This window comes from Ignavibacteriota bacterium, from assembly GCA_019637995.1.
In the GTDB taxonomy this organism is placed as follows: Bacteria; Bacteroidota; Ignavibacteria; order Kapaibacteriales; family UBA2268; genus JANJTB01.
In genome coordinates, this window is sequence record JAHBUQ010000001.1 from 519,044 (window position 1) to 634,386 (window position 115,343).

Sequence of the window (115,343 nt, forward strand, 5' to 3'; positions counted from 1 at the left end):
TGAAAACAGTTACATGAGAATTACTTAAAGCCGATCTGAATTTGTATTCACTTTCAGTCAGTAGTTTTAATAATTCTATTCTGTTTGTAATGTCATGTATTATTAAATTTGTTCTTTCATTGTTATTTGAATCAAAATACACTGCTGATGAGACTTCAGCATCAAAGATTGTACCATCACTTTTTACAAATCGCAGTTCGCCAAATGCTTTTCTTTGTCTTCTCCTTTCCTCAAAATAGTCAGCCGTTCGAAGGTCTTTTTTATCAATTAAATCGCTTATACATTTACTGATAATTTCATTTTCACTCATTTTGAAGATCTGACAGGCAGCCGGATTAACGGAAATTATACTCCCGTCAGTTGAAGTTATCATTACAGCGTCCATACTGTTTTCGAAGTAGGATTTGAATTCGACTTCCTTATTTTGCAGCTTTGCTCTGATATCTTTAATAAGAGTCAAATCCCTTAAGTTTAAAATTATGAATTGTTTCTTGTTAATATTTATTTCGCTTGATACACATTCAAACTCTACTTCTTTACCTTCCGCTGCAAGGAAAGTTATATTAAAAAGTCCATAGGTCAAACATATTTTCTTATCATCTTTAATAAAAAGTTCAATCGGCTTGCCTGATAGAGACTCTTTGGTATAGTTCAATTTGGAAAGGAATAATTTATTAAAGTCAACTATTGTGCATTTTGAATCTAAAACCAATATTGCGTCTGAAGATCTATCAAATATAGCATTAAGAAATTCTCGGTTATGCTTTTCAGATTCAATAAGAGGATTAGTTATTCTTGAATATAAATATAATGCAATTGATATTAAAAATACTGATAGTAAAAATGATATCAATCCGGCATTTATGTATGGTTTACGTAATTCATCCAAGTCAATCTTAGCAACTATTCCCCAATTAGGGATGTTAGAATATGTGTAAGCTGAAATTACATCGCGATTGGAATAATCTTTTCCTATAATAGTTCCTGTTTCTCTGAAAAATGCTTTTTTCATAGGGGCAGCTATTATTTTATCAACAGGTAATTTCATAGATTCAAATCTGTCAAGGTCTGCTCTTACTATATATTCTGCTGAATCGTTTTCAAATACAGCAATAACTAATTCAGTTAATAAGTCTGATGTTGAAAAATTCCGTTTTGTATTTATATAAATAGATTTGATTGAATCCGGTGGAAAATTTAATGAATTCAAATTATCAATGAAGTCTTTCTCGTGCAATACCAAATTTGTAAGAGATTTCTTAGTAGTTTCTATGGAAGCGGTATATATTTGATGAAAAGATGTAACTGCAATAATTAATATTATAAAAATCAATACTATTGCTAATGATAAAGCATTCTTATTATTTGACAAGAAAGTCATAATTGTTTTCTCTTTTATATTGTATAATTTAAAATTATACAATATAATAAAAAGATAGTTAAGTAAAGCAAAAATTAAGAAAAAAATTGCATCTCAATATTCAAAAATGAATATTATTTTACTTTTTCAATCTTTTAGGTATAATATAATTACTATTCTCTTTAATTGAATCTGATACCTTGGGTTTTTCCGATTGTTTGGATTTCATCACTTCAGAATCATTTTTAATGCTCATATTACTTTTATCATTTATTACTCTGTCAGGATTATGTTTTTTTGATTTAACAATATTTGAACTAATAATTAGAGTTTTATCGGAGTATTTATATTCGAGAAGACCAATGCCTTGCATAGAATTAATGAATGAATTAAAAGGTATAAAAGTCTGATAATTCAACTCTATAACAGGCAAATTCATCTGAGCAACCCGAAGCAAATCATCATTTTCGTAAACAACAAAAAAAGAGCCCAAAGCAAATTTCAGGCTCTCATTATTGTATTTAATATTATTATCATTACAAAGAGCATTTACATCCAGCAGTTTTGCAAGTTCATTTATTTGGATATAATCAGTATTGTTTATTTGTTTTAAGTTAATAGACTTTTTGGAGCCATTAATCAATATAGTTTCGGCAATGAGACCACTACTCGAAATAATAAAAACAATAATAAAAATATTATATAAATGATTCATAGCATTCAAAAGTCTGTTTATTCTTTACTCCAGATTCTAAGATTGAGATTCAAATCTTCAATCGAGGAAATGGCGATATTCAAATCTGCATAATACTTTCTCAAAGTATCTTCTGATACTAATTTACCGAATATTTTCGGTTCGAATAAGTTGCCTTTAATCGGTATAGCCATATAAATGCAAGATTCTTTGAAAGCCATCATAATGTCGGAGCCGGCTTTTCTTTTGAATTCCAAAATTCTCTGCATCAGACTTGTTGATAAAATATATCTTGCTTCGATTTGGTCATCAGAATATACAGCAAATTCTTTCTCAAATTCTATATCTTCAAGTTTAACAAGCTGACCTCGGGATTTTGAAAGAGATTGAAAAAATTTCGCAAATCTACCAAAAGTTTTCTCAATTTTATCCGGTAAAACATAGGTTCTTCCTTTGAAATTTTTATTAAAGTCACCTATAAAAAATATTCCGCCGAATACTTCAACATACCGCTTTTTATCATCAGAGCCTTCTTCGACGAATGCGTGAACTTCTGAGAATCTAAAAGCAGTCTGTCCAATTTTTCCTTCAACATAATCATCGCCGTAATATCTTTCTATTCTACGGTCAATCAAACCGCTTGAGGCAAATTCATTTAATGGTATAAATTTCTCAGGATAGTATGACAGGCTGACATCAAAAAATTTAACTATCGAACTGATTATCTTATTCTTAAATTTAATAACAAAATCTGCTCTGACCTTTTTCTGTTTCATGAAAATAAATATCATTATCATCAGATAGCTTATCGCAATTAAAACACTTATAACAAGTAGAAAGGTATTTTCTTCAATGCTTTCAGTCAACATTTCTGCAAGAAACATTATGCCCAATATGCCCAGAATCATTAATCCCAGTATTAATCTGAGAATTAAAAGCCTGCGAACAACTGCACTTCGCTCAGTCTGCATTAGTTCGAGGTCTGCGTTAAGCTTTCCGGCACAAAAGTGGGAAAACTCTTCATAAGTTTTCATTTTATCATGCTTTATTTGTTAAACAAACCTGAAACATCAACATTCTGTCTTTCAACTTCAGAAATTACAAAAACATTCTTGCGTTTCAACCCCATAATGGAAGCCATAATATTGCTTGGGAACATCTCGACCGAATTGTTGAAATCAGTCACAGCCGCATTAAATGCACGTCTGGCTGCGGAAATCTGCTCTTCAACTTCATTCAGAGATCCTTGAAGCTGTACGAAATTCTGGCTCGCTTTGAGGTCAGGATAATTTTCAACTGCTATATTTATTCCTGTAAGTGCTTTACTGATTTCATTATTCACAGCAACTTTTTCATCACTTGTCAAATCAGGTGATAATGCCCTGCTACGAAGTTCAGTTACTTTGGTAAGAACATCTGCTTCATGTTTCATGTACTGGCTTACTGATGCAACAAGATTTGGTATTAGGTCATATCTTTTCTTAAGCATCGCATCCATAGAACCGAAGATATTTTCAACCTGATTTCGCTTATTTATTAAGCCATTATACATTGAAATAACAATCAAAAACAAAACCACTGCAACAGCAATAATTATTAGTAATTCAGTGCTCATATTTTATTCTCCAAAAAATATATTAAACATCTTACAAATATATTAAATTTTACTTTTTTCAAGCAATTATATTCAATAAATACTTAGGTTTTATATTAGTTTTTTGAAAAGTTCATAGAAAATTTACACGTTAGCTGTCATATTGCTGTTTTATGTTCAAATATAATAAAAAAAGTCCCCAATCTGATTGAGGACTTTGTTCATTAATTATTTCTATAATATCAATACTTGAAAATTTCTTCTAATGTCAATTCTTTGATTTCACCTAACTGACTTAAAATTTCATAATCAAGATTCTTCTTGTCAGCAATTATTAGAAAAGCGAACTTTTTGCCTTTTACTCTTTCATCGAAGAATTTTTCAAAATCTTTTAATGAAATTTTATCAACTCTTTCGTAAATATCTTTTCTGCTGTCGTAGTCAATTCCGCGGTCATAATTGGACAGATAGCTCCAGAAAATTGATGATTTTGTAATTCTCTCTGTTTCGATTTTCTTCTTTAATCCAACTTTTGACTGCTCATATTGTTGCTCTGCATTTGGAACTTTGTTGAGAAGCTCAACCAAAGCATCGGTGGCAATTTTGATTTTATCCGGCTGAGTGCCTACAAATCCATAGATTAAATGTGGGTCAGCTGCTTTCGCTGGTACTGTATATGAAGCAAATGCAGAATATGCAAGTCCTCTTGCTTCACGAATTTCCTGAAATACTATTGACGAAAGACCTGAGCCGTAAAATTCACTGAACAAGCGTGCTTCAGGAAGAATATTCCTATCAAATGCCCGGTCTTTGGTAACAAGAAGAATATTTGACTGAACCATATCATAATCAACTACATATACTACATTTTTCTGATGCGCTATTTCATTGAATTTCAATGGCTTTGGATAGTCTTTCAGATTAGTTGGAATTTTATGGTATTTCTCCACAAGTTTAGCGGCATTATCAGCATCTTTTCCGTAGTAAAATCCATAGTGTTTATAATTTGTAAGATCCTTTATTATATCGGTAAGTTCCTTGGGGTCAATTGCTTTCATTTCCTGTTCAGTCAGGCGGTAAGTAAATGGTGACATATCTCCATAAATGCCATAATTCATCATTGCACCCCAAAGAATTGATCCCTTGTCAATTTTAGCATTTGCTCTGTCTTTCAAAATTGACTCAACATATTTTTCATAAATTTCTTTGTCCGGCTTGGCATTACTGAGAAGGTGTTCCAAAAGCCCGATGCCTTTTTCAAAGTTTTCCTCAAGACCGGAAATATAAACGTAGCTTCTGTCATCTCCGGACATAACGCCATAATTTATACCCAATTTGTAAAATTCTTTACTTAAATCTTCAGGAGTGAATTTATCTGTTCCCAAGTATGGCAGATAATTAACAGCGTGAGGGAGTTTCAGATTATTCATTTTACCCATATCAAGTATGAAATAAAATGAGAATAAATTATTTACATGATTTTTGATAAATTTCAGTTCAATTCCATTGCTTAATTTCTTTACTCCGATTGAATCTTTGAAACTTACAAATACCGGTTTCAATGATGGTGGCTGAATTTTTACAAAATCTTCATAAAATTTTGAAGAGTTATCGCGATTCATTTCAATAGCAGTGATTTTGGGTTTGTCCACTTTTACTTTGCTTTCGTCTTTTCCGATTCTCTTATACAGAACAACATAGTTGTCTTTATAAGTTTTGTTTGCAAAATCAATCACATCTTGTTTAGTAATTTTTTCCATTTTTGAAATATTACTGCAATAATCTTCCCAATTGGAATTATGTGCAAAAACATTCACAAATGCGTGTGCGACACCGTTAGATTCCTCCATTCGTATGCGATTCAGCTTAAATTCATTGATAATTGCCTGAATGAGCCAATCTTCAAATTCACCTTTCTTCACCTTGTCAATTTGGGCTAAAAGTAAATCTTTCACTTCTTCAAGCGTCTGACCTTCTCGTGGTTCACCACCGAGAGTGTGCGTACCGTAGTAAATCATTGTTGATGCACTTGAATATGCAGATTGCACTTTCTGGCTTTTAACAAGATTTAAGTCAATCAGACCGGCTTTGGAATTATTCAGAATATAATCCACCATTGTCGTCATATATCTGTCTTCTGTACTATAGCCGCCTGTTCTGAATGCGACGTTAACAAATTCAGGATTTGGTCCCAAAACCTCAACTGTAACCGGTGAGCTAATTGGCTCCTCAACCGGTGAGTTGAATTTTGGCACATTACCTTTTTTCATTTTTCCGAAATACTTGTCAATTAACTGAATAGTTGGTTCAAAATCCAAATCTCCGGAAATACTTACTGCCATATTATTTGGAACATAATAAGTATTAAAATAATTGTGAATATTAACCATAGAAGGGTTTTTCAAATGCTCGGCTTTACCAATTACAGTCTGAGTTCCGTAAGGATGGAATTTGAATAGTGCAGCATCCAATGCCTCAGAGGCACGTGACCAGTCTTCATCCTGATACATATTGAACTCTTCATAAACAGTTTCAAGCTCTGTATGGAATAACCTTAATACAAGTGAGCTGAATCTTTCGCTTTCAAGTTTAAGCCATTTTTCAAACTCATTTGAAGGAATATCATTAATATAAACTGTACGCTCAGTGCTTGTATAGGCATTTGTACCTTTGGCGCCAATACTGCTAACCATTTTGTCATATTCACTTGGAACAGCAAATTTTGAGGCGAGCTGGGAAACGCTGTCAATAATTGCATAAATTTTCTTCTTTTCTTCCGGATTGTCAGTAGCTTTGTGCTTTTCGAACAAATCTGATAATTCCTGTAAATACTTGCTTTCTTTTTCCCAGTCTGAAGTTGCAATTTTCTGGGAACCTTTAAACATCATGTGCTCAAGGTAATGAGCAAGTCCTGTAGTTTCTTTTGGGTCATAAGTTGAGCCGGCTTTAACGGCAATAAATGTCTGCATTCTTGGTTCGTCGCGATTTTGTCTCAAAAATACTTTCAGACCATTATCAAGAGTATAAATGCGTGCTTTCATTGGGTCATTTTCTACATATTCATACTGATAACCGGCATTGTCAAGAGCGGTTTTCGTTACAAATTGTGCGTTGATTTCGAGGAGCGACGAAATGGATAACAAGACAATTAGTATTGCTACTAATAACTTATAATTTTTCATAATTATAAATCCAAAAAATTGAAAAAATGATTATTCAAAAATATGAAAAATAACTCACTTTCGGCAAATTTTTTGGACAAAATCATAAAATATTCAACTTAATTAAGATGTTTTTCTTATACTATCCAACTAATTACATTTATGAAGTGTAATCTATACATATTGTTGCTATTCCTGCTACATAATGATTCTTATGTTCATTTATTTCATAATCTATTGTATATTAATTCACTTATATTGTAATTTAAATACTACTCTGCAATTAAAATAATAATGATATAATTTCTTCATAAATTATTATTGTTTAATTCGTTATTGAATATTTAAATAAGCAAAAATTCTTATGTCAAAGTTCATTTTTTATATATTATTGTTTGTTTTTGGATTCTCTTTAACAAATGCAAATTGGAAAAAAAACACCAATATGCCAAGAGAATATCAGAATGTAATTTATCTCGATGTTTTTTTCCTGCCAGACAATCCGCAATTAGGCTGGATTTGTGGATATGAAGGTAAAACATTACGAACAACAGATGGCGGCATAAGTTGGTTTGGCAGTCGGATATTTAATCAAATTGGTATGCCCCGTGAAGTTCAGCTTGAAAGTATTCATTTCAAGACAGAGTTAGTTGGTTATACATCCGGACCTGATTTAATTACAGGGTTTGGAGTTATTTACAAGACAACAGATGGTGGGGCTACGTGGTTTGATATCACTCCAGCAAATGTAACCGACTTATGGGGGACATATTTTCTTACTGAAGACATAGGTTTGGTGATTGGTGGAGGTTGTGGCAGTTCACAATATTTCTGGCGTACAGTAAATGGCGGTCAAACATGGACTTCCGTAATTTACAATCATCCCGGAAGTAAAATGTCAGATGCTATTTTGTATGAGGAGAATGGTTTGGCTTATGCTGTTGGCAGTGGTACTTTATGGAAAAGTAACAACGGCGGTAGGAGCTGGCTTCCAATTTCAAATACCGGTGGAATGGATTGGCATGAGGAAATTACGCGGGTTGACAATACATTTTTGATACCTTATTCTGAAGGTTGTTTTGGCAGTACGGTTACCAGTGTCGGTGGAGTGAGAATTACTCATGATGAAGGCAGAACCTGGTCTCAGTTTAATACAGGAGCTCCAATGTTCGGCTCATTTTTACATGACAAGGACAGAGGATGGGGAGTAGGGTTTAATCAAACTGTAATTTATACAAGCGATGGAGGAAAAACGTGGGTGCCAAGGAATTGCGGTATTGAGCCAGGAGCAACTATGGATGATATATGGTTTATAGATGATACAACCGGATGGGTGGTTGGTAGTGGAGTTTATGAATTTTACATACCAAATGCAGACCCGCCCAAAATCACATCAGAAAAGGGTTTCTCAATTTGTGAAGGTGATACAATTGAGCTTGTTGCATCTGAAGGCTATGATGCATATATTTGGTCAAGCGGGCAGACTACAAGAAGTGTTTTAGTAACCAAGCCCGGTAATTATTTCGTAAGGGGATTTATAGATTCGATTTGTTACGATGGTATGTCAGAAGCGGTGAACATACAATTTTATCAAAGGACAGTACCGGAATTTCTTTTAAGTTCAGGAGGTCAGCCCTGCAAGGGAGAATCTGCGATTTTATCCCTTAAAGGTGATTTTCAGTATTATGAATGGTTCGACGGAAGCAATGAAAGTGAAATTGAAATAACAGAATCAGGTGTTTATTCTATCAAACTTATTGATTCAAATGGATGTGAAATAAATGATTCGTTTGAAGTTATGTTTCGACCTAACCCTGAACCTGAAATATTGAATATTGGCAGAAAGAATTTCTGTATTGGCGATTCTGTGCTTCTTTTCACTTCGGAAATTTATTCAAATTATATGTGGTTTAAGTCAGGTTCCAATGATGTGGTATCAATCAATCGTGAATATTGGGCAGATGAATCAGGTACTTATTATGTGATGGTTGAAAATGAATATGGATGTGTCGGTTTATCTGATATTGTAATTATCACAGTTCGAAATGAAACCGATATACTTGAATTTACCCTGACTGATGAAAAGTATTTTAGTTTAGACTCTGCATATTACAGCCAATTAAACTGTCGTATGCTCCGGATAACCAACTCAGGCAATCGCACTTATACTCTTGAAGATGTTTATATTTTCAAGAATATTGCATTTTCTACTCCTCAGAGTCAGTTTCCAATTATGATTCCCTCGGGCGAAACTGTAATGCTGAAGGTTTGTTTCTCGCCTGGCAGATTGGGAGAAAATCTGGACTCTCTGATTTTAGCAGATGTTTGCACCGATAGACTTATTGAATTATTGGGATTTGGAATAAATGAAGGATTTGAAGATTTAACTAAATGCGAGGTGCCGCTAATATTTGAATTAAACAGTTTTGCAGGACAATCATTCTCATTTGGTTTAGGTAATGCTGTGCCCAATCCTGCCAATGAATTAGTTAAAGTGCAGTTCTCATCTTCAAATAATGACAATGTTGCAGATAATATGAATATCAGAATATTTAATAGTATAGGAAATCAAGTATACGCCGGTCATAGAATACTTTCTTCAAAAAATCAAGCAGGCTATATTAATGGCGAAATATTTATTAATACAAGTGAATTATTATCAGGTTTATACGTCATTGCAATAGAAATTTATGGAGAAATTCTCACCGAAAAATTTACGGTATTCAAATAATGTCTGGTTTAAAATTTGATGTTTGTATAGTTTGTCTAAATTATATTAGTAATGATGCTCGCTCTCTAAACCTTGCCATTTCTCTTGTTAATATGGGAAAGAAAGTTGCAGTTTTGTGTTTAAAAGATAATCTTAGTTATAAATATTGTTTTGAGCTGTTAACTGTTGATATCGAAAAAGGGGAGAGGCTACTTAAAAAGATGTATATTTTTTATTCTGCCGGAAAGAATTTTAAGATAATTTCTGATTATTATGTTGCAGCCGAACTTTATTCATTGCCTTTAGCGAGCTATTTGGCTGGCAGAAGCTCTGCAAAACTGATATATGATTCAAGAGAAATTTTCTCAGCTATTGGTAACACATTTGACCAGCCACTAAAACAAAAATTCTTTACTTATTTAGAGAAATATTATATCCACAAAGTTGACTCAGTTATTGTTTCAGGCAAGCTCGATGCTGAGTATTTAAAAGGATTGTTCCCTAAAAAAATCAGATTCCATTTGATTATGAATGTCCCTGAATACCAACCTCCTGTTAAATCAAATTTATTAAGGCAAGAGTTTCTGATTGATGATACAACTAGAATTTTAATCTATCAGGGTATGATAATGAAAGGCAGAGGTATCGAGCCTGCCATAAGAGCTATTGAGGGTTTAGAGCAATGTGCTCTTGTAATAATGGGGCAGGGAGATGAAATGAAAAATTATTTTGAGAAATTGGTCTTAGAATTAAATCTTCAAAATAAAGTATTTTTCAAATCATTTGTTCCATATAAAGAGCTCCACAAATGGACTTCATCTGCTGATATTGGGCTTGCACTCTTCGAGCCAATCTCTTTATCGTATAAACTGGCTTTGCCAAATAAACTGTTTGAATATTGTATGGCGGGTCTGCCTTCTATTTCTACAAATCTTCCTGCAATTTCTGATGTTTCAATAAAATATAATTTCACAAAATTGATTGATTATCCAATTAATATCTCAAAATTGCAGCAAAATATCATTGAAATATCATTGCCTGCTAATTATCAAATTATGTCAGGCTCTGCCCTCGAAGCTTCAAAAAAATTCAATTATCAAAATCAACTACCTGTGATTAAGGAGATTTTTAACAAATTATGATGAATTTCATAATATTTCTTCAGCAGCTTATCTCTTCATCAACCCATATAGTTGCAAAGGGAGTTACTAACGAGCTCGAACCTGTGCTGATACTTCTTTTCAGAGCGTTGATTGCAACTTCTGTTTATTTTGCTTATCTTGCAATCAGAAGAAGTAGCTGGAAAAGAATTGAGCCACGTGACTGGTGGCTGGTAGCACTTTTGGGGATATTAAATATACCACTCAATCAATACTTCTTTCTCGTTGGAATTTCTCATACAACGGCACCAAATGTTTCGCTTGCTTATGCTTTGACTCCGGTTTTTGTGTTTATTGTCGCTGCAATCTTTCTTAAAGAGAAGGTAACATTTTTGAAAATTGTAGGTATAGCCATAGCTGTATCAGGTGCTATTGTATTACTTTCAGAGAAAGGATTTAATTTCAGCTCAGAAACTATGAAAGGCGATATTTTCGCATTAATGGCAAGCTTTTCTTGGGGACTCTATACTATAATAGGAAGAAATTTTACTAGAAAATACGGAGCAATTTATTCTACTGCCTTGGCTATGGCATCAGGTGCTTTCTTTTTTATACCGGTATTTTTCACATTTGGTGGCAATTTGGATATAAGTCATATTACAATACTTAATTGGGGGCAACTTTTATATCTTGGAGCAATAACTTCGGGGCTTGGATATGCTCTATGGTTTTACGCATTAAAGAAAATTGAGGCATCTAAACTTGCAGTATTTAATAATTTCCAACCCGTTCTTACAGCAATACTTGCATTTCTAATTTTTGGTACTCATGTTACTGAATATTTTATTATTGGAGGAATTATGATTATTGCCGGAGTTATTCTTACACAAAAAGGTTAAGTAAATAAAATAGTTATAATACAATCTTTTAAATTATTATTTTGCTGGTTTGTAAAAATTGTATAATTTAGTAATCTAATCACAAACAAATTTGAAAAATATTATGTTCGAACATCAAATTAAGTATGAGTATGACCGCATAAGTGAAATTTCTGAGGAGATTTCTAATATTAATTTTGTCAGCTTGTCAGAAATTTTCTCAGATGATAATTTTTACTATAATTATTTCAGAGCAATAGCAAATTATCAGAATTTTCAGAATTTGGCTCTATTATCATCGACTGATTATTATCCTAATAATTTACTTACAAATGCCGATGCAGAAGCTGCCTTGAGCAATTATCAAATATTATATTCCGAAATCAGTAAAGAACAAGTTTCTCAGATGCTTGGCACTGCAGTTGATTTGAGATTTAATTATATCATCAGACCAATAACAACTATTGTTTCATTCATTTTCTCTGAGAATCTAACTATTTCAGCGATAGAAGCTAATCATAAAATTAGTTATTTCTCAGGTCACAATGAAATAGTCAATCTTTCTAAAGAAATCATTGCAGAAGTTCTCAATAGAAATAAAATTGATTTTATACACAAGCCGGCTTTTGAAAAATCTTTAAAAACAGCTCTGCAAAAGCATTTAGCTAATCTTGATGCTGAAGGTATCGTTGATTTTGCTGATGATGTGTACGAATTGTTTTTAGAGTTGGACGCAAGAGAACTTATTAATTTATCTCTAATGATATTCTTCGATGATTTGGAAATATACGGATTGGTTGATTTACTCGAAGAAAACAATCAACAATTAGCTTCGTTTGATAAATCTTTACTTGTAGGCATTATTGAGAATAATGTTTCTGAGATAGATATTGGTTTCGAACATGGTGAATTAATAGAAGATTCGAGTGAGGAATCTAGAAATATTGAATTAGAAGATTTCAATTTTTCCGAGAATATTAATGAAAGTGAAGCAGTAAATGAACTAGTTGATGAAATTGAGGATATTACCAATCACCCGGCTGATATTAACAATGATTTTCAAATAGTTGATTTTCTTGATAATGAGAATGTTAACCATAATTTAAATCATGATATTGAAATTGACAATCCAACGGTGAAATTTGATGAAACAGAGTTTGATAACGATTTAATTGCCTTTAAAAATATTATATCTGAGTTACCAACTCGCGATATAGAAGATAACGATACTAATCTTGACAGTTATCTTGGAAAGTTCTCAGATATACTTGAAGAATTGAAAAACATTGATTAATAATATATAAATTAAAATATTGATATTTAAAATGATTACTTTACTAAGAAATATTTCTTCGCTTGTTACTGTAAATACAAATGGAAAAAATTATAAAATTGGTCAGGAATTAAATGACATCGGTGAAATCAAGAATGGTGCAATGCTTTTTTCTGATAAAATTTTGTGGTTGGGAGAAGATTCCGATGCTGATAATTATCTGATTTCGTTAAATATAAGACCTGATGAAATTATTGATATGACCGGTATGACAATTCTTCCGGGTTTTGTTGACAGCCATACACACATAGTATTTGCCGGGGACCGCTCAAGGGAGTTTGGCAGGCGGCTACAGGGAGTAACTTATAAGCAAATCGCTGAAGAAGGAGGTGGAATTCAGACTACAGTTAAGGCAACAAGAAATGCCGATATAGATAAGTTATATCAAAATGGCGAAAAATTGCTTATTTCAGCAATCAAACACGGAACAACATCCTTTGAGATTAAAAGTGGTTACAGCCTTACAACTGAAGGAGAAATCAATCAGCTTAAAGCTATAAGAAAATTGAAAGAAAATTTTCATTGTGAAATAAAATCAACCTTCCTTGGTGCTCACGATTTTCCGATTGAATATCGTGAAAAAAAGCAGGCTTATATTGATTTGCTATGCCATGAAATGATTCCGAAAGTTGCTGAAATGCAGCTTGCTGACTATTGCGATGCTTTTGTTGATGATGGATATTATACTATTGAACAGGGCAGAGAAGTGCTACTTGCTGCTAAAAATCATGGACTAAAAGTGCGGCTTCACGCTGATGAACTTGCCGATGTTTCTGCCGGAAAACTTGCTGCTGAAATGGGTTGCCTTTCAGCTGACCACTTGCTATTTGTTTCTGATGAAAGTCTAGATGCTATGAAAGATGCAGGCACAGTTGCTTGCTTGCTTCCAGGAACAGCTTATTTCATCAGAATGCCTTATGCAGATGCAAGGAATATAATTGATAAAGGGTTAATTACAGCTATTGCGACAGATACAAATCCTGGTTCATCATTTACTGAGAATATGCAGATGATACTCTCCTTATCAGTTATAAACATGAAAATGAGTGCCGAAGAAGCAATTTCAGCGGCTACTATCAATGGTGCTTATTCCATTGAAATTGCAGACAGTAAAGGTAGTCTCGAAATTGGAAAGGATGCTGATTTTGCAGTTTATGACTGTGGTAATTATGCTGATATTATGTACCATTTTGGTATAAATCAAGTTATTGAAACCCGGATAAAAGGGAAAAAGTTTTAAATACATAATATATTTACATGGAGTAGAAAATGGCTTTTGAATTAACAGGAAGACTGATTGAAAAATATGATGCTCAGCAAATGAATGAGAACTTCAGAAAAAGGGATTTTGTGATTGAGGTAATTACAAATTACAGTGGAAATCAGTTCAGCGATTTTATTAAATTTCAGTTAACACAGGATAGATGTAACTTGTTGGATTTATTTAAGATTAATGATTATATCAGGGTAAATTTCAATATCAAAGGCAGAAAATGGGAAAAAGAAGGAAATATCAACTATTTCAACACTATGGATGCATGGAGAATCGAAAAAGTTGACGATTATGATTTGAGACCTTTTGATGATAATTTGGTTGTACCTGAAAGTAATGACGTACCGTTCTAGAAGTATCTATCTTTAAATATATTTATAAATTACAGCCTTGATTATCTTTTAAGAAATCTACAATCTTCAGGCTCGATGATTTAACTTTTTGGGGCGAACTTGTATGTTCGCCCTTATATATTTTACATAACCACTAAATTATTTGACTGTTTGTTAAATTGAATATTATCCTTCTTCCAATATATGAAAATATTAATCTAAATTTTATATTGATTAATTCAAAAAAAATATTTCAAAGAACTACAGTCCGACAATATGACGCATCTCAGATGTCATAGTGGCATACCGCTGGCATGACTTTCAGATATTATGTCTTACTTGAATGACAATATTGATTACATTAACTGACAAATTATCACAAACTTAGCATTGGCACACTTTTCGTAATATCAAATTCGAATTAATTTTCAAAAATTTTATAATTATCTAAGGAGTTTTAAAAATGGGATACTACAGATTTGATCCGGCTAATGGTCTTGAAAGTGTTATCAGACAAATAAAGCATGCTGCTGATGAAATTAACAAAGGAGTTAATATCGAAACTTCTGCTTTCAAGCCAAGAATTGATATTACAGAGACAAACGGAGAATTTTCAATATATGTTGAACTTCCGGGGGTTGATAAATCGCAAGTCAATATTTCGGTTAATGATGACAAGGTACTGAATATCAAAGGTACAAAATCCAGGGAAAATTTTGAAGGCAGAACAAATCATATGAACGAAAGAAAATTCGGTGAATTTACACGTTCACTTCAGCTTCCTGAAGATGCAGATATTGAAAAAATTGCAGCTAAATACTTAAATGGCATTCTTGAACTTTCGATTCCAAAGAAAGAACCAGAACAGCCAAAAGTAATTGAGGTCAAAATAAGTTAATTTTTTAAATTAAATTATAAAATTAAGAGGAGGTTATAAAAATGACTTTAGCAAAGTATGATCCGTATCGCGGTTATGGCAACTTAACCCGAAGAATGAAAAGCTTAATTAATACATTCGACCCGCAGATATCTTTTGAAACCGGTGGTTTTCTACCGAGAGTTGATATCTCGGAATCAGAGAAACAATTATATATTCAGGCGGAAATGCCGGGACTCTGCAAAGAGGACTTTAAATTAACCGTCAGCGATGATAAAGTCTTGATTCTCAAAGGCACAAAGAAACGTGAATCTGAAGAAAGTAATGATGAAAATGGTTTATCCTACCACCGAATTGAACGTTCTTCAGGTGAATTCACAAGAAGTTTTGCATTACCTGATTATGTGGATGGAAGTAGCATAAATGCAAAGTTTGAGAATGGAGTTCTAACTATCTCATTTAATAAAATTGTACCCGCTCAGCCAAAAGAAATCGAGATTTCAGTATCGTAATATTTGGGGAATGATTAGTTCCCCAAATATATTAAGCGTAATAAAGTTTTATAAAACGTAATTAAACTTAAATCAAATAAATTAATTAAATAATTGTAAATATAAGGAGATATATTATGTCTTACTATCGTTTTGACCCATTCAGAGGAATGGAACAGGTAATAAAGAAATTTCAGCAAATGTCTGAAGAAATTGAAAAAGGAATCACTGTCGAATATGGCAGTTTCTCACCCAGAATTGATATAAGCGAAGATGAGAAAAACCTTTATCTTGTTGCAGAATTGCCCGGCATCAGCAAAGAGGATGTAAAAGTATCAATTAATGAAGATAATTATATCTTTATAAAAGGTATTAAAAAAAGACCTTTTGATACTAAATATGAAGCAGAAAATGGCGAAGTCCAAAAGGAAGAGAGAACGTATATCAAAGCAGAACGCTCTTATGGTGATTTCTCACGTAGCTTCATTCTACCTGATAACATTAATAAAGAAAGTATTTCTGCTCAATATGATAATGGTTTGCTTAAAGTCACACTTGAAAAAATTGAGCCTGCAAAACCAAAGGAAGTTGAAATCAGTATATCATAATCATTTATGATATTTTTTAGAAGAAGAGGTTGCCCGATCGGGTTACCTCTTTTTTTTGTTAAATTGATTGTATTGATTGTTAGATTTTATATGTCTTAATATTTTATATTATAAAGAAACATTAATTATACAATCATTTTTTCGTATTTTTGTATTTATGCATATTTGACTTTTCAAATAATAATTTACATTTTTTTTAGGTTAGTGAATGATTCCTGTTGATTACAAAAAATATCCATTTATAGCAAAGATTCGTCATCATGTTTCATCTAATAATTATTTGCCGATATCAGATTTGAGTATAATGCCTGAAAATTATCCGGAGCCTGTTGAAAAATTAAATTGGAATAATGTATTTATAAATGGCAAAAAGCCGAATGTTTTGGATATTGGCTGTGGAAAGGGCGTATTTCTAATATCTTATGCTTTGGAAAATTCTAACGAAAATGTTCTTGGGTTGGAAATCCGCTCTGAAGCTGTAGAGTGGATAAATATGGTCGTAAGTGGTGAACAAATCCCTAATTGTAAAGCATTACATTACACAGTAGCCAATGGTTTGCCGTTTATTGAAGATGAAACAATAGAGAGTATATTTTATTTATTTCCTGACCCTTGGCCCAAAAGAAGACATTATCGCAGGCGAGCTTTTACTGAAAGTTTTCTTCGGGAATGTTATAGGGTGCTCATTCCGAACGGGAATTTATTTCTTGCGACAGATGTAGATTATGTACATGAATATCAGACAAAAGTATTAAATAAATTCGCTAAATTTAGTTTAGTTGAATTATCAGATAGAAGTGGCTGGAATCTTCCTTCTACTAATAAAGAAAACTTCTGCTTAAGAAAGAATATACCAGTTTTTAGATTAATTTGCAGTAAAATATCATGAACGAAACAATTCAATCTATGGACCTGATTGTCAAATTACTAGAGTCTCAGTTTATTCCAAAGATTTTAATTTCATTAGTTATTATTCTTGTGCTTCTTTTTATCAGATGGTTAGTTCTAAGGGCTATCAACACATATTTTCATGATGTCAGAATACGCTATACCTGGCGTAAATGGACGACTCATATTGGCTTCTTACTAAGTGCCATTCTCATAATCAGTGTATGGTTTAAGGAATTCAGTTCAGTTTTAACATTTTTAGGTTTATTATCGGCAGGTATAGCAATTGCTCTGCGTGAGCCTGTTGTTAACTTCTTCGGTTGGGTATTTCTTCTGTGGCGAAAACCATTCAGCGTTGGCGACAGGATAAAAATTGGTGATGACACCGGAGATGTTATTGATATAAGAATATTTCAATTTTCATTAATGGAAGTAGGAGCTTGGGTTGGTAGTGACCAATACACAGGTCGCGTAATTGATGTTCCTAATGGAAAAGTATTCTCATATCCTCAGTATAATTTTTCCAAACAATTTCCACTTATTTGGAATGAACTTTCTTTCCGCGTTACTTTTGACAGTAATATAGAGAAAGCAAAACAATTGATTTTCGATTCTATTAGCCAGTCGGATATTGATGTAAGTACCGATGACACAGATAAATTGAAAGATGTGATTGAAAACTTTGTTACTTACAATGTTTCAACTGAACCTGCTGTTTATTACAAAGTTGTTGAGAATGGTATACAGTTTACTTTCAGATATTTATGCAGATTCAATCGGAGAAGACTAACTGAACAAATGATATGGGAAAAGCTAATTGATAAAATATTTAAGGATGATAAAGTGAAATTTGCATATCCTACACAGAAATTTATTGGTGGGATAGATAGTCAAAATTCAAGTAATGACAATTATAATATAGTTTAATATTAAACGTGAATTTATATGAGAACAATTTAAAAACTCATCTTTTGATGTTAATGATGTACAAATTGATGTTTATAAATATTGAAATTGTAAATAAATTTTGAAAAAAATACTCAGGAAAAATAATGCCGTTTATCAGGTCAATTTCAGGTTTACGAGCAACACTTGGTGATGGACTAAAGCCTTGTTTATTAGCTCAGTATGCTTATGCTTTTGCTGAAACAATTCCGATTAAGAAAGTAGTAATTGGCAGAGATGGCAGACCATCAGGCAAATGGATTGAAAGCGTTATAACAGGTGCATTAGTCGCTGCAGGCTGCCAGGTCAGACAAATTGGTATGGCTCCTACCCCTACTGTACAGCTTGAAGTTGAGCATTCAAATGCCGGAGGTGGTATTGCTATAACAGCATCACATAATCCCGGTATTTGGAACGGTTTGAAATTTATCAATTCTCAAGGTATTTTTTTAGATGCTGAAGAAAATTATAAATTATGGAAAATTGTTGATCAGCAAACCGAAATAACTTCAAATGAAAGTTTAGAATTTTATGATATTCTTCACGATAAGAATGCTCAAAAAAGACATATTAAAATAATTGCCGACCTTGACTTCATCAAAAAAAATATAAGAATTATCAGGAACCGAAAACTTAAAGTTGTTGTGGATGCTGTAAATGCATCAGGCTCCTATATTGTTCCGGAACTCCTTCGAGAATTTGGATGTGAAGTCATAGACCTGAATTGTGACGGCTCTGGAATTTTTCCTCACACTCCAGAGCCGCTTCCAGAGAATCTTCTTGATTTAGCCAATACTGTAAGGGCAGTAAAAGCTGATTTGGGTCTTGCTGTTGACCCTGATGCAGATAGATTAGTTCTTATTGATGAAAATGGGAATCCTATTGGTGAGGAGAAAACTATCGCCCTATGCGTTGAATCATTGCTTAGAACAAGCGATAAAAGAGGTAATATTGTTATAAATCTTTCAACTTCTTCAATGACTGAAATAATTTCCTCAAAATATGGATGTAAAACTTTGCGAAGTCCGGTTGGTGAGATTAATGTTGTAAAATTAATGAAAGAAAGCATTGCCATTATAGGTGGTGAAGGTAGCGGAGGTGTAATTCTGCCTGAATGTCACTATGGTCGTGATTCGATGGTTGGAATTGCACTGGTACTCAATCTCTTAGCTGAGTCTAAGAAAACTTTGTCCGAATTATCAAGTGAGCTACCGAATTTGATAATGGTTAAGAAGAAAAAGGATTTTACAGGCAGCTTAGATGAGTTATTCAATAAACTTCAAAGCAAGTATTCCGGCTTTGAGATAACTATGAATGATGGAATTCGTATTGATTTCGATAATAAATGGGTACAACTCAGAGCATCAAATACAGAGCCTATTGTAAGGGTTATAGCTGAAGCTGAAAATCAGTCAGATGCACAAGTTCTTGCTGATGAAATAATGGATTTAGTTAATTGAGAATAATAGTATTGGAAATTAGTAAATGAATAATCGGGTAACTATAGGACTTTTAATGTTGACCAAAAACAGTCGTTCAACTGTTCAGGCGGCACTGAATTCGGCATCTCCTTATATGAGTCAAATGGTGGTTGTCGATACCGGTTCCGAAGATGACACTGTTCAAATAGCAATCAGAAGTGGTGCAGAAGTTTATTTCTTTAACTGGATTGACGATTTTTCAGCAGCTAGAAATTTTGCACTAAAGCATATTCATACGGATTGGGTTCTGATGCTTGATTCCGATGAGGTTTTAAGTTTTTTTGATATTGAAATTTTCTATCAGTTAATTGATAAAATAAATATTGGCGGAATAAACATTTTAATTGACAATATGCTTGAAAGGGAAGGAAATTTTACCACATCAAGTCATCGCTATACAAGATTATTTAAACGTGACGACAGTTTTTTCTTCACAGGTAAAATTCACGAGCAAATCAGAAACAGTATTGAAGCAGGCGGATTTGAAATTATTGAGTCAGATTTCAAAATATTACACATGGGTTATCAAAATTTCGATAAACAAAAAAACGAAAGAAACACCAGATTACTACAGATTGACAGCAGTGAAAACCCAGAAGATGACTGGCTCAAATTACACTTGGCTGAAACTCATTTTACTGCAGGAAGAATTATTGAAGCAGAAGGCTTACTCAATGAAATTTTGTATTCAAAAATGCTTTCAGTGAAACAAAAAGAACTCGCTAAATTAAGACTTGCTCAGATTTCTTTAGGAAATGATAACTATCAGGAATCAATTAATTTGACTGAATTTTCAAGTGATGATTTTCAAAATGAAGCACTGAGACTATATGTCAGGGGTACTTCTTTTCTATTTATGAAAAAATATGAAGAATCAATTCATTTATTAGAAAAATGTCTGGCGGTTGATTCGCCATCATTAGTGCAATCGGATGTAAGAAGAGTACTTGAATTAGCAAAAAAACTTTTTAATTAAATTTACTACATGATAAATTTAATTAATTCAGTGTTACACTTTTATTAGTAATTTTAATTTAACACAGCAATATAATGACAGAATCTCAAATCGAAAAATATTTGGTAAAACCTGGAACAAGCATAAATCTGCATAAGATTGACGCTTCCGAGTATAAAACATACAAAGGCAATAAAGAAACTGCCTTTGAAGAAGTCCGACAAATGAATATGAAGCTGGATGAACTTCAAAAGATTCAAAATGGCGAAAAAAAACATAAGGTTTTGATTGTTTTTCAAGGAATGGATGCAAGCGGTAAAGATGGTGCCATCAGAAATGTTTTTCACAGTGTAAATCCGAGTGGTGTTTATGTTGCGCACTTCGGAGCTCCATCGAGAAAAGAGCTGAGTCATGACTTCCTTTGGAGAATACATCAGGCTGCTCCTGCAAATGGCGAAATGGTGATTTTCAATAGGAGTCATTATGAAGATGTTCTGATAGTTCGTGTTCAGAATCTCAAACCAAAAGAAGTATGGCAAAGACGATTTCATCATATTGTAAATTTTGAACGGCTCTTATATGACGAAGGGACTAAAATTTATAAATTTTACCTCCATATCAGCAATGAAGAACAAAGACGAAGACTTCAGTCAAGAGTGGATAATCCGGACAAACATTGGAAAATCGAACCAAACGACTTTAAAGACAGAGAATTATGGAATGATTATATTGATGCATATAATGATGTGTTAAATAGAACAAGTCGCAAATGGGCGCCATGGTATATTATACCGGCTAATAAAAAGTGGTATCGGGATTTGATTATTTCAAATATTTTAGTCAAGGAATTATCCCAGCTTAAGATGAAATATCCAAAACCTAAGATTGATTATTCTGGAATAGTTGTCAAATAAAAGATTTAATTTTACTGTAAATACACCTTTCGGCTGTAAACTTGCCGCCAAATTTTGCTGTAACATCTTGTCTCAAAATTGGTGAATGATTTGTCAGGTATTCATTCATCTTATCCTGACTTGTTAAATAGTAGTCAACTCTGAAATTTACGGTTTCATCTGATTCTATCTCTTTTAGAAATTCGTAACCTATGAAACAACCTGTATTCATAACATCACCGATATGTTTCTCTGTCATGAAATTAGTCCATTCTGATTCATACTTTTTGTCGAGTTTAATAAATACACTATAAACAATCATTATAATTTATTTCCTTAATTTGTTTCAGATGCCTGGTCTGAATATTTCTTTTTTCCTGCAAGTTTAGCAACTAAAATACTGATTTCATATAGAATTATTAGCGGAATTGCAAAAAATAATTGATTAATAGGGTCAGGTGTAGGTGTGATAATTGCTGCCAGTATTAAAATAACAACAAGCGAGTGACGCCAATATTTTCTTAGCATTTTTGAGTCAATTATACCAAGCTTTGCAAGAACAAATGACATCATAGGCATTTCAAAAATAAGTCCGCTGGCAAGAAGTATCATTGTCATAAATCCGAAATACTCAGTTACGTCAACATCGGTTCGAATAATTGATGTACCGAAGGTAGATGCAAACTCAAGCATAGTCGGTATCATGAAAAAATAAGCAAAGGAAATACCAATCATGAAACAAACAGATGTAAAGAATGTGATTTTGGCTACCCAATTTCGCTCATTATCGTAAAGACCCGGAGCTATGAATTTCCATAATTGGTATAATACAAATGGAAATGCTACTATGAAACCACTCATAAAAATTACTTTGAAATACAGAAGCGGCATACCAAATGGTCTAAGGTTTTGTAAGGATATATTAGCTTTCGATGCAGGCTGCAAAAGGATGATATTCATTATCGGATCAATGAATATACCGGTTAATATGCAAGCGGCTATAACTCCGATAAAAGCATATATTATTCTATTTCTTAACTCTTCAAGATGTTCGAAGAAACCTACTTCTGTAGTTTCTTCTTCCTGTTTATCCTTTTGTTCACTCATTTGTAATTTCGAAATAAAACACAATTTTTCCAAATTTATCATTACGAATTATGCAAAGATAATATATTATTTTCGATTAATGCTTATATTGAAAATATTTTTTGATTTTCAATATTCAAAATGAAACTTATAAACAATATTTTATCAAAAATATTGTCATTTTTATATCTTAATTAATATACCCGTAACAATAAAATAGGTAAAACTATGAATAATCCTCATTGGATAGACGATTTATCTGCTTCTATAGATTCAATGGATACAGCAAAATTTGTTTCATTTATGACTGATGATGCTGTACTTACTTTTGGAAACGCTCCTGCTGTTGCAGGAAAAGATAATATTTTTCAGGTAATAGACGGATTCTTTAAAAGCATAAAGAAATTGGTGCACCATGATTATATTACTATTCAAGAAGCAAACAAAGTTGTAGTTCCCGGAACTGTAACATATACAAGACATGATGATACTATTCTAAGTGTCGGATTTTGTAATGTATTTACTATGAAAGATAATTTAATAAGTGAATATAGAATTTATGTTGATATTTCTCAACTGTATATATAATTCCTAATGAATCTTTTATATTTCAGTACCGTTTTATAATTAAGACGGTACTTTTTTTTAGTTTCAAAAAAATAACGATTATGATAATTAAAAAATCATTATTTTCGTTGTAGTTAAAAAAGACAAAATTGATAATGTTAAGATTAATAGACAGATATATTTTAAGGATACACTTCGCACCATTTATTTTTGGTACGGGTACTGTCATATTTATACTTCTTATGCAGTTTTTGATGATTTCCCTCGGAGAGCTTGTAGGCAAAGGATTAAGTGAATGGCTTATTCTAAAGCTGATTGTTTTTAACATGGCTTGGATGGTTATTCTTGCAGTTCCTATGGGTGTACTTTTTTCTACATTGATGTCATTTGGCAGTATGGGAATGGCTCACGAAGTTACAATTGTTAAAGCAAGTGGTGGCTCAATTCTTCGTATGATGATTCCCGTAATAACAGGCTCAGTATTTTTATATCTTGCTTTGTTCTATTTTAATGATATAATTCTGCCTGAGTCGAATCTTCAAGTAAAAATAATGATGAATGATATTCAAAGGAAGAAACCAACTTTTGCTTTGGAATCAGGATTATTCTCTACTCAGCTTGATGGGTATACTATTTTGGCAAGGAATGTAGACTCATTGTCTGGTTCTCTCAGCGGTGTTACTATATATGATATGACAAAATTTCAAAGCAGAAATATAATATCATCAGATTCCGGTTGGATTTCATTTACTCCTGATTATAAAAAGCTGGTCCTTGACCTGAAAGAAGGTGAAATTCATCAGTTCTCTGTTAATAATGTTGATGATTACAAGATTATTCGTTTCAGTGACTATAGAATCGCAATGAATGCCTATGGTTTCTCCTTTGAGCAATCCCGTGCTGATATGGTCTCTAAAGGTGACCGCGAAATGAATGTGATTGATATGAACGAAATTGTTTCAACTGCTGATTCAAACAAAGCTCTTATTTTAGCAAGAGTGGATTCTGTAATAAAAAAAAATATTGATGATTTGATTAATGGAAAGCCTGAATTAAAAATTGACACAACATATTATGATGAAAAAGACGATATTATTGTTGTATCAGATAAATTGGAATCCGAAATTGATAATTCAACTAAGCAGGAACATAAGAAAGTAATCCAAAAGGTTGTAGCTGAAAATAATATTGGAAAAGCTAAAAAAGACACTGCACCAGAAAAAACTTATGCAGAAAAAGTTCGTGAAAAATTCAATCGTGCAGTAAGCTCAGGAAACACAGATTTAAATCCCGATACAATTTATTCGGATGCAACAAAGGAAGAATTATCTAAGAAAATTGAAATTGAAAGAGAGAAAATTATATCAGATTCAATTAAAGAAGTTCTGGTTAAATCCGCTCTGGAAAAGCAATCAAAATTGGTCAAAGATTCTAAAAAAAGTACAAAAATTAATCAGAAAGCAATTAAAGAAAAACATATTGAGCCTGATATCGTAATTCCAAATTATGTTCAATCTCAGGATACTGCGTATAATGAAGTGCTCAGTCGGGTAGTGCAAAATGTAAATATTATGAAATCCAGCATTCAGGCTGATGTAAATAATACTACTTTCTTCGAGAAACGAGCAAGACAATATAAAGTTGAAATTTATAAAAAATATGCTCTACCATTTGCTTGTGTGATTTTTGTACTTGTAGGTGCTCCATTGGGGATTATTACAAAAGGCGGAAATTTTGGTGTCAGTGCAGGAATAAGTCTGCTTTTTTATGTATTTTACTGGGCTTGTCTGATTGGTGGTGAAAAGCTCGGAGACAGGGGTATTATAGCTCCATGGCTTGCTATGTGGATGGCTAATATCATCTTAGGGGCTATTGGTCTATTATTGACACTTAAAGTTAATTATGAAACTTTTGACTTGAAATACATTCTGTCATTATTCAACAAGAAATAATTTTTAGATGTTGTTTTTGAATTTTAATTGACTTAAAAATGCTCTTAAAAGATACTATTTTATTTTTTTAATCGTTTTCATATTTTTATTTTAATTAAGTTTTGGAATTAAATGGCTGTTATACCGATATATAATTGTTTTCATCCTGTATTGAAAAAAAAGACAAAAAAAATTATGAATATTGATGATGATATCAACACATTAGTCAAAAACATGTTTGATTCACTTTATAATATTTCGAATGGAGTTGGGTTAGCAGGCAATCAAGTCGGACATGAAAAATCCTTGTTTATTACAGATTTAAGTATCGGTTCGGATAATCCAAAAACAGAGCCAATGGTTTTCATTAATCCTGAAATTCTTGAATTCTCAGACGAAGAAGACGATTACTCAGAAGGTTGCCTTAGCATTCCAGATTATTACGAAAAAGTTACAAGACCTGTAAAAATTAGTGTTAAGTATTACGACCTTAAAGAGAAAGAGCACATAAGAGATTTAGAAGGTTTTCATGCACGTGTATTTCAACATGAGTACGACCATTTGCTAGGAATTTTGATGTATGAAAGATTATCACCTATACGAAGAACTTTATCAAAGAATAAGCTGAACAGACTTAAACGCGGACAGATTATTCCGGATTATCCGATGATTCAGCCTGATGGTTCATTAACAGGGGAAGATAGAATAAAGGAGGCAGTCTAAATGGCAGTATTATCAATCGAAAGTAACGGTTTACTTGAGAAAACTGCCGTCTATTACAACGGCAGTCAAATATCCGGTATAAAAGAATTATTTCTTAATATTGATGAGGAAGGAACTTTTGACGCTCTAATTCAATATGAAGGCTCTGATAAGCAGCTTTATACCAAGAATATATTTTCGGATAATTTAGTTAATTTAAAGATAGTTCCTCCTTCATTTACTGAAGAAGAAGCAGCTGCACTGCAATTATTTACAGTTGAAAGTGATGGAGAACTCGAAAATACAATTATTTATATCAACGACGAAGCTCAAGAAGGTGTCGTCAATATTTTTCTGCATATTAAGGCAGTTAAAAACAAATCAGGTTTTCTTTCGTTTCTGAAACAGAGTCCTGAAACTTACAATCAAGACTTGATTTTTAAGTCAGAGATTACTTTTAGAAACGAAGATGATACTTTAGAAACAGAGGAGATTTTTTTATGATTAAACTCAAATCATTGTTGATTTTTACTTTAGCAATTTTAATTAGTGCTAATACAGATATTTACTCAGAAGCACTTATAAATTTTGGAAGAATTTCAGGCAGTATTTCAGAATATTCTACAAATGGACTAAACCTCGAAAGATACATTTCTGCACGTCGTGGCGGGAGTTTCAGAGGTTCAAGAAGCAGAAGCAGCTCACGTTCAAGTAGTCGTTCTACTGCCAGAAGTGCACCAAAAACCAATCCACAGAAAACCCCAAGTTTTGGTGGTAAGAGAATGTCTTCACAGCAAGCGCAAGCAAAATATGGAACTCCAAGAAGAGTTCAGCCTATGCAAGGACAGAATGCTGCAGGTTCTCCTGTTAATTATAATGTTCATCACTATGGCGGCTTCTCAAGTTCACTAATGACCGGTTATATGATGGGAAATATGGCTTGGTGGATGATGATGCCTGCTATGATGTATTCAAGACCTGTTTATGTAGAGAAAGAAGATGGGCAAATAGATGTTTATCCCCCGAGCTTTGATTGGGGAAAATTATTCATGATTTTAGCAATTATAGCAGTAGTTGTTTATTTTATAAGAAATGCAAGAAGAGCAAAAAATCAAATACAGCAGGGATATTCAAATTCATCATTTAGTTGACATCAATTGATATTAAATTTTTTATTATTTCTTAATTAAAAAATGCTGCTTCTTAATGAAAGCAGCATTTTCTTTAAATCTAAAATAAAACCAATTGTTTATACATACTCAAGTTTGGCGGTAAAATGTCTTAAGTATTTAGCTTCATAAGCGATTCTCATGCCACGTAGTTTGCTTCTGTTTTGGTAGGTTTCAATACAAGCTTCAGCAACGTAGTCAGTATGAGCTTGTGTATAAACTCTGCGTGGAATTGCCATACGAACAAGTTCCATCGGTGGAGCAATGTGATTACCATTTGCATCTTTTTTGCCAAACATAAGTGAGCCGATTTCAACTGAACGAACGCCACCAACAAGGTAAAGTTCGCATAAAACGCTTTGTCCGGGTAAATTATGAGGAGGTATATGTGGGACAAATCTTTTTGCATCAAGATATACAGCGTGACCGCCAGTTGGCTCAAGAATCGGGACTCCTGCTTCAAGTAGTTTATTGCCCAAATATTTAATCTGACCAATTCTGTATTCCAAATAATGCTCATCAAGTACTTCTTCAAAGCCTTGAGCCAAAGCTTCCAGATCGCGGCGTGTCATACCTCCGTAAGTAAGAAATCCTTCCATAATTATCAAAAGCACTTTTGCTTTTTCTGCAAGTTCATCATCATTTAGTGCAAGGAAACCACCGGTATTTGATAGACCATCTTTTTTGGCTGACATTGTAGCCCCGTCACAATATGAGAACATTTCCTGAGCAATTTCACGAATAGTCTTATTCTCATAACCTTTTTCACGTGATTTAATAAAATATGCATTTTCGGCGAAACGACAGGCATCTAAAATAAGCGGAATACCATATTCTTTACATAATGCTTTAGTTTCTTTGATATTCTGCATAGATACGGGCTGCCCGCCTGCAGTATTATTCGTAACGGTAAGCATACAAAGAGGTATATTCTCAGGACCACGTTCAATGATTAACTCTCTAAGCTTATTGATATCCATATTTCCTTTAAATGGGTCATGCGCTTCAGGAATCATTCCGACATTTACCAAATTATCAACAGCGTCTGCTCCCTGATATTCAATATTACCGCGTGTTGTATCGAAGTGGGAATTACTCGGAATCGTGATTCCCGGCTTGGCTACAAGTGTGAAAAGTATTTTTTCGGCAGCTCTGCCTTGATGAGTAGGAATAATATGCTTATAACCGGTTAAATTAATTACAGCATTTTCAAATTTGTAGTAACTCCTGCTACCTGCATAAGCTTCATCTCCATCCATAAGTCCTGCCCACTGTTTGCTGCTCATTGCTGTTGTGCCACTGTCAGTAAGTAAGTCTATTGTTACGTGCTCTGACCTTAAGAAAAAAGGGTTGTAAAATGCATCATGAAGATAATTTTCCCTCTGCTCACGAGTTGTAATCGGAATTTCTTCAACACTTTTAATTTTAAAAGGTTCTATTAATGTTTTCATTTTTATTGCTCATATATATTAAAATTAATTAAATCATACGAAAATAAGCATTTTTGGCGAAATATGAAAGAATTATTAAGAATTTGTCTGATATTTTACCTTTAAATATTATTTTTTAGTATTTTTTGCATATTTGTTAGAACATTAATTGGTTTTTTGCGTAATAAAGATATATTATTTTTTTTTCAGGAGAACTGTTATGAAGTACTTATCAATTATCACAATTATACTTATGAGTTGTCAATTATCTGCAAGTGAAATTACAGGCAAATGGTTTGGATTGCTTAATATTCAAGGGACAAAGCTGGGCTTAGTTATAAATATTGAAGAAAAAGAAGGCGTTATGGTTGGAACTTTGGATAGTCCAGACCAAGGCGCATACGGAATTCCTGCAACAAAACTCGATTTTTCAAATCCAAACTTGAACTTCGAAATTAGCAATATTGGAGTATCGTATTCAGGAATTCTGAAAGATGGTAAAGTTGAAGGAATATTTAAACAAGCCGGAATGGAAATCCCTCTTTCACTTTCACGTGAAGAAATCAAAAAAGAGATTCCTAAAAGACCTCAGGAGCCAAAACCTCCATTTCCATATAAAGCGGAAGATGTGAAATTTTACAATGAGATTGATGATATCACTCTTGCCGGAACCTTAACTATGCCGGAGAATGGAGACAATTTTCCCGTTGTTGTGATGATAACAGGTAGTGGTGCTCAAAATCGCGATGAAGAATTATTAGATCATAAACCTTTTCTTGTCATATCAGATTATTTGACAAGGAATGGTATTGCAGTATTGCGTTTTGATGACAGAGGTTATGGTGAGTCTGAGGGAAATCATGCAGTTGCAACTTCTTATGATTTTTCAACAGATGTTCAGTCTGCGGTAAAATTTTTAAAATCTCGCAAAGAGATTAATCCAAAGAAAATTGGATTAATTGGTCACAGTGAAGGCGGTGTTATCGCTCCGATAGTAGCTACCACTATCCCTGAAGATATTGCATATATGGTGCTTCTGGCAGGTACAGGTATACGTGGAGACAAACTTCTATTGCTTCAACAGGAATTAATTTACAAATCAATGAGCATTCCCGATGAGCAAATTGATGCTGTTATTTCAAGCAACAAGGTTGTATTCGAGTTGATAACAAGTTCTGAAGATGATAAAAAACTGCCTGATATTATCAAGAATAAGATTTCTGAAAATGTGGAAAATAATCCTGAACTAATTCCTGCCGGCTTAGATAAAGATTCATATATCGAGATGCAGACACGTGGAATAATTAGCCCTTGGCTAATTGCTTTTATGCGGCTTGAGCCGACTGATTATTTGAAACATGTAAAATGTCCTGTTTTTGCTTTGAATGGTGAGAAAGATTTACAAGTTCCACCAAAAGAAAATCTGTCTGCTATTGAAAATTCAATTAAAAGTAACGGAAATAATAATGTAACTGTGAAAGAATACCCTAATTTAAATCACCTTTTTCAAAATTGTGAGACAGGCTCTCCAAATGAATACGGTGAAATCGAAGAGACATTCTCACCATTGGTGCTCAAAGATATTGCTGACTGGATTAATAAAGTGACAAATTGATTCTGAAACATCATTTTTTCTTTGAATTGATGTAATATTTTTATATTTTTACGTAATTCAAAAACTAAATTCAGAATTAATCATGAAAAAGATAAAATTTGCATTTATAATTATTTCATTACTTACAATTCAAATTGTCGGATTAATGTCGCAGGGTACAGCCGGTGACAAAGCAAAGTACGAAACAAGATTTGTAGTTGATATGCCAACAGCAGGTATGCTACCAGATAACGCATATTCTATAACATCGGCTGTATATCCGTCCGGTGGACTTATGGCGGCATTTGATGCAGGTTTTCTCAAACATTTCAATGCCGGTATAAGAGTAAGCGGAAATAATATTGTAGGAGATGGGGAAATTTCTTGGCAGTGGCTTCCCGGAATATCTGCTAAAGCAAGGCTTTTTGATGAAAGGAAGGCAAGTCCTGCTATTGTGCTTGGATTTGAATCTCAAGGTGGTAGTAATTATATTGGTAACCAAAGATTTAAGACGCATTCACCGGGATTCTATATTGCTGCAAGTAAAAATTATCTGTGGGATTTAGGAAATCTTGCGTTCCATGGTGGTGTAGGTTACTCACTTGAACCTAAGAATGAGGATGCATTCCCAAATGCGTTTGGTGGATTGGAGCAATCAATAGGGAGCTATCTGGCAGTAAATGTTGAATATAATTTTCAGCTGGATGAGAAGAAAGATTTATATTATGTCAGAAGAGGGCTATTGAATGCTTCTCTTAGAGGCTCAGTTGCTCCGGGAGTTACTGCTGAAATCAGATTCAGAGATCTGTTGAATCATGCCAGGTATTCTGAAGGACACGAAAGAATTGTGGCTCTTGAGATAATTAAATTTTTTAAGTAAAAAAATTTCCAGTATATTTTGTATTCAGGATAAAATAGTCCCATAAGATGTAAATCAATTTGAATTGCCATAATAATATTGATTTTATTTCGTGAACAATGAATAACAAATATTTAGGTCTGAAATGAATCAGGAAATTATTGATAAGATTACTATATTGAAAAATCAGCTAATGGCTGAAGGATTTATAATTGAGGGTATATTTGGCTCATATATAAGAGGTGAAAACAACCCTGAAAGTGATATTGATATCCTATACAATTTAAACTCTGAATTTCGTAATAATTATAAAGGTTTTAAAGCTGTTGCTAAAATTGACTCAATTCAAGAATTCATATCTAACAAACTTAAAATCAATGCTGATTTAGTCTATATAAATTCTTTAAACAGTATTAGTGCAGAATACATATTACCGGAAGTAATGTATGTTGTTTAACCGAATACAATAATTTGTAAAAAATATTTTTCAATAAATTTCAATTATGTTACTATTTGAATGGGATCCCATAAAATCTAAAACAAATTTTAAAAAGCATAACGTAACCTTTGATGAGGCATCAACATGTTTTTACGATTATAAAGCATATATTTTCTTTGATGAAAAACACTCTGATATAGAACATAGGGAATTATTAATTGGTTATTCATTTCAAGGAAGATTGTTGATTAGTTCTTTTACTAATAGAGAATCAAAAATAAGAATTATATCCTCACGTCAAGCTAATAAAAAGGAAAGAAGAAAATATGAAGAAAATAGAAAATAAAGATATTGATGATTTAGATGAGCACTATGAATTTGATTATTCAAAGGCACAACCAAACCGCTTTGCAAAGCAACTAAATGAGCAAGAAGGAATTATAATTCTATCCCCTGATTTAAGAAAATATTTTCCTAATTCTGAATCTGTAAATAGTGCTCTCCAAAAATATTTGCAATCGAACAATCAATACGCATAAATGTTCACCGGATTAATAGAAGAAATAGGAAAAATTAAGAGTGTCCGCAGTCTTGGCGGGGGTAAAAGTATTACTGTTACTGCCAAAAAGATTATGGATGATGTAAAAATAGATGACTCAGTTGCCATAAATGGCGCCTGCCAGACTGTAGTAACGGTCGGAACGGATTATTTTGAAGTTGAGGCAGTTGAAGAAACCCTTTCTAAAACTACATTGGGTGCTATGCGGAATGGTATGAAAGTCAATCTCGAACGTGCTGCAAAAGTTGGAGACCGCCTTGGGGGGCATATTGTTCAGGGGCATATTGATACTACAGGCACTGTGAAATCTATTGAAAAACAACTGACAGGTATTCTTGTATGGGTGGAATTCCCAATAGAATATTCAAAATATGCAGTTCAACACGGTTCTATTTGTATTGACGGTGTCAGCTTAACAATTGCACGCCTGCGAAATAACATGGCTATGCTCTCAGTCATTCCACATACTTGGGATGTAACCACACTTGCTGAATTAAAAAACGGCAGTAATGTTAATATCGAATTTGATATTATCGGGAAATATATTGAAAATTTTATGAAGTATAAAAGCGATAAACCAACCGGTGGTTCATCTTTGGATAAATATATTACTCAACCGGATTGGTAGCCGATAATGACAATTTTCTCCTGTAACGGAATTTCAAAAGCATTTAATGATAAAGTACTTTTCGAGGATATCGCCTTCGGAATGGAGTCCGGTGAGCGTATTGGTATAATCGGTAAAAATGGTGCCGGCAAAACTACTCTGATGAAAATTGTAGCGGGACTCGAACCACCGGATTCAGGGCAGTCCATTTTTAACAGTAAAGTGCGTTGGGAATATTTAGACCAGAACCCATATTTTGAATCCTTCGATGTAATTCTTGATTATGTTATGAAAGGTAAGCCGGAAGTTTTTGATTACTTGCAGCAATATACAGAAATTTGCAAAATTATTGAAAAGGTTCATAACCCTGAAATCAAGAATAAATTAGATGATGCGAGCTATTATCTTGACCATCATAACGGCTGGGCTTTGGAAAGTGAAGCAAAGCGTATTTTAAGTATGCTTGGTATTGAGGACTTCTATTCACCAGTAAATATTCTTTCCGGAGGATTGAGAAAGCGTGTTGCACTTGCCCGCGCCCTAATTTCAGAGCCGGATTTGCTGATATTGGATGAACCAACAAATCACCTCGATGCAGATTCTGTGCAGTGGCTTCAGGATAGATTGATGGATTTCAACAGTTCTCTGCTTTTTGTTACTCACGACAGATATTTTCTTGATGCGGTTTCTACAAAAATTCTTGAAATTGACAGAAAGAAAATTTTTGTATATCAGGGAAATTATGAAAATTATCTCGAAATGAAAGAGAATGTATCTGCAGCTCAGGAAGCAACTATTGATCATATTCGCTCAAAGCTGAGAATGGAATTAGCATGGCTTCAAAAGGGTGCTAAAGCCAGAAGAACAAAGGCAAAAAGCCGTATTGACTGGATTAAGGTGATGGAAGACGATACAAAAGTTGTCAAAGAGAAGAAAATCAAGATAGAAGTAGGAAAAAATTTCATCGGAAGTCGTGTTATTGATGCTCATAATATCAGTAAAAGCATTGCCGGCAAATTGCTTTTTGATAATTTCACTTATTTGGCAAAACCGGGCGACAGAATTGGGATTATAGGTGCAAATGGTTGCGGAAAATCCACATTGCTGAATATTTTAGCAGGATATGATGTTAGTGACTCGGGAACAATTAAAATCGGCAACAGCATCAAAATCGGCTATTACAAACAGGAAGCTGATGATTTGAAAGATAATCAGACGGTAATCGGCTCACTCAAGGAAATTGCAGAATATGTTGATGTCGGCGAGGGCAGAGACCGCTATCTGACAACTAAAGATTTGCTGAATAAGTTCCTTTTCCCTTCAAATCAACACGGTGCTTATATTCACACCCTTTCCGGTGGTGAGAAAAAACGGCTTGCACTTATTCGTTTACTTATGGGTAACCCAAATGTTCTGCTGCTTGACGAACCCACGAATGACTTTGATTTATCAACATTAAACGCTTTAGAAGATTATCTTGATAATTTCTATGGTACAATTCTTGTTGTATCTCACGACCGTGCATTTTTAGACCGAATTGTCAATACAATTTTTTCCTTTGAAGAGAATGGGGTTATTAAAGAATATCCGGGCAATTATACCGATTATCTGAACAAAAAAGAATTACAAAGCAAGTCAGAGCCACGTCAAATTTCAGAGCAGAATGAAAAATATAAGCAGGAAAAAGCCGCTTCAACTAAGAAAAAATTATCTTTCAAAGAGCAGCGGGAATATGATAATATTGAAAATGAAATTCAAACTGTGGAGAACCGAAAAATTGAATTATCCGAAGTTCTGAACCAAGCTGATGGCACAGATTACAAGCTATTAGAAAAACTTAGCACAGAATTATCCGAAATTGACACAAAAATTGAAACTCTCACATTGCGCTGGATGGAACTTGATGAGATGTTGAGATAATTCAATTAGTTTCTCGTGGTAACTCAATTGTAAACTTCGATCCTATTCCGGGTTTGGAATCTAATGAAATTTTGCCGCCAATAATATCTACATAATATTTGACAATTGAAAGTCCTAATCCAGAACCTTCGTACGGACGTGATAATCCTGTATCTCCTTGAATAAAGCTTTCAAATATCATATATTGTTTATCTTTTGGAATACCTATTCCGGTATCACTAACTGAAATGTATAGCTTGCTATCAACTACTCCATATTCAATGGAAATAGTACCCTCATTAGTGAATTTGATTGCATTGTTGATCAAATTATTAATAATACTTTCAAGTTTAATTCTATCAGTTCTAATATTGATTTCTTGATCAGATTTGCAAATTAGATTGTAATTCAAATCTTTTTCGAAGGCTTGTCTTCTGAAATATTCAGCACACATTTGTATTGTATCATTAAATACAAATGTAGACAGCTCACATTTGACTTGACCCGTTTGAATTTTTGAAACTTCTATTATGTCTGAAATTGTATTGAACAACCTAATACTGCTTGTCTCAAGATTTCTGATATATTCTTCCTTCATATTTGAGTTGATATTTTCATACTTCAGTAACTGTATGAAGCCAAGCATACCATTAAGTGGTGTACGGATTTCATGAGACATATTTTGTAGAAAAGCAGTTTTCAGACGATCACTTTCTTCAACTTTGGTTTTTGCATATATTAATTCAGCATTTTTTTCATTTAACTCTTTAGTTTTTCTTTTTACATTATATCGTAAAAGAATTGCAAAGACAGAAGTTACTATTAGTACTGCAAGAATAACAATTATCATAATTATCATGCTTAATGGAATATTTGATGCATATTCCTTGTTAAGCCACTTTTGAAGTGACTTGTAGTAATCTGACTTAGGGTCATTTTTTAATATAGAAATTTGCTTATCAAAGGAATTAATTAGCTCAGGGTCCATATCTTTTCTAAAGGCAATAAATAGTTCTGCCGGTCTGAGAATTATTCCTGTAGGAAAAATTCTGTCTTCAAATAATTTTGAAAAATAAAAAAATCTGTCAGCTACTACTAAATCAATTTCATTATTTTTCAATGCATTAACTGATGCTTGGTAGCTTGAATATCCATATAGTTGATAGTCAATTTTAAAGTCACTTTTTACTACTTTATCAAAATATTGCTCCTGAATAGAACCACTTAATACTCCGACTTTTAAGCCATTAATATCTTCAATAGATTTCAATGATTTAGAATTATTGATTGTGAATATTTCAAGCCATGATGACATGACTGAAAGTTTTGTCATAGAAAAAAGTGTATCTCTCTGAAGAGAATATGACATATCCGGCAATAAATCAATTTCTCCAAGTAGTAGTTTATTAACTAAATCATCCCAATTTCCATGAATATACTCAACCTCAAAGTTGTTTGAATTGCATACTGAATTTATGACATCAATAAATATTCCGGCAGGCTTGCCATTCTCATCCAGAAATATTTTAGGTGAATTGTCGTAAACACCGACTTTAAGGGTGGAAGAAAATAAAAAAACGGTGCCTGCTTGCAACATTATTGCAAGTAGAATAAATTTTGAAAAGATATTATTTTGTAATGTTTTCATAATTTATGCAAATATAGTATTTTTTAATATATAATAAAATAAATTTTAGTTAAATTATTATTTTTTAAAATGATTCTATTTATATACTTTTGTATTTTAAATTGTGTAATAGTTTAATATGAATTCGGAAGAAACAATAAATCATCATAATAAAGCAGAACTTAAGCAATCCTATAAATCATTGGAAAATATGGAATATGATGATAATTTATCAGATAAAACTCATATTTACTTAATTGCAAAAGAATATCTGATTCAAGAAAATTATTCTGAAGCCTTGAAGAATTTCTATTTAATACCGGAAATAATATTAGATAATTTTGAAGCCGCAGCATTGTATTCAAATGCCCTTTTCAAAGAAGGATTTATTTACCAATCTTTGCAAGTTCTTGAAATACTAAATAATAAAGAAATTTCTTGTGATGAACGAATTAATAAATACAAGTGTATGGTAAAAGACTTTAATGAAAAATCTCAAGTGCCGCTTCTTACTCTCTGTATGATTGTCAAGAATGAATCACAAAATCTACCCAATTGTATTGAAAGTGCAAGACATATTGTTGATGAAATTATTATAATTGATACCGGCTCTGATGACAATACCATTGAAACTGCAAAATCATTCAACTGCCAAGTATATAATTTTCAATGGAATAATGACTTTTCTTCAGCAAGAAATGAGTCCTTGAAATATGCAAAAGGTAAGTGGATTTTATATCTTGATGCTGACGAAATAATTGAAATATCTGATATTTACAGATTCAGACAATTTATTATTAATATGTCTGAAGATGTTGGTGGAATCAATTGCATTATCGAAAGCCAGGTTAATAAATCAAGAAGCGATACAGAAATTCAAAGAGGACTTTATCCAAGATTATTTAGGAATTATGCTTTTCCATTTGTTAGATTTGAGGGAAAAGTTCACGAGCAAGTTAATTATTCATTAATATCATTAAATAAGCAAATTATTAATTCAGATATTTTGATTAAACACTATGGTTATAGTGGTTCAGATGAAATGATTGAAAGTAAGATCAAACGAAACATGAAACTCTTGCAGAAACAACTTGATGAAAATCCTGATGATTCTTATGCATTGTTCCATTTAGCTCAAACATACATAAAGCAACAAAGACTTGAAGATGCTGAAACAATTTTACTAAAGGCTCTTGATAAGCAAAACCTTTCGCCATCAATTGAGGCTTCTGCATACAATACTTTAAGCCAAATATCAGGTATTAAGGGCGATTTTATAAATGCTTTGAAGTTTGCAGAATTATCTGTTGAAATAACTGAAAATCAGAAGTTGGGTAATCTATTGCTTGCAGAATCCTGCTTTAAACTTGGTGATAAAATTAGGGCTCACACTTCAATACATAAAGTCCTGAGTTTAATTCAAGACAAAAATTTTGTACCCCAAATTGGGTTCGACATTGAGTTTCCTGAATCAAAACTACAAAATGTTCTTGCTTCACTAAACAAATTTTAAAAATATTTTACATTATATCAAGTTTATTATTGAAATAAAATTGATTTCTAAACACATATTTAAAATGATAGTATTATATTTGCAAAGTAATTTTCGCAAAAAATGTAAATGATAAATAACTTATATATAAAAGATTTTGCTTTAATTGAGAATCTGACATTAGACCTAAGCAGCGGTTTAAACATCGTAATAGGGGAGACCGGCTCAGGTAAGTCTATGATTATTGATGCACTTATAATTATTTTTGGAGGCAGGGCTTCTTCTGATTATGTCAGGCGTGGTGCCTCTAAAGCAATTATTGAAGTGAATCTTACAATTAATGGATCTGATTTTGGAGAAATTCTCAAAGAGCCTGAGATAGAATTTGATAACGAACTTATTATCCGCCGTGAAATTTCGGCTAAAGGCAATACACGAAACTTTATCAATGATACTCCTGTTAATTTGAACTTAATCAAAAGTATTGGCGATTTGTTTATAGATTTTCATGGTCAGCATGACCATCAATCTTTGCTTAACCCGGCAAATCAAATAGACATATTTGATAAATCAGCAGGCTTGGAGCAAATACTAAATAGTTATAGAATTCTTTATTTAGAATTAAAAAGTGAAGTCGCTAAGTTCAATCATTTGGTTGAAAAAGAACAATCACTTAAAGATAAACTTGAAATTCAAAAATTCAAATTTGATGAAATCAATAAAGTTAATCCACTTGTCAACGAGGATAATCATCTTTATGCTGAACTAAAACTTCTTGAAAATTCTGAAATCAGATTTTCACTCAGCAGTGAACTTTATGATTTGCTTTACGATTCAGAATTATCGGTTTTGAATAATCTTGCTAAAGCTAATGATATTCTTAACAAACTTGGTGATATTGATAATACATTTAACGAATTTCAGAATGAAATAAACAGTTCTCTAATCAGTATCAAAGAAATATCCCAATTTAGTAATAGTTACAAATCATCTATTGTATTTAATCCTGAAAAAATTGAAGAAATTCGTCTTAGATTGCTTCAGCTTAAAGGATTGCAGAAGAAATACGGTTCAATAGAAAAGATTCTTGAAATGCGTGAAGAGCTTGAAAATGAAATCATACTTGCTGAGAATTTTGATGATGAGAAAAAGAAATTCATCAAAAGAATTAATGAGTTAAAATCATACATATTTATTGAAGCAAAGAAAATTGAGGAACTAAGAACTGATTATTCAAATATATTTTCTAGATCTATAGAATCAGGGCTTTATAATTTAGGAATTAATAATGCTAAGTTTGAGGTCAGAATTTCGCGATTAGCAGGAGATGATATATCCGATAAATCACTTGTTGTAAATGATGAAGAAAAAAGTATTCAATTGTTGTCTAATGGCATCAATAATGTTGAATTCTACCTTTCAACAAACCTTGGGGAAGATGTTAAACCTCTTAAACAAGTAGCCTCAGGAGGTGAAATTTCCAGAATTATGCTTACTATAAAAAATATTTTGGCTGAAAAGGATAATATCTCTTGTCTTGTGTTTGATGAGATTGATACCGGTGTTAGCGGCAGAATTGCAGGAATGGTTGCTTCAGCAATGAGTGAACTTGCAAAATATCATCAGATTATTGCCATTTCTCATCTACCACAAATTGCAGCAAAATCCGATAAGTTGATCCTGGTTCATAAATTTGAGGATGATACAAAAACATATTCAGAAGCAAAAATTCTAAGTAATAGTGAAAAAATTACAGAAATTGCTAAAATGATGAGCGGAAATGAGATAACTGCCGCTTCAATCGAAAATGCTGAACAATTATTGAAAAATTAATTTATGTTATATAGCAGAACATATTTCAGCAAAGAAGAGCTGGAAAACGCATTAAATGGGATAGTTGACCCTGTCGAACTAAACCGGATTTTGTCTGCTTATGATATGGCAGATATGGCTTATTCAGATAAAAAATCTTTCAATGGCTCGCCATATTTCTTCCATACAACGAGAGTTTGCAAAATACTTGTTTCTGAACTTGGATTAACTGAGCCGGAAATATTGATTGCGGCGCTACTGCATGATATTTTTGAAGCTAGCAATGAAATTTCTCCTGAAATTATTAACTATAATTTTGGGGCTTATGTTACATATTTGCTGACAATTCTTAAAGATGATTTTGCTGCAATTAAAAAATACCCAATGCCTGTTAATGATAATATAAATACTCTAAAAATACCTTCAGACGATTATCTTATAATTTGGCTTGGAGAGCATTTGGATAATTTTCGTTCTTTGGAAGTTTCTCCGATGTTTAACCCGATTAATTATATTTTGAATATTATTTCTACACTTTTTCCTGTTGCAGAAAAAAGTGAAAATCCAGCTGTAAAGAAACTTCTTCATGAGTTAAAACAAGAACGCAATAAAATATTGGGGTAAATATTTTATTGCGTATTTTTGAGTAAGTTTTTTATTTTACTGCAATTTCTTGATGTCGCTCTACTTTTCAACTTGTGATGTGAGAACTCTAAGATTGAGCTTGATTAAGTTTTCAGCAATTTTTATCATTGAACTTCCAAGCCCCTGAACATCATTTAAAATATTTAGCATCAGAATATTTCGTTTCATACTTGGTGGCATTTTACGAATTCTATTAATCTGATTTTTGTTCATGAGCTTCATAGAGTCGTTAAAACTCTTTTCCAGACTTATAAGCTCGTCCAGAGAAATTATACCATCAGCCTTGAATCCCTTCTCAATTATTTTTGAGAAGTTTTCAATTTCTTTTGTCATTATAATAATGTCATTTAGCTGGTCTTCAAAGAGCTTGTGGTGATTGTTGTCAATATATGCAAAATTTTGCTCAGTAAGAGTTATTACTTTATCAGCCATATCCTGACATAATGAAACTATACTAATAATCTCTGGTTCAGCATCATACATTGAAACATCATTTTTGATATAATCAACGGTATTTTTTATCAGCAAATTCAGTTTTTTGTTCAGTTTTTTACTACTACCTCTGAATTTTTTTAGAATTTTCAAGTCATTTTGAGTAAGCCCCAAATAGCTGTTTGTTGAAATTTTGACGATATTATCAATAAAATTCACAGCATCTTTTACAATACTTTTGATATGAGTTTTTGCAACACTATCTCCTGCCATAGCAGGTTCGACCGAATTTAATTCAATATTTCTTTCATTTTCTTTATCTTTATGAATTTTAGCTGTCCTGATTAAAACAAATGAAGTAAAAATAACCAGACCCAATAAGCCATAAATTTCGCTGTAATATATTATTAGAGCGATTGTGGCAGCAGTCAGTGCAGCTAAAAATGCAGTGAAAAACCAACCTGTTATTACGGTAACTACTCCTGCAACTCTGTAAACAGCCGAGTCCCTTCCCCAGGCTTTATCGGGAAGTGCAGCAGCCATAGCAACTATAAATGTAACATAAGTAGTTGATAGAGGCAGTTTTAGCGATGTTGCAAAAGATATTAATCCTGATGATACAATCAAAATAACAGACGCTCTCAACAAATCGAAAGCAGGCGCATTACCATTTTCATCAAGGTCTGGCTTATAGTCAGCTAAATTAAATCTTGATTGAACAAAATCTTGCAGTTTTATGGGTGTTATTTTTTTAATTATATCAACAAATGAAATTACCATTTTTACAAGAGAACGTGCGAGCATATTAGAATCAAAATACTCTTCGCCCTCAGATTGCCTGCCAAGTCCTACAGATGTTTGAATTACAGTTCGGGTCTTCTTGGAAAAATACAATGTAACGACCATAACACCACCAGCAAAAAGCAACATCCAGGTCTCAGCCTGAACTTTACTGTTGGCTAAGTCTGCCATATTTGCCGTTCCAACATCGGGAGTAACAACTGCAATGAAATATGCTGTTATTGCAGCGAGTGTTGGACCTATAAAGTTAACTAAGTCATTGGCAGCAAATGCCATTGCGAGTGCAAATGTACCAAGCAGAACTATAAATTTTAATATATTTGCATTTTTGAAAATCAGCATTATGAGCTGAAATATTACTGTCCAGAATACCAAACTTGAGATAAGCAGTAAACCTATATTATCAAAAATCCATTCAGTAACACCAATCTCCTGTAAAAATCTCGCTCCTTTAGCACCTTTCATCAATATAAAATATGATAATATAGTAATTGAAATGCCTGCCCAAATTGCACCGTAACGTCTGAATCTTTGCTTATAATCAAAAGTAAATATCAGCCTTGTAATATACTGAACCAAAAAACCGAATATAAAAGCAAATGCTATTGATAATAGGATAGCAGTAAATATTTTGAATAAACTGGCAACATTAAGATATACAGCTACATTTGCTAATGCTTCTCCGGCTCCGTGAATTTTCAAAATTGAAATTACAAGTGCACCACCAAACATACCCGATACTACCGAAACAGTAGTCGAGGTAGGAAGTCCAAATGTATTAAAAAGATCTAAAAGCAACAAGTCAGTAAACATAACTGCAACAAATATTATCAAAACCTCATAAAAAACGAAATATTGAGGATTAAAAATACCTGATTTTGCTATGTCCATCATACCGCTGGAGAATAATACACCAACCAATACCCCAAGAGCAGCTACGAATAGTATTTTTTTATAGGAACCGGCACGTGAACCAACGCCGGCATTTAAGAAGTTTACAGCGTCATTAGCAACGCCAACAGTAAGGTCAGTAACAGCAAGTAATCCAAGTATTATCAAACTGACAATAAATATATCCACGTTCAAACTTTTTTAGGTGTGTAACAAAATTATGTTTATTATAAATAGAGTTTTTATATCCGGCATTGTTTTCATATCAATTTGTAAATTCTAACTTTTAACAAGTTTTAAAAAATCAACAGTTTTTTTAAATTCAATTTCAAGTTCAAATGTTAAAAGCTCCAAATCTATTTCATTAAGTTCAGGATATGATTCAAGTAATAACTTCCATGCCGATTCATTTTCAATTATTACTGTGCGTAAACCTTCATGAAAACCAGCACCCCATATTTCAGCAAGCAAATCTGCAATTCTTACAGTTGAGACCAACTCACGATTTCTTTTCAGGTCATCTAATCTTTCGTGATAAGTTATGATGTCATAAAGCTCAGCCGGTAATTTCCACAATTTGGCAATTTCAGAACCAACAATAGTATGATCGGTATTAAATACTTTTTGCTCAGCATCTAAGTCTTGCATTTGCTCTTCTTCAACAAGTCTTATTACTTCGATATATTTATCAACATCATACTGAATTAAAGCTAGTTTTCCAATATCATGAAGCAATCCGCCGATAAACTCATTCTCTTTATAGAACTTTCCGGTTTTGACTGTAAGAGACTTAGATATCATTCCAACGCAAGAAGAGTGCCACCAGAATTCTTCCAATAATGAATTAATTGACTTGTTTTTACTTAATAGGAATTTTGAAAATATTGAAACACCGATTACGATATTTGTGAGTCTGTTTAATCCTAAATGCAATATTGCCTGATGAATAGAACTCACTTCAGACCTGAGAGCATAAAGTGGTGAATTGGCTACCCTTAGTAATTTTAATGTCAGCGGTGCATCTGCCTCAATTAATCCGGAAACAGCTCTGATATCAACTTCTTCGCTTTCCAGCAATTCCAAAATCTTTGTTACAACTGCAGGCAGTGTAGCAAATTCTTGTGTCTGTATGAAGTCGTGCACATTTGACATATTTTAAGTATCTTTTGCTAAAATTATTTTATGAAATAAAAAAAACTATTTTAATATATACAAAAGTTAAAAATAACAAAAATGTATTAGAAATAAAACAAGTTTCTTAAAAAAGCTCAATAATACTGCTGTTTTTTTAAAGAAATTTAGAAATTATATCTTTAGAGACAAAGTTTACCTTGAAAAATCGGATTAAACAATTTTTATTTATTAAATTCTAATAAACCAATACTTTTGCTTAATGACAACAAATCTTTGGTTTGTAAGGATATTTTCTGATAGCTCAAATCAGACTGACAAAAAAATATCATATCAACAACCCAGTGTCACACTGAGCGAGTCGTGTCACACTGAGCGAAGTCGAAGTGTTTTCTTTAGTCTTCGATTACGCTCAGACTGACAAAAAAATATCATATCAACAACCCAGTGTCACACTGAGCGAAGTCGAAGTGTTTTCTTTAGTCTTCGACTCTGCTCAGACTGACCACCGTGTCATTGATTATTTTTTTCTACAAGGGTAATTACTTTCTTAGTATGACAGCTTTCGAGTAATATGCCTTTCGGACAAACCCAATTTAATAATAAAATCAATTATGATTATAAAATATGTTCTCAAATTTATTGTAGCAATATTAATTATCATGCTCTTCATCAAGTGTGATGATTCGCCAATTGATATAAGCGAAAAACCATTTGAAATCAAAATTGCAGAAAACTGCACAGGAACTAATAATGACTTGTTTGATAGTGGCAAACAGTTAAGTATTATTCAATCACCACCGCTTAATGAAATTTCAGGTATGGCAGCAAGTATCAATAATCCGGGTTATTATTGGGTGCATAATGACAGCGGAAATTCACCAAATTTATTCCTTCTGGATTCTCTCGGAAATTTAGTTGCAACTTATAGAGTTACAAGTGGTAATAGGGACTGGGAAGATATCGCTTGTGTAAAAAATCCTTTCGATTGTAAATCCTATATCTATATTGGAGATATTGGTGACAATAATGCTATAAGAACAAATATTAAGATTATAGAAATTGAAGAGCCGAAAATTGTAAATTTTGATACTTCAATAATTACTGATTTACAGCATAATCGCGAGATATTTTTCAAATATCCTGATGGCGCTAAAGATGCTGAATCACTGCTTATTGACCCTATTTCGATTGATTTATTTGTAATCAACAAGCGAGAGGGATTCTCGAGAGTATTTACTTCTAAATATCCGTACTGCGAAGAAATCAACGAATTGGAGCATATCGCTACATTACCCTTTAACACTGCAACCGGAGCGGATATAAGCCCTGATGGAAAAGAAATCTTAGTTAGAAATTACATAAGAGTATATTATTGGACGAGAAAAGGCAGAGAGCTTCTGAAATACACTTTTCAACAAAATCCTCAATGCCTTCCCTTGATTTCAGAGCCTAAGGGTGAATCAATTTGCTTTGATTGTAAAAAAAACGGGATACTACACAACAAGCGAAGTAGAGGGCGATGAGCAGCTTAATGTAACAATGAATTATTACAAAAGGAAATAGTTAAATGATTATTTTCATTTTGATTTTTTTGTCAATTATATTTCTGATTCACTCAATTAAATCAATTATTAACTAAACATCAATCTATATTTCATAAAGAATTAACAATTGGCATGTACTTTTGAATATAATTTTTTACAATATTTGGAGTACTTATATGCGTAATTCTTACTTTTTCAAAACTACTTTCCTTCTATTGGCAATATTCTTCTTTGCTACGATTAATTCGAATTCTCAGCAAACGGGAATTATTAAAGGACGAATTCTGGATAAAGATAACCTGACAATGCCGGGAGCAACTATAGCAGTTGAATCATTGAAAAAAGGTACATATTCAGATAAATTCGGTTTTTTCACTTTAACCGGAATTCCTGCCGGTACTTACGAGCTTAGAGTTTCCTATATTGGTTACATTACTGAAGTAAAAGAAGTAATTGTTGAACCCGGAAAAACCACTGTGATAGATTACAGTTTGGTGCCCGGATTTAAGGAATTTTCTGAAATTGTTGTAATCGGAAATTTACAGGGTCAATCTAAAGCCCTCAACACGCAAATGAACAAAGGTAATATTACTAATATCATATCTTCCGACCAAGTTGGACGCTTCCCTGATGCAAATATCGGCGATGCCTTGAAACGCATACCCGGTATCAATGTTCAATATGACCAAGGGGAAGCTCGATTTGGGAATATCAGAGGTACCGCACCACAATATAACTCTGTAATGGTAAACGGAGAACGTATTCCTTCCGCTGAAGCTGAAGACCGCACAATTCAGTTAGACCTTGTTCCTGCCGATATGATTCAGGCAATAGAAGTTAACAAAGCAGTAACTCCTGATATGGATGGCGATGCGATTGGTGGTTCGGTTAATCTTGTAACCCGCTCAGCTCCTTATGACCGTCGTATAAGCTTTACTTTAGGTTCCGGATATAACTTGCTTGCTGAGAAACCCATTTACAATTTTGCATTTATTTTAGGAGATCGTTTTTTTGATAACAAACTTGGGGTTATAGCAAGTGCATCTTATCATAATCATCAATTAGGCAGTGACAATTTTGAAGCTGAATGGGATTATAGTAATGAAGATAATAAAGATATTTCAGCATTTACAAATGAGATGCAAGTACGTCAGTATTATTTACAGCGAATTAGACAAAGTTATTCACTAAGTCTTGATTATAACATCAACTCAAATCATAACATATTCTTTAATGGTATTTATAATCACAGGAATGACTGGGAAAACAGATACCGTACGGTATATAAAGATGTTGAGTTTGACGAAGATAACAACTCATGGGTTGGTGTTATGGAAAAAGAAACCAAAGGAGGTAATTCTAATACCAAAAATGCTCGTCTTGAAGACCAGCGTATGATGACTTTTGCTTTGGGTGGTGACCACCAGTTTGGAAATATAAATGCTGACTGGACTGCATCATATAGTAAAGCTTCTGAAGAAAGACCAAATGAAAGGTATATTCTTTATGAAGTGGAGGACTTAACTTTTTCTACAGATTTTTCGGATAAAAGAGTCCCAAGAATTACAAATGTTTCTCCGGCATCTTCAGCCGATTTTAGTAATGACTATTCAATTGGTGAAATTACAGAAGAGTTTCAGCTAACTGAAGACATTGACAAAAATTTCAGACTGAATTTTACAATTCCTTTACTTGAAAAAAAATATAAAAACAGTCTTAAAATGGGTGTTCGTTACAGAGGTAAAGAAAAAATGCGGGATAACAGACTTTTCGAATATAGTCCGGTAGATGAAGACGCTTTCAATGCTAATACACTTAATAACCTTGAAAACTTTACAAAAGATAACTTTTTAGTTGGTGATTATGCAACCGGCAAACAGGTTTCAGCAGATTATCTTGGAAATCTTGACCTCACAAACTCAGCGCTTTTTGAAGAAGAGCGTATAGCTGAAGGGGAGTCAGGTAATTTTAACGCAACCGAAAATATTGTAGGCGGTTATGTAATGCTAAATCAGAATATTGGTGATAAACTTTTCATGATAGCTGGTTTACGTTTAGAACACACAACCCAGGAATACCAAGGTAATCAATATGATGCTGATGAAGACGAAAATACTTTGACCGATAAAGTTTCTGATTCTTATATGAACATTCTTCCGGGGGTACACATGAAATACAACTTTGATAAAACTACGATTTTAAGAGCTGCTTGGACTAATACTCTGGCAAGACCAAATTATTTTTCTTTGGTTCCATACAGAGAAATTACAAGAGAAGACAATGAAATAGCTATTGGTAATCCGGAATTGACCCCTACTACTTCTATGAATTTTGACCTGATGTTTGAAAAATATTTTCAAACAATTGGTATTATTTCAGCCGGAGTTTTTTATAAAAAAATTAATGACTTCATAGTTGTCGAAACGCGTGAAGACTTCTTGTTCGAAGGAAACACATGGGATACTTACAGTCAGCCAATCAATGGTGGTAATGGCGAAATATTCGGATTTGAATTTTCTGCACAAAGGCAACTTGATTTTCTACCCGGTTTCTGGAAAGGATTTGGACTTTACTTTAATTACACCTATACAACAAGTAGTGTAAGTGATTTTCGCATTGAAGGTAGAGAAAATGATGATATTTCGCTTCCCGGTACAGCCGAACATACACTTAATGCATCACTTTCTTATGATAGCGAAGCGTTTTCTTTCAGGGCATCAATTAATTACGCTTCATCATTTATAGATGAATTTGGTGAAGAAGCATTTTACGACAGATTTTATGATAATGCAATTCACCTTGATGTGAATGCAAATTATGCAATTACACCAAAAATCAGAGTGTTTGCCGAAGCTAATAATTTGCTAAACCAACCTTTGAATTATTTTCAGGGAATTAGTTCAAGAATTATGCAATCTGAGTATTACAATGTACGTTTTCAGTTTGGTATGAGAATAGATTTATAATTAAATTTATTTGAGTTAATAATTTTAAAATTCTGAGGAGCGAAGTAACTGAAGAAATCATTTGTATTAGAAGGACTTACAAAGAATTGATTTGTTAAGGTTCTACTTCGTGGTCTTCGCTTCTCTCAGAAAGACATCCAAATTGCGAACTCATTTTTACTTAGTATCTGTAGTTTACAATTAGAAATATGCTGAAATACACTTGGTAAACTTTTTCAATAGATGATTTATAAACTTTTTAATTAGTATTATGCAAAATATATCAAAATTTGAAATATATTTTTTTTTCATTATTACATTATTGTTTGTCTTTTTGATTTCATGTAATCAAAAAACATCTGAAATTGATGATATAAAAAAAACTCCAATTTTTCCACGAGTAATTTGGGTTGAAAATCCGATGAAACATGCAGTTATATCATGGAATAATCTTCAGCAAAGTGATTACGGCAAAGTTCACTATGATACAGTCAGCAGAAAAGGTAACAAATCCAAGTATCAATTTATTTCTGAATCCTCAAGATTTGGAAAAGTAACGATGAAAAAGATGGATTTTGTGGAAGGAGTAACGCCCGGTTTCTATTATCACACTGAATTAAACGGACTGAAACCGAATACGAAATATTATTTCACACTTGAAAATGATGGCAAGTTTTCCGATGAATATTATTTTATTACTGCTCCGGATGATATTGAAAAAATCAAATTTGTCGCAGGGGGTGATTCACGGCTTGGTGGCGACAAACCCAGATACGCCGGCAGAACTCCGCATATTGACAGGCAGAATGTAATGAAGCTCATAGCTAAGCTAATTGATGAAAACCCTGATATATATGCTATGATACATGGTGCAGATTTCGGCACTACGGCTGATTGGAGGCATCTGTATTGGTTTTTTGACGATATGAAATATTCCTACGGTTCAGATAACAGAATACTTCCATATTTTGTGTCTATGGGTAATCATGATACTGAAATTGGCTTCCTTGAAAATTTTTATTTAGGAGAAGATAATATCAATGAGGATATTGCATTCAGTTATTATTACAGTTCAAAAGTTACGAATGATATTTCACTCATAACTCTGAATACCGAAATTTCATTAACAGGTGAGCAGTATCATTGGCTTGAAGAAGAACTTCCTGAATTGAGAGAAAAATCAAAATGGCTGCTTGTGAATTATCACAAGCCGGCTTTCCCGGCCGTAAAAGATACAAATGAATATAAATTTAAAAGAGTAAGAGATAATTGGATACCTTTATTTGAAAAATATAATATTGATTTAGCAATAGAATCAGATGGTCACAGTCTTAAAAGAACAATTCCGATTAGAAATGGAAAAATTGACTTAGAGCGTGGGATTACTTACATTGGTGAAGGTGGTCTTGGAGCGCCTTTAAGAGAACCTGATACAAACAGATGGTTTCTTAAGGGAGGTTTCGCCTCAAAAGATTTACACGTCTGGTTAATTGAAGTTACCCGTAAATCAATTGATTTAAAAGCAATTGGAATTGAAAATCAATTATTCGACAATCATAAAATATTTAAGAAATTAAGGCAGTGATATGAAAAGAAATACGACTTATATTTTAACACTTCTGTTAGCAATTGCTTTAATAAGCTCCTGCTCTGATGAGAAGCCCAAAAGAGATATCTTAGTTTTTACTTATGATTCTTTGAAATTCTCTGAAGATGTACCCGGAGATTATTCAACCCTTGAGAATTTCGGTGGCGATTCTATAAAAAATGTAATATTGATATTAGGTGATGGTGTCGGTATTAATCAGGTTCTTGCTTCACGGCTAATGATTTACGGACCGGAAGGCAAAATGTATTGCGAAAGATTCCCTGTTACAGGACAATCCAATACAGCACCAGATGATGATAATTACATAACAGATTCAGGTGCCGGAGCTACTGCTCTTGCAACCGGTATTAAAACTGGAAGAGGTATGATTGGTATGAGCAGGGATTCAATTGTACGAACATCAATTACAGAATTATTTAGAAATCAAGGATATTCAACTGGAATTATATCAACGGGACAACTTGCGGATGCAACACCGGCGGGTTTTTCAGTTAATGCTCCAAGCAGAAAAATGAAGCATGAAATTGCTGCATCAATGAGCAATACAGGAATTAATATATTCCTTGGAAATAGCTTTGCATTTGATGATAAAGTACATAACGGCAAAAGTGCTGCCGAACTCGCTTTAGAGAGAGGTTATGATGTCATCCGTACTAAGAATGATTTTCTAAACTCAAATTCAAATAGAATTATTGCCTTAATTGACAGTATGGATATTTTAAGAGATGTCAAAAATAAAGATAATCAATTGACACTTGAAGAAGTAACAAATAAATCAATCCAATTGCTTAACCGAAATGAAAAAGGTTTCTTTTTAATGATTGAAGAAGATGGCACTGATGAATACTGCCATAATCACGATATAATGGGTCTGACTACTCAAATGAAACAAATGGACGATGCAATTAAAGCAGCAGTTGATTTTGCCCGTAAAGATGGTAATACGCTTGTTATAGTAACTGCTGACCACGAAACCGGAGGACTTGTCATAGTTGAAGCCAATCGCAAAACAAGGATGATGACTGCAGCTTGGGCAACAGGCGACCATTCACCGCAACCGGTTCCGGTTTATGCAATTGGTCCGTATTCTTACCTTTTTACCGGTTATTATGAAAACACACATATTCCAAAAACTATTGCGAAAATTTTAAAATTTTAAAAAATTACTGGAGAAGAAAATGAACATTTTTGTTAAATATGTCTTACTATTAACATTAGCTTTTTCAATTATAATATCATGCAAAGAAAAAGAAGAAGTTAAAGAAGTAATTGAAATTGAACAAAGTAACAAAGAATTTCCTGTCATTTCAGAAGAGTTTTTATCACCATGGAATGATGATGACAATATTGATTCGCCAACATTCTATCAAACCGCTGACGGAAGAAATTTAATTATCGCCACATCAAAAGCCAAACATAATTTGTTTATTTATAATGCTGAAAATGGGGAACTTGTTAAAACAATCGGAAAAGAAGGTAACGGGCAAATGGAATTTGCAAGACCTAATGGAATTTGGGTTATTGAAAATCTTTTGCTTGTCTGTGAAAGGGATAATCACAGAATACAAGTTATTAATTTGAAGGATTTTTCTCATGTTGGATTCATTGGTGAAGAATACCTGAAATACCCTTATGGGATTACTGTTTATAAGAATTCTGATGATGAGTTTACTTTGTTTGTTACAGATAATTATGAGGGTGAAAATGATGAGGCATATCCACATTATTACAAGCTCAATGAAAGAGTTCACAAATACTCTTTCAAATACGACGAAAGTAATAGAAACTTTGAAAGTAAATTAATCAAAAAGTTCGGTGATACTTCAGGTCCGGGTATGTTATGGGTTGTTGAATCAATTTATGCTGACCCTGATAATAATCGCCTGCTCATAGCAGAGGAGGATAAAAACAACTTAGGAATCAAAATTTATGACTTAGAAGGTAACTTTACCGGAATAATAATTGGTGATGACGAATTTGAATATCAGGCAGAGGGTATTGCTTTGTACGATTGCGGTAATGGAGAAGGATATTGGTTTTGTACTGACCAGGATTATTACAATTTGGGTAATAACACATTCCATATTTATGACCGAAAAAGTATGAAATATTTATCTTCATTTATAAGCAAAACATCAGGCAATACAGATGGAATATGGCTTTCTCAATTGCCTTTTGGCAAATTTAATAAAGGAATTTTTATCGCAGTTCATAATGATGGCGGAGTTGGTATATTTGACTTAAATAATATTTTAAATACATTAAATTTAAAGTGTAAATGATTAGTTTTCGGAAAAATTCAGAAATATAGTATTGCATCTAAGCAAAAGCCCCAACAAATAATTGGGGCTTTGTTATTTTCAGAGCTCTTGATTCAGAGAAGAAATAAATTCTCAGTTCTTTAAGGTATAATATAATCAATAAAACTTTATGTCACACTGAGCGAAGTCGAAATATAGTTTATATTACTTTACAAAGATTTATATAAGATAGTATAACTTGTTATATAATATAGGTATTATAGGTTTCATTGGTACATTATTATGAAGTAATATAGTGTATATATTCAAAAATATTGTTGGAATAATGTTGGTATTTTATTTGGTGGTTTAAGTGATTTTACTTACTTTCGTAAATATATTATCAACATTATTTCGGTTTGTTTATGAATTTACATTTTTATCTGGACAGTAAACTTTCTAAAAGTGGTGAGAAAGCTGTTATTCTATTTATTAGAGGCATCGAAAAAGGACGAACTGAATATATTAATGCGAAAATTAAAGTGGCTCCTGATTTGTGGAATCCTGAAAGAGAAATTGTTCGCAGAAATCACCCTCTTAGCATGGAGTACAATGAATATCTGACATAAATTAAAAGTGAAATCAGCGCTCTTTTTATTTCATGTATTCAAAATAAAACCGAAATCAATTCAAAATCATTTAAACAACTTGTCATTGAAAATGTTTTTAATCCATCGGTCAATGAGAAACAGCGGAAAAATACTTTTTTCGATATTTACGACTTGTTTTTATCTACCAAAAAACAAGCAATTTCAAAACATACTTATAAAAACTATGTTACTCTGAAAAATCATCTCAAAAATTATGAAATTTATCACAAAACTAAACTTATGTTTTCAGATATTGGGCTTGAGTTTAATGATAAATTTGTAAATTATTGCATAAATCACTCGCAAATAAAAAATAATACGATTGTGAGCTTACTTAGATTGTTGAAGTCGTTCATGAACTGGACTTTTGAAAGGGATTACCACTCAAACAAAAATCATAAGAAAATCAGGTTGAAAGAAGATGATGTTGAGTTGGTGGCTCTTACTGGGAGCGAATTGATGCGGCTATACAATCTTGACCTGACACAAAATACCACCTTATCCAAAATTCGTGATACTTTCTGTTTGTCGTGTTTTACAGGTGCAAGGTTTTCTGACATAGCAAATCTTAAAATGACTGATATTGCTAATGATACGTGGAATTTGAGAACTCAAAAGACACGTGATATACTGACAATTCCTCTTAATGACTATGCTCTTGAAATCATTAACCGGTACAAAGATAGCGGAACAGACTTTAAAGTTGTATCAAACCAATTAAGTAATAAATACTTAAAAGAACTTTGCAAATTAGCGGAAATAACAGGTATAACAAAAAGGACACATTATCAGGGTTCGGAGAAAATCGAAATTATCAAACCAAAATATGAATTCATTTCAACCCATACAGCCCGCCGAACATTTGTAACATTATCACTCGAAAAGGGTATGCGCCCCGAAATAGTCATGTCAATCACCGGACATAAGGAATACAAAACGATGAAAAGGTACATCAAAATCACTTCAAGTGCTAAGCAGAATGAAATGAAAAATGTTTGGAAGAAGATATAGAATAAAATTTGAATAGTATTTGTTACTTTCATAATTCTTTTCCGTTTTATATTTTTTACATATTTAATAGGAATTAGAAATTATGAGTATTGTTACCGATGACCATTTTCTTGGTATTTACAAGTTTGAGAACGTATCTGATTTATCGTCTGCTACAACAACAATGGCACAGTATTATAGAAATAAAAGGAGGCATTTTTTAGATATATTAAATCAAGTAAAAACAGAATACAGACTTCAATTGATTGATATTGAGTTTAAGGAAGTTAAAAATCAACTCTCTCCGGAAACTTTTAAGAAACTTAATAATAACAAATTATTTGATGAAATCCCTGTACACCACAAAATCCATGAAGATGAAAATCTTCTTCTTGCAAGTTATATTTTGTTTTTATCAATACTTCAAAAGCAGTATAAAAAGATTGCAGAGTTAAACTTTATTGATGTTAAATGGCTAAAGGATTATGCAACATTTCAAAGTTTATACAACATTTTAACTAAGTATAATATCATTAGTTCAGACTATTATAGATTTCAATCATTTTTCTTATTAAAAAACGAAATGATTTTTAATACAAATTTGTATGAAACATCATCAATATTCTATCATCTTATCAAATATAACTATATTTCAGAAACAACATTAAATACAATGTTAAATAACTCATTGATAATTGCAAAGAAAGGAAATAAAGCCAATACAATTGAGGTATTGACAACAAAATCATATAAGAAAAATGAAACAAAGATTACCAGTGAATATGACTCGACAAAAATTAGGAAGGATGTAAAAGATGCTATGAATGAATTCGGTATATCCTTGCCACCCAAAAAATGACCTTGTAATTCACCAAGTCTGAAAACACTGATTATTACTGTATTCGTTTTGTAAAAAAAAACCTTAAAGTATCCTTGTATAGTTTGTTAAATTGTGATAATTTGCATCAAGTTTTTTAACAATTTTTATAAACTTTATAAGGAAAGCTAAATGAATGCTAACTTAACAGTTACTCTTGATAAGTCAAGTATTGAATTACTTGTCAATGAAATATCTGACAAAATCAGTATTTCAAGTGAAAAATCTGACTTTATACCAAAGCCAGCTCCACCGGCACTACTATCAATAAAAGATTTGTGCCAGTTCTTCAGAGTGAGCCGTGTTACAATTCACAAATGGATGAAAGACGGCAGAATACCCTACCGCAAGGTAAACAGACGTGTTTACTTCATACTTGAAGAAGTTTTAAATTCAATCAATAAATTTGACTTTAAAACTGTTGCCTCTGCTAAAGAATCAATTCTAAATGGGAGGGGAAGATGAACACTCAAATAAAAAAGGGCTTGGAAACAAATCCAAGTCCCTTATCTAATAATTTACATTGCAAAAGTAATCAATTTTCAGGAATTAATAAAGAAAATATTCAATTATTATGTTTAATAAAATATTTAGGAGGTCATTATGACAGGTTTTGAGTTGCGATGTATTCGGATTTTTAATCAAATTAGTCAGTATCAGTTAGCTGAAGAGTTGGGTTATTCCACAACAGACCCAATATATAAAGCTGAGAGAGCTGAGTTTCTACCTCATAAGTTCGTTAAGGCTATTTCCAAATTGGTCGGCATTGATTTCTCAAATCAAAAGACGATTGATGATTATATGAAGAAATTGCCAAAAGAATTAGGAACAAAGTACCTGAAGCCACGCTATCCAAGTCTTTTTTAAGATTGCAAGCCCGTAAACGTAGATGAAATCTAACTATCGGCAGGTTGTTTCAAAAACAAATTACAGAACACCTGCCGATAATATTCAGACTACTTACTTGATTTCTCCGAAAAACATACAGACCACTTACATAAAAACAAAATTCCGTTACTCAAAATTTACTCAATATTTCACTTCAACTTACTGTGTTGAGCTGATTTGACGGCTCGAAATGTTTGTAAATTACGTAATACGGTAATAACAATGATGAATAAGTAAAAGATTTTGTAAAAAGTATTCCCAAAATTATTCATTTTTACTTATTTTTGTAATATCGAAGTACATTTTTTGGTAAAATTTTATGATTTCAGATAACATATTGAAAATGATTGCAAAAATAGATGTCTCAGCCCTGCCCAAAGGTGTGTACTTTGTCAGAACTGAGAACAATGTTTTGAGTTTTGTGAAGTAAACAAGGATTTACCCACATTTCAATTCTAATATAGTTCGATTAAAAGCTTGAACTTAGATAGTTTTGATATGGGATTTAATAATTTCAATTCTAATATAGTTCGATTAAAAGATCCATCGCCGTGCTTGTGCCCGCTACCGAAACTACATTTCAATTCTAATATAGTTCGATTAAAAGGAGGAAACTCCGGCAAATAATAAGGAACTGAAACGAATTTCAATTCTAATATAGTTCGATTAAAAGACGAGTGATTATGAGATTACTTTAGTACCTGTATTCATTTCAATTCTAATATAGTTCGATTAAAAGATCTTCAGCATATCGGATTATGCCACCGTAAGTTGAAATTTCAATTCTAATATAGTTCGATTAAAAGCTTCTCCGATAAGAAAATCAATGTAATATCTAATGTATTTCAATTCTAATATAGTTCGATTAAAAGGCTTTCACTTCGTTCTGCCATTTGCTTATTAAATATATTACAATTCTAATATAGTTCGATTAAAAGCTTTTAGAGCCTGCATTCACCGCTCTTTCAAGCATATTTCAATTCTAATATAGTTCGATTAAAAGTAATTATATTGGAATTGAAAAAGAAAAGCAATATTTATTTCAATTCTAATATAGTTCGATTAAAAGAATTTTAATAAACTGAAATTAAGTATATTAAAATAATTTCAATTCTAATATAGTTCGATTAAAAGAAAGAAAAAGCTAAAATGATGAACGATGTGCAGCAAAATTTCAATTCTAATATAGTTCGATTAAAAGATCTGGAACATTAAAACCTCACTAATTTTTTACGTATTTCAATTCTAATATAGTTCGATTAAAAGTATTTTTCAGAATATTAAATCTAACTTCAATGCTTATTTCAATTCTAATATAGTTCGATTAAAAGAAAGCATAACGCTCTTTACGATATACCACTAATTATTTCAATTCTAATATAGTTCGATTAAAAGTTCCAACCATTCAGTCATGGCGAATTCCTTTGTTTGATTTCAATTCTAATATAGTTCGATTAAAAGAAAGAAAAAGCTAAAATGATGAACGATGTGCAGCAAAATTTCAATTCTAATATAGTTCGATTAAAAGGCAAATAAAGCAAATTCAAGCCTGCCGTTCCCATTATTTCAATTCTAATATAGTTCGATTAAAAGATTATGTTATCAACTATATTCTCAGCAATCGGTTTATTTCAATTCTAATATAGTTCGATTAAAAGGCAATGCCTTTTGAGGTTATGAGTTTTTCATTAAGTAATTTCAATTCTAATATAGTTCGATTAAAAGAATAGATTTACAGATTTTTACAAGGTGACGTTAACAGCATTTCAATTCTAATATAGTTCGATTAAAAGCTTTTAGTTTTTTCAAAGCAACTAACTGCAATTATTATTTCAATTCTAATATAGTTCGATTAAAAGATTTTTGTGCGAAATTGAAATTGATAGATAGCAAAATTTCAATTCTAATATAGTTCGATTAAAAGACGTGTGGTTTTTAGCATATTTAGACAAGGCAAATAAATTTCAATTCTAATATAGTTCGATTAAAAGAAGAACCTGTGCTATCAACAGTTACCTGTAAATCTATTTCAATTCTAATATAGTTCGATTAAAAGCAAGCAAGCGAACGGATAATTACGAATTAATTGAATTTCAATTCTAATATAGTTCGATTAAAAGAAATTGAAGATGGGGTTTCACTTAAAGCGTATGAGAATTTCAATTCTAATATAGTTCGATTAAAAGTTTGCAGAACACGATGACATGGTAGATGCTTTTGTTCAATTTCAATTCTAATATAGTTCGATTAAAAGTAAAAAGTATCAACACTTAGAACGCTTCGGAACTAATTTCAATTCTAATATAGTTCGATTAAAAGAAAATCAAAAATGTTTGGGATTTTATAGCTCGTAACTATTTCAATTCTAATATAGTTCGATTAAAAGAGTGAACATCTTAAAAACGTATTAAATGAAATGACTTATTTCAATTCTAATATAGTTCGATTAAAAGCATTGTGGCAAAGAATTATGAAAATCTATATAGGAGGATTTCAATTCTAATATAGTTCGATTAAAAGAAATTGAAGATGGGGTTTCACTTAAAGCGTATGAGAATTTCAATTCTAATATAGTTCGATTAAAAGTTTGCAGAACACGATGACATGGTAGATGCTTTTGTTCAATTTCAATTCTAATATAGTTCGATTAAAAGAGTATCACTTCAAACAGATGGAAATGTATTAGTTAATTTCAATTCTAATATAGTTCGATTAAAAGGTTGATTATGAGTTCAAACAAATCTGCAGCGAACTAATTTCAATTCTAATATAGTTCGATTAAAAGTTCCGATTTCAGCTTTATTATACCAGTTTGCAGAACATTTCAATTCTAATATAGTTCGATTAAAAGTTTTTGTGCGAAATTGAAATTGATAGATAGCAAAATTTCAATTCTAATATAGTTCGATTAAAAGTAAATGTTGAAGACAATCCGCCTCACGATTACTTTATTTCAATTCTAATATAGTTCGATTAAAAGAGTTCTGCCTTCGGTTCTATTAAAAATATTGCAGATTTCAATTCTAATATAGTTCGATTAAAAGCTATATAGACAGGAGAATGATAATATGAAATTAAGGTATTTCAATTCTAATATAGTTCGATTAAAAGGTATGTCATCATAAAAATTAACTAAATAATTTGTCATTTCAATTCTAATATAGTTCGATTAAAAGTTATTAGGTTATAAAGCCCTAATTTTAATTTATAAAATTTCAATTCTAATATAGTTCGATTAAAAGTTCCGATTTCAGCTTTATTATACCAGTTTGCAGAACATTTCAATTCTAATATAGTTCGATTAAAAGAAAAAGGCAATAAGAGCGAAATACATGCTAAAAATATTTCAATTCTAATATAGTTCGATTAAAAGGAATGCGATTATAATATAAATTATAAAAGCTATATTAATTTCAATTCTAATATAGTTCGATTAAAAGAGTATCACTTCAAACAGATGGAAATGTATTAGTTAATTTCAATTCTAATATAGTTCGATTAAAAGAAATATGAATTAAATTTAGATTGCACTAATGATAAATTTCAATTCTAATATAGTTCGATTAAAAGAGCTGCAATCAAAATACCCGCTGCAATCTGCCCAAAATTTCAATTCTAATATAGTTCGATTAAAAGCGCTTTTAGCAGCTCTGGATATTCTTCTTGAATAAATTTCAATTCTAATATAGTTCGATTAAAAGGCTGCTGAGAACCTCAGGCGTTAGTTATCAGACCACATTTCAATTCTAATATAGTTCGATTAAAAGATAGCTTGTATAATTTTGGGTTAAGCATTAATTAATTTCAATTCTAATATAGTTCGATTAAAAGTTGTATTATCTAATACCATATCGTTTTCATCAGTAAATTTCAATTCTAATATAGTTCGATTAAAAGCGTGTAGAGGGGTCTTGTTTTAATGACATTCACGAATTTCAATTCTAATATAGTTCGATTAAAAGTTAAACTGCATATATGCTTAACAGCGTAACAAAAAGATTTCAATTCTAATATAGTTCGATTAAAAGAAAACTCGCAATTAACAATTTTCCCATTTTTTTTGTTATTTCAATTCTAATATAGTTCGATTAAAAGATAGGAACGTTGTTAGACATTTAAATCCTCTAATTTATTTCAATTCTAATATAGTTCGATTAAAAGCTACGGTAATCCATTATAGCATTTCTGATAATCTTATTTCAATTCTAATATAGTTCGATTAAAAGCCGCGCCAACGGCGTAGAACTCGCCTTTATAGTTTATTTCAATTCTAATATAGTTCGATTAAAAGTCTTAATATCACCGCTTTTAAGCAATATTTCAGCTATTTCAATTCTAATATAGTTCGATTAAAAGGGTGATACAGGTAAATATAAATCACCGTCATTGTCATTTCAATTCTAATATAGTTCGATTAAAAGTAATATCGCAGGTGCGGTTTATCAAGCTATATCGGCATTTCAATTCTAATATAGTTCGATTAAAAGTGACAGTTGTTATAAGATAGTAGTTGTTTTACCTTAATTTCAATTCTAATATAGTTCGATTAAAAGCATCAAGTATCTTATCCAAAGTATAATCTTCATCTTTATTTCAATTCTAATATAGTTCGATTAAAAGTTAACTTTGTCGCCTGACAAATCAGAAAATAACTTATTTCAATTCTAATATAGTTCGATTAAAAGTTATAATATCGCTATTGTGATTATATAATACAATATTTCAATTCTAATATAGTTCGATTAAAAGACAGAAATTAGATGAACTTTATAAAACACCATACGTGATTTCAATTCTAATATAGTTCGATTAAAAGACCCTTTTTCTAATATATTTTCAGCAACCTGTTCAATTTCAATTCTAATATAGTTCGATTAAAAGGGGTGATCAAAACTTACTGAAATATCAACTACTGAATTTCAATTCTAATATAGTTCGATTAAAAGCGTGTAGAGGGGTCTTGTTTTAATGACATTCACGAATTTCAATTCTAATATAGTTCGATTAAAAGAAACATTTGACGGCATTTTTCTGCAGTAATTTGTAATTTCAATTCTAATATAGTTCGATTAAAAGAATTCTCCTAAATTTTGCCGGGACCGAAGTCCCGATTTCAATTCTAATATAGTTCGATTAAAAGATTCGTATGTGTAGAAATATCGCTGATGATTTTAATTTCAATTCTAATATAGTTCGATTAAAAGTGTAATTGTATTGAATTTCGTTAGCGGATAAAGCAATTTCAATTCTAATATAGTTCGATTAAAAGATTGTAAGCGGCATAGCAGATGTTTTTCAGTTTTATTTCAATTCTAATATAGTTCGATTAAAAGAGTTTTGCAGAAAGACGAAACAAACTAACTAACAAAATTTCAATTCTAATATAGTTCGATTAAAAGTACCTTTGCCACGAATTGGCTTGTAATATAAACCAATATTTCAATTCTAATATAGTTCGATTAAAAGAAATTGACGGCATTACCATAACAAAAACTGTTTAATTTCAATTCTAATATAGTTCGATTAAAAGGAAACGAAATTGAATTTTTAAAAACTAAATATTATAATTTCAATTCTAATATAGTTCGATTAAAAGGGTGGATTCGTGATAATTTGCACAAAGAGTTTGTGCATTTCAATTCTAATATAGTTCGATTAAAAGATATGAGTAGCTCTTTACGCTCATTATAGGTCAAATTATTTCAATTCAAATATAGTTCGATTAAAAGAACACTTTACAACAAGTACGAGCTGAAATTGAAGAATTTCAATTCTAATATAGTTCGATTAAAAGAAGCGACTAAGTCTGGCAAATCATTTAACCTTTTATTATTTCAATTCTAATATAGTTCGATTAAAAGTATTAATCTTTCTTTTATCCACTCAATTATTCCTTGATTTCAATTCTAATATAGTTCGATTAAAAGATAGTCTAAGTAGGTGTAACTTATAGACTTAAAAATTTCAATTCTAATATAGTTCGATTAAAAGTGTTTACTTTGTCGCCTGACAAATCAGAAAATAATTTATTTCAATTCTAATATAGTTCGATTAAAAGCTAAAAAGCGAAATACAAGTCGTAGGCGAAATTGAATTTCAATTCTAATATAGTTCGATTAAAAGTCATAAGCCCTTTCTGCTGCAACAGCAATAGTTGAATTTCAATTCTAATATAGTTCGATTAAAAGCTTTTTTTAAATTAATTGCATTAGTAACGTTATTAAAATTTCAATTCTAATATAGTTCGATTAAAAGAACGTAGAAACCGCTATTGTCGGTAATACTTTGTTATTTCAATTCTAATATAGTTCGATTAAAAGCGAAAGGTTGAGCTAAATGGAAAAAGAAATATGAATATTTCAATTCTAATATAGTTCGATTAAAAGTTATGCCCTTGTACGGGGCAGTTCTAAAAATCGTTTTATTTCAATTCTAATATAGTTCGATTAAAAGAGCGAAATTGCCAATATATCTTCACAACTTGCTCCGGATTTCAATTCTAATATAGTTCGATTAAAAGCCAAATATGTGATTGCGAACCGTTGCCGGTATTGTTATTTCAATTCTAATATAGTTCGATTAAAAGAATGCCGTATGTTTAGAAATGACCCAAAAATAGAGATTTCAATTCTAATATAGTTCGATTAAAAGTCTGCTTCAGCTCTTCCAACGTGGGCACGTGTTCATTTCAATTCTAATATAGTTCGATTAAAAGCAAAGCTCGAAAAGGTAAACGATAAAATAAACGAATATTTCAATTCTAATATAGTTCGATTAAAAGTTTGTTTTAGTCATTTAGCGTCTCCAACTTGCCTGCATTTCAATTCTAATATAGTTCGATTAAAAGTCTTTTCTGAAATTGGCTTGCGGGCAAGTACAATATTTCAATTCTAATATAGTTCGATTAAAAGTCCAATGCCCTTTGCAATTCGGCTTTAGTATTCATATTTCAATTCTAATATAGTTCGATTAAAAGCTACGAGTCCGTACGCTCTTGCTACGCCCGTAACTATTTCAATTCTAATATAGTTCGATTAAAAGTGAATTGCAATTTTTATAAGCATCTGAATCACTTATTTCATTTCAATTCTAATATAGTTCGATTAAAAGCATTCTGAATATTTCTTTCTCCATTTAGCTCCGTCATTTCAATTCTAATATAGTTCGATTAAAAGTTAGTTAAACCTCCATTTATAATTCTTGGTTTTAGATTTCAATTCTAATATAGTTCGATTAAAAGCGCAAATACTAAAACAAAATATATCAGGTTAATTTAATTTCAATTCTAATATAGTTCGATTAAAAGATAAGTCCCTTTACATTCTCAGCTATAATAACTTTATTTCAATTCTAATATAGTTCGATTAAAAGATAAGTCCCTTTACATTCTCAGCTATAATAACTTTATTTCAATTCTAATATAGTTCGATTAAAAGTCAATATCTCTTAAATGTTTTAAAACGCGTGTCCGTATTTCAATTCTAATATAGTTCGATTAAAAGCACTATTAATGCAAGTTACGAATATTTTACAAAACAAATTTCAATTCTAATATAGTTCGATTAAAAGATATGAAATTTTTGCCCTTCTGGCGTTTCTGATTTATTTCAATTCTAATATAGTTCGATTAAAAGGTTTTCATCCGCACTTTCCCCAGCTCTGTTAGAATATTTCAATTCTAATATAGTTCGATTAAAAGGTGTAACCAACACATACTTTTTTCAAAATCAATTTGAATTTCAATTCTAATATAGTTCGATTAAAAGAAAATAAGCAACGGATTTATCAAAATACAAAGTAATTTCAATTCTAATATAGTTCGATTAAAAGAAAGAAGTTTTTGATGAAGAGGGTTATACTTACACAATTTCAATTCTAATATAGTTCGATTAAAAGACTTTCGACAAATTCACTTGACAGTGACAACGAAGATTTCAATTCTAATATAGTTCGATTAAAAGCAGAGTCATAGTTATGTTTTTATAACCTTTTCTTGATTTCAATTCTAATATAGTTCGATTAAAAGATCCGTCTGGTGCTTGGGCTTCAGATTACTCGGAAAATTTCAATTCTAATATAGTTCGATTAAAAGTTTACAGAGCAAGCGGCTAAGGTTGCCGTTGCGGGATTTCAATTCTAATATAGTTCGATTAAAAGAAAGATGATTTCACAGCATTAATGAAGTCATTTGAATTTCAATTCTAATATAGTTCGATTAAAAGTTAAAAGTCCGCAACTAAATATACCTGCGAACTGTTAATTTCAATTCTAATATAGTTCGATTAAAAGCATAAGCCCTTTCTGCTGCAACAGCAATAGTAGAATTTCAATTCTAATATAGTTCGATTAAAAGAAGTACGGTTGCTTATGATATGATTTTCAGAGAAAATTTCAATTCTAATATAGTTCGATTAAAAGCTTTCACCCAAAACGGCAATTGCATTGTAAGCATTATTTCAATTCTAATATAGTTCGATTAAAAGAGGGGAGTTCGCTAATCGCAATACAGCGGACGTATATTTCAATTCTAATATAGTTCGATTAAAAGAGGGGAGTTCGCTAATCGCAATACAGCGGACGTATATTTCAATTCTAATATAGTTCGATTAAAAGGCTTTAAATTGTGTTTTAGCTCCATATCGTTTAGCGATTTCAATTCTAATATAGTTCGATTAAAAGCGGGATTAAAAGCAGAAATGAAATACGTTTAGAACGATTTCAATTCTAATATAGTTCGATTAAAAGTAAAAACAATACATTAGTTTTCCACGATGTAGTGCTAATTTCAATTCTAATATAGTTCGATTAAAAGAAAAGAAACTTGATTCATTAGAAAGTCGTTTAGATTATTTCAATTCTAATATAGTTCGATTAAAAGGTATCGCTTGCAAATAACGATTTAAACCTTCTGGGGATTTCAATTCTAATATAGTTCGATTAAAAGATTTATGTGCTGCCTTTTAGAGAAGTTACAGCAGTATTTCAATTCTAATATAGTTCGATTAAAAGTGAATAAGTATAAGGTGATTTATGTCTAAAAAGGTATTTCAATTCTAATATAGTTCGATTAAAAGGTCTGAGCGTGAGAAATCACTAAATAAAAGAAAAATTTCAATTCTAATATAGTTCGATTAAAAGTCATGGATTTATCGGAATGGCTTTATTCAAAACAATTTCAATTCTAATATAGTTCGATTAAAAGTGTAAGCAGTCTTGTAAAGTCTGCAAGTGATAGATATTTCAATTCTAATATAGTTCGATTAAAAGATATGCGTGCTTCGCTCCAAAAGGATGACAATGCAATTTCAATTCTAATATAGTTCGATTAAAAGAACCAGCTAAACCCTTGCCAACAATTTCAGGTGCTTATTTCAATTCTAATATAGTTCGATTAAAAGGAATAGTATTACGCAACAGCAATATTAAAAATATAATTTCAATTCTAATATAGTTCGATTAAAAGGCAACTATTCACAAAGAAAATGTCTGATATATTTAATTTCAATTCTAATATAGTTCGATTAAAAGAAATTACAGCACTTTCAAATAAAACAGGTATTTGCATTTCAATTCTAATATAGTTCGATTAAAAGAAGGATTTAAAGAAAATGCAACCAAGATTGAACTAATTTCAATTCTAATATAGTTCGATTAAAAGGGTGATTTTATATTTCATGTTAAAGCCCTTAAATGATTTCAATTCTAATATAGTTCGATTAAAAGGCCTTTCAATTTTGAAAAAATGTGCAACCGTAAAATTATTTCAATTCTAATATAGTTCGATTAAAAGAGGGATTTTTTAATCGGTCGTTATCATTGTTTTGAAATTTCAATTCTAATATAGTTCGATTAAAAGGCTAAGCTAATGGAATTATACAGCCCAATTACAGAATTTCAATTCTAATATAGTTCGATTAAAAGTGAGGCTGAACGATGGCAGATAAACTAATAAATATATTTCAATTCTAATATAGTTCGATTAAAAGCTTTTACAGTACCACTAACATCGTAAGCAGCATTATTTCAATTCTAATATAGTTCGATTAAAAGCTGATAACGGACGATTGTCAGTATCAAAAAGGAATAAATTTCAATTCTAATATAGTTCGATTAAAAGTCGCCTCTATGAGCTTAGAATTAAGTAATTTTAAATGTTTATTTCAATTCTAATATAGTTCGATTAAAAGGGCGATTGTTAGCGGTTATATAGTCGCTGGTGGTTCTATTTCAATTCTAATATAGTTCGATTAAAAGTAAACAAAAGCATCTACTAAGTCATCATGACTTTTTATTTCAATTCTAATATAGTTCGATTAAAAGGCAGAAAAGCACAAAAGCAGTTGTATATCCTTTGTATTTCAATTCTAATATAGTTCGATTAAAAGAATTTACTTTCCAAAATTGGGCTGTCGAAAATTAGATTTCAATTCTAATATAGTTCGATTAAAAGATTTATTTCCAACCGCCATACGGTTATCAATACCCAGATTTCAATTCTAATATAGTTCGATTAAAAGCAATATTGTCATGCGTTAGAAAAGGGTTGTCATAAGATTTCAATTCTAATATAGTTCGATTAAAAGAGACTACTGAAAAGATAGTCCACGACCCTTATGTAATTTCAATTCTAATATAGTTCGATTAAAAGAATATAAGATTTAATTTTCAAATAATTAGTTGTAATATTTCAATTCTAATATAGTTCGATTAAAAGAGTGCAGAGCCTGAATCGGCATATCAGGACTTTATAATTTCAATTCTAATATAGTTCGATTAAAAGTGATGGCTTTTAGCTCAGCTACCGTCAAATTAACACATTTCAATTCTAATATAGTTCGATTAAAAGCAGTGTTAATTGGTGCTAAGGATAAACGGCAAGCAAATTTCAATTCTAATATAGTTCGATTAAAAGTTACAAAAAATGGTGGTTTATTGTTATAGTTGTCTATTTCAATTCTAATATAGTTCGATTAAAAGAAATGTTGACTCCCTGCCTTTATACATCTTACCCTTATTTCAATTCTAATATAGTTCGATTAAAAGAGTGAAATTCGTGCATCAAATCATATTTACAAGGATTTCAATTCTAATATAGTTCGATTAAAAGCGTTCCAAGTTTCCCAATAATTCCATATTTACAGTATTTCAATTCTAATATAGTTCGATTAAAAGCGTTCCAAGTTTCCCAATAATTCCATATTTACAGTATTTCAATTCTAATATAGTTCGATTAAAAGCCTTACCGGAATCTATTAACTCAAATGGGAAACCTCATTTCAATTCTAATATAGTTCGATTAAAAGCAGCGTGCCATCCTCTTAAATCAAGACCATACTTTAATTTCAATTCTAATATAGTTCGATTAAAAGAGTCTTTCTCTTACACGAATTGTACTTTTAGCCAGATTTCAATTCTAATATAGTTCGATTAAAAGGAATATTCGACTACAAAAATTTCAGTTTCTATCAATATTTCAATTCTAATATAGTTCGATTAAAAGATTTGCTCCTGTAAACGACTGATTTTATCATTCAAATTTCAATTCTAATATAGTTCGATTAAAAGGCATTCCTCAATGTTTACAGGCTTTTTTTTGTATTATTTCAATTCTAATATAGTTCGATTAAAAGATTTTCTGCATTATTAAACATATCCAAATTTACTTATTTCAATTCTAATATAGTTCGATTAAAAGTTTTTGTGCGAAATTGAAATTGATAGATAGCAAAATTTCAATTCTAATATAGTTCGATTAAAAGGTCTTAACCAAATAACTCTACCCCTATCTTCACCATATTTCAATTCTAATATAGTTCGATTAAAAGTTTGATAAATTACTGTGCCTAACAACGTATATAAATTTCAATTCTAATATAGTTCGATTAAAAGGCTTTACCATTAGTTACAGGGAAAATTACATTAGTTGATTTCAATTCTAATATAGTTCGATTAAAAGCGTAAGCTGCACGCCATTCCTCGAGCCAGTAAGGCGATTTCAATTCTAATATAGTTCGATTAAAAGTTTTAATTGATTAAACAGCATTCCTTGTTGCATAAATTTCAATTCTAATATAGTTCGATTAAAAGCTTCAACTGCAGGTATTTGCTCAGCTGTAAAATGATTTCAATTCTAATATAGTTCGATTAAAAGATCGAAATGAATTTATACATAGGTCAGGACGGAGCGAATTTCAATTCTAATATAGTTCGATTAAAAGAGACATAAATCACCTTGTATTTATTCAAATATTTAATTTCAATTCTAATATAGTTCGATTAAAAGAATTGATAAATCAAATTACATACATATACATTTTTATTTCAATTCTAATATAGTTCGATTAAAAGGAAAATACCGGAATACAGCGTAAAAATATATGAATATTTCAATTCTAATATAGTTCGATTAAAAGCGTTTAGCAAATCCGGCAGGTATGAAATCGTTAAATTTCAATTCTAATATAGTTCGATTAAAAGGCAAAAGGTGGCAATTTTTTATAAATTTATAGCGGAATTTCAATTCTAATATAGTTCGATTAAAAGCTACAATATTGATATTCGGCAAAATTGATTGTCCGTATTTCAATTCTAATATAGTTCGATTAAAAGGTGTGAAAGCCAGTAGTTGTATTGATATTGGATTTCGTATTTCAATTCTAATATAGTTCGATTAAAAGTGTCAGTCGCTAAACTGGCTGGAGGCACATTAATAATTTCAATTCTAATATAGTTCGATTAAAAGGCAGTCGAAGAAGTCAAAGTTAAAAATAAAGTCATTATTTCAATTCTAATATAGTTCGATTAAAAGATCGTCAAAATAGTACCCTCGACTAAAATATCAGATTTCAATTCTAATATAGTTCGATTAAAAGAGATTTTACCTGCTACAAAAGCGACTGCTTTGACTGATTTCAATTCTAATATAGTTCGATTAAAAGATACTCAATCTTTACTCATTTTGAGAAGAGAACGCATTTCAATTCTAATATAGTTCGATTAAAAGCAGACACAGCGATTGTTTACGGTGACGTAATTCTATTTCAATTCTAATATAGTTCGATTAAAAGATTGCCGCCTCTGCGGTGATGCTCTTTCACAAACCAATTTCAATTCTAATATAGTTCGATTAAAAGAGCTGACTTCATCTCTTGCACTGCAAAAAGAAAAAGATTTCAATTCTAATATAGTTCGATTAAAAGACTAATGAACTTACTGCAAATGTAAAAGTAGCAGGATTTCAATTCTAATATAGTTCGATTAAAAGACTTTAGGGTCAACAGCGGTAACTTGGACTACATTTGCATTTCAATTCTAATATAGTTCGATTAAAAGGCTTTGGTAAATCTTTAGTCGCTAAGGGTTATCCTAATTTCAATTCTAATATAGTTCGATTAAAAGAATATGGAATTAGTCCATCATCATCAATAGCAAAATTTCAATTCTAATATAGTTCGATTAAAAGAGAGTAAGCTAATAAACCGAAAACTGATTAAATAAATTTCAATTCTAATATAGTTCGATTAAAAGGCAGAGTCAAAGCCCGTGTTAGAACGGCAATTAGCTATTTCAATTCTAATATAGTTCGATTAAAAGATTGATGGTGTTGAGTGGATTATCGTTGATATAAAAATTTCAATTCTAATATAGTTCGATTAAAAGTCAGAAAATCACTAATCTTGCAGAGCCGACAGCCTCATTTCAATTCTAATATAGTTCGATTAAAAGTTGAAGCCGAGCATCAGAGGCTTTTAAGAAATATGCATTTCAATTCTAATATAGTTCGATTAAAAGGTCCGGCGAGGTTCAGAGTTACAGATATAACTTTGATTTCAATTCTAATATAGTTCGATTAAAAGGATGAAGGCAACGCTGCTGCGGGTACAGTAACCGTGATTTCAATTCTAATATAGTTCGATTAAAAGTATTTAGACGGGGTGCAACAATCATTGACATTTGTATTTCAATTCTAATATAGTTCGATTAAAAGAATTTTACGAAGCTACAAAGAATTGTAAATATGACATTTCAATTCTAATATAGTTCGATTAAAAGTAATATAAACGAAACAACGTTTGATTATCAATTCAAAATTTCAATTCTAATATAGTTCGATTAAAAGCGTTTGCGTCAGGCTTTATACCATCAGCCAAATCGATTTCAATTCTAATATAGTTCGATTAAAAGACAATGGACGATTTCGCAACGCTTACAAAAGCGAATTTCAATTCTAATATAGTTCGATTAAAAGATTGCAATAATATAAAATTATTAAATTGTTTCGCATTTCAATTCTAATATAGTTCGATTAAAAGCATACTGCTTAAAATATTCTCATCTAAATTTTCTAATTTCAATTCTAATATAGTTCGATTAAAAGAATGCCGTATTTTTAGAAATGACCCGAGAATTGAGATTTCAATTCTAATATAGTTCGATTAAAAGTCATGGTAGAAGTAGCTTTTTATATCGCAAAAAAATTTCAATTCTAATATAGTTCGATTAAAAGCGGTTCTAAATTAGTTTATGCAAATATCCAGAATACATTTCAATTCTAATATAGTTCGATTAAAAGCTACTTGCAAACACCGTCTCAAGCCAATAGTCATAATTTCAATTCTAATATAGTTCGATTAAAAGTAACAAGCGATAAAGCTCACGAAATTTACGATTTAATTTCAATTCTAATATAGTTCGATTAAAAGCGGAGCGGTACAGCCTTTGCTGAGGGTTTTGACGAATTTCAATTCTAATATAGTTCGATTAAAAGGTTTATTCCAAGACGTGGAAATTATAGTTGATACAGTATTTCAATTCTAATATAGTTCGATTAAAAGGTTACGCTCCATCTTCGACTTTATCATCTCATAATCAATTTCAATTCTAATATAGTTCGATTAAAAGTAGAAACGAAATTGAATTTTTAAAAACAAAATATAATTTCAATTCTAATATAGTTCGATTAAAAGAATGTTGTTTTTTCAATTTCCGGTTTTTCAATTCTATTTCAATTCTAATATAGTTCGATTAAAAGATTTATTTTCAATAAATAACTATATTCATACAAAAAATTTCAATTCTAATATAGTTCGATTAAAAGTCTCTTTAGGGAACAAACTTTGGCGTATAAATCTAATTTCAATTCTAATATAGTTCGATTAAAAGAATAAACTTTATTATATTCACGCCGAATCTAATTTAATTTCAATTCTAATATAGTTCGATTAAAAGGGTTAGAAGTTTATGATGTAAAATATCGACAAATGAATTTCAATTCTAATATAGTTCGATTAAAAGAGAACAGAACAACAATTATTATCTTTATTACCTTTATTTCAATTCTAATATAGTTCGATTAAAAGATAATTAAACACATACAAAAGTATGAAAAAATTAATTTCAATTCTAATATAGTTCGATTAAAAGATACTACTTAAAAGAACAACAATTTGATTTGACGCAATTTCAATTCTAATATAGTTCGATTAAAAGAACTTTTGCGTTAACAGTGACCATATCTCTTAATATTTCAATTCTAATATAGTTCGATTAAAAGCTTATAACACATTCAAACAAATTTAGTGAAAATTAATTTCAATTCTAATATAGTTCGATTAAAAGTGAATCCATACCGGATATTAACTCGCATGGTATTCAATTTCAATTCTAATATAGTTCGATTAAAAGAATTGTTATCAATTGTAAATTTGCCTTCCAAAAAATATTTCAATTCTAATATAGTTCGATTAAAAGAAAAATTGAAAAAAGCAACGTTTATATAGATAAAAAATTTCAATTCTAATATAGTTCGATTAAAAGTACTCATACAGTCGGTACTCTGTAAATGCTTAATAAATTTCAATTCTAATATAGTTCGATTAAAAGAAATACACTCGAAGTTATGTTGTTGCCGGATATAAATTTCAATTCTAATATAGTTCGATTAAAAGCAAGAAATTTCGCTAAATCCCTTGCTTCAGGTGAGATTTCAATTCTAATATAGTTCGATTAAAAGAAGCAATATTTGCAGATTTTGATAAGTGATTTGTCTATTTCAATTCTAATATAGTTCGATTAAAAGTATAGAACCTTGCATGACAAAAAACAATTATTAGATTTCAATTCTAATATAGTTCGATTAAAAGTTCAGACGATAATCAAAGTCATTCAATTAATATTTATTTCAATTCTAATATAGTTCGATTAAAAGATCCGCTCATGCGTTTGTCTTAGTCGGTCAAATTTATTTCAATTCTAATATAGTTCGATTAAAAGGCGTGGGTACAGGCGAATTCACTATTGGCGAACTTTATTTCAATTCTAATATAGTTCGATTAAAAGGAGCCTGCGTCTGAGCTTTTCATTTAGATGAAGGTCATTTCAATTCTAATATAGTTCGATTAAAAGCTTGCCGTCAAGACCTGTTTTAAGTAGATTTACTGTATTTCAATTCTAATATAGTTCGATTAAAAGTGTCTAAAGGTGTATCATTGAATTTGAAATTCAAATTTCAATTCTAATATAGTTCGATTAAAAGTTATGCTTTCCTCAAGCTTTGGACGTTCTTCATTATTTCAATTCTAATATAGTTCGATTAAAAGATTGATTTATTTTCTGCTTTCATAATCTTTTGATTATTTCAATTCTAATATAGTTCGATTAAAAGATATTCTCTAAGAAAATCATTATATTTTACATTGCCATTTCAATTCTAATATAGTTCGATTAAAAGGATTTCTCCTGTTTCGGATAAATAAAAACTCCCTGATTTCAATTCTAATATAGTTCGATTAAAAGACATGTACTTAAGCCAGGGGGGAAGTTTCTTATAAATTTCAATTCTAATATAGTTCGATTAAAAGTTAACGATATAGGAAGTGTATTTGATAGTTTGATAGATTTCAATTCTAATATAGTTCGATTAAAAGCCATACGTGCACATGCCGTAACCTCTTTATTGGAAAGATTTCAATTCTAATATAGTTCGATTAAAAGCACATCCTACCAAAATGTCCAACGCACAAAAACGGTATTTCAATTCTAATATAGTTCGATTAAAAGTATTAAATTTCTTGCCAACATTTCAGGCTTAACCGTATTTCAATTCTAATATAGTTCGATTAAAAGAATCTGTTTTCGTCAGTTGCATACTCGTCAGCTTTTATTTCAATTCTAATATAGTTCGATTAAAAGGCTGTTCTTTTCATGACCTCAGCCCGCCTGCCGTAATTTCAATTCTAATATAGTTCGATTAAAAGAGATTCCACTTTGGGGTAAAGAATCATTTAAATTGATTTCAATTCTAATATAGTTCGATTAAAAGAGTTTACTAAAGAATTTTATAAAAAGAATTTCTATATTTCAATTCTAATATAGTTCGATTAAAAGTCATTTGCAAATATTAAGCTAACTCTGTACAATTATTTCAATTCTAATATAGTTCGATTAAAAGACTTAAATTTAGAACTCCATTCGTAGATATAAGTAAATTTCAATTCTAATATAGTTCGATTAAAAGTGCTTTCCAAACATCTCTATCAGTCCAATCATATATATTTCAATTCTAATATAGTTCGATTAAAAGTAGTAAATAACAAAAATCCGATTCAATTTCATATATTTCAATTCTAATATAGTTCGATTAAAAGTGCATCGCATCAATTAAACAGAATTTGTTATGGAAATTTCAATTCTAATATAGTTCGATTAAAAGTCGTTTCAAAAATACGAAAAAAACCGCATTTAATCAAGAAATATTTTGATTTTTGCGGTTAAAAAGTCGTCAACCTCCAATTCACCCAAAATCACCCTCTAATGACGACTTCTGTATTCATCTGTGTTTTCCGGTTGTCAAGGAACAATTTACATCCAAAATTTTATATACAATTCTCAAATATTTACGAACTCGACGACTATTGATTTAGATAACATCAGATAAAATTAGATGTTAAGCCAGATTTATCAACTCCATAAATTTTCTTGTCAAGATATTTATTACTCTGCATACTGAACAAAATTATAGAATCCTCCTCTTTTTTCATCAGCTTTTTTGCAACACCCATCATTTCATCAAACTGTCCTTTTGTAAGTTCGCCTTCAAAAACAGAGTTCTGAATCCAGTTTAGATATTGCCTGAAATGTTTCAGCATTTTGCCAACACGTTTTTCACCTACGTCATAGACTAATATGCAGTACATTTCACCACCATATCTTAAATGGTTCGTATTCCGTATCACCTATCAGGTGCTTTATCAACTTGTAGCATTCCAACCGTATAATGCGTCTGTAAGATATTTCTTTCTGAAGTTTCCTGTGCTTAATCGTCGTTTTCAGCTTTTCGTCGTACTCCTGCACAAACGCTTTACGTGCAGTATCTTTAAGATAATATCCGTTCAGACGACTCTCGAAATCCTTTGTTTGAATCTGCCTGTTATTAATCATTTTAAAAATTAGTCTGTCTGCAAATAACGGCTTAAATATTTCAGCAATATCAAGTGCAAGCGAAAATCTTCTGTCTCCCGGTTCGTGCAGAAATGATATAGTCGGGTTCAACTGCGTTCTGTAAATTTCCGATAAAACCGTAGTATAGACCATCATATTTGAAAATGAAATCAACGCATTCAATGGATTTGAAGGAGGGTTATATTTCCTCGAAATCAGCTCAAATTCCTTACCAAGAATCTCCTCAAATCCCGTATAGTAAACCTTCCTGATATTACCTTCAATGCCCATCAGTTGCTCAATACTCGTCGCAGAAGGAATGTCCATTGCCAAACCTTCCATCGTATCAATCTGTGCCTGCAAATCCTTATTTCTGGTATTATAATACTTGAGATTTTTACTTAAATTAAACGCCGCACCCTCAATAAATTTGCGTGCTATTTCCAGACGTTTGCTAATACTTGAATAATGTTTTACCTGATTAACAAGCAAAGAGCCGCTTAACAAATATTCCTTCGGATAATAAGTCCCCGAATAAAATCCATAATAATTAAAAAAATGAATAGGAATCTTATTTGCTGAGCAGAAATCAAGGAATTTGGTATTAAATGATGCCTCCGTCATAATATAGAATGAATCAATATCCTGAACAGGTAATACTATTTTATTTGTAGGTAGTGATTCCGCCATATCCGAATCAACCGAAAGCAAAACTTCATTCTGCAAATTTTCATCATCCTGTGGCTCTACATTTTTGAACGGCACATAAAAAACCGTATTTTCTTTGCGTTTCAATTTACCCGGTGTAAAAATATAGTACATTCTTTTCATATCACACCCAGCATAAATCGTTATACGAACACTTCTTACATATTTTCATCGGCTTCTCCACTTTAGGTGCAAAAGGTAAATTCTTCACAACCTCAATTTCATCAATAATTTTTTCGATATAAACCACATCATCATCAGTTAGCATAACCTGTTCTTTTTTACGCAATTTCGGGTAATTAATTTCGCCTGTAAACTCACCGATATTATTTTTCCTGAAATAATACAGATAATATTTCAGTTGCCAGAGGTGCGCCTCCTCGACCTTATCCGACTTTTTAACTTCGTGAATAACCTTATTATTCAAATCGAGCCAATCCACCTTAATCCCTTCAAACTCATATTCTTTTTTCTCATAAGAATAAGAATTTTCGTGCATAATCTTACCTTGAAGCACAAGGTCTGATTCCTGCTCGCACTGGATATGGTTAGCAAACAGCCACAACTTCCTCTTACACACGAAGAAGTAGTTAAGCTGGGTCCCTGTTATGTGGATTTGTTGTGTCATAATGGAAAAATCAGGGCTGCTCATCACAGCCCCGTGAATAATTAATCTAAATACTTTTGATTCACATAGTCATATTTGTTCAGGTAATCAATTATGTACTGTTTTGCTTTGTCAAGGGCATCTGAACTGCCTGCGAATCCGGGAATTATTGATGAAACCAGTGGTGTCTGAAATATTTCAGCACCTGAATTTTCATCAATTACCGGATTGGCAGTGGGTCTTTCCGTAGTGTCGCTTAGTTCACCACGAATTGCAAATGCAACTTTATTGGCATTATCGCTCATAGCAATAGCAATTGTTTCCATTAAAGAAAAAGTTCTTGCCTGATTGGAAGTTATCCTCCAGTTAATTATAGCGTGAGCAAGTGATTCGATAATTTCTTTCCTTTTTTCATCCGGACACAACAGGCATTTGCCGAACACATTGCTTGTTTCAACCCAGCCGTCTCCTTTTAATTTCTCTTCAATCTCAGGGAATAATTCCGGTTCATACTTGTTAGTTGAAACGCAGAAAAGTGTGCGTAAGTCAATAGCAATATCATAAACGAATAAGCCGGAAGTTCTTTTCTGGTCTTGAATGAATGCTCTGTTTGGAAGACTTCGGTGATTTTCAGTCAGCCATTTATCAAGCTCCTCTTTTTCGATTAATACTCTTTTGGAATTTTCAACTTTATAAACATTAACAACATGATGTTCCGGGTATTGCGTTCTGTCGAAAGTCAAATTTTCAGTTGGTGATTCAATACCTCCCAACAAAGGATGGATTGGTCTCATTGCAGATATAGAAAGCGGGCTTCTTCGTTTGACTGTAAATGCACCTGATTCTGCTTTCATATAACCGCCAAGTAACTGGTCTGCAAAAGACGGGTCACAAGGTGAGTGTGGCTCTTTTTGTTTTGCTGCTTCTTTATCTTTTTTGCCATAATTTTCAATTTCCCAATTGAAAGTAATAGCTGCAAATGGTAAATTCAAGGCATCAAGAATTGAGCGTTTTACTTGTTGTCCGCTTGAATATGCTTGTTTATACCCAAATTGCGGGTCGTAATAAAATTTCTGTCCGTCATTGACAGCAAAAACAGTGTGGTCAACTTTTCTTAGACCACGAATGTAAAGATATGGATTTCTCTTCATTAAAACTACTCCTTATTGTTTAAAATTGAATATTCAAATTTGATTAATGTAATGAATAACGGAAAATTATCACGTGGCATCAGAATTGCTTCTTCAGCCATTTTTCTTAAAATGTCAGAATTGGCATTATCAACGAGATTTGTAATATTATCAACAAATTGTTTTGATGTTTTACTATCAAAAATATCTTTAACAAATTGCTGTTGCGTTGATTTTGCCCGTCCTTCCGAAGTCTGTTTTTTCTCTACTGAATTTTTCAGTAGTTTTGCAAATTCTCTTGATAAATCAAGAAGTTCTTTTTTGTTCAACATAGCTATAATCCATAATTTATAAATAGGAAAGTTATCTTCTTTTTGAATATTAATATCATTACCTTTAGAATAATCAAAAGAACCTTTCGGTAAATAATTTCTCAACCCTCTTGGTTCGATTGACTTTAAACCTATTGTTCCCTGCATACATGCCTGCTTAAAAGAGTAAAAAGGTAAAAGTCTTTCAATCTGATTATCACTTAATACAGTATCCTTTTCATTGATAAATATCATATCCCGCAGTTCATAAAGTTCGTAAATTTCATTGAGGAAGAATGAAATCATACCAACTGTTGTGTTTGTTTGTGATAATACATAGACATAGGAAAAAATAGTATCATTCTTATACTTTTTTGAAAGCTCAAAAATTAATTCTGTCCATTGAATTGTCTGAATAGCAAGTTTACCTAATGTAATTTCAACTTCGACGGAACTTGCATTAAACTCACAATTTCCTGCATTTAACATTTGCTTCAAATAATTTCCGTTCCATGTCTCAATTTGCTTATCCTTCAATCCCGGAGTTTGTTTAATAAATTCACCGTATAAACTCCAACCCTGATACAACAATAAGAGAATTTCCCTTTTATCAATCAGGTTTGCAATTCCACCTTTTACACTTACTGCCAATGCCTGACCAATCCATGATAAGTATGCTTCTTCAGATACCTGAATAATTTTTAAATCACTAATTTGTCCTGATGTAGTAGCAGAAGAATCACTTGAACCGGAACCAACTAAAATATCACCACCAAAATCTCCGGATAATATTTTCTTTTTGAATCTTGCTAACTGAGCTTTTGTTCGAGTTCCATGAAGCTCTTTGTCTGCATCCGAAACTTTTTGGAAAAATGGGGAATTTCCTACATGCATCAGATGCCTTTCATCATCAAAGAAAATAGGGAACATCACTTCATCAAAAAACTGCTCGGCTGAATAATTTTGAGGTTTGGAATATTCTTCCTTATAATATTCAAGAAATTTCTTGCCGATATAACTTGTGTACATAATTAATTCCTTTTAAATTATATTACTAATTTCTTTCATTTCTAATCCGTATTTCAGATGTTCTTCTTCCAATTGCGGAATAACAAAAGGATAAGAACCAACTTTAAGTTGCTCATATTTGTTTTTGCTGTATAATACACTTTTCAAACTTACCGGAATTTCATATTTAATCTTATCAAAATGATTGGCATTAATATAATTATTACGGTCTGATTCAAGAATGCAAACTGCTCCTTCAATTTCAAGTAATTCTATCAAAACAGACTTTTTATTATCTGTAAGTTCTTTTAAAACAAAATTCCCATTTCTGAATATCAGGTGCATATCAATTTTTTTAATATCAAACTCAGGATAAACCTTGTCAATCAAACCCTGAATTTCAGATTCTTTTAATAGTGATAAATTGTCCGGCAGAACATCATAACTATTAAATACAGTATCTTTTGGGTAAGGTAAAGTTGATTCTTCATCAAGAAATATATGGATAGGTTTGTAAGTTCTCGAAAGTTCATCAAGGGCGCTTATATTTCTTCTTCTGTTTACTCTACCAAACCGTTGAATTAAACTGTCAATTGGAGCTGCTTGAGTAATCATTCTGTCAAAGCTAATATCCAGACTTACTTCAACAACTTGTGTAGAAATTACGATGCAAGGTTTCAAACCCTCGCAATTATAACCACCATCATATTTATCTTTTAATTCTTTCTCCAAATATTCACGGTCTTTTCTTCTAAATCTACTGTGAATAAGCATTTTTGGAATATCGGGAAATTGATTTTCAATTTCTTTAAATAAATTTTGTGCTTCTTTAACTGTATTAACAACAATCAATAGTTTTTCATTATTATTAACAGACTGTTCAATAATATTATTGGTTAAGTCTTTATCTTTATACTTTGTTATTAAATGTCTGTCAAAAGTTTCAATCTGCTTTTTACTCAAACATACTTCAAAAACATTATCTTTTCCTCCGAGAATTTCAAGCAAATGCTCATATAAGGCATACGGCATAGTAGCGGTGCCGATATGGATTCTGCATTCAAGCAATTTAAGCATTTTTACAATTTCAATAACCATTGAGCGGCTAACGTCTGAGTATGTGTGAATTTCATCAAGAATTACATCACATCCTTTTAAATCCAGCATTACAGATTCATAACCGGATGTCCCGAAAATAATTGCTGCTAACTGATGCGGAGTTAATACCTTAATTGATGAACCTACTAATGGTTGCAGAATTTGTTCTTCAACTGTATTACCTGCAATAACTTTAGATGTGGAATGTAACAATCTTATATCCGGATTATCCGGGTCAAATTCTTTAAACCTTTGCCACATAGCATTAATTGATGCCTGAAAAGGTAAAGTATAAAAAACTCTACCCTGAGTTCTTTTCATCAAAAAATCTGTTTTGCCCGCTCCAGTTGGAGCAACTACAAGAGTATGCTTTCTGTTGTCATTCACATCAACAACGGATAATGGGAAAAGTTCCGACTTTCTTTTATCATCAAAATACTTATTTAAAGATGGTTTGTAAAAAGTATAATTAAGATATTGCTTAGTACTAAAAGAAAAAGCTGATGCAAAATGGTCAGCCGCTTTCAGCAATCCACGATAAAAAGATGGAGAGTTTTGTTTATTTCTGCAATAATTAACTGTGTAATTTATTGATTTTTTTGCATCATCATAGCTAATATCAATAATCTTTAACCCAAAGTGATTCAGAATTTCAATCCCGAACATTTTCCAATTTTCCCAATCCTCTAAATGATTATCAATAAAATATCTGTCATTAGTTTTTATATCAAGAATTCCCCTTTTTCTAATGTCATTCTCTATAGGTTTGTGGTGAGCTACCACCATATCAATAACTCTATCCCAATACTGATTTGGTATTGCAGGTAAAAAAGCTAATGAAGAAATTTCATGCCTGTGTTTATACTCTGTAAAATCAAAATCATCATTCTTATCTGCTGAAATTGCTTTTTGAAAATATGGATGTGCTTTCCCTAAATCATGAATTATTGCACCATATATTACTGCTTCTTTGTCAAATTCATAATCAAAGTTTTCAGCAAAGTATAAAGCTGCATTAGCAACCTGTATTGTATGGTCAAGTAGCGTTACAGAACCATATTCAACACTTTTAGCTAAAATATTTGAAATATCAGTCATTTGTATATCCGGTTGGATTTCCAAACACCTTCAACAATCCATACATATCACTACCATTAAATCGGTTGAACCCAACCTTGAATCCATCCGATTCATTGGTAAACATTAATTCAAACCCATTTATCTTATCAAATTCATCAATTGATAACTCCGATAATTCTACAGGAAACATCAAGTCCTCATTCCTGACAAGACAAATTGTTTGCGAATAAGCAATTTCTGCATCAGCTTGACTTTTAAATGCTAAATGCATAACCGGATTAATCATTACTCCACGAGTAATTATACTTTTGTTCTTTTGATAGGGATTTGATTTTTGTTTAAGTCCTTTCGACCATGTAACTTCTTGCTGAAAATCAAGTCCCGTGTAGCTTAGTCTGTGTCTGGCTATTCTTTTAATTCCCTTTTCATTCAACAATTCAGGGAAAAGTTTCTTCTCAATACCTTCGACAATAGACGGTGTCAAAAATTGCTGACTAAACGTTTCACTATCTCTGACGGCAGTCCAGGGCTTAATATAACCAAACTGACCTGAATATTTCACAACGTAATACATTTTTTTCTCCTTATTAATTTAATGCTCCAAAACCTGAACCGGTACTATGACCTACACCAACATTCCAAGCAAACTTAATGGATTCAGGATTTCCTTCAATAATCACAGGACATAAATTCGCTCTGTTTTCTATTCCATTAATCTTGATGAGTTTTGTTTTTGGTTTGTGATAATCCCTGTTGAATTTTATAATAATGTCATCGTCAAGTTTTGCTTCTCTAAGCTTTCTTTGCATTGTTTTTGTCATAAGTTCATCGCACTTAGGATTATCTGAAATTAGGTGTTCCACTCCATTTTCGGTATAATTCCGAACTAAAACCGGACTTGATACAGAAAATAATTCTTTGTTTGAAAAATCAGGAGTTTCTTTAATTGTAATATCAATTACTTTCATTCCAAAAATAAATTCAGAGTTCTTCAAAGCATTGAAAATTATTTTTTTTCCCAAATCTTCTTGCCAAAAACTTAAAAACCATATCGCACCTGACTTAAAAGATAAACCTTTCTTAGAATTTTCACCACCTGAAAGCCAGCCAAATGAGTACAAGCTCATTTTGTCGTGATATTCGTTTTCTCCAAGCCAATTATGAAGTTTACCCAAAATATTATATTGATAATCAAAGGGCAGTATTTCACTCGTTGATGAAAGTTTAAAATATAATCTCATAAAAATATATCCTTGTTATTTCAAAAATTTCTGATTAGCGAATTATTAACAGGCAAATAATATTTTGCTTGTGATGGAGATAATATTACTTTTATTCTCATAAATAATCCAATTGTTATTCATTATCTCTACAAAATTAGCAAAAAATTCCAGTACTTACAAAAAAAATCGAAAAATTACTTCTAATAAACCAACCTTTCCGCAAATTTTCGCTATTCATCAAGCAAATGCCTGTATTTCAAATATTTCTTGCCTGCAATTGATTTATAAATCAGACAATAGATAATCATCAAATATCCTCCGAAAACCGCAACAGAAGCGATTTATGGAGGACGTAAATTTTCCTTTGAAAAAAAAATTGAAAAAAAATCACTCTGAATTGTATAGTAAACAAGAAGAAATGCTATATCAATTTTTTTGGTGGTTAATCAAACACTGTTGATGTTATAATATGACAATATTATGTTATAAAATTACAGAATTTGTTGTTATTCATTTTTAAATATTGCCTAATTGTATATATATCAAGTGATTGAGTTTTTGGCACGACATTTTCATTATAAATTCTATATTTATTAGTTTTTGGAAATTATAATGAATTGTTTAAAGGCTTTACAAGAAGTATCAGAAAGAGAATCTAAACTCGATTCAATTCCTCTTTCAAACATCCGTATAAAAGGAGTAAATCTAACAAGAAATGAAATCAAAGTTTATGACACAGTTGATTTTAATTCTTATAATAGTTCCTTTTTTAGAGCGAAGGGAAAAATTAATGATTGGATACTTGTATTAGCTAATAATATATTATCAAGTGATAGACGAGTTGAAGGATACTTGAGGAACATACAAGTTATAAATATATTGAAAGAAGCTATTGGTAAAGACTTGTCATCATTTTGTCAAAACGTTGATTTTAATTTAGATATTGATATTATTAAGAATGAAATTTATGCTTTAACTTCAAGTAAATTTAAGAGAATAGAAAAAATGAAAGTTCATAATTGGATTTTAGATAATTTTCAGAAAAAATATAATATTGAATCTTTTTATTCAACTGATTTCGATTATGAAGACCGACCTATAGCAGCATATAAAATGAAAAATGGAAAAACTTTTATGATGTCTTATGGCTTAGATACCGGATGGTCAAAGTATATATTTGGAATTATGTATGATAATAATATTTTGAGTCATGGTGAATGGCAACACAATTTCCCAATTAATTTTTTGCCACAAAGAATTGAAAATTGTTTCCAATATGCAAAATAAATTGATAATTTAGATTTTTTTTATTACTTTGGAGCATTAAATTATGCAAAAAGCAAATAGTTTATTAGATATAGCAAAATGGATTGATGAAATGAAAACAGGTTTTATTGATAATGATGTTAGTGCCGATATTTCGCATGAGCAATTATCTCAAGCATAAAGCATTATTTGGGCAATGTATCAATAATTAAACTTGCTTTTATTGAGCTTGAACCAATCCTTTGCAAAAATTCAGTTGAATTCAAAAGTATTGTAAATTAAGGAAAAAAAAATGTCAAAAGAACTACTTGGAAATAATTTAAATGAATATGAAGAATGGCTGAGTCCCATTCTCAAGAATCTTACTTTAATATTAAGAGAGTTTATAGTAGATTCATTGGATTTAGAAAACGCTCCATCGCATTATATAGACTCGATTGATAGGAAAATAACTGAACTTGAAGAGAGAGGTATTATTAATTTTTCAAACGATACTTTGGACTTATATTATTCTTGTGAAATTATTTTATTTTCAAAAAATGGTTATAAAAATGCTTTTAAAGAATTACATAATTTTACAGAATATCAGGTTGATTTATTTCGGAAGTTACGTTCATTAAGAAATCAAGAAGCTCATTGGACATTTCCGATGACGAATCGAGGAGTATTACTATCAATATTAATTATTCAGGAGGTGGTTGACCTCATTAATGCAAAATATACTATGCCGGAATGGTACAGGGAGCTGAAAGTACATAGTGATTTTTTAATTAAGAAAGTGATTGAAGAGTCCGGTCTTATTATAAAAGATTTAAATAAAACAAATGAAATCGAAGAAATTGATTATTTAAAAATTAAGGAAAATTATAAAATGAATTCTAACATTGATACCAGCAATTCTATCCTAGAGGAATCTAATGTGGAAATTCCAGCAAATATTGATGATAATGCAAGAATAACCCCAGAAGAAGAAAAAGAGCAAATTATTAAAGAAAATGAATTGACATTTTCTGAACAAATCTTGGATTATATTGAACTTGTTAATGGATATTCATACGAACAAGCAAAATTATTGAATTTTATGATGAATACATTGATTAGTAATATTAATCAATTTGAAGATATATTTATGAACTATAATTATCAACGATACTTACGTGATAACGATAGTGATAGTAATAAGATTATAACTCATATTAATAATATCCAAACTACCTTGAATATTTTAAATGAGTATAAAATATCATTAAATAATGAAATTGATAAGATTGAAAGATTTAAAAAAGAACCGAAAACTCCAGATTATCAAGAGTTAAAGAATTTTTACGAATTAATTTCACACATCATTAAGTTTTTGATCCAATCTTATAAAAATTTCAAAAATAAAAACCCAGATATAATAATTTTTCATTCAAGAAATGTATTTAATGATTTTTTAAAATTAAAAATTGATTGTGAATTTGCTGTTTTTATTGATGCTGATACCGAAACTCCATATAACTTTAAAAAGTTTAGAGATGAGCATTATAGACTTATGGCTAATTATTCGCATCTAAAAAATAAATATTTTGAAAATCCATACGATAATGATGAATTTGAAGAAAGGAGTTTGGACGATTTAATGAAACAGATGTCGAAACATTTAAATTCCATAAAAGAACTTGAAATTAAATATGATATATATAAAAAGAAGACCCCTGTAACCGTATTAAAACCGGCAATTCTTTTTAAGTCTGAAATTATTCAAAAAGCCCAAGTTGTAGTAAGTTATGAATAAGTCTATGAAAATTCTCATTACATTTGTAGGAACAAATGATGTGGGAAAGCTCGCAGGATTAGAAGATGACGGGGCAATTCTAACTACTTTGTCAGAAAGAGATTTTGATTATATTTATTTACTATACACAAGAGGGAACGCAAGAATTAACGACAATATGTTCAATTACTTGGAAATATCTGAATACTTAAAAACAATTATTTTAGAAAATAATTATTGCAAAGAAAGTGATGTAATTATCCAAGAATTTATTTGTAACAAGATTGCAGTACATACAGAAGTTTACGCTTCATTAGTTAAATTTCTAAATGAAAATTTTAGTGAAATAGATATTGAAAATAATGAATTATTTGCTTTAATATCTTCAGGGACTCCACAAATGCAGGCATCATGGATTCTAATAGCTGAGGCGGATGTTTTTCCGGTAAAATTAATCAGAGCCATTGAAAAACGTTACTCAGTCGAGAGCAGAAGAACAGAAGATGTTGCTTTACTTACAAACATACGTGATAAATTAAACAAACTAAAAGTTTATGAAAGAAGACTTGGTAGTAAGAATGAGCAAAATTACAGTGTAGTTAATGACGTTAATAATTTAAACAAAAAGCAAATACAAATTGCAAAATCAAACAATCATATTTTAATCTACGGAGAAACCGGAGTAGGCAAAGAAGTATTAGCCAGAACATTACATGATACAAGTGAACGAAAAGTTTTTTTTCCAATCAATTGTGCTGGTATTCCAGAACAATTATTGGAAAGTGAACTCTTTGGTCATAAAAAAGGAGCTTTTACGGGAGCAAATTATGATAAGAAAGGAATAGTCAAAGAGTATGAAAACGGATCTCTTTTCTTAGATGAAATCAACTCAATGCCAATTAGTTTGCAAGCAAAATTACTAAGATTTATTGAAAGTGGTGAATTTAGGTCTGTGGGCAGTTCAATTATCGAGAAGTCAAATATCAGAATTATTGCAGCTGCAAATGAAAAAATTCAAAAGTTAGTTGAAGAAGAAAAGTTCAGATTAGATTTATACTATCGCTTGCGTACATTTGAACTACATATACCACCGTTAAGAAAAAGAAAAGAACAGATTCCAGAACTAATTGAAAAACTAAAACTTTCAAATTCTCTTGAAAATTTAGAGTTTGAACCTGATGCATTAGAAGCTCTTAAAAATTATCGTTATCCCGGCAATGTGAGAGAATTGATTATTATACTAAACAGACTAAATCTTAATGCTTCTTCAGATAATATTAAATTATCAAACATTAAACAAGTATTGTCTGAACTTACACATAAAGTTCAACATGATGAGCCGGAAATACCTACTGAATTGCACGGTAAAGCATATAAATTGCTAAGAACAATGCTTACGAAAATTGTTTTGTCAGAAACCAATGGGAACACAGCGGAAGCAGGCAGAATACTTGGAGTTACACATAATTCTATAAAAAAATGGAATGACGAGGATTTTGGATAATGATAACATAGTGTTTACTTATGATTTGAGAGTTGAAGTGAGTTAACTTTACTTTCTTTCGTTGATATTTGGTACATTTATTAAAGATGTATATATTGATATATTTTGAAAAATTTATCCTTGATAGTTTATTCATTAGTTCTTATTAAATTATTCCTATTCCATAAAACATTCCATAAAAAACACATTTATATCTTAACAATATACTCTATGATATTCAGAGTGGTATAAATGGTAAATTCTTGCTCAGAATAATCGCATTAATCAATATATGGTTTCATGCTTGAATAAGCTGTTTTTATTGTCTTGGAAAATAATTGAAAAAAAGTTGAAAAAAAATCACTCTGAATTGTAAAGTAAACAAGAAGATAATTTTTTATAATATTTTTTGGAGATTTTAAAATGGATTTCATCAGCTTACTGACGCCCACAAACATAATATTTGTATTAGTAATGTTTGTAATTACTGTTATTGCCTTAATCAAATATAATAACGAGCCGGCAAAACTGAAAACAATAGCACCGTTCTTGATTGGTATAGGTGTATTAGGAACTTTTTGGGGAATATTCATTGCACTTATGGATTTTGATGCAGCACATATTCAAGAGAGCATTGCTGGTTTACTTGAAGGGTTAAAGACAGCATTTATTACTTCATTGGTTGGAATGATATTGAGCTTAATTGCAAATGCTATTTCACAATTTAGCAGTTCCGGAAATAATCAACGAGGTTCAAATCCGCTTGAGACACTCATAAATCTTCAACGTGAATCAATTGCAAAACAGGATGAATTAGCACGCTCAAATAATTCACATCTCAAAATGATTGAAAAAGCATTAATTGGAGATGGTGAATCAACTTTACTCACACAAATTCAGAAATTACGTACAAATATGCAGGATGGATTTGACCGGACAGAGATTAAATTGGATAAAATGGTAAATTCATTTGAAACTTTTGCTACAAAGATGGCGGAGAATAACTATAACGCTCTTATTATGGCTCTGCGTGAAGTTATAGCTGATTTTAATGCTAAAATTAATGAGCAGTTTGGTGAAAATTTCAAGCATCTTAATGAAGGTGTAGGTAAGATGTTAGACTGGCAGGATAATTATCGAATGTCAATAGAAATACAAACAAAAGCACTTGAAGATACTATTTCCGGTATTGAATGTGTTGCTAATTCATTTGAAATTGTCGTTGAAAGAAGTGAAAAATTTTCAGAAGTTGCTGAAACACTTGAAACATTGCTGACTGAACTGAATACACAGCGAGACGAACTTGCCGATAAGATGAATGAATTTTCAGACATCGGCAAAAGTGCAAGAAATGCCTTTGTTGAAATTGATTCAAAAGTAAATGAAATGGTTGATACAATTTCAAAATCAATCAAAAGCCAGAATGACAGAACTAACAAAATAATCAAATTGAATGAGGAATCTCTCATAAGCCAAAGTGATAAATTTGCTGAAATGCAGAAATCAATGAGTCAGACTATAAGCGTGATGCAAGCGAAAAATATTGAATTAAGTAGCGAAATAACAGGGAAAACAGCAGAAGCAGTTACTGATTTCAAATCAAAAATGAACGAACTCCAGACAAATTACAATGAATCATTAAGGAAAGTAATTTCGGATAATTCAGGTATTACAAGTGATTTCCTTAAAAAGAACAGCGATGAATTAGCAGTCAGATTTGGAAAATTTCAAGAACTTCTTGATAAAGAGCTTGAAAAATCTTTAACTGCTCTTGGAAATCAATTAGCATCATTATCAGGACATTTTGTTAAGGATTACTCTCCACTAACTAATCAATTAAGAAATGTATTAACTATTGCTGAGGGATTGCAAAATGGCACATATAGAAATTAATCTCGCACAGGAAGAAAGTCATTGGATGTCAATTTCTGATATTATGACCGGACTAATGGTAATATTCCTCTTTATATCAATAAGTTATATGCTTATTACTCAGATAGAACAAAAGAAAATCGAGGAATTAACAGTGCTTTCAACCCAGAAGCAAAATGAACTTTATGAAGCACTAAATATGGAATTCAAAAATGATTTAGCAAAATGGAATGCGGTGATTGACCAGCAAACACTATCAGTCAAGTTTCAGACACCTGATATACTGTTTAAAGCCGGTTCGGATATTTTGGCGGTGGAATTTAAAAATATTTTACAGGATTTTTATCCGAGATATATCAAAACTTTAAGTCAGCCAAAGTTCAGAGATGATATAGAAGAAATCAGGATTGAAGGGCATACATCAAGCGAGTGGGCAGTCAAAGTAAGTGAGAATGACGCTTATCACAACAATATGCGGCTTAGTCAGAATCGTACTTTGAGTGTACTCCAATTTGTAAATAATCTTGACGAAGTATCACAGCAAAAAAAGTGGCTACAAAGTAAGACAATAGCAATTGGAAAGTCCTCAAGTCAGATTGTAATGGACAAGAACGGATTTGAAGATAAAGAAAAATCACGCAGAGTTGAATTTATGGTAAAAACCAATGCTGAAATAAAGATTATTAAAATGATTCAGGAGATAATATTATGAAATTACCGGATTATAATTCAGATACTAAACTTAATAGTCTAAGAGCTATGATGGGAGCAGAACTTGTAAGTATATTTACTAATCGAAGTGATTTTCACGCAGATATTAATGAGATTAGGCGAAGACTTTCGGGTGATGGTATTGAAATAAAGTTCAATGAAATTGAAATTATTGATGATTATACTTTCGAGTATAAAGGTCAGAAAGTACTCGTTTATATCCGAGACCAAAAAGTAGCTTATAGTGGATATAAATATCACGTAACCAACTGTTCTACAATTCAGGGCTATTTGGGAAGAAATGCAATTGACCGTTATGTCGTTACAAACAGAACTGATGGCAAATTCAAAGTAAACTTAATAGGTCTTGATGGATTCATTCAAAAGCAAAACGCAGATGTTGAAATGAAAGTTTGTAAAAATTGTCTTGAACAGCTTCGTTATAAAGGTTACAGCGGGCATGGTAACAGAAGAAGTAAAGAAATTTACAACGGTTTCTCACTGAAAGAATTTTTTGAAAGTTATAAATCAACGCAACATATACACTTACCTACTCATGATGATATAACAGCTCCTGTTCAAATTTATACAAAGGATTTCAATGGAATATCACAAGAATTACGAGAACGCAAAAACTGGATTTGTGAGCAGTGTAACGGAAATTTTGGTCAGAATAAACAAAATTTACATGTTCATCATAAGAACGGAGTAGTGTCAGATAATTCCTTATCAAATCTTGAAGTCCTTTGCAAAACCTGCCACCAATCAAGGCATAGCCATTTGATTGGAGAATGAAAAATATCAAAATGTTGAATAAAATTGCAGGTTGATTCAGGTGAACTTACACTTTGGTGGATGTAATTAAAAAAGAATTGAGCCGCAAATTGATTCAATTACGTTGGAACTACAAGCTGTAATGAATAATTCGTATTTTTATTAATAGGATTCGTACAATAATAAATTCAGCACTTTGATTATTTGAAGTGCTGCTTTTCTTGCATGAAAATGAATTGTTCAAATATCATTTCACAGGATTAATCTATAGTGAATCCGGATAATAAACATAAAGGTAAGCCGAATACTGCAAATTATTTTTACTTAACATCTATTGATTGACCCGGTACTTGCATTTCAATTTGTCATTGTTGTTCCGGGTAACAATTTTAATTGAAAATCTGTCAAAAATCTTTTTAATATTATTTATTCACCCACAACGTCTTAATGATATATTTTCCAACATCATTCAGATAATTTTAAAAATTGTTGGAAATATATTGGAAACTGTTTTTAGCGATTTGCAAGTACCTAATTAATAATGACTTAGTATTATGCTAATCACTACTGAGCGAAGTCGAAGTGTTTTCTTTAGTCTTCGATTACGCTCAGACTGACAAAATATATCATAACAATAGCCGAGTGTCACACTGAGCGAAGTCGAAGTGTTTTCTTTAGTCTTCGATTACGCTCAGACTGACAAAACATATCATAACAATAGCCGAGTGTCACACTTAGCGAAATCGAAACATATATATTTATTTTTCTTACAGATTTTGAATTCGCTATGATATTTTCATAAATTTAGGTTAATAGATTAATGCTTTTTATTTGTATAAGCTTAGTATCGTATCGAACTGCTGAGAAACATATTCCCAGTTTATAACATTCATAAAAGCCGAAACATAGTCGCCACGCCGGTTCTGATATTTCAAATAATAAGCATGCTCCCAAACATCAATTGGTAGAATTGGAATCTGTATCCATTGAGTAAGGTTGCCCTGCTTTTCTGTCTGCATAATAATTAATTTGTCTGAAACAGGCTCGTACGACATTATTCCCCAGCCTGAACCTTCTACTGCATTTGATGCTGCTTTAAATAAGCTAACGAATTTATCAAAAGAACCAAATGATTTATTTATGTAATTTTCCAAATTTTTAGAGCGATTGCCCTGTTTAGGTCCCATAACATTCCAGAAAATTGTGTGAAGGAAGTGCCCTCCACCGTGGAATGCAAGCTCACGTTCCCAATGCTTGATCAGAGAAAAATCTCCTGATTCAGTTGCATCCTTGATTTTTTGAGTTGCGTTATTCAAACCATTCACATATCCCAAATGATGCTTGTCATGATGAAGTCTCATTGTTTGCTCATCAATATGGGGATCCAAAGCGTTGTAATCGTATGGGAGTGGTGGAAGAATATATTTTCCGGTTGAATCAACTGCCTGATTAAGTCCGTTGATTTTTAATTTTGTCATAGAATTTGCAACACTTGGCATTGCAACCGCTGCACCTACTGCAGCTGTACCGATTAAAAAATCTCTTTTAGTCATAACTATTTAATATTTATTTTACAATTGAATATTTTATTAAGACGTAATAAAAGAATACTTGTTTGATTATTACAAAAAACATATTATTTCGTTATCATACAATTGTATATATTTGTATTTATTTATTTGACAAATTGAATGAAATTATTTTTTGCAGCAATATTATCAATTTTTATTTATAATTTGAATTTGATAAGTGATGATAATGTCACTCCGTCAGATTCGGTTAAAACACAGCGGATACCTGACTCATTGTTGAGTTTACCACTTTATAATCATGGAAAATTCTTGTCAGGGAAATACAATAAATTCAGGAATATCAATAAACGTGATATACAATTAATTAATTATACCGGACTTAATGATATCATATCGCATTTTACTCCTTTTTATAGTCAAGATATGGGTTCATACTCGACTTATAACAGTTTTTTTGCTCTTGGTGCTCCATCACGCTCAATTTCTTGGGGGTTCAACGGAAGAAACATTAATGATATTGAAATTGGTTCATTAAATCCAGAACAATTTCCTACAGAATTTTTTGAAAATATTGAAATATTTACTGGAGCAGATGCAGTTGTATTTGGTGATAATGCTGCTTCAGTTTTTGTAAATATACAAGAAATCAGGTATAATTCTGCTCTTCCATTTACAAGGATTTGGTTTGGAAATTCCGGATTCGGGTATTTAGGAGCGGATGGTATTTTTTCACAAAATGTGATGCCGAATGTTAATTTCACTTTCGGATTTAGAAGTTACAATTCAAATGGTGCTTTCACAAATACATGGGGCGACAACTGGAATGCCAGAGTTATACTCAGATGGAATCCCGATAATCTGACAAGCATTTCTTTTACAGAGAATTTCTCAAATCTTGGCTCTGGAACAAGCGGTGGAAACAATCCGGAAATTTCAAACAGTGTTTTCGATGAAATTGGGGCAATTCCTGTATTTTCAGGGCTTAATGAGCGTCTGTTCAGGCATGATTTATCTATAACTGCAACAAGAAATTTTGATACCAATACAACTAATACCGCTGTTTTGAATTTTTACATCAGTTCAATCCGACGTGATAGAAGTTCTGGTTCGGATTTGAATTTTGGATTAAGCGATACTACAAGCCAGGTTTATAAAACAACAAGCAATTTCTTTGGAACTGAAGGGAGATACGAAATTGCCCCTGTTGATGCAATTTCTTTGAGATTTGGCGGCTCTGCTGAGGTTGATTTGATTGAAAGAACGTACTATCATGATGAATTTAATGGTGTTTCAACTGCAGGATTTGCTCACTCAACAATCATATTCAGTGATGATTTTGATATTAATGGAGGAGTCAGATTTTTTTCTAAATTTGGTAATGTTGGCTTGGCTTATGGTGTGAAGCAAAATTTGAATATTGCAAAAAATTTGAAACTGACTGCTGATTTGTCATATTCTGACAGACTTCCTTACCCTGTTGAAGGATTGAGCCTGAAAAGCGAGCAACATCTTGCTTTAGCAGGAGAGATGATTTACCGACTGAATGAACACGCTCAACTAATCACAGGAGCTTATTTAAGGAGTATATTTTCACCAATAATGGCGGAATTTAACCCTTTAACGGATGATTTTAATTATATTAATCATTTCAACGGAAGCAGCATCACACGTACCGGTTTATATCTTGATTTTAGCGGGGATATTTTAAAAAATCTTTCAATGAGATTACATGGACTTTTGCAGTATAGTATAGATGATGCAGGTAATCAAATATATGATTTACCAATAATAACAACAAGTGGAAGGCTGTTTTATACCTATAAACCCGGCAAAAGTATGTTGAGGGTAGGTGTGGAGACCGGGCTTCTTACCGATTTTAGAGGTGACTATTTTTATCCCGTTACAAGGAGTTTCTATCCCGGAAATCATGACAGTGGGATTATGTTGACTGGTATTACAGCATTTCTGGAAGTTAAATTGGGTGATGCATTTGTAAAAGTACAATATGAAAATATTTTGAGTCAGAATTATTATTATGTTGCAGTGAATCCAATGTTTACAGGCAATTTGCGATTGACAGCGAACTGGACTTTTAATGAAGATTAATTAGTGAAATTATAATCAAAAATTTATTAATCAGGCTGTTATTACAGAATAAAAGCGTATTTTTGTAATTGTTAAATTTTCAATTTTAAGAAAAGAAAAAATGTTTGAACCATTAAAAGACAAGATAAAAGATTTAGAATCAAGAACCGAGACATTGCGGAGGTTTCTTTGACATTGAAGGCAAAACAGCATCAATAAAAGAACTTAAAACACGAAGTGAGGCTGAAAATTTCTGGAATGACCAAAATGAAGCAAAAAAAAATTTGCGAGAAATTGCCGGAATGAAAGATTGGGTGGAAGTTTGGCAGGAAGCATATACTGCTGTAGAAGACGCCCGGACTATGTGGCAGATTGCAAATGAAACAGAAGATGATTCACTTGAACAGGAAATTTTAGCAGAAATTGACAAAGCAAGCACTAAAATTGATGATCTTGAAGTACGTAATATGCTTGGTGGCAAGGACGATGACCGTACTGCACTACTAAGTATAAATGCCGGTGCAGGAGGTACTGAGGCTCAGGATTGGTCAGAAATGCTTATGCGGATGTATATCCGCTGGGGAGAAAGAAAGGAATACAAAGTAACACTTCTTGAGCAGGTTGATGGCGATGGTGCAGGAATAAAGTCTTGTACACTTGAGTTTCAAGGCAAATTTGCTTTCGGCTACCTGAAAGCTGAAAACGGCGTCCACCGACTTGTGAGAATTTCCCCTTTTGACAGTAATGCCCGCAGGCACACCTCATTTGCTTCGGTTTTTGTATATCCGGAAGTAGATGATGATGTTGAGATTGAAGTTAATCCTGCAGACCTTGAGTGGGATACTTTCAGAGCTGGTGGCAAAGGTGGGCAGAATGTAAATAAAGTGGAAACCGCTGTAAGACTTCGACATTTACCATCAGGAATAATTGTTGCGTGTCAGCAGGAGAGGTCACAGTTCCAAAATCGTGAACGGGCAATTAAGATGCTTAAATCACGCCTCTATCAGCAAAGACGAGAAGCTGAGGAAGCTGCTAAAGCAGCAATAGAAGGAACTAAGAAAAGAATAGAGTGGGGAAGTCAAATCCGTTCTTATGTATTTCAACCATACACTATGGTAAATGACCACCGTTCAGAGCTTAAGAATACTGATATTCATTCTGTGATGGATGGTGATATAGATGAATTCATCAAAGCATATTTGTTATTGGAAAGTAATTAATTTTATAATATTTACGGAGCATAATCAGTATGAATCGTGTTTTATTTGCAATTGGAATGTTCATTCTCGCAACATTATTCTTATCAAGTTGCGCCACAACAGAAACAACTACTTTTGTTGACCCTGCCTTTCGGGGGAAACAATATTCTAAGATTTGCGTTTTAGCAGACATTTCAGATTTGAAATATAAGCAAAAGCTTGAAAAAGAGATGGCAACTCATCTAACTAAAGAAGGTGTTACGGTTTATACAGGTTCTCAGCTCTTTCCTCCTACACGTGAATGGAGCGAAGACCAAATGCAGGAAACCTTGGTAAATCAGAATATTGAAGGCTATCTTCTAATCGTATGGAAAGACAAGAATGTCCAGGAAACTTTCAAGCCCGGAAGTTCTGTTTCAGAAACTAAGGGGGAAGTTAAGAAGAAAGATGGTAAAGATGTATATACAGAGCGTACTGTTACTACCCAAACAGGCGGTTCTGTTGATCGTGAATTTCGTTCGTATTTTGAAGCCAAACTATTCGATGTCAGGTCAAAAGCCAATGCATGGATTGCAACTTCTTATTCAAGTTCAGGCGAATGGTTCGGTTCTGATTTCGACTTAATTATGGAATCATATGCTAAAGATATTGCAAAAAATTTGAAAAAAGACGGATTAATTAGATAATTATATTTTGTATAAATTATAATGGCTTAAATATTTTGACTGATAAAGAAATTGTAAAATGGTGCAGTAAACAATCGCCTGAGATTGATTTTATTGATATTTCGGATTCGTTAATTAAAGAAATAAATGAATCTCAGGCAAATTATATACTAAATTATTTTTCCCATAATACACTTTTCAAACTACCGCAAAGTGAGATTGACTTTTTTGAATGGCTAAAAGTGTTTGATGAAAAAGTATGGCTTGATTTATGGAAAGATGATGAACTCAACCCACCATATTATGTTTCTCTTTTGTTCCTGCCGGTTTTAATCAAAGGTGGATATCGTGGATTTCCAATTTGTGATTTGCTTGAAAATGACAATTATTATTTTGCACCCGTACATCTTGTTGATAAAGAGTCTCAAATTTTTGCCGAGTCTTCAAAGACAAGATTTATGAATCGGGAAAGCCTTACTGTCCCACAGCTTTTAGCAATTGAAATTTCTATGGACCCAATTGATATCTGGCATTTTGCTTACAAACACAAAATTGAAATTACTGAGGCAAAAAAAGCAGTTAAGTCTCTTGTCGATGACGAACTTCTCGTACACCTTAAAGAAGCTGGATATCTGGCTACTTTTTTAGATTTTTAGGATTTATTTTGAAAATATTGAAATTTGGTGGTACATCTGTACAATCTGCCGATTCAATAAGAAAATCGGTAGATTGTATTCTAAGATATGGAGGAGATAATCCTGTTGTCGTTTTGTCTGCTCTTGCGGGAACCACTAACTCATTGATTGAAGCTATTAATTTAAGTTTAAATGAAATATCTGAATCTGTTGAAATTATTAATCAATTAGAGTTCAAACATTTGAATGTCTTAAAAGACCTTTGCCCACAATCATTTAATAATACTTCTATTGAAATTAAAAATATTTTTGATGATATTAAAAGAAAATTAAGTGCAATAGAATTTTTAGGTGAAATTACTCCATTCAATTTTGCTTCGGTGTCATCTTATGGTGAGATTCTTTCCACAAAAATATTTTTATCTTATCTGAATGAAATTGGAATAGATTCAAGTTTGCTGAATATTCAGAACTATTTGATAACCGATAGTAATTTTAAAGAAGCAAAAATTGATTTTAATATAAGCCTCTGTAAATTTAAGGATAATACTGCACATTTTTTAAAAAATGGCATCAAACTTACTCAAGGTTTTATTGCTTCGGATTTGAAAAACAGAACAACTATTTTAGGTCGTGGAGGTTCGGATTACACTTCCGCCGTAATAGGAAATTTGCTAAAAAAATCAGGATTAGATATTGATGAAATTCAAATCTGGACAGATGTAAGTGGAATTTTATCAGCTGACCCAAGAATGATTCCAGCAGCAAAGACAATTAAATCTATATCAGCAAAAGAAGTTAGAATCATGTCATATTTGGGTGCTAAGGTTTTGCATCCGGATACTATCAAACCGGCTCTTGAAGCTGATATAAGAGTATCTGTCAGAAATACATTCATTCCTGATGGTGACTATACAGTTATACAAAATAATTTCACAGACCAATTTCCCAAACTCAATACTATTATAAACCTGAGGGAAGTCAATGAATTGAATTTTGATATACCTGGAAGCTCCAACTCATGGGAAATAGCAAATCACATTAATAATATTGCATTTTCAGCTGGATGTAAGCCAATTTCAATTAATATATCAGAGGAAAGTATAACATCTTATTATTTCAATAGCATAGATGTTTTCTTTGATACAAAATATGCTGATTTCATAAGTTTTCAGAAGGTATTCCTTTTGGCAATTACAGGCACATTAGTCAACAAAAAACTATTTGAGGTGATTAATGCACTTCCTGAAAATGCATCTATTATTAGTATTAATAACAATGCCATTTTTATCAAATCTACTTTTGAGTTTTCCATTGAAAATATTGATTTATTACATAACAGATTGATTCAAAATTTTGATTAGTTTCACCACTTGAATTTGATATAAAGCCAGTCAAATACACCTGTAATTATTACTATAATAAAAATCAGTGCAGAGAGTGGAATGATAAGTATATAATAATCTCCGACAAATGCCTGAAAAAGCCTGCCGTTATGCAGCTCAAAAAGATAGTTCCATAGTGACATACCATAATTCTCTTTAAGAAAATCAGGCATAATATATTTACTTGTTTTCATATTTGGATATTGCACATTAACAAGCCCGCCGAAGTGAGTGGTTACATATTCATATCCGTTAGGTTCTTTGAAATATCCTGTAATTAGGTTAGCTCCGGGTCTTACTGATGAAACCATCGGAGCTCCATCATCCAGAACATTCTCAGCCCTAAGTCCTGAATTTTCAATTCTGAATAAGCCGGCAAATGAGCCAATCAGCAAATCTCCTCGAGAATCATTTTCAAGTACAGTAGCACCCATTGCAAATATAGGAACCGGTGGCAGTTGCTTAGTAAATTTGCCATAAATTCCAATATCTGAAACCCAGTAACCATCTTTAGCATCAATAACCATTTGATTTGTGGCTTCATCATAATTAATGTTCCTGATTCTGTGTTTCCATGGGTTTACCGGTGTAGGTGCAGGAACATATTTAAGCAAAATTTCGCCTCCTATTAGGTCAGCTATCATTGGAGGACGCATATATAATCCGGTTACTGCAAAAATCAGAAGTAATGCAAAACTCCAGATACCAAGTTTGAGGTGATATTTGAAGAACCAACCTGAGTGATTTTTTGATTTTTTGAGATTCATTCTCAACTTCATTCTTCTGTATTTTGGCGATAGCCAGATATACAAGCCACTTATACTTAAAAATAAAACTATCAAACCGCCAATATCAAAAATTATTTGTCCCGGCAAGCCCCATAATTCTCCCGAGTGAAGTTGAAAAAAGAATTCAATCAGTGTCATAGAAGGATTGTTATCTATGCGCTCAATTGGCAATTTTACAAATGACATTATTCCTGTAGATATCTTTGCTATAAAAATCTCAGAATCTGTTGCTACAATTATGGAATCGTGATATTTACCAATTTTGATTATTTTACTGTCATTACTTGGTAAATTTAGCTTTTCCCATGCATATTGATTGTTTTTTAGTCTGTATAAACCATCAAAATTACCTGCAAAAAGAATTTCCTTGCCACTTTCTTCGAATAGTGCAATACTTTTTGTTTTCTTGCTCCAGGCTGAAGTTGGATATCCGTTAATATTCATATTAAAAAATGAATAGCCACCGTCTGTAGTCTTCATGACTCCTTCGTGACCTGCAAAGTAAGCTTTTCCGAATTCGTATTTAGAGTGCTCAGCCTGTATGATTGCCGCTCTGTTCCAATTTATAAGGTCATATTCCGATGGGAGCAGCCATTTTGGTACCGTCACATTCGTGATAAGTTCAGGGTGATTAAGAATAATTCCTGATATTGACATCCATATAAGCAAGACACTTATGATAATACTTGACCATTTGTGCAGCCACTTTGAAACTTTATAAACTTTTTTCATAATTACTTTTCCTAATCAGACTTTTAAATCTTATTCAAAAATAAGAAATTAAATTATAAAATAAAAATATTATTTCCTAAAATTAACATTTATAGTAATTTTTAATGATAATACATCATAAAGAGAGGTATCTTGTTTAAGGAATTTGAAATTAGTATCGAAAACATCATCTTCGTTACCGCTGACAATTAAAAATCTACTATAATATTTTGTTGTAAAACTCGTTATTTAAAATTGTTTTGAAAATTTGTTCGCTTGTCGTGCCCCGACTGGACTGGCACCCGAGAAGGAGAATAACATGAAGAACTTAGTTTATTTATTTTTATTTTGTTTTCTATTTAATTTAAAACTCTTTTCAATCGAACATGATTCTTGCCAATTGAATTTTATAAATGGTTATTACAAAGATATGGAAGCAGTTATTCCGATTGAAATCATCAATAAATTAAAAAATACTGACATTGAAAATTTAATTGAAAATCAGTTCTTTAGTCTTGATATTAGTTTTACCGAAAGTTGTAAAATGAATGATTTGGTTCGAAAATATCTTGGGAAAACATTGATAAAGGATACTTGTATAAAGTATTTTGATAGCTTTCTATGTGAAGAATTTGACGGAAGTACTCTTATGTGGCGAGGAAGTCTTAATAATATAATTGAAAAAGGTTTTTATTATTATATACAAGGACAAGTATATAACTATCAAAATGACTTAGATTCAATAAAAAAATTAAAAATTGAATATGATAGCACTCATAGCTATGTATCAACAGCTGACACAGTTAATGGAAGATTTATACCAAAAGATATTAATGAATGTTTAGAAGATTTGGATTCTATTTTTTCAGATGATTTTAAAATTCAATTTATGAAATTAGCAGAAGATGAATTATTACTTAAACATCATTTCAGTTTGGGAATGGAATTGAGAAAACGATATGCTCTTTGGGGTAAATCAAGACTCCAAAGAAGTATTGAAAATCAATTTGGATTTGGTAACCCTGATAGACAATCTAATTTTATTATTTTATTATTTCATAGAAAAATTAAAGGTTTGGATTTAGAACTTGAAAAAACTGTTGATTTCTTTAAAAATGAAGAAGACAATGAAAAGATTATAAACAATAATAAGAATAATTAGTTACTATACATAGAGCAGGAAGATTAATTGAATACTCTAAAAATTATTAAACAATTATTTAAAAATATATACGTAAAATATTTAAAAAATGGAGATAATAAAATGACTTATGAATTAACGGACAATGAAATATTAGTAAAGATTCCTTTAAGTAATAATAATCGCAAAATAAAGGAAGTTCTTGACTATTTGTTCTATGAATCAATAAGTTCCGGTAAAGAAGTATCGCAAGATGCAGCCGATGAAATATTAGCCGAAATTAAGAAAGGTAGATTTGATAGGCTTCAAAACGGAAATTAGACGATGAATATAGTCCTTGATACTAATATTCTCTTTAGTGCTATTCTGAACACAAATAGCAAATTTGCTCAAATCCTGTTAACTGATAACAATAACCATAGAATTCTTGCACCAGATTATATAAACGAGGAAATTCTTAGTCATCAGTATAAAATTCTTACTCTGAAAGGATATACTGAAACTGAATTTAATAAAATTTTTCAATTGTTGACCGCAAACATCGAACTTATACACCACAAAGATATCCCAATTGAATATCTGAATAGAGCGATTGAAATTTGCACCGATATTGACATAGATGATACTTATTTTGTAGCAACAGCATTATTTTGCGATGCTAAACTTTGGACAGGTGATAAAAAATTGATATCAGGACTTTTGAATAAAGGCATCAACATTCATATTACAACAAGTGAATTATACAAGATATTTTTTAATGACAATGAATAAAAGAGTATTATATAAGAGTCGCTTCACCACGCCTGACCTGCTGTGGTCTGCCTTCCCTGCTCAAACGCCGTATCACTATGCCTACAACTCGCCACTCACCTACCGAGACCCGACGGGCTTAACTCCCGAGAAAGAGAAGGAACGAGAGGAGTTGCAAGCAGTACTCCCTCCATTTATAGATATTGGTAGTCGGATTACAGAAGAATTGAATAATCCGAAATACAATGCTGGAGAGGTCTCACCTTATGCAAAAGAGCCTGAAGGTGGCAGTAGAACAGGAGGCTCAAACTCTTCAGCCAATAATGGACAAGGTGGACAGGGGTCTGAGGGTAGCAGTATATTTAATATCATTATTGATTTTGTTGTTGATCTTGTTACATTAAATATTTTTACTGAAGAAGAACTTAATGCACCTGTTTATAAAAGCGAAGGATTTGTCACCTATGCTGATAGAGAGCAGGTTCTACCAGAGGCTAATTGGTGAGATTTTGTTGTAGAAGGATTTACTTGGGATAGCAGAACTGTCAATATTGGAGGAACAGATTATTTAGTTCATAGAAACGGTTACGCTTATGGAATGCCTGCACCAAGTATTGGTATAGTTGAACATGGGTCCGTTGGAAAAGCTGGGAAATTAGGAAAAATATCAAAGAATGTAATCCAAAGTTATCGAAAGAATTGGTTATTAACAATGGAAAATGCGTCCTCAGTCAAAAATCATAAATCCTGGGGAAATTTTTTCAAAGGAAATGATGGGTTATGGTGGTCAAGTGATAAATTTGGACATGGTGGAAGCAAATTTAAGGTATTCAAAGAATCAAATCAAGGGCTCGAATGGTACAAGGATGCAGATGAATTTGGTGATTTTATTATCAATAAGCATAAAGGACCAAAAGGTTTATCTATCCCTTGGACAGAATTTAAAACAATCAAATAGAATATTATGAAAGCATTAAGAAAAATTGGTATCCATAATGAGAATATTTTCAATTGGCTAAATTACGATTTTTTACCAGATAGTCAAGGTTTTAAGTTTGAAATGCATAATTTAAACATATTAGATGATGTTAAATTAGATTATGATGCTTTTCAATCAATTTTTGAAGAGGTAATTGATGAAATAATCATTAAGCCACCATTTAGAGATGAAGAATGGGGAGGATTTTGCTTAGATACATGGGACTTTGTAAATGACAGGGTTGATTATTCCTTGACTAATAAATGTGAATTAACATCTAAATATCTTAATATGCTTATTAATAGCGATATTGAACCTCAATATAATGGCTATTGTGAGTGTTTAAATTGGAAATATTTCTTGAATTTAATTTTTGACTGTATTCTTTCTAATTCTGCACCATATAGTTTATTATTCTTTGTACCTAAATATGATTTTGTATTTTACTTTCATCATACATCAAGTATTGGTTTTTTATATAAAGAATTAAATGAGTGTGTGCTTGAAATAATCGAAAGAGCAAAAAAAGTTAATTTTGAATTGAAATATGTAAATGATGAACGTGTAATCATGTTGCAATAATCAAACATTATTTAACAAAAAAAGGTAAACTTTATGGATAATAATGGCTCTGTCCGGCTTGTTGTACGTCAGAATGGCACGGCTTTTGATGCTTTACACTTTGATTATAAACCATTTGGTGATACTTTGTGGACATCAGCAGGCACTATGAACCGTGACAACTTCGACGGGAGCACGTATGATTCTGAATCCGACTTGGATAATTACTTTAATATGGAGACTGACTTATAAATATTTGGCTAAAAGATGTGAAATCAGTTGGTTACTAAATAAGTATTTTATCAATTTATTTGTATTTAGAATTGAATTCTTTTTTAGAAGTATATTAATTTGAATACTCTCCACAACATAAATTTCATATAACCACAAAAAAAATGCCACACCCAATAGGTATGGCACTTAAATAAAACTTAATATAAACTAAATTTAAGCTTTAACAGGTATTTCAGCCAAAATAGCTTTCAATAAATTCCAGCAGTTTTCAGTTGTTGGAATATTAATTTTTTCATCAGGTGAATGAACATCTTTCAGAGTCGGACCGAATGAAAGCATATCCATACCTGGATATTTTTCGCCTACAAGACCGCATTCCAACCCTGCGTGAATTGCTTCAATGTGTACTTCTTTACCGAATAATCTCTTGTAAACTTCTTTTGCTTCCTGCAGAATCGGAGAATTTACATTCGGTTCCCAAGCAGGATATCCATCGCCGAACTTAACTTCAGCACCACCGAGTTTGAATGCAGTTGCAACCATTGCAACCATATCCTGTTTTTCAGATTCAACTGAAGAACGCTGACTTGTTAGTACTTCCACAGTATTTTCTTTGGTTTCTACTATTGCAAAGTTAGTTGATGTCTGAACCAAACCCGCAATATCCGGACTCATTCTGTAAACTCCGTGTGGCATAACATAGAATGAATTTATCAAATTAGTTTGAAATTCTTTTGTCATTACTCTTGTAGGAGTATCACAAGCAGTAGCAAAAATCGAAAGATTTGGCTCTTTTGAACCGTATTCTTTTTTGTATTGAGCTTCAAATTCTTTTACATAAACATTGAATGCATCAACATCAGAATTTGCAACTGTAATAGTAGCAAAACCTTCTCGAGGAATAGCATTGTGCTTGTTACCTGAATTGAAATCAGACAAATGTATATCAAAATTGTTATTCAGATTCCAGAGAAGTCTGTTTATAAATTTTGCAGCATTACCTCTGCCATCATGAATTTCGATGCCTGAGTGACCGCCTTTAAGACCTTTCACGGTAAGCTTGAATGCAGTAGAATTTGCCGGAACAGCAGCAGCCTGATAAGCAAAAATACCACGAGTATTCATTCCGCCTGCACAGCCGATTGTAAATGAGCCGTCTTCTTCTGAGTCAAGATTGATAAGAATTTCAGCTTTCAAAAGGTCTTTGCCTAACTGAATTGCTCCTGTCAAACCAGTTTCTTCATCAAGTGTGCAAAGAAGTTCGATATCAGGGTGGGGGACATCATTTGATGCAAGTACTGCCATACCCATAGCAACACCAACACCATTATCAGCACCTAATGTAGTGCCCCGTGCTTTTACCCAGTCGCCGTCAATATAGCACTGGATTGGGTCATTATCAAAATCAAATTCTACATCTGAATTCTTCTCGCAAACCATATCAATATGTCCTTGAATACATACAGGTTTACGGTTTTCCATACCAGGTGTGGCAGGTTTACGAACAACGAAATTTCCGATTGCATCATGTTGTATTTCAAATCCCATATCTTTAGCCCAGCCTTTGATATAGGCTGCGATTTTTTCCTCATGCTTTGAAGGTCTTGGATACTGACATATTTCTTCGAAATAATGCCATACGATTTCGGGTTTTATACCCGCAAGTGCTTTAGCCATATTTTTTAATCCTTATTAAACTCTTTAAAATTAATAAAACCGTTTCTATGTAAGTAAGAAAGGAAAAGTGTTACTCTTTGTTGTGCCGGCTGAATTTTGTCTCCCAAACTCGAATCAAGAAGGTTTATGATTTCACCAACTTTTCGTTTTCCGTCTATTTCGAGCCAAGCTGCTGAGCCGAGCTCGTCGAGATTTGCGCGAATATAGGGATTTTTCAGCTTTGGTTGTAAAATCTTTCCTAAAATCTTATCAGTAAATCTCGGTACAAGCACATCAATCAGACCATCTTCCTTCAGGCTGTGATTGTATTTCCTGTAGGGAGTTAAATCCAAATAATTCATTTCTGTGTTTTTACTTTTACTGAAAAGTTTCATAGGAAAAAATATTTTAAAATTGTTGCATTTATTATTGCAATTTACAAAAATTTATTGAAACTATCAATAAAAAAAGGAAATTCTACAAAAATTGCTATAAAATAATTATTAATTCTGTCAGTTCCATATAGAAATATATCCGAAATTATCTATAATTCTCTGAGCTGATGGACTCATAGTCCAATCTATGAACTTCTTAACTTCTCCACCCGGACTTTTCACTGTATAAAAATATAAATATCTGACAATTGGATAAGTATCATTTTTTACGTTTGCTTCCGTAGGTTCAATACCATTAATTTTCATTAGTCGGACACCTTCCTGATATCCAATTCCACCAAAGCCAATAGCATTTCTATCTTTAATTATTGCATTAAGTACACTTTGAGTTGAATTACTTGACAAAGCATTATCACAAAATTCTTCGTCAAGCAATATATGTGACTTGAAATATTCATAAGTTCCAGATTGGGGTGTTCGTATTACAGTGGAGATAATGTCCTCTCTACCACCAAATTCAGACCATTTAACAGATTTGCAGGTAAATATTTTTTTTACATCATCAAGCGACAGACTTTCAACAGGATTATACCAATTATTATATATACTGAGGGCATCTTTTGCGATTAAATATGACATGCCAATGGCTGAGTAATTATCAGCTAAGGTTTTCACCTCATCCGAACGAATATTTCTTGAAGATATGCAAATATCTGCATTACCGTTTTGTAGTGCCTCAAATCCGGCGGATGAGCCGCCTCCTTTAACATGTAAGACGATTCCGGGATTCAGCTTCATATACTCACTTGCAAGTCTGATTGTTAGGTAGTACATAGTGTCCGAGCCAGCAATGCTTATTTCATTGGGCTTCTTGTCGCTTGTAATGCAGGAATTGATTGTTAGAGCAATCAATAATGTTTGTATCAGCAAGTGAAAATTATCTTTTCTCATTTTTTAATTTTATTCTTTCGTAATAATAATTAGTCCATTCAGCCCATTCAGGCTCAGTTTCTGACATAGCAACTGTAGCAATCAGGTTCATAAGTAAATGTGTGTGTTGAACAGCTGCGTGCCAATTTATCAAAATATCAGTATCATCAAAAGGTGTATGATAAAATCCTGCCATATATTCAACAAGTCTGAATATACCATAATCTCGACTCACATTTTTATAGTGTGTGCCATCCATTACCATCATTCCCGGAATTCCTGCAGAAGCAAAAGCAATCTGGTCTGATCGGTTGAAACTCTCTATTTCAATAAACTCTTGTGGAAATTCTTCTAAATATAAATTCATATTCCGGGCTGTGGTTCTTAATATTGTATCAAGCTCCGATAGTTTCGAGCCAATACCGACTACAGAATTGAAATTATCAATGAATGCCATACCATCAATGTTAATATTAGCTATAGTTTTATATAAAGGAAAAGCAGGATAATTCAAATAATGAAGCGAGCCCAAAAGCCCTTTTTCTTCAGCAGTAGTAAGCATAAAAACAACACTTCTTAGTGGCTTGGCTTCTGACTTTTGCATAATTCTTGCAATCTCTAAGAGCGATGAAACTCCCATTGCATTATCAAGCATACCATTATAAATCGAATCACCTCTAATCGCAGGTCCTATACCAAGATGGTCATAATGAGCTGTTACTATTACACAGGTTTGTTTTAATTTTGAGTCGCTTCCTTCAAGATAACCAATAATATTAGGAGAGAAAAATATTCTGTCTTTATAAAAGCCTCTGAAAGTCATTTTACTTTTCATTTCAAATGAAATCAGTTTATTCTCAAAGAACATTTTGCTTAAAGTTTCATAATCATATTTTTCATAAGCAAAAAGTTTACTTGCAATTTCAGGCTGAATCAGTAAAGTAAGAATATCTGATGGCGAATAAGCAAGAGAAAGCTCTGGGAATGAATATTCATATACCGTTTTTGTCCATTCTTCGTAATCGAAATCTATAGGATTTGGAATAATGATACAGGCTTTTGCTCCCTGAGCGAGAGCTGTACGTTGTTTGATGTCTATATTACTATGTTTCGTTGCAATATTACCCATGAAATAAATATCATCATCAGATTCCGGTTCTCCGGAGTAACAAACTACTATTTTATTCAAAACATTTATATTGCGGTAATCATTATAATCATATTCAGGAGCTGAAATACCAAATCCTGCAAATACCATCTCAACAGGCTTTGGAATTATTGTTCCGCTGCCGGTTTTATGAACCAGATACTCAAAGTTAATTTCAGGAAGAATTGTATCAACAGAATTATATAGTTCTAATACTGATTCAGGCTGAACAGTAATTTCATGTAAAGGTACGTTTTGCTCAAAATTTTCATATCCGGGAAATTGTTTTAGTCCAATTTCGCCAAATTTAGCTGCAAGATAATCTGCTGCAATAAAACCTCCCTTTTGTCCGGTACCTCTGCCCCAAAATTCATCGGCAGCCAATTCGTATGCAACTTTCCTTAGATTTTCTCTATCAGGTTTTTGATTATAATACAAATTGTACTGACCATAAGATGAAATAACAGTAAATATGCACAATATAATAATATAATAATATAAGTCGAACTTTATCAAATTTCTTGCGTAATAAAATAATATTAAAAAATTGGAAAAATTAACAAAGCAAAATAACGATTTGAAATGAAAAATTATCATTATTTTTTTAATTTTAGCTGAAAATTTGTTAATTTTATTTTTTTTGAAAATGTTTTTTTATAAAACTTCTAAAATTTAAGGATTTTTAAAATGATGAATTACTTAAAAACGTTCTTTATTGTATTATTTTTATTATCAATAGGAATATTTAGTCAAATGCTTAATGCACAAAATGAGCTACCTGAAAGAAAGGATGTAGCCGACAAATACAAATGGAATATCACGGATATATTCAAAAGTGCCGCTGATTGGAACAAAGAATACTCTTCACTTGAAAATGATGTCAAAAAGTTTACTTCTTACAAAGGCAAAATTTCAAAATCAGCTAAAGAGCTTCACTCATATCTTGAATATTCAAGTGAAATTGGCAAAAGATTTTCAAGAGCTTACCTTTATGCTTCTTTAGGTCGCGATACTGACCTTATAAGCAGCGATTTTCAGGTTATGTTCGAGAAAATGCAGAAACTTGGTGCTGAATTATCATCTCTGCAATCATTTGCAACACCCGAAATCCTCTCAATAAGTGAGAGTGATTTCCTGAAATTTTTGAAAGATGAGCCAAAACTCAAAGCTTATGAGCATGAACTCAAAGGCATTTTCAAAATGAAACCTCATACCTTGACAGCCGACGAAGAAAATTTGATTGCCAAATTAAGTCCGATTTCGCAAATTCCAAATAACACATATTCTATTCTTAATGATGCTGAACTTCCATTTCCTTCAATTCAACTCGCTGACGGAAGTGAAGTTAAATTATCACACGGCAGATACAGAGCTGCTTTGTATGCACTCGATAGAGACTACAGAAAGGCTGTTTATAAAGGAACTTACGAACCTTATAATGCCTTGAAAGGCACTTTCGCTGCTTTATATAATGGCAGATTAAAAACAAGAATCATCAATTCTGAAATCAGAAACTACAAAAGCCCAATTGAAGCTGCTTTATCCGGTAATGATATACCTGTTTCAGTTTACGAAAATTTGGTTAATGTCACCAATGAAAACCTCAAGACTCTTCACCGTTGGGCATCTATCAAAAAACGCGCTTTGAAACTTGATGAACTTCATCCTTACGACACTTATGTTACTCTATTCCCTTCAACTCAGAAAGAATATACTTATGATGAAGCAGTCGAAATTTCGCTGAAAGCACTTGCTCCACTTGGTAAGGAATATGTTGATGCTGTAAAATTCGGCTTTGATAACCGCTGGATTGATGTTTACGAAACTAAAAATAAAAGAAGCGGAGCATATTCAAATAGTTCAGGAGCAGGACCTCATCCGTTTATTCTATTGAACTGGAATAATACTCTTGATGACGTTTTCACACTTGTTCATGAAATCGGTCATAATATGCATTCTTTCTTTTCCGAAAAGAATCAGCCTTTCCACTATGCTGGATATTCAATATTTGTAGCTGAAGTAGCATCAATTACAAACGAAGCTCTTTTACTCGATTATTTAGTGGAAAATGCTGAAAGTAAAGAGGAAAAAATGGCTTTACTGGAGAAATTCTTAACAGGTGCTCAGGCAACTTTCTTCCGTCAAACAAGATTTGCTGAATTTGAGAAAGAAACTCACGACAGAGGTCTAAAGGGAGAGGTATTAACAGAGCCTGCTCTTACAAAAATTTTCGCAGATATGTACCAAAAATATTGGGGTCCTGAAATGGTAACCGATTACGAAGAGGGGCTTTCATGGGCGAGAGTACATCATTTAGTCAAGTACAATTTCTATGTTTACCAGTATGCTACCGGATTCGCTGCAGCTCAGGCACTTGCAGAACAAATCAAAAATGAAGGCAAACCTGCTATTGACAGATATCTTGGATTCTTGAGTTCTGGAAGCTCTGATTATCCATTGAATGTTCTCAATAAAGCTGGAGTGGATATGAGTACAAAAGCACCGATAGAAGCGACAATTTCAAGAATCAATAAATATCTTGATGAACTTGAAAAATTGATGAGCGAATAGAAAAATTGAGTGTTTAGTTAGATGTTGATTCAATATTAAAAAGGCTGAGTGTTTTTCTCAGCCTTTTGTATTTTTGACGGTGTAAGGATTTCGAGCCTGACAGAACTATATGTCTTTTCTTGAAATAGATTGACAGAAAAAAGTAGAAAAAGCTATAAATAACAAAAAATCTCAAGTGTTTTTGAGTTATTTCCATCTCTAAATATAATGAATAAATCTTGCATTATCAAACTGAAACATTCGTCTGCTGCTTAGAATGGCAAATAGTATTTTATGCTGAATCTCAAAAAAGTGTTAACATTGTCAGCAAAAAATTTATTTTAGTATAACTTCTTCTATAAACTCAAGAGTCTCAGGATTGAAGACACGTAAAGTTACATTTTTTCCATCTATATTGAAAAAGCAAATTATGTGTTCAGAAGTGAAGAATTCAACCTTATCAGACCAAGGCATATTTTCTTGACCGTAGTATGGAGCTCCTGCAGCACCATTAACTATTTGCCAGACAGGATTTTTAATCTTAAGCTTATCTTTTTCCCATTCATCCGGATATCTCTGCATATCCTGACTGATTAACATTCTTGAATAATTATGCTCGTCGCCTGTAAGCAATGCAACAACTTTTGAACTTTTATTGCATATTATATCCAGAAATTCATCTCTTCGCTCGATAATTCCTTTTTCAGCATAAACCCCAAATAAATATGGTCTTGCATCATTTTTGCCATTATACCACATAGCATCATAACTGTGCCCGCCATTTGGAAATGCCGGTGTATGAATAGTCACAAAAATATGGTCAATATAATTGTCTTTTTCATACATTTCTATAACTTTTTCGAGCCATTCAAGTTGATTGTCCATAATATAGCTGTGCGGGTTACCACCAATAAATTTCAATGCTTTAGACGATGCAGCGTATAAATAATCTGAATTTAATACAATCATCGCTGTATTTCCATAATAATAATGATATACCTGGTCATCATATTTAGGGAAATCAGCATTATTGGGGTTAATATCATATTTTGAGTTATCTTCTGATGCAGGTCCATTCTTGAAATTGCTGAAACATTCGCTGAAAGCTGATTCAGAAGAATTTGATTCAAATGGAAAAGCGTTTATGCTTATACCATAGTTTGAGCCGTCATCAAAATTATAAAGGATGTTTTCGTGATTTCCCATACCGGTGTAAAATGGTAAAAACGCTGCATAAGGCTCAATCGCTCTTTTCCAGTTTGAATACTGGAGTAAAGTTTCGTCGTAAGAAGTCAAATATCCGGTAATCAAATCACCTGTAAATTGGAAAAATTTTACATCATTAGCAAGAGCCAGAGCTGCACTTTTTTTCATAATATATGCATTGACTCCATTAAGGTCTCGCTCACCACCACCAAATCCACTACGACTGTCGCTCGAAAATGCAAAACTAAAAGGGGATTTATCACCTTTTGGTGGTGTCGTATTGAAACTATATGTTTCAGTAAAATCATCAATTATTATTTTATATGAATATTTTGTATTTGGCTTTAGTCCGGTAATATTGATTTCATGGTTATCTGTATGTACTGAACCCTTAATAAGTTTGCCGTCTATTTCTATTGTGGGAATTAATGTAGCATTTGTTCGGAATGTTACAACGGCTGAATTCTCAGTTACCTGATTGATAAATGGTCCTTCAGTAATGTGATTTACCACAAAGAAAGGTCCTTTTCCAGTGAAATTTAATTTTCCGTCATACAATATTCTACCATGCTCATTCACAAGCCTGTAGCCAATTTTACCGTTTCCTGTTTTTTGCCAGTTAGCTATATCCTTAATACCTGATAAGTATGAAATAATATCAATATCACATTTGCCTGAAATAACATCAACTGATTTATTTAAATATATAGGATATTTGAATTTGCTGTTGTTTATCTGATATAATCCAAAATATAGCTTGCCGTTGATTTTTTCGCTTTCAAAATTAAACTTAAAACCCTTTTCTGTTCCGGTTGCAGGATTTTTGATGTTATTATAAGTTATCAAAGGCTCATATTCTCTACTTTTCAGAATTTGATTTGTTTCAGGGTGAACAAATTCAAGTATGCCATTATTGAATTGAATGTTTATGTACAAACCTGGAATTGCAATTTCCTGACTGTAATTTTGATAAATGAATGAAAAAAGCGAGATAAGACATATTACTTGAAATTTTGACATTTTATATTCTCACTAAAATATTTGGAAAATGTTTATATAATACCTGCAAAATTACTAAAAAAATGTTAAGAATAGCTTATAGTTTGGTTAATTTTTAAAATTCAATAATTTTATTTTTTTTTAAATATGTTTTTTTGTATTTTTATAAATTAGGTTTACTGCATTTGTGATTTAAGTTTGATTAATTACAAGGACGTATTTACGGATTAATTCAGGAAAGCAAAAGTGCTGCAAGTAAATAATGAAAGTCTTCAAATCTTGGATTTTTTGCCGATAGGCATTTATAAAACAGACTTCACAGGAAAATTTTTATATGCCAATGATAGTCTGGCTCATATACTGGGTTATTGTGATGTCAATGACCTGCTTTCTCAAAGTGCGGCAAACTTCTTTGTAAGACCTGAATTACGTATACAGGAATTAAGCAGCAATATTAATGATTTGATTTTTACTGAAGAACTTCAACTTAAAAGAAAAGACGGTAAAATAATCTATGTGTTAGACAGATACAGAAAGTATAAATCTTTAGACGGCAAAATATATTACGAAGGCAGTATTGAAGATATTACCAACAAAAAGGAACTGGACTTAATAAAAAACAAACAAAGCCAGGATATTAAAGAAAGGTTTCTGACTTTATACCAATACACAAATGATGCCATATTTCTTCATGATTTTGATGGAAATTTTATTGATGCTAATCCCGCTGCTCTTAGCATAATTGGTTACAATAAATCCGAAATCCCGAATCTTAATTTAACTGATATTGTGGATTCGGAGGATTTACCCAAAGCATTGGCAGTTGTGGAACAAATCAAATTAATAGGAGTTCAGCAGGATGCAACTACTTTTAAATTAAAGAAAAAAAATGGCGATACAGTTTGGGTGGAATCTTTTGCTGTTGCTAATTTTAAGGATGGAAAGCCTTACGCAGTTCAGGGAATTGCAAGGGACATTTCGATGCGAAAGATAGCAGAATTGAATTTAATCAAAAGTGAGCAGGATTACAAGGATTTAATTGATAATTTGCCTGAGCCTGTTATAATTCATCATGAAACTAAAATTGTAAATATTAATAAAAAATGCGAAATAATTTCAGGATACAAGAGAGAGCAAATTCTTGGAAAGAGTATTTTCGACTTCATTCCGAATGAATATCATCAAAAAATAGCAACAAATATGTATAAAAAATATTCTGGTGAAGAAGTTGAATCTTATGAAATTCAATTTAGAACTGCTGATGAAAATTTAAAAAATGTACTGATTAATCCATTAATAATTAATTATGACAATAAGTTATCATCATTAATTATTTTAAGTGATATAACTGCTTTCCGTGATGCCGAAAAGATAATATTCAAGAATGAGAATATGCTTAAAGATATTATAAATTCAATTACTTCAGTTATAATTGTTATAAGAAATGATGGAGAAATAATATCACATAACAATAGTCTGGATATTTTTTTAAAAGGTATATTAAACCATAGAATTAATCCTTTAAACATTATTGATTTATTTGATAGTCTAAAAATTGTTGACTCTCAAAATTTAAAAATAAATTTAAAAGATATAATTGAAAATTTAGAATTAAGCAATGATGATTGTTACAACAATGATATTCAAATATTATCCAATAATAGTAAGTTTTGGTATAAATTGTCTATAAACAGGCTTTCTCAAACACAAAATGAGTTTGTTGTAGCAATCAATGATATAACAGTATTTAAAACTTCTGAAATTGAGAATTTAGAATCGAAAATCAGAATGCAGACAATACTTGACAACTCCATCCAATCATTTGTATTAATTGATACTGACCGAAAAATAGTAGCCTTCAATGATTTTGCAGCAAGTAATGCACTAAATAACTTTGGCAGTGAAATGAAGGAGGGTGATTTACTTGAACTTTTTGTTGAAAAAGAAGAAATTGAGAGGTTGAATGATACTTTAGATGCTGCATTTAAGGGAAAAATTCAAAAAAATGAGCGTTCATTTATCTCTTCTGATGGTTCTGTCAGATGGTATGTTTTTTTATATACACCTGTCAAGATAAATGGTATTGTAAAAAATGTTGTACAGAATATAATTGATATAACAGAAAAGAAGGAATCAGAAAAAAAATTAATTGATTATCAGAATAAAATTGAAAGAAAAAATTATGAGCTTAGACAGCTTACAAAAGCAGTTGAACAGTCTGCAAATTCGATAATGATAACTGACAGAGAAGGAATTATAACTTACGTAAATCCATCTTGCGAAAAAATTTCTGAATATACTAAAACTGAATTAATTGGAAGAAATGCAAATTTACTCAATGCCGGTGTCCAAAATAAAGATGTTTACAAGGAGTTATGGGAAACGGTCAAATCTGGAAAAGTTTGGAAAGGGGAATTCCTGAATATAACAAAATCAGGAAAAAAATATTGGGAACATGCATCAATTACACCTGTTTTTGATAATAATGGTGAAATTACGAGTTTTATTGGTATCAAGGAAGATATAACTCAAAGAAAAGAATTTGAGAAAACACTTAAGAATAATGAAGAAAAAATTAATGCATTGCTAAATGCAATTCCTGATTTTCTATATGTGATGGATAAAGATGGTTATTATCTTGAGGCATACACACCGAAAGCAGAATCTCAATTTATACACTCAAAGAATGATTATTTGAATCAATCAATATATGATATATTATCCCCCGAGCTTGCAGTACTGACTCATAATAATATTAAGAAAGCAATAAGTACAAATGAAACTCAGCATTTTCATTACAGTATTTCGCAATCAGATATAGAAATATATTTCGAAGCCAGAATGGTTAAGTGTGGCAATGATAAAGTTTTATCAATCGTCAGAGATATCACAAACCAAATAGAAAATGAAGATATTATACGAAGACAAGATAAAATCAAGCAAGTTTTAACTCGATGGGCAAATGAATTTGTAAATTTATCTTATAACCAAATTGATTCAGGAATAAGTAAAGCAATAAGTGAAATCGGGTCAGTTCTGGATGTGGACAGAGTATATCTCTTTTCTTATGATTATGTAAATAAGATAGCGGTTAATACCCATGAATGGTGCAATTATGGTATATACCCCGAAATTGATAATCTCAAATCCGTCCCTTTGGAATCTATGTACTCCTGGGTAGAAGACCATCAGAACGGAAAAATTGTTTTGGTTGAAGATGTTCTGGCTCTTCCCGAAGATGACAAAATCAGACAAATACTTGAGTCTCAAAATATTAGAACTGTAATGTCAATCCCTGTAACTAATAATAACAATTGCATGGGCTTTGTTGGTTTTGATATGTGCAGAGATATTAAGAAATGGACTGAGGAAGAAATATTGATGCTAAAACTTCTGTCTGAAGTTATTTATAATTTATTTGAACGAATTGAAGCGCACAAAATAAATGAATATGCAAACGAATCAATTTCGAGATTGGAAAAAACTAAAGATATTCTGTCAAAATGGGCAAGAGAATTTATCAATGTCCCGTATCACAAATATGATGAAACAATAAATTCTACTTTAGCGGAAATTGGAGAAGTTGTTGATGTTGATAGAATTTATATTTTCAGTTACGATTTTGATATTAAGATAGCTACCAACACTCATGAATGGGCAAGAGAAGGTATTGAACCTCAGATAGAAAATTTCCCGATTGTTCCTTTCGAGAATATGATGAATTGGGTGGAGATTCATCAGACCGGTAAATATGTACTAATTCCAAATGTCTCTGAGATGGATGACTCAGACCCGCTTAAGTTTTATCTTGAGCCTCAGGAAACAACTTCAGCTCTTGGAATACCAATTTATAATAACGGAGAATGTTTTGGATTTGTTGGTTTTGATGCAGTAAGAAGAATTAAGATTTGGAATGATGATGAAGTTATGATGTTGAAATTCCTTGCAGATTTGTTATATAATTTACAAGACAGGTTCAGAAGGCAGGAGGAGCTTGTTATAGCCAAGCAAAAGGCAGAAGAAAGCGATAAACTTAAATCTTCATTTCTTGCTAATATGTCTCATGAAATCAGAACTCCGATGAATGGAATCATCGGATTTGCAAAGCTTGTAGCAGCAAAAAATATAACCGATAATGAAAGGAAGGATTATTTGGACATCATTAAATTATCCAGTAACAGACTTATGGAATTAATTAATGATATTCTGGATATATCTAAAATTGAAACAGGTTTAATGGAAGTATGCAATTCACAAATTGATACAAACGACCTTTTGAAAGAAATTTATAATTTTTACCAGCATGATGCGTCCACATTAGGTTTAGATTTTAAAATTTCTTTAGACAGTTTTTTTGAGAGTACATACATAGTTTCTGATCAGGCTAAACTGCATAGAATACTGTCTAATCTTGTAAGTAACGCTATTAAATTTACTAATGAAGGATTTGTAGAAATTGGTAGTAAGCTAACACAAGAAAAAATTGAATTTTATGTTAATGATACAGGTGTTGGGATATCTGACTCATTTAAACCTTTCCTTTTTGAAAGGTTCAGGCAGGAAGATATCAATCTTAACCGACACCATGAAGGTGCAGGTCTTGGCTTAGCAATCTGCAAAGGACTGTGCGACCTGATTGGAGCTGAAATTTATTTAGAAACTAAAAAAAATGTTGGTACAAGAGTTACAGTGACTCTACCAATTTATCAAAATAATTTAAATGATATTACAAAAATGAGTCCGGAGCACGTCATGATTATGAATTGGAAAGAATCGGTTATACTTATTGCTGAAGATGACGAAATCAATTTTAAGTATATCGAAAAATTACTTTCAAAAATTAATGGTGTATCAATTGTCAGAGCCCGTAACGGCAAAGAGGCTGTAGAACTTGTTGAAGCCCACAATGAGATTGACCTGATTCTGATGGATATAAAAATGCCTGTTCTTGATGGTCTTTCAGCTACTAAACAAATCAGGTTATTCAAGCCTGAAATGCCTATTATTGCAGTTACAGCCTTTGCTATGGTTCAGGACAAGAAAGCCGCTCTCGAAGCTGGCTGTAATGACTATATATCCAAACCGTATGAAGCAGAAGAAATACTTGAAATCATTAATAAATACCTTGCAGTATAAATCTGCTTTAATAACAATATGAAATATTTTTTTATATTAGTTGTTTTTTTAACTTCATTTTATTCGGGTGATGCTTCTGTATTGCTAACTGGTGAGTTCCTGGAATATAATGTAACTTATCTTGGCGTATCAATTGCAAATGTGAAAATATATAATGACGGGTGGACTAATCATGGTAAGCGAAGTGTAGTTAAAGTAAGAG

87 protein-coding genes and 1 CRISPR repeat array (2 of these 88 running past the window's edge) are annotated in these 115,343 nt (G+C 31.8%); of the genes, 61 read left to right on the forward strand and 26 right to left on the reverse strand.

Annotation, left to right across the window (positions count from 1 at the left end; genetic code table 11):
• From KF896_02040 to KF896_02060, 5 genes are all read right to left on the reverse strand, one after another.
• Window positions 1-1,381: the start of a PAS domain S-box protein gene (locus KF896_02040; GenBank protein ID MBX3042472.1), read on the reverse strand. It extends 3,089 nt beyond the left edge of the window; the window shows 1,381 of its 4,470 coding nt (coding positions 1-1,381); its start codon is at window positions 1,379-1,381; the stop codon falls past the left edge of the window.
• Window positions 1,382-1,499: 118 nt separating this feature from the next.
• Window positions 1,500-2,075, reverse strand: coding sequence for a hypothetical protein (locus tag KF896_02045; GenBank protein ID MBX3042473.1), 576 nt, complete (start codon window positions 2,073-2,075; stop codon window positions 1,500-1,502).
• A 17-nt stretch (window positions 2,076-2,092) separates the two neighbouring features.
• Window positions 2,093-3,088: a DUF3137 domain-containing protein gene (locus tag KF896_02050; GenBank protein MBX3042474.1), complete on the reverse strand. Its 996-nt coding sequence runs from the start codon at window positions 3,086-3,088 to the stop codon at window positions 2,093-2,095.
• Between the two features lie 11 nt (window positions 3,089-3,099).
• The gene (locus tag KF896_02055; GenBank protein MBX3042475.1) at window positions 3,100-3,669 is read right to left on the reverse strand and encodes a LemA family protein; all 570 of its coding nucleotides are present in this window, start codon (window positions 3,667-3,669) and stop codon (window positions 3,100-3,102) included.
• A 221-nt stretch (window positions 3,670-3,890) separates the two neighbouring features.
• Window positions 3,891-6,830, reverse strand: a complete 2,940-nt coding sequence (locus tag KF896_02060; protein ID MBX3042476.1) for an insulinase family protein — start codon at window positions 6,828-6,830, stop codon at window positions 3,891-3,893.
• A gap of 343 nt (window positions 6,831-7,173) precedes the next feature.
• Between KF896_02060 and KF896_02065 the strand changes: the two genes are divergently transcribed.
• The 14 genes from KF896_02065 (at window position 7,174) to KF896_02130 (ending at window position 21,594) form a co-directional block, all read left to right on the forward strand.
• Window positions 7,174-9,540 (forward strand): hypothetical protein, encoded by a 2,367-nt coding sequence (locus KF896_02065; protein MBX3042477.1) that lies wholly within the window; start codon window positions 7,174-7,176, stop codon window positions 9,538-9,540.
• Window positions 9,540-10,661, forward strand: coding sequence for a glycosyltransferase (locus tag KF896_02070; GenBank protein ID MBX3042478.1), 1,122 nt, complete (start codon window positions 9,540-9,542; stop codon window positions 10,659-10,661). The genes KF896_02065 and KF896_02070 overlap by 1 nt, the downstream gene beginning before the upstream one ends.
• Complete coding sequence (locus tag KF896_02075; protein ID MBX3042479.1) at window positions 10,658-11,518, forward strand: EamA family transporter; 861 nt, start codon at window positions 10,658-10,660, stop codon at window positions 11,516-11,518. The genes KF896_02070 and KF896_02075 overlap by 4 nt, the downstream gene beginning before the upstream one ends.
• A 103-nt stretch (window positions 11,519-11,621) precedes the next feature.
• Window positions 11,622-12,791, forward strand: coding sequence for a hypothetical protein (locus tag KF896_02080; GenBank protein ID MBX3042480.1), 1,170 nt, complete (start codon window positions 11,622-11,624; stop codon window positions 12,789-12,791).
• A gap of 31 nt (window positions 12,792-12,822) precedes the next feature.
• Window positions 12,823-14,070 carry an imidazolonepropionase gene (gene hutI / locus KF896_02085; GenBank protein ID MBX3042481.1) on the forward strand — a complete coding sequence of 416 codons (1,248 nt, stop codon included), beginning with the start codon at window positions 12,823-12,825 and terminating at the stop codon, window positions 14,068-14,070.
• Between the two features lie 29 nt (window positions 14,071-14,099).
• Window positions 14,100-14,456: a DUF3127 domain-containing protein gene (locus KF896_02090; GenBank protein MBX3042482.1), complete on the forward strand. Its 357-nt coding sequence runs from the start codon at window positions 14,100-14,102 to the stop codon at window positions 14,454-14,456.
• A gap of 442 nt (window positions 14,457-14,898) precedes the next feature.
• Window positions 14,899-15,333 carry an Hsp20/alpha crystallin family protein gene (locus KF896_02095; GenBank protein ID MBX3042483.1) on the forward strand — a complete coding sequence of 145 codons (435 nt, stop codon included), beginning with the start codon at window positions 14,899-14,901 and terminating at the stop codon, window positions 15,331-15,333.
• 41 nt (window positions 15,334-15,374) lie between these two features.
• The gene (locus KF896_02100; GenBank protein MBX3042484.1) at window positions 15,375-15,824 is read left to right on the forward strand and encodes an Hsp20/alpha crystallin family protein; all 450 of its coding nucleotides are present in this window, start codon (window positions 15,375-15,377) and stop codon (window positions 15,822-15,824) included.
• A 116-nt stretch (window positions 15,825-15,940) separates the two neighbouring features.
• Window positions 15,941-16,411, forward strand: coding sequence for an Hsp20/alpha crystallin family protein (locus KF896_02105; protein ID MBX3042485.1), 471 nt, complete (start codon window positions 15,941-15,943; stop codon window positions 16,409-16,411).
• A 208-nt stretch (window positions 16,412-16,619) separates the two neighbouring features.
• A complete protein-coding gene (trmB, locus tag KF896_02110) occupies window positions 16,620-17,300 on the forward strand; it encodes a tRNA (guanosine(46)-N7)-methyltransferase TrmB (GenBank protein ID MBX3042486.1) in 681 nt (226 codons plus the stop codon).
• Window positions 17,297-18,226 (forward strand): mechanosensitive ion channel, encoded by a 930-nt coding sequence (locus KF896_02115; protein ID MBX3042487.1) that lies wholly within the window; start codon window positions 17,297-17,299, stop codon window positions 18,224-18,226. The genes trmB and KF896_02115 overlap by 4 nt, the downstream gene beginning before the upstream one ends.
• Window positions 18,227-18,348: 122 nt before the next feature.
• Entirely contained in the window at window positions 18,349-19,704 is a 1,356-nt protein-coding gene (gene glmM, locus KF896_02120; GenBank protein MBX3042488.1) for a phosphoglucosamine mutase, read from the forward strand.
• Window positions 19,705-19,729: 25 nt separating this feature from the next.
• Window positions 19,730-20,701 carry a glycosyltransferase family 2 protein gene (locus tag KF896_02125; protein MBX3042489.1) on the forward strand — a complete coding sequence of 324 codons (972 nt, stop codon included), beginning with the start codon at window positions 19,730-19,732 and terminating at the stop codon, window positions 20,699-20,701.
• Between the two features lie 74 nt (window positions 20,702-20,775).
• Entirely contained in the window at window positions 20,776-21,594 is an 819-nt protein-coding gene (locus KF896_02130; GenBank protein MBX3042490.1) for a polyphosphate kinase 2 family protein, read from the forward strand.
• On the opposite strand, the gene KF896_02135 is transcribed toward KF896_02130, so the two are convergent.
• Entirely contained in the window at window positions 21,587-21,895 is a 309-nt protein-coding gene (locus tag KF896_02135; GenBank protein MBX3042491.1) for a DUF4286 family protein, read from the reverse strand. The genes KF896_02130 and KF896_02135 overlap by 8 nt on opposite strands.
• Before the next feature lie 14 nt (window positions 21,896-21,909).
• Entirely contained in the window at window positions 21,910-22,680 is a 771-nt protein-coding gene (tatC, locus tag KF896_02140; GenBank protein MBX3042492.1) for a twin-arginine translocase subunit TatC, read from the reverse strand.
• 207 nt (window positions 22,681-22,887) lie between these two features.
• On the opposite strand from tatC, the gene KF896_02145 reads away from it, so the two are divergent.
• The 5 genes from KF896_02145 to KF896_02165 all read left to right on the forward strand — a co-directional run bounded on the left by KF896_02145 (window position 22,888) and on the right by KF896_02165 (window position 27,010).
• On the forward strand, window positions 22,888-23,247 hold the full coding sequence (locus tag KF896_02145) for a nuclear transport factor 2 family protein (protein MBX3042493.1): 360 nt from the start codon (window positions 22,888-22,890) through the stop codon (window positions 23,245-23,247).
• 134 nt (window positions 23,248-23,381) lie between these two features.
• Window positions 23,382-25,178 (forward strand): LptF/LptG family permease, encoded by a 1,797-nt coding sequence (locus tag KF896_02150; GenBank protein MBX3042494.1) that lies wholly within the window; start codon window positions 23,382-23,384, stop codon window positions 25,176-25,178.
• A 111-nt stretch (window positions 25,179-25,289) separates the two neighbouring features.
• Complete coding sequence (gene def, locus KF896_02155) at window positions 25,290-25,880, forward strand: peptide deformylase (protein ID MBX3042495.1); 591 nt, start codon at window positions 25,290-25,292, stop codon at window positions 25,878-25,880.
• Entirely contained in the window at window positions 25,881-26,363 is a 483-nt protein-coding gene (locus KF896_02160) for a hypothetical protein (protein MBX3042496.1), read from the forward strand.
• Window positions 26,360-27,010, forward strand: coding sequence for a hypothetical protein (locus tag KF896_02165; GenBank protein MBX3042497.1), 651 nt, complete (start codon window positions 26,360-26,362; stop codon window positions 27,008-27,010). The genes KF896_02160 and KF896_02165 overlap by 4 nt, the downstream gene beginning before the upstream one ends.
• 98 nt (window positions 27,011-27,108) lie before the next feature.
• Here KF896_02165 and KF896_02170 read toward each other — a convergent pair whose 3' ends face one another.
• Window positions 27,109-28,479: a tryptophanase gene (locus KF896_02170; protein ID MBX3042498.1), complete on the reverse strand. Its 1,371-nt coding sequence runs from the start codon at window positions 28,477-28,479 to the stop codon at window positions 27,109-27,111.
• Window positions 28,480-28,678: 199 nt separating this feature from the next.
• Here KF896_02170 and KF896_02175 point away from each other — a divergent pair, with 199 nt between their 5' ends.
• The 7 genes from KF896_02175 (at window position 28,679) to KF896_02205 (ending at window position 34,436) form a co-directional block, all read left to right on the forward strand.
• Window positions 28,679-30,073, forward strand: coding sequence for an alpha/beta fold hydrolase (locus tag KF896_02175; GenBank protein ID MBX3042499.1), 1,395 nt, complete (start codon window positions 28,679-28,681; stop codon window positions 30,071-30,073).
• An 82-nt stretch (window positions 30,074-30,155) separates the two neighbouring features.
• On the forward strand, window positions 30,156-30,932 hold the full coding sequence (locus KF896_02180; protein ID MBX3042500.1) for a YjbH domain-containing protein: 777 nt from the start codon (window positions 30,156-30,158) through the stop codon (window positions 30,930-30,932).
• 124 nt (window positions 30,933-31,056) lie between these two features.
• Complete coding sequence (locus KF896_02185; GenBank protein MBX3042501.1) at window positions 31,057-31,368, forward strand: nucleotidyltransferase domain-containing protein; 312 nt, start codon at window positions 31,057-31,059, stop codon at window positions 31,366-31,368.
• A gap of 43 nt (window positions 31,369-31,411) precedes the next feature.
• Window positions 31,412-31,696, forward strand: coding sequence for a BrnT family toxin (locus KF896_02190; protein MBX3042502.1), 285 nt, complete (start codon window positions 31,412-31,414; stop codon window positions 31,694-31,696).
• Window positions 31,677-31,889, forward strand: coding sequence for a hypothetical protein (locus KF896_02195; protein MBX3042503.1), 213 nt, complete (start codon window positions 31,677-31,679; stop codon window positions 31,887-31,889). Before KF896_02190 ends, KF896_02195 begins: the two co-directional genes overlap by 20 nt.
• The gene (locus tag KF896_02200) at window positions 31,890-32,537 is read left to right on the forward strand and encodes a riboflavin synthase (protein MBX3042504.1); all 648 of its coding nucleotides are present in this window, start codon (window positions 31,890-31,892) and stop codon (window positions 32,535-32,537) included.
• Between the two features lie 6 nt (window positions 32,538-32,543).
• A complete protein-coding gene (locus KF896_02205) occupies window positions 32,544-34,436 on the forward strand; it encodes an ATP-binding cassette domain-containing protein (GenBank protein MBX3042505.1) in 1,893 nt (630 codons plus the stop codon).
• Window position 34,437: 1 nt separating this feature from the next.
• On the opposite strand, the gene KF896_02210 is transcribed toward KF896_02205, so the two are convergent.
• On the reverse strand, window positions 34,438-36,063 hold the full coding sequence (locus tag KF896_02210; protein MBX3042506.1) for a transporter substrate-binding domain-containing protein: 1,626 nt from the start codon (window positions 36,061-36,063) through the stop codon (window positions 34,438-34,440).
• 118 nt (window positions 36,064-36,181) lie between these two features.
• Here KF896_02210 and KF896_02215 point away from each other — a divergent pair, with 118 nt between their 5' ends.
• From KF896_02215 to KF896_02225, 3 genes are all read left to right on the forward strand, one after another.
• The gene (locus tag KF896_02215) at window positions 36,182-37,555 is read left to right on the forward strand and encodes a glycosyltransferase (protein MBX3042507.1); all 1,374 of its coding nucleotides are present in this window, start codon (window positions 36,182-36,184) and stop codon (window positions 37,553-37,555) included.
• Between the two features lie 108 nt (window positions 37,556-37,663).
• Window positions 37,664-39,367, forward strand: a complete 1,704-nt coding sequence (gene recN, locus KF896_02220) for a DNA repair protein RecN (GenBank protein ID MBX3042508.1) — start codon at window positions 37,664-37,666, stop codon at window positions 39,365-39,367.
• Window positions 39,368-39,370: 3 nt separating this feature from the next.
• On the forward strand, window positions 39,371-39,970 hold the full coding sequence (locus KF896_02225; GenBank protein ID MBX3042509.1) for an HD domain-containing protein: 600 nt from the start codon (window positions 39,371-39,373) through the stop codon (window positions 39,968-39,970).
• Window positions 39,971-40,030: 60 nt separating this feature from the next.
• On the opposite strand, the gene KF896_02230 is transcribed toward KF896_02225, so the two are convergent.
• The gene (locus KF896_02230; protein ID MBX3042510.1) at window positions 40,031-42,304 is read right to left on the reverse strand and encodes an inorganic phosphate transporter; all 2,274 of its coding nucleotides are present in this window, start codon (window positions 42,302-42,304) and stop codon (window positions 40,031-40,033) included.
• A gap of 90 nt (window positions 42,305-42,394) precedes the next feature.
• Window positions 42,395-43,267 carry an HDOD domain-containing protein gene (locus KF896_02235; GenBank protein ID MBX3042511.1) on the reverse strand — a complete coding sequence of 291 codons (873 nt, stop codon included), beginning with the start codon at window positions 43,265-43,267 and terminating at the stop codon, window positions 42,395-42,397.
• Between the two features lie 593 nt (window positions 43,268-43,860).
• Between KF896_02235 and KF896_02240 the strand changes: the two genes are divergently transcribed.
• The 11 genes from KF896_02240 to KF896_02290 all read left to right on the forward strand — a co-directional run bounded on the left by KF896_02240 (window position 43,861) and on the right by KF896_02290 (window position 55,173).
• Window positions 43,861-44,772 carry a hypothetical protein gene (locus KF896_02240; GenBank protein ID MBX3042512.1) on the forward strand — a complete coding sequence of 304 codons (912 nt, stop codon included), beginning with the start codon at window positions 43,861-43,863 and terminating at the stop codon, window positions 44,770-44,772.
• A 197-nt stretch (window positions 44,773-44,969) separates the two neighbouring features.
• Window positions 44,970-47,759, forward strand: a complete 2,790-nt coding sequence (locus tag KF896_02245) for a TonB-dependent receptor (protein ID MBX3042513.1) — start codon at window positions 44,970-44,972, stop codon at window positions 47,757-47,759.
• A 400-nt stretch (window positions 47,760-48,159) separates the two neighbouring features.
• Window positions 48,160-49,323 (forward strand): metallophosphoesterase family protein, encoded by a 1,164-nt coding sequence (locus KF896_02250; GenBank protein ID MBX3042514.1) that lies wholly within the window; start codon window positions 48,160-48,162, stop codon window positions 49,321-49,323.
• Window position 49,324: 1 nt separating this feature from the next.
• Window positions 49,325-50,506: an alkaline phosphatase gene (locus tag KF896_02255; GenBank protein MBX3042515.1), complete on the forward strand. Its 1,182-nt coding sequence runs from the start codon at window positions 49,325-49,327 to the stop codon at window positions 50,504-50,506.
• Between the two features lie 19 nt (window positions 50,507-50,525).
• Window positions 50,526-51,629 (forward strand): phytase, encoded by a 1,104-nt coding sequence (locus tag KF896_02260; protein ID MBX3042516.1) that lies wholly within the window; start codon window positions 50,526-50,528, stop codon window positions 51,627-51,629.
• Window positions 51,630-52,012: 383 nt separating this feature from the next.
• Window positions 52,013-52,216, forward strand: a complete 204-nt coding sequence (locus tag KF896_02265; protein ID MBX3042517.1) for a hypothetical protein — start codon at window positions 52,013-52,015, stop codon at window positions 52,214-52,216.
• A gap of 153 nt (window positions 52,217-52,369) precedes the next feature.
• Complete coding sequence (locus KF896_02270; protein ID MBX3042518.1) at window positions 52,370-53,248, forward strand: tyrosine-type recombinase/integrase; 879 nt, start codon at window positions 52,370-52,372, stop codon at window positions 53,246-53,248.
• 82 nt (window positions 53,249-53,330) lie between these two features.
• Window positions 53,331-54,086, forward strand: a complete 756-nt coding sequence (locus KF896_02275) for a hypothetical protein (protein MBX3042519.1) — start codon at window positions 53,331-53,333, stop codon at window positions 54,084-54,086.
• Window positions 54,087-54,236: 150 nt separating this feature from the next.
• On the forward strand, window positions 54,237-54,569 hold the full coding sequence (locus KF896_02280) for a helix-turn-helix domain-containing protein (protein MBX3042520.1): 333 nt from the start codon (window positions 54,237-54,239) through the stop codon (window positions 54,567-54,569).
• A 138-nt stretch (window positions 54,570-54,707) separates the two neighbouring features.
• On the forward strand, window positions 54,708-54,971 hold the full coding sequence (locus KF896_02285; GenBank protein ID MBX3042521.1) for a hypothetical protein: 264 nt from the start codon (window positions 54,708-54,710) through the stop codon (window positions 54,969-54,971).
• 22 nt (window positions 54,972-54,993) lie between these two features.
• Window positions 54,994-55,173, forward strand: coding sequence for a hypothetical protein (locus tag KF896_02290; protein MBX3042522.1), 180 nt, complete (start codon window positions 54,994-54,996; stop codon window positions 55,171-55,173).
• Window positions 55,174-55,438: 265 nt separating this feature from the next.
• Window positions 55,439-72,702: direct repeats of the CRISPR family, unit length 30 nt; unit sequence ATTTCAATTCTAATATAGTTCGATTAAAAG.
• 217 nt (window positions 72,703-72,919) lie between these two features.
• Here the strand turns inward: KF896_02290 and cas2 are convergent.
• Genes cas2 through cas6 form a run of 8 tightly spaced genes read right to left on the reverse strand, consistent with a single transcriptional unit; the run spans window position 72,920 to window position 80,613 of the window.
• The gene (gene cas2 / locus KF896_02295) at window positions 72,920-73,186 is read right to left on the reverse strand and encodes a CRISPR-associated endonuclease Cas2 (GenBank protein ID MBX3042523.1); all 267 of its coding nucleotides are present in this window, start codon (window positions 73,184-73,186) and stop codon (window positions 72,920-72,922) included.
• Window position 73,187: 1 nt separating this feature from the next.
• A complete protein-coding gene (gene cas1b / locus KF896_02300; protein ID MBX3042524.1) occupies window positions 73,188-74,261 on the reverse strand; it encodes a type I-B CRISPR-associated endonuclease Cas1 in 1,074 nt (357 codons plus the stop codon).
• 1 nt (window position 74,262) lies between these two features.
• Window positions 74,263-74,754, reverse strand: coding sequence for a CRISPR-associated protein Cas4 (gene cas4 / locus KF896_02305; GenBank protein ID MBX3042525.1), 492 nt, complete (start codon window positions 74,752-74,754; stop codon window positions 74,263-74,265).
• 53 nt (window positions 74,755-74,807) lie between these two features.
• Window positions 74,808-75,896: a CRISPR-associated protein Cas7 gene (locus KF896_02310; protein MBX3042526.1), complete on the reverse strand. Its 1,089-nt coding sequence runs from the start codon at window positions 75,894-75,896 to the stop codon at window positions 74,808-74,810.
• A gap of 5 nt (window positions 75,897-75,901) precedes the next feature.
• Complete coding sequence (locus tag KF896_02315) at window positions 75,902-77,215, reverse strand: hypothetical protein (protein MBX3042527.1); 1,314 nt, start codon at window positions 77,213-77,215, stop codon at window positions 75,902-75,904.
• Between the two features lie 12 nt (window positions 77,216-77,227).
• Complete coding sequence (cas3, locus tag KF896_02320) at window positions 77,228-79,390, reverse strand: CRISPR-associated helicase Cas3' (GenBank protein ID MBX3042528.1); 2,163 nt, start codon at window positions 79,388-79,390, stop codon at window positions 77,228-77,230.
• Window positions 79,383-79,946: a hypothetical protein gene (locus KF896_02325; protein ID MBX3042529.1), complete on the reverse strand. Its 564-nt coding sequence runs from the start codon at window positions 79,944-79,946 to the stop codon at window positions 79,383-79,385. The genes cas3 and KF896_02325 overlap by 8 nt, the downstream gene beginning before the upstream one ends.
• Before the next feature lie 13 nt (window positions 79,947-79,959).
• Entirely contained in the window at window positions 79,960-80,613 is a 654-nt protein-coding gene (gene cas6, locus KF896_02330) for a CRISPR-associated endoribonuclease Cas6 (protein MBX3042530.1), read from the reverse strand.
• A gap of 594 nt (window positions 80,614-81,207) precedes the next feature.
• On the opposite strand from cas6, the gene KF896_02335 reads away from it, so the two are divergent.
• The 6 genes from KF896_02335 to KF896_02360 all read left to right on the forward strand — a co-directional run bounded on the left by KF896_02335 (window position 81,208) and on the right by KF896_02360 (window position 88,478).
• Window positions 81,208-81,882: a hypothetical protein gene (locus KF896_02335; GenBank protein MBX3042531.1), complete on the forward strand. Its 675-nt coding sequence runs from the start codon at window positions 81,208-81,210 to the stop codon at window positions 81,880-81,882.
• A 271-nt stretch (window positions 81,883-82,153) separates the two neighbouring features.
• Complete coding sequence (locus KF896_02340; protein MBX3042532.1) at window positions 82,154-83,638, forward strand: hypothetical protein; 1,485 nt, start codon at window positions 82,154-82,156, stop codon at window positions 83,636-83,638.
• A 4-nt stretch (window positions 83,639-83,642) separates the two neighbouring features.
• A complete protein-coding gene (locus tag KF896_02345) occupies window positions 83,643-85,121 on the forward strand; it encodes a sigma 54-interacting transcriptional regulator (protein ID MBX3042533.1) in 1,479 nt (492 codons plus the stop codon).
• Window positions 85,122-85,523: 402 nt separating this feature from the next.
• Window positions 85,524-86,993, forward strand: a complete 1,470-nt coding sequence (locus KF896_02350; protein ID MBX3042534.1) for a MotA/TolQ/ExbB proton channel family protein — start codon at window positions 85,524-85,526, stop codon at window positions 86,991-86,993.
• Between the two features lie 55 nt (window positions 86,994-87,048).
• A complete protein-coding gene (locus KF896_02355) occupies window positions 87,049-87,684 on the forward strand; it encodes an OmpA family protein (protein ID MBX3042535.1) in 636 nt (211 codons plus the stop codon).
• A complete protein-coding gene (locus tag KF896_02360; GenBank protein MBX3042536.1) occupies window positions 87,681-88,478 on the forward strand; it encodes an HNH endonuclease in 798 nt (265 codons plus the stop codon). The genes KF896_02355 and KF896_02360 overlap by 4 nt, the downstream gene beginning before the upstream one ends.
• 806 nt (window positions 88,479-89,284) lie before the next feature.
• On the opposite strand, the gene KF896_02365 is transcribed toward KF896_02360, so the two are convergent.
• Window positions 89,285-89,935 (reverse strand): superoxide dismutase, encoded by a 651-nt coding sequence (locus KF896_02365; GenBank protein MBX3042537.1) that lies wholly within the window; start codon window positions 89,933-89,935, stop codon window positions 89,285-89,287.
• A gap of 213 nt (window positions 89,936-90,148) precedes the next feature.
• Between KF896_02365 and KF896_02370 the strand changes: the two genes are divergently transcribed.
• From KF896_02370 to KF896_02390, 5 genes are all read left to right on the forward strand, one after another.
• Window positions 90,149-92,095 (forward strand): hypothetical protein, encoded by a 1,947-nt coding sequence (locus KF896_02370; GenBank protein ID MBX3042538.1) that lies wholly within the window; start codon window positions 90,149-90,151, stop codon window positions 92,093-92,095.
• A 100-nt stretch (window positions 92,096-92,195) separates the two neighbouring features.
• Window positions 92,196-93,294 (forward strand): peptide chain release factor 2 gene (gene prfB, locus KF896_02375; protein ID MBX3042539.1). Its coding sequence is split into 2 segments (ribosomal slippage): window positions 92,196-92,264 and window positions 92,266-93,294, totalling 1,098 coding nucleotides; the frame shifts between segments, so codons are not numbered across the junction.
• 29 nt (window positions 93,295-93,323) lie between these two features.
• Window positions 93,324-93,959 (forward strand): hypothetical protein, encoded by a 636-nt coding sequence (locus KF896_02380; protein ID MBX3042540.1) that lies wholly within the window; start codon window positions 93,324-93,326, stop codon window positions 93,957-93,959.
• A gap of 35 nt (window positions 93,960-93,994) precedes the next feature.
• Complete coding sequence (locus KF896_02385; GenBank protein MBX3042541.1) at window positions 93,995-94,594, forward strand: hypothetical protein; 600 nt, start codon at window positions 93,995-93,997, stop codon at window positions 94,592-94,594.
• A gap of 8 nt (window positions 94,595-94,602) precedes the next feature.
• A complete protein-coding gene (locus KF896_02390) occupies window positions 94,603-95,937 on the forward strand; it encodes an aspartate kinase (protein MBX3042542.1) in 1,335 nt (444 codons plus the stop codon).
• Window positions 95,938-95,939: 2 nt separating this feature from the next.
• Here the strand turns inward: KF896_02390 and KF896_02395 are convergent, their stop codons facing one another.
• Window positions 95,940-97,478 (reverse strand): PepSY domain-containing protein, encoded by a 1,539-nt coding sequence (locus KF896_02395; GenBank protein ID MBX3042543.1) that lies wholly within the window; start codon window positions 97,476-97,478, stop codon window positions 95,940-95,942.
• Between the two features lie 298 nt (window positions 97,479-97,776).
• Between KF896_02395 and KF896_02400 the strand changes: the two genes are divergently transcribed.
• The 7 genes from KF896_02400 (at window position 97,777) to KF896_02430 (ending at window position 101,140) form a co-directional block, all read left to right on the forward strand.
• The gene (locus KF896_02400; GenBank protein ID MBX3042544.1) at window positions 97,777-98,619 is read left to right on the forward strand and encodes a hypothetical protein; all 843 of its coding nucleotides are present in this window, start codon (window positions 97,777-97,779) and stop codon (window positions 98,617-98,619) included.
• Between the two features lie 102 nt (window positions 98,620-98,721).
• Entirely contained in the window at window positions 98,722-98,919 is a 198-nt protein-coding gene (locus tag KF896_02405; GenBank protein MBX3042545.1) for a hypothetical protein, read from the forward strand.
• A 3-nt stretch (window positions 98,920-98,922) separates the two neighbouring features.
• On the forward strand, window positions 98,923-99,369 hold the full coding sequence (locus KF896_02410; GenBank protein MBX3042546.1) for a PIN domain nuclease: 447 nt from the start codon (window positions 98,923-98,925) through the stop codon (window positions 99,367-99,369).
• Between the two features lie 151 nt (window positions 99,370-99,520).
• Window positions 99,521-99,853 carry a hypothetical protein gene (locus tag KF896_02415; GenBank protein ID MBX3042547.1) on the forward strand — a complete coding sequence of 111 codons (333 nt, stop codon included), beginning with the start codon at window positions 99,521-99,523 and terminating at the stop codon, window positions 99,851-99,853.
• Window positions 99,854-99,946: 93 nt separating this feature from the next.
• Complete coding sequence (locus tag KF896_02420; protein MBX3042548.1) at window positions 99,947-100,306, forward strand: hypothetical protein; 360 nt, start codon at window positions 99,947-99,949, stop codon at window positions 100,304-100,306.
• A 6-nt stretch (window positions 100,307-100,312) separates the two neighbouring features.
• A complete protein-coding gene (locus KF896_02425; GenBank protein MBX3042549.1) occupies window positions 100,313-100,909 on the forward strand; it encodes a hypothetical protein in 597 nt (198 codons plus the stop codon).
• Window positions 100,910-100,942: 33 nt separating this feature from the next.
• Complete coding sequence (locus KF896_02430; GenBank protein MBX3042550.1) at window positions 100,943-101,140, forward strand: hypothetical protein; 198 nt, start codon at window positions 100,943-100,945, stop codon at window positions 101,138-101,140.
• 195 nt (window positions 101,141-101,335) lie between these two features.
• Here KF896_02430 and KF896_02435 read toward each other — a convergent pair whose 3' ends face one another.
• From KF896_02435 to KF896_02450, 4 genes are all read right to left on the reverse strand, one after another.
• Window positions 101,336-102,799, reverse strand: a complete 1,464-nt coding sequence (locus KF896_02435) for an aminoacyl-histidine dipeptidase (GenBank protein MBX3042551.1) — start codon at window positions 102,797-102,799, stop codon at window positions 101,336-101,338.
• A 5-nt stretch (window positions 102,800-102,804) separates the two neighbouring features.
• The gene (locus tag KF896_02440; GenBank protein ID MBX3042552.1) at window positions 102,805-103,173 is read right to left on the reverse strand and encodes a PqqD family protein; all 369 of its coding nucleotides are present in this window, start codon (window positions 103,171-103,173) and stop codon (window positions 102,805-102,807) included.
• A gap of 117 nt (window positions 103,174-103,290) precedes the next feature.
• On the reverse strand, window positions 103,291-104,124 hold the full coding sequence (locus KF896_02445; protein MBX3042553.1) for a phosphate ABC transporter substrate-binding protein: 834 nt from the start codon (window positions 104,122-104,124) through the stop codon (window positions 103,291-103,293).
• Complete coding sequence (locus KF896_02450; GenBank protein ID MBX3042554.1) at window positions 104,111-105,730, reverse strand: M28 family peptidase; 1,620 nt, start codon at window positions 105,728-105,730, stop codon at window positions 104,111-104,113. Before KF896_02450 ends, KF896_02445 begins: the two co-directional genes overlap by 14 nt.
• 207 nt (window positions 105,731-105,937) lie before the next feature.
• Here KF896_02450 and pepF point away from each other — a divergent pair, with 207 nt between their 5' ends.
• Window positions 105,938-107,821, forward strand: a complete 1,884-nt coding sequence (pepF, locus tag KF896_02455) for an oligoendopeptidase F (protein ID MBX3042555.1) — start codon at window positions 105,938-105,940, stop codon at window positions 107,819-107,821.
• A 315-nt stretch (window positions 107,822-108,136) separates the two neighbouring features.
• Here the strand turns inward: pepF and KF896_02460 are convergent, their stop codons facing one another.
• A complete protein-coding gene (locus tag KF896_02460; protein MBX3042556.1) occupies window positions 108,137-110,026 on the reverse strand; it encodes a hypothetical protein in 1,890 nt (629 codons plus the stop codon).
• 225 nt (window positions 110,027-110,251) lie between these two features.
• Between KF896_02460 and KF896_02465 the strand changes: the two genes are divergently transcribed.
• Entirely contained in the window at window positions 110,252-115,141 is a 4,890-nt protein-coding gene (locus KF896_02465) for a PAS domain S-box protein (protein ID MBX3042557.1), read from the forward strand.
• A gap of 18 nt (window positions 115,142-115,159) precedes the next feature.
• Window positions 115,160-115,343: the beginning of a DUF3108 domain-containing protein gene (locus tag KF896_02470; GenBank protein ID MBX3042558.1), read on the forward strand. It continues 587 nt past the right edge of the window; only the first 184 of its 771 coding nucleotides appear in the window; it begins with the start codon at window positions 115,160-115,162; its stop codon lies beyond the right edge, outside the window.

Coding starts and splice junctions, on each gene's coding strand:
- KF896_02045 (MBX3042473.1), bottom strand. CDS start 2,075: ATGAATCATTTATATAATATTTTTATTATTGTTTTTATTATTTCGAGT.
- KF896_02050 (MBX3042474.1), bottom strand. CDS start 3,088: ATGAAAACTTATGAAGAGTTTTCCCACTTTTGTGCCGGAAAGCTTAAC.
- KF896_02055 (MBX3042475.1), bottom strand. CDS start 3,669: ATGAGCACTGAATTACTAATAATTATTGCTGTTGCAGTGGTTTTGTTT.
- KF896_02060 (MBX3042476.1), bottom strand. CDS start 6,830: ATGAAAAATTATAAGTTATTAGTAGCAATACTAATTGTCTTGTTATCC.
- KF896_02065 (MBX3042477.1), top strand. CDS start 7,174: ATGTCAAAGTTCATTTTTTATATATTATTGTTTGTTTTTGGATTCTCT.
- KF896_02070 (MBX3042478.1), top strand. CDS start 9,540: ATGTCTGGTTTAAAATTTGATGTTTGTATAGTTTGTCTAAATTATATT.
- KF896_02075 (MBX3042479.1), top strand. CDS start 10,658: ATGATGAATTTCATAATATTTCTTCAGCAGCTTATCTCTTCATCAACC.
- KF896_02080 (MBX3042480.1), top strand. CDS start 11,622: ATGTTCGAACATCAAATTAAGTATGAGTATGACCGCATAAGTGAAATT.
- hutI (MBX3042481.1), top strand. CDS start 12,823: ATGATTACTTTACTAAGAAATATTTCTTCGCTTGTTACTGTAAATACA.
- KF896_02090 (MBX3042482.1), top strand. CDS start 14,100: ATGGCTTTTGAATTAACAGGAAGACTGATTGAAAAATATGATGCTCAG.
- KF896_02095 (MBX3042483.1), top strand. CDS start 14,899: ATGGGATACTACAGATTTGATCCGGCTAATGGTCTTGAAAGTGTTATC.
- KF896_02100 (MBX3042484.1), top strand. CDS start 15,375: ATGACTTTAGCAAAGTATGATCCGTATCGCGGTTATGGCAACTTAACC.
- KF896_02105 (MBX3042485.1), top strand. CDS start 15,941: ATGTCTTACTATCGTTTTGACCCATTCAGAGGAATGGAACAGGTAATA.
- trmB (MBX3042486.1), top strand. CDS start 16,620: ATGATTCCTGTTGATTACAAAAAATATCCATTTATAGCAAAGATTCGT.
- KF896_02115 (MBX3042487.1), top strand. CDS start 17,297: ATGAACGAAACAATTCAATCTATGGACCTGATTGTCAAATTACTAGAG.
- KF896_02125 (MBX3042489.1), top strand. CDS start 19,730: ATGAATAATCGGGTAACTATAGGACTTTTAATGTTGACCAAAAACAGT.
- KF896_02130 (MBX3042490.1), top strand. CDS start 20,776: ATGACAGAATCTCAAATCGAAAAATATTTGGTAAAACCTGGAACAAGC.
- KF896_02135 (MBX3042491.1), bottom strand. CDS start 21,895: ATGATTGTTTATAGTGTATTTATTAAACTCGACAAAAAGTATGAATCA.
- tatC (MBX3042492.1), bottom strand. CDS start 22,680: ATGAGTGAACAAAAGGATAAACAGGAAGAAGAAACTACAGAAGTAGGT.
- KF896_02145 (MBX3042493.1), top strand. CDS start 22,888: ATGAATAATCCTCATTGGATAGACGATTTATCTGCTTCTATAGATTCA.
- KF896_02150 (MBX3042494.1), top strand. CDS start 23,382: ATGTTAAGATTAATAGACAGATATATTTTAAGGATACACTTCGCACCA.
- def (MBX3042495.1), top strand. CDS start 25,290: ATGGCTGTTATACCGATATATAATTGTTTTCATCCTGTATTGAAAAAA.
- KF896_02160 (MBX3042496.1), top strand. CDS start 25,881: ATGGCAGTATTATCAATCGAAAGTAACGGTTTACTTGAGAAAACTGCC.
- KF896_02165 (MBX3042497.1), top strand. CDS start 26,360: ATGATTAAACTCAAATCATTGTTGATTTTTACTTTAGCAATTTTAATT.
- KF896_02170 (MBX3042498.1), bottom strand. CDS start 28,479: ATGAAAACATTAATAGAACCTTTTAAAATTAAAAGTGTTGAAGAAATT.
- KF896_02175 (MBX3042499.1), top strand. CDS start 28,679: ATGAAGTACTTATCAATTATCACAATTATACTTATGAGTTGTCAATTA.
- KF896_02180 (MBX3042500.1), top strand. CDS start 30,156: ATGAAAAAGATAAAATTTGCATTTATAATTATTTCATTACTTACAATT.
- KF896_02185 (MBX3042501.1), top strand. CDS start 31,057: ATGAATCAGGAAATTATTGATAAGATTACTATATTGAAAAATCAGCTA.
- KF896_02195 (MBX3042503.1), top strand. CDS start 31,677: ATGAAGAAAATAGAAAATAAAGATATTGATGATTTAGATGAGCACTAT.
- KF896_02200 (MBX3042504.1), top strand. CDS start 31,890: ATGTTCACCGGATTAATAGAAGAAATAGGAAAAATTAAGAGTGTCCGC.
- KF896_02205 (MBX3042505.1), top strand. CDS start 32,544: ATGACAATTTTCTCCTGTAACGGAATTTCAAAAGCATTTAATGATAAA.
- KF896_02210 (MBX3042506.1), bottom strand. CDS start 36,063: ATGAAAACATTACAAAATAATATCTTTTCAAAATTTATTCTACTTGCA.
- KF896_02215 (MBX3042507.1), top strand. CDS start 36,182: ATGAATTCGGAAGAAACAATAAATCATCATAATAAAGCAGAACTTAAG.
- recN (MBX3042508.1), top strand. CDS start 37,664: ATGATAAATAACTTATATATAAAAGATTTTGCTTTAATTGAGAATCTG.
- KF896_02225 (MBX3042509.1), top strand. CDS start 39,371: ATGTTATATAGCAGAACATATTTCAGCAAAGAAGAGCTGGAAAACGCA.
- KF896_02235 (MBX3042511.1), bottom strand. CDS start 43,267: ATGTCAAATGTGCACGACTTCATACAGACACAAGAATTTGCTACACTG.
- KF896_02240 (MBX3042512.1), top strand. CDS start 43,861: ATGATTATAAAATATGTTCTCAAATTTATTGTAGCAATATTAATTATC.
- KF896_02245 (MBX3042513.1), top strand. CDS start 44,970: ATGCGTAATTCTTACTTTTTCAAAACTACTTTCCTTCTATTGGCAATA.
- KF896_02250 (MBX3042514.1), top strand. CDS start 48,160: ATGAAACATGCAGTTATATCATGGAATAATCTTCAGCAAAGTGATTAC.
- KF896_02255 (MBX3042515.1), top strand. CDS start 49,325: ATGAAAAGAAATACGACTTATATTTTAACACTTCTGTTAGCAATTGCT.
- KF896_02260 (MBX3042516.1), top strand. CDS start 50,526: ATGAACATTTTTGTTAAATATGTCTTACTATTAACATTAGCTTTTTCA.
- KF896_02265 (MBX3042517.1), top strand. CDS start 52,013: ATGAATTTACATTTTTATCTGGACAGTAAACTTTCTAAAAGTGGTGAG.
- KF896_02275 (MBX3042519.1), top strand. CDS start 53,331: ATGAGTATTGTTACCGATGACCATTTTCTTGGTATTTACAAGTTTGAG.
- KF896_02280 (MBX3042520.1), top strand. CDS start 54,237: ATGAATGCTAACTTAACAGTTACTCTTGATAAGTCAAGTATTGAATTA.
- KF896_02285 (MBX3042521.1), top strand. CDS start 54,708: ATGACAGGTTTTGAGTTGCGATGTATTCGGATTTTTAATCAAATTAGT.
- KF896_02290 (MBX3042522.1), top strand. CDS start 54,994: ATGAAATCTAACTATCGGCAGGTTGTTTCAAAAACAAATTACAGAACA.
- cas2 (MBX3042523.1), bottom strand. CDS start 73,186: ATGTACTGCATATTAGTCTATGACGTAGGTGAAAAACGTGTTGGCAAA.
- cas1b (MBX3042524.1), bottom strand. CDS start 74,261: ATGAAAAGAATGTACTATATTTTTACACCGGGTAAATTGAAACGCAAA.
- KF896_02310 (MBX3042526.1), bottom strand. CDS start 75,896: ATGAAGAGAAATCCATATCTTTACATTCGTGGTCTAAGAAAAGTTGAC.
- KF896_02315 (MBX3042527.1), bottom strand. CDS start 77,215: ATGTACACAAGTTATATCGGCAAGAAATTTCTTGAATATTATAAGGAA.
- cas3 (MBX3042528.1), bottom strand. CDS start 79,390: ATGACTGATATTTCAAATATTTTAGCTAAAAGTGTTGAATATGGTTCT.
- KF896_02325 (MBX3042529.1), bottom strand. CDS start 79,946: ATGTATTACGTTGTGAAATATTCAGGTCAGTTTGGTTATATTAAGCCC.
- cas6 (MBX3042530.1), bottom strand. CDS start 80,613: ATGAGATTATATTTTAAACTTTCATCAACGAGTGAAATACTGCCCTTT.
- KF896_02335 (MBX3042531.1), top strand. CDS start 81,208: ATGAATTGTTTAAAGGCTTTACAAGAAGTATCAGAAAGAGAATCTAAA.
- KF896_02340 (MBX3042532.1), top strand. CDS start 82,154: ATGTCAAAAGAACTACTTGGAAATAATTTAAATGAATATGAAGAATGG.
- KF896_02345 (MBX3042533.1), top strand. CDS start 83,643: ATGAAAATTCTCATTACATTTGTAGGAACAAATGATGTGGGAAAGCTC.
- KF896_02350 (MBX3042534.1), top strand. CDS start 85,524: ATGGATTTCATCAGCTTACTGACGCCCACAAACATAATATTTGTATTA.
- KF896_02355 (MBX3042535.1), top strand. CDS start 87,049: ATGGTAATATTCCTCTTTATATCAATAAGTTATATGCTTATTACTCAG.
- KF896_02360 (MBX3042536.1), top strand. CDS start 87,681: ATGAAATTACCGGATTATAATTCAGATACTAAACTTAATAGTCTAAGA.
- KF896_02365 (MBX3042537.1), bottom strand. CDS start 89,935: ATGACAAAATTAAAAATCAACGGACTTAATCAGGCAGTTGATTCAACC.
- KF896_02370 (MBX3042538.1), top strand. CDS start 90,149: ATGAAATTATTTTTTGCAGCAATATTATCAATTTTTATTTATAATTTG.
- KF896_02380 (MBX3042540.1), top strand. CDS start 93,324: ATGAATCGTGTTTTATTTGCAATTGGAATGTTCATTCTCGCAACATTA.
- KF896_02395 (MBX3042543.1), bottom strand. CDS start 97,478: ATGAAAAAAGTTTATAAAGTTTCAAAGTGGCTGCACAAATGGTCAAGT.
- KF896_02400 (MBX3042544.1), top strand. CDS start 97,777: ATGAAGAACTTAGTTTATTTATTTTTATTTTGTTTTCTATTTAATTTA.
- KF896_02405 (MBX3042545.1), top strand. CDS start 98,722: ATGACTTATGAATTAACGGACAATGAAATATTAGTAAAGATTCCTTTA.
- KF896_02410 (MBX3042546.1), top strand. CDS start 98,923: ATGAATATAGTCCTTGATACTAATATTCTCTTTAGTGCTATTCTGAAC.
- KF896_02420 (MBX3042548.1), top strand. CDS start 99,947: ATGCCTGCACCAAGTATTGGTATAGTTGAACATGGGTCCGTTGGAAAA.
- KF896_02425 (MBX3042549.1), top strand. CDS start 100,313: ATGAAAGCATTAAGAAAAATTGGTATCCATAATGAGAATATTTTCAAT.
- KF896_02430 (MBX3042550.1), top strand. CDS start 100,943: ATGGATAATAATGGCTCTGTCCGGCTTGTTGTACGTCAGAATGGCACG.
- KF896_02435 (MBX3042551.1), bottom strand. CDS start 102,799: ATGGCTAAAGCACTTGCGGGTATAAAACCCGAAATCGTATGGCATTAT.
- KF896_02440 (MBX3042552.1), bottom strand. CDS start 103,173: ATGAAACTTTTCAGTAAAAGTAAAAACACAGAAATGAATTATTTGGAT.
- KF896_02445 (MBX3042553.1), bottom strand. CDS start 104,124: ATGAGAAAAGATAATTTTCACTTGCTGATACAAACATTATTGATTGCT.
- pepF (MBX3042555.1), top strand. CDS start 105,938: ATGATGAATTACTTAAAAACGTTCTTTATTGTATTATTTTTATTATCA.
- KF896_02460 (MBX3042556.1), bottom strand. CDS start 110,026: ATGTCAAAATTTCAAGTAATATGTCTTATCTCGCTTTTTTCATTCATT.